This window comes from Ralstonia flatus (genome assembly GCF_958439105.1).
Lineage (GTDB): Bacteria > Pseudomonadota > Gammaproteobacteria > Burkholderiales > Burkholderiaceae > Ralstonia > Ralstonia flatus.
The window spans coordinates 223,236-338,578 of sequence record NZ_CAUDLI010000006.1 but is presented as its reverse complement, the minus strand read 5'-3'; the positions used below and the strand labels follow the sequence as shown (position 1 = coordinate 338,578).

99 protein-coding genes and 2 pseudogenes (2 of these 101 cut by a window edge) are annotated in these 115,343 nt (G+C 64.5%); 39 read left to right on the top strand and 62 right to left on the bottom strand.

The genetic code is table 11. From position 1 onward, the window contains the following. The 12 genes from R2676_RS16255 to dnaA all read right to left on the bottom strand — a co-directional run. Positions 1-595, bottom strand: partial view of an EH signature domain-containing protein gene (locus R2676_RS16255; RefSeq protein WP_206272428.1) — the beginning only. The gene continues 1,082 nt to the left of window position 1, outside the view; the window shows 595 of its 1,677 coding nt (coding positions 1-595); its start codon is at positions 593-595; its stop codon lies off the left edge, out of view. After that, a complete protein-coding gene (locus R2676_RS16250) occupies positions 592-1,302 on the bottom strand; it encodes an OmpA/MotB family protein (protein WP_206272429.1) in 711 nt (236 codons plus the stop codon). The genes R2676_RS16255 and R2676_RS16250 overlap by 4 nt, the downstream gene beginning before the upstream one ends. A gap of 3 nt (positions 1,303-1,305) precedes the next feature. After that, positions 1,306-3,363, bottom strand: coding sequence for an anti-phage ZorAB system protein ZorA (gene zorA, locus R2676_RS16245; protein WP_206272430.1), 2,058 nt, complete (start codon positions 3,361-3,363; stop codon positions 1,306-1,308). Further along, entirely contained in the window at positions 3,360-3,569 is a 210-nt protein-coding gene (locus tag R2676_RS16240; RefSeq protein ID WP_316857349.1) for a hypothetical protein, read from the bottom strand. Before R2676_RS16240 ends, zorA begins: the two co-directional genes overlap by 4 nt. 955 nt (positions 3,570-4,524) lie before the next feature. Continuing rightward, the gene (locus R2676_RS16235) at positions 4,525-6,072 is read right to left on the bottom strand and encodes an argonaute/piwi family protein (RefSeq protein ID WP_206272432.1); all 1,548 of its coding nucleotides are present in this window, start codon (positions 6,070-6,072) and stop codon (positions 4,525-4,527) included. Next, positions 6,069-7,442, bottom strand: coding sequence for a toll/interleukin-1 receptor domain-containing protein (locus R2676_RS16230; protein ID WP_206272433.1), 1,374 nt, complete (start codon positions 7,440-7,442; stop codon positions 6,069-6,071). Before R2676_RS16230 ends, R2676_RS16235 begins: the two co-directional genes overlap by 4 nt. 90 nt (positions 7,443-7,532) lie before the next feature. Beyond that, entirely contained in the window at positions 7,533-10,667 is a 3,135-nt protein-coding gene (locus R2676_RS16225; protein ID WP_316857347.1) for a type I restriction endonuclease subunit R, read from the bottom strand. 7 nt (positions 10,668-10,674) lie between these two features. Then, the gene (locus R2676_RS16220) at positions 10,675-12,033 is read right to left on the bottom strand and encodes a restriction endonuclease subunit S (protein ID WP_206272435.1); all 1,359 of its coding nucleotides are present in this window, start codon (positions 12,031-12,033) and stop codon (positions 10,675-10,677) included. Next, the gene (locus R2676_RS16215; RefSeq protein ID WP_206272436.1) at positions 12,023-13,582 is read right to left on the bottom strand and encodes a class I SAM-dependent DNA methyltransferase; all 1,560 of its coding nucleotides are present in this window, start codon (positions 13,580-13,582) and stop codon (positions 12,023-12,025) included. The genes R2676_RS16220 and R2676_RS16215 overlap by 11 nt, the downstream gene beginning before the upstream one ends. A gap of 313 nt (positions 13,583-13,895) precedes the next feature. Beyond that, positions 13,896-16,424 (bottom strand): DNA topoisomerase (ATP-hydrolyzing) subunit B, encoded by a 2,529-nt coding sequence (gene gyrB, locus R2676_RS16210; RefSeq protein ID WP_206272437.1) that lies wholly within the window; start codon positions 16,422-16,424, stop codon positions 13,896-13,898. A 115-nt stretch (positions 16,425-16,539) separates the two neighbouring features. Beyond that, a complete protein-coding gene (gene dnaN, locus R2676_RS16205; protein ID WP_012760842.1) occupies positions 16,540-17,655 on the bottom strand; it encodes a DNA polymerase III subunit beta in 1,116 nt (371 codons plus the stop codon). A 276-nt stretch (positions 17,656-17,931) separates the two neighbouring features. Beyond that, entirely contained in the window at positions 17,932-19,521 is a 1,590-nt protein-coding gene (dnaA, locus tag R2676_RS16200; RefSeq protein ID WP_206272438.1) for a chromosomal replication initiator protein DnaA, read from the bottom strand. A gap of 629 nt (positions 19,522-20,150) precedes the next feature. Here dnaA and rpmH point away from each other — a divergent pair. The 4 genes and pseudogenes from rpmH to yidC all read left to right on the top strand — a co-directional run bounded on the left by rpmH (position 20,151) and on the right by yidC (position 22,875). Continuing rightward, positions 20,151-20,285: a 50S ribosomal protein L34 gene (gene rpmH, locus R2676_RS16195; RefSeq protein ID WP_003262958.1), complete on the top strand. Its 135-nt coding sequence runs from the start codon at positions 20,151-20,153 to the stop codon at positions 20,283-20,285. 62 nt (positions 20,286-20,347) lie between these two features. Then, entirely contained in the window at positions 20,348-20,770 is a 423-nt protein-coding gene (gene rnpA / locus R2676_RS16190; RefSeq protein ID WP_147213434.1) for a ribonuclease P protein component, read from the top strand. Continuing rightward, a pseudogene (gene yidD / locus R2676_RS16185) lies at positions 20,767-21,063 on the top strand (membrane protein insertion efficiency factor YidD); the annotation flags it as partial. The gene rnpA and the pseudogene yidD, both read left to right, overlap by 4 nt. A 147-nt stretch (positions 21,064-21,210) precedes the next feature. After that, positions 21,211-22,875 (top strand): membrane protein insertase YidC, encoded by a 1,665-nt coding sequence (yidC, locus tag R2676_RS16180; RefSeq protein ID WP_027678621.1) that lies wholly within the window; start codon positions 21,211-21,213, stop codon positions 22,873-22,875. A 72-nt stretch (positions 22,876-22,947) separates the two neighbouring features. On the opposite strand, the gene R2676_RS16175 is transcribed toward yidC, so the two are convergent. Next, positions 22,948-23,346: a VOC family protein gene (locus tag R2676_RS16175; RefSeq protein WP_102064201.1), complete on the bottom strand. Its 399-nt coding sequence runs from the start codon at positions 23,344-23,346 to the stop codon at positions 22,948-22,950. A gap of 59 nt (positions 23,347-23,405) precedes the next feature. Here R2676_RS16175 and mnmE point away from each other — a divergent pair, with 59 nt between their 5' ends. The 5 genes and pseudogenes from mnmE to R2676_RS16150 all read left to right on the top strand — a co-directional run bounded on the left by mnmE (position 23,406) and on the right by R2676_RS16150 (position 27,727). After that, positions 23,406-24,851 (top strand): tRNA uridine-5-carboxymethylaminomethyl(34) synthesis GTPase MnmE, encoded by a 1,446-nt coding sequence (gene mnmE, locus R2676_RS16170; RefSeq protein WP_206272440.1) that lies wholly within the window; start codon positions 23,406-23,408, stop codon positions 24,849-24,851. Between the two features lie 7 nt (positions 24,852-24,858). Beyond that, positions 24,859-25,257 (top strand): NUDIX hydrolase, encoded by a 399-nt coding sequence (locus tag R2676_RS16165; protein WP_206272441.1) that lies wholly within the window; start codon positions 24,859-24,861, stop codon positions 25,255-25,257. Further along, positions 25,230-26,117, top strand: coding sequence for a metallophosphoesterase (locus R2676_RS16160; RefSeq protein WP_316857345.1), 888 nt, complete (start codon positions 25,230-25,232; stop codon positions 26,115-26,117). Before R2676_RS16165 ends, R2676_RS16160 begins: the two co-directional genes overlap by 28 nt. A 558-nt stretch (positions 26,118-26,675) precedes the next feature. After that, positions 26,676-27,335: a hypothetical protein gene (locus R2676_RS16155; RefSeq protein WP_206272442.1), complete on the top strand. Its 660-nt coding sequence runs from the start codon at positions 26,676-26,678 to the stop codon at positions 27,333-27,335. A 102-nt stretch (positions 27,336-27,437) separates the two neighbouring features. Continuing rightward, a pseudogene (locus tag R2676_RS16150) lies at positions 27,438-27,727 on the top strand (phosphotyrosine protein phosphatase). Positions 27,728-27,742: 15 nt separating this feature from the next. Here the strand turns inward: R2676_RS16150 and R2676_RS16145 are convergent. Together R2676_RS16145 and rpsU are read right to left on the bottom strand one after the other, a co-directional pair. Then, a complete protein-coding gene (locus tag R2676_RS16145) occupies positions 27,743-27,994 on the bottom strand; it encodes a hypothetical protein (RefSeq protein ID WP_206272443.1) in 252 nt (83 codons plus the stop codon). Positions 27,995-28,333: 339 nt separating this feature from the next. Then, complete coding sequence (rpsU, locus tag R2676_RS16140; RefSeq protein WP_003262970.1) at positions 28,334-28,546, bottom strand: 30S ribosomal protein S21; 213 nt, start codon at positions 28,544-28,546, stop codon at positions 28,334-28,336. 250 nt (positions 28,547-28,796) lie between these two features. Between rpsU and R2676_RS16135 the strand changes: the two genes are divergently transcribed. Continuing rightward, entirely contained in the window at positions 28,797-29,888 is a 1,092-nt protein-coding gene (locus R2676_RS16135; protein WP_206272444.1) for a DNA topoisomerase IB, read from the top strand. Positions 29,889-29,921: 33 nt separating this feature from the next. Here R2676_RS16135 and R2676_RS16130 read toward each other — a convergent pair whose 3' ends face one another. From R2676_RS16130 to R2676_RS16120, 3 genes are read right to left on the bottom strand one after another with little or no spacing between them, the layout of a single operon-like run. Then, a complete protein-coding gene (locus R2676_RS16130; RefSeq protein WP_316857343.1) occupies positions 29,922-31,466 on the bottom strand; it encodes an efflux transporter outer membrane subunit in 1,545 nt (514 codons plus the stop codon). A 2-nt stretch (positions 31,467-31,468) separates the two neighbouring features. Then, complete coding sequence (locus tag R2676_RS16125; protein WP_027678629.1) at positions 31,469-34,621, bottom strand: efflux RND transporter permease subunit; 3,153 nt, start codon at positions 34,619-34,621, stop codon at positions 31,469-31,471. A 15-nt stretch (positions 34,622-34,636) separates the two neighbouring features. Next, entirely contained in the window at positions 34,637-35,908 is a 1,272-nt protein-coding gene (locus tag R2676_RS16120; protein WP_027678630.1) for an efflux RND transporter periplasmic adaptor subunit, read from the bottom strand. A gap of 567 nt (positions 35,909-36,475) precedes the next feature. On the opposite strand from R2676_RS16120, the gene R2676_RS16115 reads away from it, so the two are divergent. The 4 genes from R2676_RS16115 (at position 36,476) to R2676_RS16100 (ending at position 40,568) form a co-directional block, all read left to right on the top strand. Then, positions 36,476-37,147: a TetR family transcriptional regulator gene (locus R2676_RS16115; protein WP_027678631.1), complete on the top strand. Its 672-nt coding sequence runs from the start codon at positions 36,476-36,478 to the stop codon at positions 37,145-37,147. Next, the gene (locus R2676_RS16110) at positions 37,144-38,037 is read left to right on the top strand and encodes a patatin-like phospholipase family protein (protein ID WP_206272446.1); all 894 of its coding nucleotides are present in this window, start codon (positions 37,144-37,146) and stop codon (positions 38,035-38,037) included. The genes R2676_RS16115 and R2676_RS16110 overlap by 4 nt, the downstream gene beginning before the upstream one ends. A 105-nt stretch (positions 38,038-38,142) precedes the next feature. Further along, on the top strand, positions 38,143-39,576 hold the full coding sequence (locus R2676_RS16105; RefSeq protein ID WP_206272447.1) for a dihydrolipoyl dehydrogenase family protein: 1,434 nt from the start codon (positions 38,143-38,145) through the stop codon (positions 39,574-39,576). 101 nt (positions 39,577-39,677) lie between these two features. Beyond that, on the top strand, positions 39,678-40,568 hold the full coding sequence (locus tag R2676_RS16100; protein WP_206272448.1) for a DODA-type extradiol aromatic ring-opening family dioxygenase: 891 nt from the start codon (positions 39,678-39,680) through the stop codon (positions 40,566-40,568). A 31-nt stretch (positions 40,569-40,599) separates the two neighbouring features. Here the strand turns inward: R2676_RS16100 and R2676_RS16095 are convergent, their stop codons facing one another. After that, on the bottom strand, positions 40,600-41,628 hold the full coding sequence (locus tag R2676_RS16095) for a D-2-hydroxyacid dehydrogenase family protein (RefSeq protein ID WP_206272449.1): 1,029 nt from the start codon (positions 41,626-41,628) through the stop codon (positions 40,600-40,602). Between the two features lie 426 nt (positions 41,629-42,054). On the opposite strand from R2676_RS16095, the gene R2676_RS16090 reads away from it, so the two are divergent. The 3 genes from R2676_RS16090 to R2676_RS16080 all read left to right on the top strand — a co-directional run bounded on the left by R2676_RS16090 (position 42,055) and on the right by R2676_RS16080 (position 46,197). Further along, complete coding sequence (locus R2676_RS16090; RefSeq protein WP_206272450.1) at positions 42,055-43,923, top strand: phosphoenolpyruvate carboxykinase (GTP); 1,869 nt, start codon at positions 42,055-42,057, stop codon at positions 43,921-43,923. Positions 43,924-44,782: 859 nt separating this feature from the next. Then, entirely contained in the window at positions 44,783-45,625 is an 843-nt protein-coding gene (locus R2676_RS16085) for a winged helix-turn-helix domain-containing protein (RefSeq protein ID WP_206272451.1), read from the top strand. 110 nt (positions 45,626-45,735) lie between these two features. Next, on the top strand, positions 45,736-46,197 hold the full coding sequence (locus R2676_RS16080) for a DUF3617 domain-containing protein (RefSeq protein ID WP_206272489.1): 462 nt from the start codon (positions 45,736-45,738) through the stop codon (positions 46,195-46,197). A 70-nt stretch (positions 46,198-46,267) separates the two neighbouring features. On the opposite strand, the gene otnI is transcribed toward R2676_RS16080, so the two are convergent. The 6 genes from otnI to R2676_RS16050 are packed head-to-tail and all read right to left on the bottom strand — an operon-like array spanning position 46,268 to position 52,040. Continuing rightward, positions 46,268-47,056 carry a 2-oxo-tetronate isomerase gene (gene otnI, locus R2676_RS16075; RefSeq protein ID WP_206272452.1) on the bottom strand — a complete coding sequence of 263 codons (789 nt, stop codon included), beginning with the start codon at positions 47,054-47,056 and terminating at the stop codon, positions 46,268-46,270. 23 nt (positions 47,057-47,079) lie between these two features. Then, complete coding sequence (locus tag R2676_RS16070; protein ID WP_206272453.1) at positions 47,080-48,405, bottom strand: MFS transporter; 1,326 nt, start codon at positions 48,403-48,405, stop codon at positions 47,080-47,082. 40 nt (positions 48,406-48,445) lie between these two features. Then, on the bottom strand, positions 48,446-49,090 hold the full coding sequence (gene otnC / locus R2676_RS16065) for a 3-oxo-tetronate 4-phosphate decarboxylase (RefSeq protein ID WP_206272454.1): 645 nt from the start codon (positions 49,088-49,090) through the stop codon (positions 48,446-48,448). Continuing rightward, a complete protein-coding gene (gene otnK / locus R2676_RS16060) occupies positions 49,087-50,400 on the bottom strand; it encodes a 3-oxo-tetronate kinase (RefSeq protein ID WP_206272455.1) in 1,314 nt (437 codons plus the stop codon). The genes otnC and otnK overlap by 4 nt, the downstream gene beginning before the upstream one ends. Next, complete coding sequence (gene ltnD, locus R2676_RS16055; RefSeq protein WP_206272456.1) at positions 50,397-51,308, bottom strand: L-threonate dehydrogenase; 912 nt, start codon at positions 51,306-51,308, stop codon at positions 50,397-50,399. Before ltnD ends, otnK begins: the two co-directional genes overlap by 4 nt. Before the next feature lie 15 nt (positions 51,309-51,323). After that, positions 51,324-52,040: a FadR/GntR family transcriptional regulator gene (locus tag R2676_RS16050; RefSeq protein WP_206272457.1), complete on the bottom strand. Its 717-nt coding sequence runs from the start codon at positions 52,038-52,040 to the stop codon at positions 51,324-51,326. 132 nt (positions 52,041-52,172) lie between these two features. On the opposite strand from R2676_RS16050, the gene denD reads away from it, so the two are divergent. Then, a complete protein-coding gene (gene denD, locus R2676_RS16045; protein WP_206272458.1) occupies positions 52,173-53,156 on the top strand; it encodes a D-erythronate dehydrogenase in 984 nt (327 codons plus the stop codon). On the opposite strand, the gene R2676_RS16040 is transcribed toward denD, so the two are convergent. Together R2676_RS16040 and R2676_RS16035 are read right to left on the bottom strand one after the other, a co-directional pair. After that, positions 53,153-53,797: a response regulator gene (locus tag R2676_RS16040; protein WP_027678646.1), complete on the bottom strand. Its 645-nt coding sequence runs from the start codon at positions 53,795-53,797 to the stop codon at positions 53,153-53,155. The two genes, denD and R2676_RS16040, sit on opposite strands and share 4 nt — an antisense overlap. Next, on the bottom strand, positions 53,794-55,233 hold the full coding sequence (locus tag R2676_RS16035) for a cache domain-containing protein (protein ID WP_206272459.1): 1,440 nt from the start codon (positions 55,231-55,233) through the stop codon (positions 53,794-53,796). Before R2676_RS16035 ends, R2676_RS16040 begins: the two co-directional genes overlap by 4 nt. 226 nt (positions 55,234-55,459) lie before the next feature. On the opposite strand from R2676_RS16035, the gene R2676_RS16030 reads away from it, so the two are divergent. Together R2676_RS16030 and R2676_RS16025 are read left to right on the top strand one after the other, a co-directional pair. Further along, positions 55,460-57,514, top strand: a complete 2,055-nt coding sequence (locus R2676_RS16030; protein ID WP_027678648.1) for a carbon starvation CstA family protein — start codon at positions 55,460-55,462, stop codon at positions 57,512-57,514. 8 nt (positions 57,515-57,522) lie between these two features. Continuing rightward, positions 57,523-57,717 carry a YbdD/YjiX family protein gene (locus R2676_RS16025; RefSeq protein ID WP_027678649.1) on the top strand — a complete coding sequence of 65 codons (195 nt, stop codon included), beginning with the start codon at positions 57,523-57,525 and terminating at the stop codon, positions 57,715-57,717. Positions 57,718-57,791: 74 nt separating this feature from the next. Here R2676_RS16025 and R2676_RS16020 read toward each other — a convergent pair whose 3' ends face one another. The 5 genes from R2676_RS16020 to gabT all read right to left on the bottom strand — a co-directional run bounded on the left by R2676_RS16020 (position 57,792) and on the right by gabT (position 63,553). Next, the gene (locus R2676_RS16020) at positions 57,792-58,538 is read right to left on the bottom strand and encodes a tetratricopeptide repeat protein (protein WP_206272460.1); all 747 of its coding nucleotides are present in this window, start codon (positions 58,536-58,538) and stop codon (positions 57,792-57,794) included. Positions 58,539-58,639: 101 nt separating this feature from the next. Then, entirely contained in the window at positions 58,640-59,275 is a 636-nt protein-coding gene (gene metW / locus R2676_RS16015) for a methionine biosynthesis protein MetW (RefSeq protein ID WP_027678651.1), read from the bottom strand. Further along, on the bottom strand, positions 59,272-60,486 hold the full coding sequence (metX, locus tag R2676_RS16010; RefSeq protein WP_316857338.1) for a homoserine O-succinyltransferase MetX: 1,215 nt from the start codon (positions 60,484-60,486) through the stop codon (positions 59,272-59,274). Before metX ends, metW begins: the two co-directional genes overlap by 4 nt. 279 nt (positions 60,487-60,765) lie before the next feature. Beyond that, positions 60,766-62,268: an NAD-dependent succinate-semialdehyde dehydrogenase gene (locus R2676_RS16005; RefSeq protein ID WP_206272461.1), complete on the bottom strand. Its 1,503-nt coding sequence runs from the start codon at positions 62,266-62,268 to the stop codon at positions 60,766-60,768. Positions 62,269-62,272: 4 nt separating this feature from the next. Beyond that, positions 62,273-63,553, bottom strand: a complete 1,281-nt coding sequence (gene gabT / locus R2676_RS16000) for a 4-aminobutyrate--2-oxoglutarate transaminase (RefSeq protein ID WP_206272462.1) — start codon at positions 63,551-63,553, stop codon at positions 62,273-62,275. 153 nt (positions 63,554-63,706) lie between these two features. On the opposite strand from gabT, the gene pdxR reads away from it, so the two are divergent. After that, a complete protein-coding gene (pdxR, locus tag R2676_RS15995) occupies positions 63,707-65,221 on the top strand; it encodes a MocR-like pyridoxine biosynthesis transcription factor PdxR (protein WP_206272491.1) in 1,515 nt (504 codons plus the stop codon). Between the two features lie 61 nt (positions 65,222-65,282). Here the strand turns inward: pdxR and slmA are convergent, their stop codons facing one another. The 3 genes from slmA to argB are packed head-to-tail and all read right to left on the bottom strand — an operon-like array spanning position 65,283 to position 67,759. Further along, a complete protein-coding gene (gene slmA / locus R2676_RS15990) occupies positions 65,283-65,933 on the bottom strand; it encodes a nucleoid occlusion factor SlmA (protein WP_027678656.1) in 651 nt (216 codons plus the stop codon). A 42-nt stretch (positions 65,934-65,975) separates the two neighbouring features. Then, positions 65,976-66,833: a pyrimidine 5'-nucleotidase gene (locus R2676_RS15985; protein WP_206272463.1), complete on the bottom strand. Its 858-nt coding sequence runs from the start codon at positions 66,831-66,833 to the stop codon at positions 65,976-65,978. Continuing rightward, a complete protein-coding gene (gene argB, locus R2676_RS15980) occupies positions 66,833-67,759 on the bottom strand; it encodes an acetylglutamate kinase (RefSeq protein WP_065860095.1) in 927 nt (308 codons plus the stop codon). The genes R2676_RS15985 and argB overlap by 1 nt, the downstream gene beginning before the upstream one ends. A 173-nt stretch (positions 67,760-67,932) precedes the next feature. Between argB and R2676_RS15975 the strand changes: the two genes are divergently transcribed. The 3 genes from R2676_RS15975 to R2676_RS15965 are packed head-to-tail and all read left to right on the top strand — an operon-like array spanning position 67,933 to position 68,992. After that, positions 67,933-68,526 (top strand): sigma-70 family RNA polymerase sigma factor, encoded by a 594-nt coding sequence (locus tag R2676_RS15975; protein ID WP_027678659.1) that lies wholly within the window; start codon positions 67,933-67,935, stop codon positions 68,524-68,526. Positions 68,527-68,567: 41 nt separating this feature from the next. After that, positions 68,568-68,780, top strand: coding sequence for a zf-HC2 domain-containing protein (locus R2676_RS15970; RefSeq protein WP_027678660.1), 213 nt, complete (start codon positions 68,568-68,570; stop codon positions 68,778-68,780). Further along, positions 68,777-68,992 (top strand): cysteine-rich CWC family protein, encoded by a 216-nt coding sequence (locus tag R2676_RS15965; RefSeq protein WP_206272464.1) that lies wholly within the window; start codon positions 68,777-68,779, stop codon positions 68,990-68,992. Before R2676_RS15970 ends, R2676_RS15965 begins: the two co-directional genes overlap by 4 nt. Here the strand turns inward: R2676_RS15965 and R2676_RS15960 are convergent, their stop codons facing one another. Then, positions 68,993-69,214, bottom strand: coding sequence for a hypothetical protein (locus tag R2676_RS15960; RefSeq protein ID WP_206272465.1), 222 nt, complete (start codon positions 69,212-69,214; stop codon positions 68,993-68,995). It abuts the gene before it with no gap. Positions 69,215-69,260: 46 nt separating this feature from the next. Continuing rightward, complete coding sequence (locus R2676_RS15955) at positions 69,261-69,755, bottom strand: copper chaperone PCu(A)C (protein ID WP_410482499.1); 495 nt, start codon at positions 69,753-69,755, stop codon at positions 69,261-69,263. Positions 69,756-69,900: 145 nt separating this feature from the next. Here R2676_RS15955 and R2676_RS15950 point away from each other — a divergent pair, with 145 nt between their 5' ends. Together R2676_RS15950 and R2676_RS15945 are read left to right on the top strand one after the other, a co-directional pair. After that, a complete protein-coding gene (locus R2676_RS15950) occupies positions 69,901-71,247 on the top strand; it encodes an ATP-binding protein (protein ID WP_206272492.1) in 1,347 nt (448 codons plus the stop codon). A 48-nt stretch (positions 71,248-71,295) separates the two neighbouring features. Continuing rightward, positions 71,296-71,874 (top strand): response regulator transcription factor, encoded by a 579-nt coding sequence (locus tag R2676_RS15945; protein ID WP_004628252.1) that lies wholly within the window; start codon positions 71,296-71,298, stop codon positions 71,872-71,874. A 31-nt stretch (positions 71,875-71,905) separates the two neighbouring features. Here R2676_RS15945 and R2676_RS15940 read toward each other — a convergent pair whose 3' ends face one another. The 20 genes from R2676_RS15940 to gatC form a co-directional block, all read right to left on the bottom strand. Continuing rightward, positions 71,906-72,109: a CsbD family protein gene (locus R2676_RS15940; protein WP_004628255.1), complete on the bottom strand. Its 204-nt coding sequence runs from the start codon at positions 72,107-72,109 to the stop codon at positions 71,906-71,908. Between the two features lie 85 nt (positions 72,110-72,194). Beyond that, positions 72,195-72,809: a hypothetical protein gene (locus R2676_RS15935; RefSeq protein WP_206272467.1), complete on the bottom strand. Its 615-nt coding sequence runs from the start codon at positions 72,807-72,809 to the stop codon at positions 72,195-72,197. Between the two features lie 214 nt (positions 72,810-73,023). Then, complete coding sequence (hslU, locus tag R2676_RS15930) at positions 73,024-74,355, bottom strand: ATP-dependent protease ATPase subunit HslU (RefSeq protein WP_206272468.1); 1,332 nt, start codon at positions 74,353-74,355, stop codon at positions 73,024-73,026. A gap of 26 nt (positions 74,356-74,381) precedes the next feature. After that, entirely contained in the window at positions 74,382-74,918 is a 537-nt protein-coding gene (gene hslV, locus R2676_RS15925; RefSeq protein ID WP_004628261.1) for an ATP-dependent protease subunit HslV, read from the bottom strand. A 157-nt stretch (positions 74,919-75,075) separates the two neighbouring features. Then, positions 75,076-76,677: an ABC transporter substrate-binding protein gene (locus R2676_RS15920; RefSeq protein ID WP_206272469.1), complete on the bottom strand. Its 1,602-nt coding sequence runs from the start codon at positions 76,675-76,677 to the stop codon at positions 75,076-75,078. Between the two features lie 100 nt (positions 76,678-76,777). After that, positions 76,778-78,085 carry a zinc metallochaperone GTPase ZigA gene (gene zigA, locus R2676_RS15915; protein ID WP_206272470.1) on the bottom strand — a complete coding sequence of 436 codons (1,308 nt, stop codon included), beginning with the start codon at positions 78,083-78,085 and terminating at the stop codon, positions 76,778-76,780. A gap of 99 nt (positions 78,086-78,184) precedes the next feature. Beyond that, the gene (dksA, locus tag R2676_RS15910) at positions 78,185-78,604 is read right to left on the bottom strand and encodes an RNA polymerase-binding protein DksA (protein WP_024977044.1); all 420 of its coding nucleotides are present in this window, start codon (positions 78,602-78,604) and stop codon (positions 78,185-78,187) included. Positions 78,605-79,025: 421 nt separating this feature from the next. After that, complete coding sequence (locus R2676_RS15905; protein ID WP_206272471.1) at positions 79,026-80,105, bottom strand: CobW family GTP-binding protein; 1,080 nt, start codon at positions 80,103-80,105, stop codon at positions 79,026-79,028. Beyond that, positions 80,093-80,620: a Fur family transcriptional regulator gene (locus R2676_RS15900; protein WP_206272472.1), complete on the bottom strand. Its 528-nt coding sequence runs from the start codon at positions 80,618-80,620 to the stop codon at positions 80,093-80,095. Before R2676_RS15900 ends, R2676_RS15905 begins: the two co-directional genes overlap by 13 nt. Before the next feature lie 96 nt (positions 80,621-80,716). Beyond that, complete coding sequence (locus R2676_RS15895) at positions 80,717-81,955, bottom strand: lactonase family protein (RefSeq protein ID WP_206272473.1); 1,239 nt, start codon at positions 81,953-81,955, stop codon at positions 80,717-80,719. 12 nt (positions 81,956-81,967) lie between these two features. Further along, a complete protein-coding gene (locus R2676_RS15890; RefSeq protein WP_206272474.1) occupies positions 81,968-83,494 on the bottom strand; it encodes a BBE domain-containing protein in 1,527 nt (508 codons plus the stop codon). Between the two features lie 132 nt (positions 83,495-83,626). Next, complete coding sequence (locus tag R2676_RS15885) at positions 83,627-84,145, bottom strand: metal-dependent hydrolase (protein ID WP_206272493.1); 519 nt, start codon at positions 84,143-84,145, stop codon at positions 83,627-83,629. A gap of 78 nt (positions 84,146-84,223) precedes the next feature. Beyond that, positions 84,224-85,417 carry a class I SAM-dependent rRNA methyltransferase gene (locus R2676_RS15880; protein WP_206272475.1) on the bottom strand — a complete coding sequence of 398 codons (1,194 nt, stop codon included), beginning with the start codon at positions 85,415-85,417 and terminating at the stop codon, positions 84,224-84,226. A 39-nt stretch (positions 85,418-85,456) separates the two neighbouring features. Next, positions 85,457-86,443, bottom strand: coding sequence for a tyrosine recombinase XerC (xerC, locus tag R2676_RS15875; protein ID WP_206272476.1), 987 nt, complete (start codon positions 86,441-86,443; stop codon positions 85,457-85,459). A gap of 14 nt (positions 86,444-86,457) precedes the next feature. Continuing rightward, positions 86,458-87,147 (bottom strand): DUF484 family protein, encoded by a 690-nt coding sequence (locus R2676_RS15870; RefSeq protein ID WP_045787719.1) that lies wholly within the window; start codon positions 87,145-87,147, stop codon positions 86,458-86,460. 14 nt (positions 87,148-87,161) lie between these two features. After that, positions 87,162-88,628, bottom strand: a complete 1,467-nt coding sequence (gatB, locus tag R2676_RS15865) for an Asp-tRNA(Asn)/Glu-tRNA(Gln) amidotransferase subunit GatB (RefSeq protein WP_206272477.1) — start codon at positions 88,626-88,628, stop codon at positions 87,162-87,164. Between the two features lie 85 nt (positions 88,629-88,713). Continuing rightward, entirely contained in the window at positions 88,714-89,676 is a 963-nt protein-coding gene (locus R2676_RS15860; RefSeq protein ID WP_206272478.1) for a dienelactone hydrolase family protein, read from the bottom strand. Then, a complete protein-coding gene (locus R2676_RS15855) occupies positions 89,676-90,158 on the bottom strand; it encodes a hypothetical protein (protein WP_027678679.1) in 483 nt (160 codons plus the stop codon). The genes R2676_RS15860 and R2676_RS15855 overlap by 1 nt, the downstream gene beginning before the upstream one ends. Positions 90,159-90,196: 38 nt before the next feature. Continuing rightward, positions 90,197-91,684, bottom strand: coding sequence for an Asp-tRNA(Asn)/Glu-tRNA(Gln) amidotransferase subunit GatA (gene gatA, locus R2676_RS15850; protein WP_316857337.1), 1,488 nt, complete (start codon positions 91,682-91,684; stop codon positions 90,197-90,199). 97 nt (positions 91,685-91,781) lie between these two features. Next, complete coding sequence (gene gatC, locus R2676_RS15845; RefSeq protein WP_004628291.1) at positions 91,782-92,081, bottom strand: Asp-tRNA(Asn)/Glu-tRNA(Gln) amidotransferase subunit GatC; 300 nt, start codon at positions 92,079-92,081, stop codon at positions 91,782-91,784. Between the two features lie 491 nt (positions 92,082-92,572). Here gatC and R2676_RS15840 point away from each other — a divergent pair, with 491 nt between their 5' ends. The 5 genes from R2676_RS15840 (at position 92,573) to rodA (ending at position 99,054) form a co-directional block, all read left to right on the top strand. Continuing rightward, positions 92,573-93,616, top strand: a complete 1,044-nt coding sequence (locus tag R2676_RS15840; RefSeq protein ID WP_004628293.1) for a rod shape-determining protein — start codon at positions 92,573-92,575, stop codon at positions 93,614-93,616. Positions 93,617-93,855: 239 nt separating this feature from the next. Next, positions 93,856-94,902, top strand: a complete 1,047-nt coding sequence (mreC, locus tag R2676_RS15835) for a rod shape-determining protein MreC (RefSeq protein ID WP_206272480.1) — start codon at positions 93,856-93,858, stop codon at positions 94,900-94,902. A 16-nt stretch (positions 94,903-94,918) separates the two neighbouring features. Further along, positions 94,919-95,431, top strand: a complete 513-nt coding sequence (gene mreD, locus R2676_RS15830) for a rod shape-determining protein MreD (RefSeq protein ID WP_015856079.1) — start codon at positions 94,919-94,921, stop codon at positions 95,429-95,431. A 42-nt stretch (positions 95,432-95,473) separates the two neighbouring features. Then, complete coding sequence (mrdA, locus tag R2676_RS15825) at positions 95,474-97,879, top strand: penicillin-binding protein 2 (RefSeq protein WP_316857335.1); 2,406 nt, start codon at positions 95,474-95,476, stop codon at positions 97,877-97,879. 23 nt (positions 97,880-97,902) lie between these two features. Next, positions 97,903-99,054, top strand: coding sequence for a rod shape-determining protein RodA (gene rodA, locus R2676_RS15820; RefSeq protein ID WP_037026347.1), 1,152 nt, complete (start codon positions 97,903-97,905; stop codon positions 99,052-99,054). 37 nt (positions 99,055-99,091) lie between these two features. Here rodA and R2676_RS15815 read toward each other — a convergent pair whose 3' ends face one another. Continuing rightward, positions 99,092-100,780, bottom strand: coding sequence for an AMP-binding protein (locus R2676_RS15815; RefSeq protein ID WP_206273481.1), 1,689 nt, complete (start codon positions 100,778-100,780; stop codon positions 99,092-99,094). A gap of 451 nt (positions 100,781-101,231) precedes the next feature. Between R2676_RS15815 and R2676_RS15810 the strand changes: the two genes are divergently transcribed. Beyond that, a complete protein-coding gene (locus R2676_RS15810) occupies positions 101,232-102,170 on the top strand; it encodes a LysR family transcriptional regulator (RefSeq protein ID WP_009239399.1) in 939 nt (312 codons plus the stop codon). Positions 102,171-102,243: 73 nt separating this feature from the next. Here the strand turns inward: R2676_RS15810 and R2676_RS15805 are convergent, their stop codons facing one another. The 4 genes from R2676_RS15805 to R2676_RS15790 all read right to left on the bottom strand — a co-directional run bounded on the left by R2676_RS15805 (position 102,244) and on the right by R2676_RS15790 (position 107,989). Continuing rightward, the gene (locus tag R2676_RS15805) at positions 102,244-104,874 is read right to left on the bottom strand and encodes a DNA topoisomerase III (protein ID WP_206273480.1); all 2,631 of its coding nucleotides are present in this window, start codon (positions 104,872-104,874) and stop codon (positions 102,244-102,246) included. A 253-nt stretch (positions 104,875-105,127) separates the two neighbouring features. After that, positions 105,128-105,508, bottom strand: a complete 381-nt coding sequence (locus R2676_RS15800; protein ID WP_206273479.1) for a thioredoxin family protein — start codon at positions 105,506-105,508, stop codon at positions 105,128-105,130. Positions 105,509-105,570: 62 nt separating this feature from the next. Beyond that, on the bottom strand, positions 105,571-106,776 hold the full coding sequence (gene dprA, locus R2676_RS15795; protein ID WP_206273478.1) for a DNA-processing protein DprA: 1,206 nt from the start codon (positions 106,774-106,776) through the stop codon (positions 105,571-105,573). A gap of 25 nt (positions 106,777-106,801) precedes the next feature. Beyond that, positions 106,802-107,989 (bottom strand): LysM peptidoglycan-binding domain-containing protein, encoded by a 1,188-nt coding sequence (locus R2676_RS15790; protein ID WP_206273492.1) that lies wholly within the window; start codon positions 107,987-107,989, stop codon positions 106,802-106,804. 252 nt (positions 107,990-108,241) lie between these two features. Here R2676_RS15790 and def point away from each other — a divergent pair, with 252 nt between their 5' ends. From def to R2676_RS15755, 7 genes are all read left to right on the top strand, one after another. Beyond that, entirely contained in the window at positions 108,242-108,757 is a 516-nt protein-coding gene (gene def, locus R2676_RS15785; protein WP_027678689.1) for a peptide deformylase, read from the top strand. A gap of 10 nt (positions 108,758-108,767) precedes the next feature. Further along, positions 108,768-110,792 (top strand): ArnT family glycosyltransferase, encoded by a 2,025-nt coding sequence (locus R2676_RS15780; RefSeq protein ID WP_206273477.1) that lies wholly within the window; start codon positions 108,768-108,770, stop codon positions 110,790-110,792. 57 nt (positions 110,793-110,849) lie between these two features. Further along, positions 110,850-111,833 (top strand): methionyl-tRNA formyltransferase, encoded by a 984-nt coding sequence (gene fmt / locus R2676_RS15775; RefSeq protein WP_206273476.1) that lies wholly within the window; start codon positions 110,850-110,852, stop codon positions 111,831-111,833. Between the two features lie 31 nt (positions 111,834-111,864). Then, entirely contained in the window at positions 111,865-112,521 is a 657-nt protein-coding gene (locus tag R2676_RS15770; protein WP_027678692.1) for a LysE family translocator, read from the top strand. 120 nt (positions 112,522-112,641) lie between these two features. Beyond that, on the top strand, positions 112,642-113,502 hold the full coding sequence (gene htpX / locus R2676_RS15765) for a zinc metalloprotease HtpX (RefSeq protein WP_027678693.1): 861 nt from the start codon (positions 112,642-112,644) through the stop codon (positions 113,500-113,502). Positions 113,503-113,605: 103 nt separating this feature from the next. Continuing rightward, complete coding sequence (rsmB, locus tag R2676_RS15760; protein ID WP_206273491.1) at positions 113,606-114,937, top strand: 16S rRNA (cytosine(967)-C(5))-methyltransferase RsmB; 1,332 nt, start codon at positions 113,606-113,608, stop codon at positions 114,935-114,937. A gap of 13 nt (positions 114,938-114,950) precedes the next feature. Next, positions 114,951-115,343, top strand: partial view of a DUF4390 domain-containing protein gene (locus R2676_RS15755; protein ID WP_027678695.1) — the 5' portion only. Its footprint extends 378 nt past the window's final position; only the first 393 of its 771 coding nucleotides appear in the window; the start codon lies at positions 114,951-114,953; the stop codon falls past the right edge of the window.

Below are 115,343 nucleotides of genomic sequence, written 5' to 3'. Positions count from 1 at the left end.
GGTGCTCAATGTACCCAGTATCATCCCGGAGCAATGCATCCACGTAGGGCTCACACGGTTGCTCCCCGAAGAGGCGCTTGTTTTCGACAGCGGTATCGACCCACTCCGGATTGAGGTTTCTGTCCTTGATGAGTCGATTTCGTTCATGCAGGTACTCCCGTAGCAAAACCCAATTCTTTCGGCCGGTTAGGGCCGTCCCATCAGCAATGGCGTCATAGGTGAAGTAGCTCTTGACCAAGCCCTGATAACACCGCCGGTACGCGCTTGGCCTACTCACCCACGCGTCGACGCCCTCGAGGACTCGCTCCAAGCGCGGCCGGTCCTCCATGACGCACGCCCCTTGCGGGCGATACGGCAAACACAGACTCCACGACAACAGATAGGCATCGCGAAACGATTTCACTTCTTGGCTCTGCCAAAAATGACGTAGCGTCTCTAGCTGATAGTCCTCAGAAAGCGCGCTGCCTTTGCGTGACTTCGTGCGCGCTTCCATCGCAGCAATTGCCTCATCAATGCCGCGGCTTGGCGTCATCGTCTTCGCGCCTTCTTGGACAGCTGGTCGCAGCAGCGACGCCAGATGGTCTAGTGCGCTCATTTCAGTGCGCACTCGCCAAAATTGCCGGACTGCTCCGGTGCTTCGGGCCGCTGCTCGCCAACGCCCAGAAACTCGAGGCGCATTTCGACGCGACGGCTCTCTTCGTCAGTATCCTTCGCCGCGTTAAAAGAGTATCCGCCAACCAGGAACAGGCTACGGACGCTTTCCTTCTGCTCCCCAGAGAGAAGACTTAGGCCAGATGCTGCAAACATACTGCAGAGCACCCGTTGGCTGCGCTGCAGACTCAGGTTCAGGTTACTGAGGTACGAGCCGGTCTTGTCGGTGTATCCCTCGACCACTACCCTCTTCAATACCCGCTTACCGAGCTCATCGTTTGCCACCGTCAGGATTTCGGGTACAAACTGACGAAGCACTACCTCCTGTTCAGTCGTCAGATTCGATTTCCCAAAAGCAAAACGCGCGCGGTCACCGAAGTCGATGACATGCCTATCACGGTCAACCTTGATGCCGTCATACCGCTTCGCAGCCTTTACGAAGCGGTCCAGGATAAGCTCAATGTCTTTACGGTGCTGCTCCTCCCTCTTCTCCTTCTCCGTGACGTTTTTGGTAACCGCGAGCAGCGCTACGCCCATGACGACCAGGAACAGCACCATCAAAGCAGTCATCAGGTCAGCGAACGAAATCCAGAACGGCTTCTCCGCCTCGTCCCGGCCGCCGCGCTTGAGAACGACCCTTGCGCCCACCATTCCTTACCTCCTCACCGGCGTGAGGCTCCCCATCGAGGCCAACGTCACTTCCAGCTCCGCAACGGCTGAATGCAACAGCCCAACTGCCGTGGAGAGCTTTGTGTGGAACTCGGTATTCGCTTTGTCGAGCGTCCTCTTTACCTCAGTCGCGAAGGATGTATGTGCTTCTCCGAGGACCCGGCTGACGCCATCAAGGTATTCATCAGCCTGCTTTTGCGCCGCACCCAAACGGTTTGCGGAACCTTCAATCCGCCCCAGAATGTCGCTGGTAAGAGTGGCTTCTTTGCGCGCCGCCTCCACCGTGGCACGCAGTTCGGTAACGAGCTGACTGATTGCATCTCTTTGGTTGCGATAGTCCTTCAGCAGTTCCTGAATGGCGGTTGCGCCAGCCGTAAGACTTCCTGAGGTTTCGGAGAGCTTGGTTGAAACACTGGTTACCTGGCCCATGATGCTCGTGACGCGCTCACCAGCCGTGGCGAAATTTCGGGAAGCCGTACCCAACTGCTCCGCCCCGGCATTCATCTTGTCGACTGACGACGACGTGACCTGGGTCAGTGCCGTGACGCTCTGCGCCATTTGGCTGGTTGCTGCGCCGAGCTCCTTGATTGCAGCTTCGACTGACTCAGACATTCCAGTGACAATACTCGAGGCGCGGTCGGCCATCGATTGCTCTCGAGCACGATTGCTCTCGAAAACCTCTTGCTGCGAGCCACTAAGTGTTGCAAGCATGGTGGTGACCTGCGTACCGATTGCCTCCAGCGTACCTTGCAGCTTCTGGTTGGTCTCCGACTGAGAGGTGGCGACCAATTGCCGAATCTGTTCAATGAAAGCGGCAGACTGGGCGTTCATCGCCTCTTGGCGCGACTCAATCTTCTCGATAGCTTCGGCCATCCGCTGTGCCATCGCATCAGTTGAGCGCAGACTCGACGCCTCGATGTTGGCTACTAACGCCTGAAGCGTGCCAACAGCGTCCTGCATGCTCCGTGCTGTCTGCTGATTGAGTTCGTTGAGGCCAGAGATTTGCCCACCAAAGAGGTCATTGAGACGCTGGCTGAAGCTAGCCATGATGTCCTGAAGCATACGGGCGGCGGTTGCGCTTTGGTCGCCGCTCGCTGTCCTTACGGTCGAGGCGATGTCTTCTAGCGGGCCTTTGAGACTCTGCTGAATGCTTTCGGCAATAGTGCTGCCCAGGACCTGGTTGTCTTGACGAGCAGCCTCCAATTGCTCGCGGGATGCTTGAACCAATCGCTCCACGACCTGAGCCTGCTGCTCCTTGCCTGCAGCAATCTGGGCGCTGGTCAGTTCGCGCAGCAACTCGCCTAACTCCTCGACGAGAGCGTCCTTGAGAAGCTTGGATTGGCTTGCAGACTCTTCTGAAGCCTTAACCAGCCGTGACAGGTATTCTTCGCCGGCACCTGCCTCGAAGCATGCGTCAATCGCGTGCGCAATCTCCTCTGTCTTCCGGTAGAGCGATGCCAGCAGCAGCTTTTCGATGAAGGTAACAACCATCGCGGCAGCAATGGCGGCAGCCGAGACAAGAAATGCCTCCCCAACCGAGTGCATGAGGGACTCGAGGCTCGTTCGCACAGTGGCTGCGTTCTCGCTCACTTGGAAAGCGCGAAGACCCTCAATGAGACCGCTGAACGTGCCAATGATGCCGATGCCAGTGAAGATACCTGGAAGGTGCTTGAAGAACTCCGTGCGCAACCTGCTGTCGACGATGGCTTGGCTATTGAAGTACAACTCCGCTGGCGCTGTGGCACGGACCGCCCGTACGACCATCTGACCGCCCCGTTCCTCGCGCTGGACATGCAGTGATTCCTGATACTCCTTCCAGTGGTGCGCCAACTGCTTATCGCCAGCAAACACCTTTCTGAACTCTGCTGGGTAGTCCTTCGCGTCGAAATTAGCGATGCCGTGCTGAATGCGACGCAAGCGCAACCAATGTGCAAAACCTGGCCCAAGGAACACTGCAAAGAAGGCTACAACGAGAACAGCGAGTGCAGCGCCGGTAACAAGGACTGGTGTTGGCGCCGTGACCAGAGACGTCTCGAGATTCACTGCTTGCCCCCTTCCAATGCAAACTCCGCTTTTTTTGCATTGAGCTGATGGGGCAGCTCAATGCCATGTTTCTCGCAGTATGCGTAGAGGAGAGTTTCGAGCATGTTGGTCAGCGAGCGGTGCTCACTTGCAGCCGCAGCCTCAAGTAGCCCTTTAAAACGACTGGAAACCCGGAAGCTCATTGAAATATTTTTCCCCTCGACCATGGCCGAACCTTTTTTTAAATGTATAGAGCCCTACGATACATGCATCGCAAAGCTAGAGATAGCGCGAAATAGCACCTCAGAAAAAACGTTGGAAAACAGCACGACTCGCTGTTGAGGAAGAGAATGAATCAGGCGGCCGTGCTCGCCGATTTGTGTAGGCACGCCACGTAGCCAGCTGCGAGAGCTCTCACCACTGACGGCGGCGTAATTATTCTGACGTTTGACGTCCTGAGCCATCCCGCGTCGCCAGTCACATAGCCTTGCGGCGTCCATTTGAGAAGCGCGTTGCCAGTCCAAAGGTGAGGGACACCAACCCAGTCTAAGAGCACCCCAGAAGGCAGCGTCCCAAGTTCATGCAAGCGGGCGGCGGCGTCACCATTACTTGTCCGCTCGTCATGTATTGCCTTGTCGATGTCTGCTATGGTCGTGTCGTCCGGGCGCCTATTGCCAAGCACCCAGGCGCGCTTGAAATGGTTATAGTCGTCCCGGCGGCATTCACCGCATGGTCGATGCCCTGCCGCCAACGCCGTTGCCTCGTCCAAGAAGAAGAGTTCAGTGTAACGACCAGGCTGCATCAGGGGCTTACGATTGCGCCCCTTGTAAGACAGTAGGCAGGTTACCCAAGCCTTTCTCTGCCATTGGCGGACGATAATGCCATTTGCGTCGTGAAGCATCCCTCGATTGCCCAACCATCCTGCGGATGGGCAAATCGAGTGAATTTCACCTGTCGGCAAAACACCGTTTGGTAGTGGCATCTAACCCCCCCACAAGATTTTCATGCACTCTTACCACGTTTAAGTGTGGCGAGAATCTGCGAGCCCGAAAATCACCTCTTTGGAGTACTGTGGGAGGCTCGCGTTCGGTTTGCCACATCAGCGCGGCCGGCGAAACGCCACATGCTGAAGCAACAAGCCAGCGCCCCCTAGCGCTGGCCACGCTCCCTCCGAGCAGCCGCCTAGATATAGAACTTGAACGGCAGCATGGGCTCCCCTTCAAGCGGAGCTGCCACCAGTATGTCCCCAATCGCATCGGCGAACCGGATAGTCACCGGTTCTCTGTCATTGAAGAGACAGCTATTGAAGTTAATTTTTGTGAGCGCGAGTACGTCGCTCATAACCGTTCGAATGGAGGCGTCTCCGCGTCTAACGCTTATCTGCAATGGGTTCGGAGTGTCGGGCCCCATGTAGGTTCCCAGCCTCGGCACGAAGCCAGATGTCCACAGGTATCCCGACCTCGGACCAGTCAACATCGCTGTTCCGCGAATAACCGGGTACGCACCGGGCCGGAATAACTTTAATTGGTCCCACGCATCAGCAATTTGCACGCCGACAACATTGGTCAGCGTTCCCCTACAAGCCTCTTGAAATCCTGCCCACTCATCATTGCTGAATGACGACTTGGCGTGAATAAAGAGCTCCTTCGGATTGTCGCCGTGACGAGTCTTGTACTCATGTAGCACGGTGCTGACTAAGCGGGTCGCCGCTTCTTGGTCAAGGTGAAACTGCTTCGTGTCCGGATGAAACCACGGGCCAAGCGCTCCACGGAAGACGACGCCTTCACCATCGGACAAGAACATTTGTGCGGCACATACGGAATGTCGTGATGTCCCTCCTTGGTCTTGTCGCTTATAAACAAGACCGACGTAACACACCCCAGGGCGCATGTTGGCTATCTGCCACGGGCGGCCCCCGCTCTTGTAATAGGAGCCCGAGCACAGTTTCCAGGCTACGGTCGCTGGGTCTTCTATTCTCCGCTTTGGTTCGCCTTTGGCGTTCAGGAAATCACTTGGCGCTAGCGTGCTCTCGCGGACAATTTGGGTGACGACTTGATGGTCAAGCAACCGCGCTTTCAGCTGCCGGCGAAAATTTTTCTCGTATTTGTAGACCTCTGCTTCTTCCTCGGCGTCGCCAAACAGAGTCGGCTGCACGGCCAATTTGAGTGCGTCCCTTTCTCGCAACGTCACCTTACCGTCAACTCGCTCCGCCTTAGGCACCGTCGACATCGAGCGTCCGAGTTCGTAAATGTACTCAGGAACAACGACGTACCAGAAGCTAGGCGGATTCTCATTGCGCTTCTGCTCAGCGATGAGACGCTCAACGAAGACGTCGACTGCGGACTTTATTGCTTCATGGCGATTGGCGATATGGATGCGCCTACGTAGGTCCTCCTCATCGATGTCAGCGATTACCTTGGATGGTTTGTTTGACCAGATGGCATTGAAGGCCTCGGAGAATCCGGGAAAGGGAACATGGTGGGGCTCAATCTCCTTGGCGCCCCGCCGTTGAGGTGGTGTGGCGATGAACGAGGATATCTGCGCGGCCCATCTCTCAAACCGCTCCAGACCAGCCTTCGTACCGATGAATCCGTACCGGATTTGTCTGGGGACCTCTTCCGCATCCACTGGCCCATACAGGTAGAGTCCGTCGCGGGTATATTCCAGCTGCTGCCCGTACCGAAAAGCCAGTGTTGGCTCGGCGATGTGGCAAACCGTCGGGCGAGTCATTCCTCTTCCTCCGTCAGCTGGTCGTCATCCCACTGGCTGCTGGGAATATCCGGGTCATCCTCTTCTGCGGGGGCATCGCTAGTTTCATCCACACGCACGGGGCAGCCAAATTGCATCGGCGGAATGCGCACAGCGATATGTCCACCGTCGGCAACCGACAGCGTCAGCTGGCTCTTGTCATCGGACAACCACCATAAGAAAGCGCAAAGCATGTCCCGCCATCGAGAGTTTCTCCAGCCCTTCGCGAGAGAACGACGCAGCGTATGGGCGCGACGCTTGTCTTCGATGGCGTCCATGCCGTTTTCGCTGAAGACCAAGCGAGCCGCTATTCGAGCATGCGGCAATGGCGTGCTTCGCAAGTGGACATTGATGGCGTAGTGCCAATGGACACTGCGCTTGTCGGAGTGTCCGATGATTTGCCTAGCGCCGTCCCTGTAACCCCAGTCAAATCTGACTTTGTCGAGGGGAGCGGTCTTGATATCGGCCCACCAACTAAGTCTATTTCCGGAGCCTTGATAGCCCTTCAAGCCTCGCTTCTTACAGTAGCGGTCAAATGCTTGCGAACCAATGTCCGAGTACATGGCTTGGGCACGAAAGGGCTCGATTCCATATTCAGACCACCCACCACTAAGAAAAGTGTCTGTAGCGATACTCCCGATTACCTTGCCAGGAAGCCCAGCACTCAAGTGACCTGATGCGTCTGGGCTCGCGAATGTAATCACGCCTCCACGATGAGGTACACATGGCCAGGAGTGGGATTGGCGATGCTGGAAACGGTCCGAATCGAAACCAACAGGTGGTTCACAGTAGTGAATCATGCTTGGTTGGCCCTCAACTGCTAGCCAGTTAGAGACCAATGGTTCAGACTTTTGAACTAGTTTCGCCGAACCTTCAGCATGAGTCTCCAACCAAGCCTGCATAAGTCCGGGCTGGCCTCTGAGAACCCCTTGGTCATGAAGCAGCTCGGTAAGCTCCGCCAACCCTCGAGCCCAACTACTCTTGAAGTCAACATATTGCGCTTGAGCAATACGGAAAGGAGCTTCGTAGGATTCGAGTCGGAGCGGGATGATGAACGCGGCGTCACCAAGCTGCCGCGCGAGATTCGTCGCCATCTCAATCTCGTTTCGCACGCCCTGCTTTTCGAGACCGCTCGGAGTGCACACCAACAGCATCTTAACTGCGCGCCTCCGAAGGGCCTGCTCTAGTTCGCGTGCCCAGTCAACGCCGCCATACAAACGCATGACGTCGGCCCAAACCTCGTAGCCCATCGCTGTGAGCTTCGCGCCTAGCCAGCGAACAAAATGATTGTCTTCTGGCGTTGCGTGCGAAATGAACAGCGCAGTTCTTTGGTCGGGAGCTTGGTCGGTCATGTCTTGTCGAAGAAGAAGACGGACGTGAATAAAGGCTTTGCGAGGAGAGCCACCTGGTTCTTGAGGGAAGCTGGAGTGGCGCGTTCCAATCTAAGCCCACGCCTCCCCCAAAGCCTCAGCTTGTTGCAATACGAGCTCGACAGCCCCTTCTTGCTGGTCAGGCGGATATTTGTACTTACGCAAAATCCGTTTGACCATCAGCCGCAACTTGGCCCGGACGCTTTCTCGAGCCGACCAGTCCACTGTGATGTTCTGCCGTAGGTTTTCGGTAAGCTCGTGCGCAATCTTCTTCAGCGTCTCGTCACTCAGCTCGCGAACAGCGGACTCGTTGTTTGCGAGAGCGTCGTAGAAGCGCACTTCGTCTTCGGTCAGCCCAAGTTCCTCGCCCCGGCCAGCGGCAGCGCGGAACTTCTTAGCCATGTCGATGAGCTCTTCGATGACCTGGGCAGTTTCAATGGCTCGGCTCTGATAACGCTTCACCACATTGGCGAGCATCTCGGAAAATTTCTTCTCCTGAACCACACTCCCCGCGAAGCGGCTCTTGATTTCACCTTCCAGCAGCCGCTCCAGCAGTTCCACTGCCAAATTCCGTTCCGGTAGGTTGCGCACTTCCGCGAGGAAAGCGTCATCGAGAATACCGATATTCGGCTTGTCGAGCCCGACCGCCTCGAACACGTCCACCACCTCTTCGGAAACCACCGCCGAGCCGATGATTTGCCGAATGGCCAGCTCCCGCTCCTCGTCGGTGCGCTTCTTCTCGCTGAGCTCCCGTTTGGTCAGGATGACCTTGACCGCCTGCATGAAGGCGACCTCTTCGCGGACGGCCTTGGCCTCGTCCAGCGTGCAGCACAGCGTGAATGCTTTGCTCATGGCAAGCGCCGTGTCGGCGAAGCGCTTCTTGCCATCCTTGAGGCCTAGCACGTGGTTGGCGGCACCTGCCAAGCGCTTGTGGCCAGCCGTCAGGAAATCGTTGTAGTCGAAGCCGTTAAGCATGCCGCGCAAGATGTCCAGCTTCTCTTCCAGAATGGCGTACGCCTCTGCGGCATCTACAGTGGGGCGACCACGCCCGTTGCTGGCCGTATATTCCTTGAGCGCGCTCTTGAGCTCATTGGCAATCCCGATGTAATCGACCACCAGGCCGCCCTGCTTGTCCTTGAAGACGCGGTTGACGCGGGCGATGGCCTGCATCAGGTTGTGGCCCTTCATGGGCTTGTCCACGTACAGCGTATGGACGCAGGGCGCGTCGAAGCCCGTTAGCCACATGTCTCGCACGATGACAATGCGCAATGGGTCGGCAGCGTCCTTGAAGCGCTTTTCCAAGCGCTTCTTGACTTGGCCGCTGTAGATGTGAGGCCGCAGCAGCGCTTTATCGCTGGCCGAGCCTGTCATCACAATCTTGATAGCGCCTTTCTCCGGGTCGGGGTCGTGCCAGTCGGGGCGCAGCTCAATGATTTCGTTATAGAGGTGGACGCAAATGTCGCGGCTCATGGCAACCACCATGGCCTTGCCGCTCTGCGCCTTGTTGCGCTCCTCGAAGTGCGCCACAAGGTCGGCAGCGACGGCAGCCACACGGGGTTCCGCGCCGACGACCTTTTCCAGCGCGGCCCAGCGGGTCTTCAGCTTGGCCTGCTGGCCTTCCTCTTCGTCCTCGGCGAGTTCATCAACTTCCGTGTCAATCTGAGGCAACTCCTCGGCCTTGAGCGACAGCTTGGCCAAGCGGGACTCGAAGTAGATGGCCACCGTGGCACCATCCTCCTTGGCCTGCTGCATGTCGTAGACGTGGATGTAGTCGCCGAAGACGGCACGCGTATCCCGGTCCTCGCTCGACACTGGGGTGCCAGTGAAGGCAACGAACGTTGCGTTGGGCAGCGCATCGCGCAGGTGCTGGGCATAGCCCACCTGATAGACCGCTCGGGGTTCGGCCACCAGCAAGCCTGAGTCGTCATTGGCAGCGGCTTTTGGCGCGTTCAACGTTTTCAGCTTGGCTTCGAAGCCATACTGGGTTCGGTGCGCTTCGTCGGCGATGACGACGATGTTGTGCCGGTCCGACAACACGGGGAAGGTATCTTCGTCCTCCCCCGGCATGAACTTCTGGATGGTGGCGAAGACGATGCCGCCGGAAGGCCGATTGGCCAGCTTGTCGCGCAAATCTTGTCGAGTGCCAGCTTGCACCGGCTGCTCACGCAACAAATCCTGCGCCAGCGAAAACACACCGAACAGTTGCCCGTCGAGGTCATTGCGGTCGGTAATGACGACGATGGTTGGGTTCGCCATCGCCGCTTCCTGCATCACCCGCGCGGCAAAGCACGTCATCGTGATGCTCTTGCCGCTGCCCTGCGTGTGCCAGACCACGCCCCCTTTGTGGCTACCGCCGGGCCGGGAGGCTGAGACGACTTGCTGGATGGCGGCGCGAACGGCATGGAACTGGTGATAGCCGGCAATCTTCTTGACCAGGGTGCCGTCGTCCTCGAACAGCACGAAGAAGCGCAGGTAGTCCAGCAGGTAGGCGGGCGCAAGCACGCCACGCACGAGCGTTTCCAGCTCATTGAACTGGCCGAGCGGGTCTAGGGCGACGCCATCGATGGTGCGCCACTGCATGTAGCGCTCAGCATTGGCTGAGAGCGAGCCGATGCGTGCTTGCGAGCCATCGCTGATGACCAAGATTTCGTTGTATTGGAAGACGTCGGGAATCTGGTCCTTGTAGGTCTGAATCTGGTCGTAGGCCTTCCAGATGTCGGCGTGTTCGTCGGCGGGGTTCTTCAACTCCAGCAACGCCAACGGCAAGCCGTTGACGAACAGAATGATGTCTGGCCGCCGGGTGTGGTGCGGGCCCTTGATGGAGAACTGGTTGATTGCCAACCACTCGTTGGCTGCTGGATTGGCCCAATCGATGAGGCGGACGAAATCACCTCGGGTTTCACCATCCTTCTGGTATTCGACCAGCACGCCACCGACCAGCATTTGGTGGAAACGCCGGTTGGCGGAAAGCTGTACGGGGATGCCCAGGTCTTGCACCTGACGCACAGCGACTTCGCGGGCAGCCACCGGAATGCTCGGGTTCAAGCGGGCAATTGCACGGCGAAGACGTTCGCCCAACAAGACCTGACGGTAGTCAGCACGTTCAGAATTCACGCCATCGGGAGCGAGGTCGGGGCCGAAGAGGCAGTCATAGCCGACTTCTGAGAGCCAGCCGAGTGTTTCCTGTTCCAGTTGGTCTTCTGTCATGGCCGCGTCAGGCTGCGAGGGCCTCGGCTTCTACGTCAGTGAGTCGGAGTTGGCCGGAAATCAGGCGAGGGAGAAGCGTGTCACGAAGCTCCCTGAGGATTCGCATTTGAGCTACATGACCCCGCTCAATCATTGGACGAACAGTACGCGCAAATTTGTCAAGAACCTCGTCTGTTGGAACCGCAACAAGTTCCGTTTCCAAGAAGTGGGTTGTTTGAAAATTGGCGATACCCGTACTCTGATTCTGATATTCCCAGGTTTTACCTTGCGCGTAGATTTGGCTCAGGTGCAAGCCCAACATCAAGCCAATTTGCTCCGACTTTGGGCGCAACAGCCTACAGAAACTTGCGGGTTCAACCGGGCAGTCGAACTGCCGAAGCAGACCATCTGTTATGTAAAGGGAGCGACCAGTCGGCTGGTCCTTGCTACCACCCGAAACTTCCAAAACAATATCGCCGTGCTGCAGCTTTCGACTAACCAACTTCTTTGCCGCTGTGTACCGAATCGGAACCCGATTATTTTCTCCATGCCGTAGGTCCGGTATGTCCGTACCACGAATAATCGCTACGCGTGTGTCATTTTTATCACTGCGCGCTTCATCTCCCCAGTCACCACCAATAGTGTGAACAAGGAGCTGCCCAAACGGCACTAATCGCCACCCTCGTGGGACCAACCCCAACCCCGACTCCTCAAACGCATCCGGAAACAGCGCAGCGGTGGCTTCATCGATACCTTCCGGCGCACGGCCTTCGAGCTTGGTGCGGACGGGGTCGAAATCGACGAACCATGACTTGAACAGGGCCTGGGCGATGGCTTCCAAGGTGGCGTTGGTTTCGCGCAAGAGAGTGATGCGGTCGTCCAGAGCTCCCAGGAGAGTTGCAATCCCTTGTTGCACGTCAAGGGGTGGGATGGGCAACTTGAACTTGAAACAATCACCGACACGAATGTGACTCACAACGGAGCCAGAACCTTCATGGCTTCCGAATTGGTGCTGCAGTGCGGGGGCCAGAAATGAATAAAGCAAGAACCGAGGCTCAAGCACTTTCCTGTTTGCCCTGTATTGCATCAATCTTTGCCCGAGGAAAACTCCGTCGGCCTCGGTGACCAAACCAACTTCACCTATTGGGGCTTCGCGGGTAAGCACAACGTCGCCACGCTGCAGCTTCGCACGGCGTGTCCATTTTTCGAACGTTTCCTTCTCGACGTATTTGCAGTCGGCAAGGTCAATTCGCCCGTTCCGCACGTTAGTTGTGCGAATCATCCGATACGGCGTTTGATGCGTGACCGCTGGGGCTGTTTTATTGACGCAGTCGACAATAAGGTCGCACACTTGGTCAACGGGTACGACAGGCCACTCAGAGCTCATACCCTAGCCCCCCGAGCTTCTGCCGAATCAACTGGTCCAGCTCCGCCCCCTTGGCCATCTGTTCGCCCAGCTTCTCCGTAAGCTTCAGTATCTTCTCCGCAAACGCCTCATCGTCGTCTTCGACCTCTTCGGCGCCGACATAACGCCCGGGGGTCAACACGTGACCATGCTCAGCAATCTCTGCGAGCTTTACGCTACGGCAGTAGCCGGGAATGTCCTGGTATTCACCAACACCTTTGCTGGTGTCGCCTCGCCATGAGGCGACGGTGTTGGCAATCCGGTCGACGGTGTCGTCAGTTAGCTCCGCTTGAACCCGGCTAATCATCGTGCCTAGCTTGCGGGCATCGATGAAGAGGACCTCGCCCCTGCGCGCCACCTTTTGCTTGGTCAGAAACCACAGGCAGGCCGGAATCTGGGTGTTGAAGAAGAGCTGCCCCGGCAGTGCCACCATGACTTCTACCGCATCGGCATCCACCATCGCCCGGCGAATGTCACCCTCGCTGTTCTGGCTAGAGCTCATCGAGCCATTGGCCAGCACGATGCCCGCTCGGCCGTTGGACTTCAGGTGATACAGCATGTGCTGCAGCCAGGCATAGTTCGCGTTGCCCTGGGGCGGTGTGCCGTAAACCCACCGGGGGTCTCCCTCCAGGCTGCCGTGCCACCAATCGCTGACGTTGAACGGCGGATTGGCCAGGATGAAATCGGCGCGCAAGTCCGGGTGCTGGTTGCGCACGAACGTGTCCGCTGGCTCCCTGCCCAGGTTGTAGTCGATGCCCCGGATGGCCAGATTCATGGCCGCCAACCGCCACGTGGTCGGATTGGATTCCTGACCGTAGATGGAAACGTCCCCCAGCTTGCCGCCATGGGCCTCGATGAACCTCTCCGACTGGACAAACATGCCACCAGAGCCACAGCAAGGGTCATAAACCTTGCCATGGTGAGGCGCGAGCACCGCCACTAGCGTCTTGACAATGGAGGCTGGCGTGTAGAACTGGCCGCCCTTCTTGCCCTCGGCGCTGGCGAACTGGCCAAGGAAATATTCGTAAACCTGGCCCAACACGTCGCGAGCTTGGCTAGCGTCCGAGCCAAAGCCGATGGTGGAAATCAGGTCAACCAGTTCCCCCAGCTTGCCATCGGGCAACTGCGCCCGGGCATAGCGCTTATCTAGGATGCCCTTGAGCTTGGGGTTCTCCCCCTCGATGTCTGCTAGCGCTTCGTCGATGCGCTTGCCGATGTCGGTCTGCTTGGCGGTGTTTCGCAGGTTCTCCCAGCGAGCGCTCTCGGGCACCCAGAAGACGTTGACTTCCTTGTAGTAGTCCCGGTCTTCCAGTTCCTCCGCGAGCAGTTCATCGTCGCAGTCATGCAGGAAGTACTCGTCGTTCTCGTCAGCGAAGCGGCGAGTCAGTTCGACCCGGCGGGCGGCGAAAGTGTCGGAGATGTATTTGAGAAAGATGAGACCCAGGACGAGGTGCTTGTATTCGGCCGCGTCCATATTGGCGCGAAGCTTGTCAGCGGCGGCCCAGAGGGTTTTTCTGATGTCGTCAAGCATTTATGCAGGGGAAAATTCCAACCAAACTTGGATTATGAAGCCTGATTTAGACCTGCGGGACGGAACTTGTCAGCCTGCTCCTCGTATGTGGGACCACCGTGGCGGAAGGATAGCGTGCCACTCCATGGCCTTCATCGCCACGCCCAAGCGGAAGCCCGCAACCAGCATTCGAGACCACCAGTGGCCATGCAGGGGACACCGGTGCACCTCGAACAAATCGCCCATAACCTAGAGCTATCTAATAAAAAGACCCATAAGCTTCTCAACTTATGGGTCCGTTTTTCTCAGGTTATGAGGCTATCTACAGAACAAACTAAACATCAATATTCCGCGCCACCAACGCATTGCTCTCAATGAAGTTCCGGCGCGGTTCCACGTCGTCGCCCATCAGCGTGGTGAAAATCTGGTCCGCGGCAATGGCGTCTTCAATCTGCACGCGCAGCAGGCGGCGCTGGGTGACGTCCATGGTGGTTTCCCACAGCTGCTCGGGGTTCATTTCGCCCAGGCCCTTGTAGCGCTGGCGGCTCACGCCGCGCTCGGCTTCGCTCAGCAGCCAGGTCATGGCGGCGTGGAAGTCGGCAACGTTCTGCTCGCGCACCTTGTCGCCGGTGCCGCGGCGCACCTTGGCGCCGTCGCCAATCAGGCCCTGGAAGGTGGCGGCGGTGCTTGAGAGCGCGGTGTAGTCGGCGCCGGCCACAAAGTCGGCGTCGATGTGGCTGAGGCGCTGGTTGCCGTGCTGGCGGCGGACGATCATGACGCGGTACTTCTCGGTCTTCTCGTCGTACTGCATGAAGGCGTCTGCGGTGGCGCCGCCGTTGGCGCTGCTGGCGTTGCCTTGCATTTCGAGCAGGCGGGCCTTGAGCGTGCGGGCGCTGGCTTCGGCTGCGGCTTCGTTGGACAAATCCAGCGACACGCCTTCGGCAATGGCGCGCAGGGCGTCGGCGTCAATCACGCGAGACAGGCGCTCGATCACGCTTTGGCTGAACTGGTACTGGCGTGCGAGTTCGGCCAGGGCGTCGCCGGCAATCTCGGTGCCGTCGGGGCGCACGAGCACGGCGGTGTCCAGCGCCTGGCGCACGAGGTAGGCGGCCATCTCGACGTCGTCTTTGATGTAGCGCTCTTCCTTGCCGTGCTTGATCTTGTAGAGCGGCGGCTGGGCGATGTACACGTGGCCGCGCTCGATGATCTCGGGCATCTGGCGGTAGAAGAACGTGAGCAGCAGCGTGCGGATGTGCGAGCCGTCTACGTCAGCATCGGTCATGATGATGATGCGGTGGTAGCGCAGCTTGTCGAGGTTGTAGTCGTCTTTGCCAATGCCGGTGCCCATGGCGGTGATGAGCGTGAGCACTTCTTGGCTGGAGAGCATCTTGTCAAAGCGCGCGCGCTCGACGTTCAGGATCTTGCCCTTGAGCGGCAGGATTGCCTGGAACTTGCGGTCGCGGCCCTGCTTGGCCGAGCCACCTGCGGAGTCACCCTCGACGATGAAGAGTTCTGACAGCGCGGGGTCTTTCTCCTGGCAGTCGGCCAGCTTGCCGGGCAGGCCCATGCCGTCGAGCACGCCCTTGCGGCGCGTCATTTCACGGGCCTTGCGGGCGGCTTCACGCGCGCGGGCGGCTTCAACGATCTTGCCGCAGATGATCTTGGCGTCGACGGGCGTTTCCAGCAGGAAGTCGCTCAACGCCTTGGCGACGACTTCTTCCACCGGCAGGCGCACTTCCGACGAGACGAGCTTGTCCTTGGTCTGCGAGCTGAACTTGGGCTCGGGCACCTTGACGGACAGCACGCAGGTCAGGCCTTCGCGCATGTCGTCGCCCGAGGTTTCAACCTTGGCCTTCTTGGCGATCTCGTTGTCGGTGATGTACTTGTTGATGACGCGCGTCATGGCGGCGCGCAGGCCGGTGAGGTGGGTGCCGCCGTCGCGCTGCGGGATGTTGTTGGTGAAGCAGAGCACCTGCTCGTTGAAGCCGTCGTTCCATTGCATCGACACTTCGACGCCCACGCCGTCTTTCTCGCCGTTGGCGAAGAAGATGGTGGGGTGCAGCACGGTCTTGTTCTTGTTGATGTACTCAACAAAGCCCTTCACGCCGCCCGAGAAGGCGAAGTCTTCTTCCTTGCCGGTGCGCTGATCCGTCAGCTTGATGTGCACGCCGTTGTTCAGGAACGAAAGCTCGCGAATGCGCTTGGAGAGGATCTCGTAGTGGTATTCGACGTTGGTGAAGATCTCTTCGTCGGCCAGGAAGTGCACTTCGGTGCCGCGCTTGTCGGTGTTGCCCGACACACGCAGCGGCGAGACTTCGACCATCTTGCCGTCCGGCGCTTCCATCGTTTCGATCAGACGGTTCTGCGGGATGCCGCGCGCGAAGTCGATGTGGTGGACCTTGCCGTCGCGGCGGATGGTCACCTTGAGCCATTTCGACAGGCCGTTCACGCAAGACACGCCCACGCCGTGCAGGCCGCCCGAGACCTTGTAGCTGTTCTGGTCGAACTTGCCACCGGCGTGCAGCTCGGTCATGACGATTTCGGCTGCGCTGCGCTTGGGCTCGTGCTTGTCGTCAAACTTGATGCCGGTCGGGATGCCGCGGCCGTTGTCCACCACCGAGATGGAGTTGTCGGTGTGGATGGTCACCTGGATCTCGGTGCAATGGCCGGCCAGTGCTTCGTCGATGGAGTTGTCCAGCACCTCGAACACGAGGTGGTGCAGGCCGGTGCCGTCGGACGTATCGCCGATGTACATGCCCGGCCGCTTGCGTACCGCCTCCAGGCCTTCCAGGATCTGGATCGAGGCGGCGCCGTAGCTGCTGCCATCGGCGGGGGTGGATTGCGGTTTCTGCTCTTCGGTCATGTCGTTCTGCTCGCAGCCATGGGCGTTTTGCGCACACAGCGGGGTTGCTTAAAAACGGCGAAGGGGCGGATCGTCACGATCCAGCCCCTCGTCTTGCTCTGGGTGCAGCGGTGCGTCAAATGCGCATCGGCATGACGACGTACTTGAAGGTGTCGTCGTCCGGCAGGGTGATGAGTGCGCTCGAATTGGAGTCGCCCAGGCTCACCTGCACTTTTTCGGCCTTGAGGTTGGCCAGCACGTCCAGCAGGTAGGTGACGTTGAAACCGATATCCAGTGCGTCGCCCTGGTAGTCGATTTCGAGTTCTTCCTGCGCTTCTTCCTGGTCAGCGTTGGTGGAGCTGATCTTCAGGACGTTGGTGTCGAGCATGCAGCGCACGCCCTTGAACTTGTCGGTGGTCAGGATGGCCGTGCGTTGCAGCGCCTGCTGCAGGAAGGCACGGTCGATCGTGAAGCTGTTGCGGTAACCCTTCGGGATCACGCGCTGGAAATCCGGGAACTTGCCTTCGACCAGCTTGGAGATCAGCTCGATATTGCCGAAGGTGAACTTGACCTGGTTGGAGGCCAGTTGCACCGAGACGGGATCGTCCACGTCTTCCAGCAGGCGTTGCAGTTCGAGGATGGTCTTGCGCGGGATGATGACTTCCTGGCGGCCGCCGGCACCTGCCGGTTGCTCGCCGGTTTCAACGCCGCAGTAGGCCAGGCGGTGACCGTCGGTGGCGACAGCCATGACTTGCTTGCCGTCCACCACCAGCAGCATGCCGTTGAGGTAGTAGCGGATGTCTTGCTGGGCCATCGCGAAATGCACCATCGCCAGCAGGTGCTTGAGCGTCTTCTGCGGCAGCGTGATGCGGGCACCGAAATCGGTTGCCTCTGCGACGGTCGGGAATTCTTCGGCGGCCAGCGTCTGCAGCGCAAAGCGGCTCTTGCCGGATTGCACCGTCATGCGCTTGTCGTTGAGCGTGAGTGCGACTTCGCCGTCGGGCATGGCACGCAGGATGTCGACCAGCTTGCGGGCGGCCACGGTGGTGGCGATGTCGCCGGCACCGGCGCCGCAATCGGCGTGCGTGGTGATCTGGATTTCGATGTCGGTGGACAGGAAGGAAACCCGTTCACCTTGCTTGGTGATCAGCAGATTGGCCAGGATGGGCAGCGTGTGTCGGCGTTCCACGATGCCGCTCACGATTTGCAGCGGACGCAGCAGGTTGTCTCGCGAGGTTTTGACCAATTGCATGAAGGCGATCCTTGGCTTGAGAGGTGACACCGCGCGCGCCCCAGCCTGGGCCACATGGGCCGGTGCCTGCAGGAGCATTCGCGATTAACCCAAAGTTGTTGTAAATCAAGGGGTTAATCACAAATTATACCGCAAATAAGGGGGCGCTGGATAGCGTCACGCGCGCGGCAAATATGTCTATTGTGCATGAAAAGACGCCCGCATTCGAGCGGGCGTCTGTCGAGGCTTGATTCAGGGCGAATGGCGTTGCCATGCGCTCTGCTGACCATCGCGCGGTCAGCCCTTGAGCGTTTGCTCGAGCACGTGCAACTCGTGGTTGAGCTGGGCGTCCTTGGTGCGCTCGTCGGCGATCTTGCGCACGGCGTGCAGCACCGTGGTGTGGTCGCGGCCGCCGAACAATTCGCCAATTTCGGGCAGGCTTTTCTGCGTGAGTTCCTTGGCCAGATACATGGCGATCTGGCGCGGGCGCGCGATGTTGGCCGGCCGCTTCTTGGAGTACATGTCCGCGACCTTGATGTTGTAGAAATCGGCGCAGGTCTTCTGGATGTTCTCCACCGAGATCTGGCGGTTCTGCACGGTCAGCAGGTCTTTGAGCGCCTCGCGCGTGACCTCGATCGTGATCTCTTTGCCGTGGAAGTTCGAGTACGCCAGGATCTTGCGCAGCGCGCCTTCCAGCTCACGCACGTTCGAGCGCAGGTGCTTGGCCACGAAGAAGGCCACTTCTTCCGGCACGGTCACGTTTTCGGCCTGCGCCTTCTTCATCAGAATCGCGACGCGCATTTCCAGCTCGGGCGGCTCGATGGCCACGGTCAGGCCGGAGTCAAAGCGCGAGATCAGGCGGTCGTCGATGCCGGTGATCTCTTTCGGATACGTATCGCTGGTGATGATGACCTGCGCGCGATTGGCGATCAGCGCCTCGAACGCGTAGAAGAACTCTTCCTGCGTGCGGTTCTTGCCCGAGAAGAACTGGATGTCATCGATCAGCAGCAAATCGAGCGAGTGGTAGTAGCGCTTGAAATCGTCAAACGCCTTGCGCTGGTACGCCTTCACCACATCGGACACGTACTGCTCTGCGTGGATGTAGCGGATGCGCGCACGCGGGTTCTCCATCAGCATGAAATTGCCGATGGCATGGATCAAGTGCGTCTTGCCCAGGCCCACGCCGCCGTACAGGTACAGCGGGTTGTACGACTTGCCCGGGTTGTTGGCCACCTGGATGGCCGCGGCGCGCGCCAACTGGTTCGCCTTACCGGTGACGAAGTTGTCGAACGTCAGGATCTGATTGAGCCGCGAGCGCTCGTGCACGGAATCGTCCACCGGCGCCTGCGGCGGCGCGGCCAGACTCGTGACCACGGCGGGCGCCTGCGGCGGCATGCGATACGACTGCGCGCTGACCTCGGCGGCGTCCATCACGGGCACGTCGATATCGGCGGCGGCATGGCTGGCCGTTGCCAGCGCGGTTTCGCGATACACGGACGGCGCGGGGCGCAGCGTGGCAGCGTCATGCGTGACACCGTTGCCGCCCGGCATGGCCTGCCGCGGTTGACCTGCTTGCGCACCGAGGGGTTGCATCGGCACCGGCGCGAGCGCCGGCTGGAGGGCCGCCTGGCGCTGGCCGGCGGTCGGGTCGAGCACGAACTGCACGTCAACCGCCGCCTCCCAGTAGTCGCACGCGAGCGACTGGATGCGGCCCGAGAACTGGCTCTTGACCCAGTCGAGCTTGAAGCGGTTGGGCGCGGCAATCCGCAGCGTGCACGCCTGCTCGTCAAACGACAGCGGCGTCAGCGGCTTGATCCACGTCTTGAATTGTTGCGGCGTCAGCTCACTCTCGAGCTGAGCGGACGCCGCATGCCAGAAATCCTGCATCGTTATCGTTAGGTGTTTGACCGGCGCCACACGCGTCAGATGACGTCCCCGGGAGGGCCGGCCGCCGGGCCCCTGGCGCTGGCCAGAAACCGGGTGGCTTTCGTTATTGGAACGGGATTGTACCCCCTGCCGAAAGTTATCCACAAAGGATAAGTCTGTGGATAACCTGTGGACCCGCTGTGAGTAGCGGTGGACAACCGATTTTGTTGACTTGCCGCAAACCCAGTCCTGACAAGGCTTTCCGCAGAGCACACCAAGCCGCACAAGGCGATGGGGACAACTCGCCAGCGGGTGGATTTCGGGCGCGGAGCGCACGTTATCCCCAATCAGCAAGGCTTGACAGATGTGGGAAATGCCGCTTAAATGTCGGGTTCTGCGATGCGCAGCAGGGGAGCGCACGCTTGTTCGTGTCAGATGCGGGGCGAAAAACACTTCGTCGCGACTGATCCGGCTTAGGCCCGATGCTCTCGGTGCCCGATGTTCCGGTGACACCTTAGACCTGAACAACATAGCGCACGGCAGTCTGCGTGGGCGATTTCTCTGACTGAATCGACACCAGGCCGCGGCGGTAGCCCTAGGCCCGGCGCGTGCGGCAATGTCCGCACCACCCATTAACAAGAGAGTGCATCATGAAGCGTACCTATCAACCTTCCGTTACCCGTCGCAAGCGCACCCACGGTTTCCGTGTTCGCATGAAGACCCGTGGTGGCCGTGCCGTGCTGAACGCACGCCGCGCCAAGGGCCGTAAGCGCCTGGCCATCTAAAGACGGCCGCGCCGGGGGCGGCGGCTTACAGCCGTTGCCCATGGCTTTGCGGCACGCTGGCGATGGGCTTGCACGCCTACCCCAAGGCCGCGAGGCTGACAAAAACGGATGAGTTTTCATCCGTTTTTGCTTTGCGGCCGGTCCGGCGTAGTCGTCACTTCGTTCTGTATGTGCGTGCCAATGGCGCCGCCCAAGCGCGCCTGGGCGTGGTGATCGGCAAGAAATTCGCCAAACGCGCTGTCGAGCGCAACCTCATCAAGCGTCAGTGCCGCGAGTTGTTCCGCCTGCGGCAGCCTTTGCTGGGCGGGCGCGACGTGCTGATCCGCCTGCACGCTAAGTTTCCGCGCCAGGACGTACCGACCGTGACCGCCTTCAAGCGCATCTGCCGCGAAGAGCTGGTGCACCTCTTTGAGGTTGCCGCGCGTCCATTGCCGGCACCGCCTTCGGCCACACCGTCCCAGCCCGGCGCTGGGAGCACGCCATGACGCGCGTGCTGCTGTTTCTGCTGCGCATCTACAAAGTGGCGTTCAGCCCGTTTGTGGGCGCGCAATGCCGTTTCCTCCCGACGTGTTCCGACTACGCGCGCGATGCCGTGCTCGCTCATGGGCCCGGTTACGGCAGTTATCTTGCGGCAAAACGTCTATGCCGCTGCCATCCGTTCGCACAAGGCGGGTATGATCCTGTGCCGCCCGCCGCTGGCGACGCTGTGCCCCGCTCCACCGATCCCGCATCGACCGACGCGACCGCAGCTGACTCCCAGCCTGCGCGGCCGTCGATCCAGGCAGTGCCGGAAAACGTAGCGAGCAACCCGAGGTTGGACCCAGAAGCGCAACCGTACAAGGGTACGGTCAGCATCGCAGGTTCAAGACCGGGCTGCGCAGCCGTTTTTCGGCGCTGGCTTCACCTTCCCAGACCGTAATCCGACATGGATATCAAACGCACCATTCTCTGGGTGATCTTCTCGCTGGCGGTTGTCCTGCTGTTCGACAACTGGCAACGCGCGAATGGCCACCAGTCGATGTTCTTCCCGACGCCGCAAACGGCCACGACCACGGCCGCCGCGCCGGGCAGCACGCCCGCAGGCGATGTGCCGAAGAGCGCCTCCACGACGGCAGCCGCCGGGTCGCAAGCCGCGCCGGCCACGGGCGCCGCTTCGCAGGCACCGGCTTCGGAAAAGATCGTCATCTCGACCGACCTGCTGCGCGCCACCATCGACACCGACGGCGCCATCGTCACCAAGCTCGAACTGCTCGATCAGAAAGACCACGACGGCAACCCGATGGTGCTGTTCGACCGCAGCGTCGAGCGTACCTATCTGGCTCGCTCGGGCCTGATCGGCGGCGATTTCCCGAACCACACGACGGTGTTTGCAGCATCGGCCGGCCCGCGTGACCTGGGCACCGGCAACGATGTCTCGATCACGCTGACGGCCGACAAGGGCGGCGCCAAGCTGGCCAAGACGTATGTCTTCAAGCGCGGCAGCTACGTGATCGACACGCGCTTCGACGTGACGAACGACGGCACCGCGCCGATCAACCCGACGCTGTACCTGGAACTGGCCCGCGACGGCGGTGCGATCGAGCAGTCGCGCTTCTACAGCACGTTCACCGGCCCGGCCGTGTATACCGACGGCGACAAGTTCCACAAGATCACCTTTGCCGACATCGACAAGGGCAAGGCACAGGTGCCGGCTCCGACCGACAGCGGCTGGGTGGCGATGGTGCAGCACTACTTTGCATCGGCCTGGATTCCGGCAGACAACGTCAAGCGCGAGTACTACGTCAACCGCGTCGACAACAACTTCTACCGCATCGGCATCCAGGAGCCGCTGGGCACCGTGGCGCCGGGCGCCAGCGTGTCGGCCACGGCACGCCTGTTCGCCGGCCCGCAGCAAGCACGCATGCTTGAGGCCATCACCCCGGGCCTGGACCTGGTGAAGGACTATGGCTGGCTGACCATCGTCGCCAAGCCGCTGTTCTGGCTGCTGGAAAAGATCCACGCGCTGCTGGGCAACTGGGGCTGGTCGATCGTCGCACTGACGGTGCTGATCAAGCTGGTGTTCTTCCCGCTGTCGGCCACGAGCTACCGTTCGATGGCCAAGATGAAGGACCTGCAGCCGCGCATGACGGCCATCCGCGAGCGCCACAAGGGCGATCCGCAGAAGATGAACCAGGAAATGATGACGCTGTACCGCACCGAGAAGGTCAATCCGCTCGGCGGCTGCCTGCCGATCGTGATCCAGATTCCGGTGTTCATGGCGTTGTACTGGGCGCTGCTGTCGTCGGTGGAAATGCGCGGTGCGCCGTGGATCGGCTGGGTGCATGATCTGTCCACGCCTGACCCGTTCTACATCCTGCCGGTGCTGATGGCCGTGTCGATGTTTGTGCAGACCAAGCTGAACCCGACGCCGCCGGACCCGGTGCAGGCCAAGGTGATGATGTTCATGCCGATCGCGTTCTCGGTGATGTTCTTCTTCTTCCCGGCCGGCCTGGTGCTGTACTGGGTGGTGAACAACTGCCTGTCGATCGCGCAGCAATGGTCGATCAACCGCATGCTGGGCACCAACAACAAGGCGGCACCCGCCAAGTAAGGCGAATGCGCTTCAGCAAAAAGGGCACCTCCGGGTGCCCTTTTTCATGCCTGCCAGAAACGCTTCAAGACCTCAAACCGGTGCGTGACAAACGGCCTCGATGTTGTGACCGTCGGGGTCGCGCACGAACGCGGCGTAGTAGTTCGGGTGATAGTGCGCGCGCACGCCAGGCGCGCCGTTATCAGTGCCGCCGGCAGCCATCGCAGCGGCGTAGAACGCCTCCACCTCGCCACGCGTATCGACGCGAAAGGCCACGTGCAGCGGCGGCTTGTTCGGCGCCTGCCCCGCCATCGCCGCCGAAATCCAGAACTCCGCCTTGCCCGGTGGGCCAAAGCCGGCCACGTCGGTGTGGCCGGTAACGGCCGCGGGAAACTCCAGCACCTTGGCCAGCCCAATGGCGCCGAGCGCCTGCTCGTAGAACCGCTTGCTGGCGTCGAAATCGCTGACGACGACGCCGGTGTGATCGATCATCCGAATCTCCTTGGTTGGAAACTGGCGCGCAACGGCGCGGCTGCCGCACAATACCGCCCATGACTGCTGCTGACCACCCCACCGCCTTGCCGAACGCTTCCACCGCGGCACGCCCGCCCATCCTCACCGTCCCCATCGCGGCGGTTGCCACCGCGCCGGGGCGCGGCGGCATCGGCGTGGTGCGCGTGTCGGGGCCTGATGTGCGCGTCGTCATGCAAGCCGTGTGCGGGCGCGTGCTGACGCCACGCCAGGCAACGTACCTGCCGTTCCTCGATGCCGACGGCAACGCCATCGATCGCGGCATCGCGCTGTGGTTTCCCGCGCCGCATTCGTACACGGGCGAAGACGTGCTCGAGCTGCAGGGCCACGGCGGCCCCGTCGTGATGCAGCTGCTGCTGCAGCGCTGCCTGGACGCCGGCCGCGAGATCGGCCTGCGCGTGGCCGAGCCCGGCGAGTTCACGCGCCGCGCCTTCCTCAACGACAAGATGGATCTGGCGCAGGCCGAGGCCGTCGCCGATCTGATCGAAGCCAGCACGGAAGCCGCCGCACGTTCGGCGGCGCGTTCGCTCGATGGCGCGTTCTCGCAGGCGGTGCATGCGCTGGTCGAGCGCGTGATCCATCTGCGCATGCTGGTGGAAGCGACGCTGGATTTTCCCGAGGAAGAAATCGACTTCCTGGAGGCGTCCGACGCGCGCGGCCAGCTTGCCGACATTCGTGCGGCCGTTGACGGCGTGCTCGCGCAGGCGCGCCAAGGCGCACTGCTGCGCGAAGGCCTGCACGTGGTGCTGGCGGGGCAGCCGAACGTCGGCAAGTCGTCGCTGCTCAATGCGCTGGCCGGCGCGGAGCTTGCCATCGTCACGCCCATCGCCGGTACCACGCGCGACAAGGTGCAGCAGACGATCCAGATTGAAGGCATCCCGCTGAACATCGTCGACACGGCGGGCCTGCGCGATACGGAAGACGAAGTCGAGCGCATCGGCATCGAGCGCACGTGGGCCGCCATCGCCCGCGCCGATGTCGTGCTGCATCTGCTGGATGCGGCGGACTATCGGGCCAATGGCCTCTCGCCCGAAGACGCCGCGATCGACGCACGCATCGCCGAGCACGTGCCCGCCGGCGTGCCGACGCTGCGCGTCATCAACAAGATCGACCTTTCAGGTGTGGCGGTACCGGGCCGCGTGAATGCAGAGCCGCCGGAGGTCTGGCTATCGGCGCGCGACGGCCTTGGCGTCGAACTGCTGCGCGCGGCGTTGCTGGAGATTGCCGGCTGGCAGGGCGGCGGTGAGGGGCTTTACCTCGCCCGCGAGCGTCATCTCGCTGCGCTGCGCACGGCCCGCGAACATCTGGCCACGGCGGCAGATCATGCGGCACAGCAAGCGCAATCGCTGGACCTGTTTGCCGAGGAGCTGCGGCTTGCGCAGGAGGCGTTGAACAGCATTACGGGGGCGTTTTCCAGCGATGATTTGCTGGGGGTGATTTTTAGTCGGTTTTGTATTGGAAAGTGACCGCCCCATGTCTGCCTACCCCGTTTCCATCAAAGGCGTCCTCCGCGCACCCACCGGCGATGTCGTCCTGCTACTCAATGAACGGGAAGAATGGGAGCTGCCCGGCGGGCGCATCGAACTTGGCGAAACGTCCATCGAATGCCTGGTCCGCGAGATCGCCGAAGAGCTGAACCTGCGCGTGGAAGTGAGCGGGTTGATCGACACGTACCTGTTCGAAGTCGTGCCGGGCAAGCACGTGTTTATTGCCACGTATGCGTGCGCGCTGGTCGGCCCGTTCGAGCCGACCGTCAGTCATGAGCACAAGCGCCTCGGGCTGTTTGCGCCCGAGGCGTTGCCGACGAATTTGCCGGAGGGCTATCGGGCGTCGATAGCGGCGGCATGCAATACGACGATGCGAGCGGGTTAGCGCGCATGGGCCGGGGGCGTTATTACAACTGGTGGCGGCGCGCCGGCGAAACTGCCCAAGGACTCTTCTACGCCAATGGCTGGGCAGCACACATCGCGCACGCGCTTCGCCTTCAAGGACAGCTGCACGTTGATCGCCGTGATGTGACATTACCCTTGCGTGCGCCGCTGGCGGAGCCTCTCAAAGTGGCCTTCGCTTCAGACTTCCATGCAGGGCCGTTGACCGATCCGCGACTGCTGGATGCCGTGCAGCGGGCGATCGCAGACTTCACACCCCACGTTATCCTGCTAGGGGGCGATTTTGTTTCACTGCATCACCGACATATCAGTGGCTTGGCTGCATGCTTGCGGGAACTGCCGGCGCCCGTGGGCAAATTCGGCGTGGTCGGCAATCACGATCTCTGGGTAGATGACACGGTCATCCGGGCGCGGCTGGAAGCGGCGGGCGTGCAGATGCTTGTCAATGAATCCGTACGCCTTGCAGCGCCATACGATGAGCTGCATGTTTGCGGGCTAGATGAGCCCGGTGTAGGGCAACCGGATGCTGGGCGCACCTTCAAAGACGCCGGACCGCGCAGACTGCTGTTGATGCACTCACCGCTCGGCTTGCGACACGTGCGGGCGCATCCGTTTGATCTGGCATTCTGCGGGCACACGCACGGCGGACAGATCGCTCGGCCAAATGGTCGCGCGATCGTGCTGCCTTCGGGCTCGGGCGAACGGCGCTTTGCCAGCGGCTATTTTGAATTGGCGGAGGGGAGGCGGTTGGTGACCAGTCGAGGCATCGGCATGAGCGATTTGCCGATCAGGTTGTTTTCACCATCGGAGGTGCATCTCTACACCTTTCAGATGGCCAGCTAGGCGCTACCTCTCTGAGAACCAATCCCCTCTGCCGCAACTTCGCGGCGGCCCCAAACCAGCAGCGCAGCTCCTTCCGGCCCCGACTCGATACAAGAGTATTCCCGTATACGAGGCGATCCACACGTACTCATCCCATTCGCCGACCAGTTACCCCGAGCGGCAATTGACCGCGGAATCCACGCATCAATTCTGATACATCCAGCCCGTCTGGCGCGCTCGCGATCCGTGATCGCCATGCAAGCCTCCCGCCACTACTGGGTTTGCGCCCGATGGTGCGCTCCTTGCAGTTATCCCAACGCGACCGGTGCGAGCGTCGACGGAGCAATGTCGACCATCGCACGAAGGCGGTAGAGAACGGCGCAATCGGGGATCGGATCGAGCAAGGGCGCGACAGACCGCGGTGTTTATACCGCACGCCTAAGCGTTACCTGCGATCCGATAAATAGCGAAAACAAAAAGGGGACGTTGCGCGAGTGAAACGCCGAGTGCGTTGCGGGGACAGACCTGACCGCTTAAGTCGATACGCCCTCGGCCTGGCACACGTCAGGGGAGAGGCCCGTGAAAAAGACCATCTATTTGTGGGTAGCAATAGGGGAGATGTTCGTTGGCAGCGCGCAAGCACAGGAGATATTTTTGCAAGGCGGTACACAGGGTGCCGGCATTGGGGCGGCGGTCAGCTTCAATTCGATGCTTGGCGCGCATATCGATTTCAATGCGATCAACTTGTCCCACGACTTCAGCTTCGGCGGCAATCGCTACCAGGACGACATTCGACTTCGCCAAGGGGGCATTTACGCCGATATCTTCCCCTTGCGCGGCAGCGGCTTTCGAACCACCGCAGGTGCACGATTTACGGACGACGAGCTCAGCGGCACCTCGGTGCCGACCAATGGCACATATACGTTCGCTGGTAGAGAGCTTCGGGCATTGCCGGGTATGTATGCCGTCGCAAAAGCCCGATATCCAACCGTGATGCCATATTTCGGCATCGGCTACGGCCATCGGCCAGGCTCAAAGGGGTTCGGCTTCATTGCGGACATCGGTGTCGCTTACGGCATACCGAAGTCTTCTTATACCTTGTCGCCGCAATTGGCCGCAAAGGTCGGCCCCGTAAATAGCCAGCTCATTACCACGAACGGCCTGCAGGAGTTGCGCCGCGAAATGTCGCGTTATCGCTGGTATCCGGTAATACAAATCGGGGTGTCATATCGGTTCTGAGTAAGGCCCCTGTTACACCGGCACGCCGGAGCGACTTAAGACCCACGACAGCGATGTAGCCGGCGCGATCAACATGCTGGCGCAAGTCAAAATACGGTAAGGGTGCAGCACTATTGCCGACGCAATGTTGGCGCAGTGACAGGGCATCTAACCGATGCCGCCGACTTGGCAGCGGATGTAGGCCGGCGCCCATCAACATCGAACAGCTCGACTGGGCTGAGGTGATTTTCGTCATGGAACGCAGCTACCAGCGACGCCTGTCGCAAGGGTTTGGTGCGCGGCTACGCGGCAAGCGCGTCGTGTGTCTGGATATTCCCGACAACTACGTGTTCATGCAGCCCGAACTGGTCGCCTTGCTGGAGAAACGCGTTGGTCCGCATCTGCGCGGTTGACTGCAAGGCAGCCGTTCAATCCCGGCCCCAGCGCCAGCGCGGCGGCTCGCCCTTCCACCAGCAAACCAGCACCAGCAGCACTGACACGCCCAGGACGTACAACGAAAAACCCAACTGCGTGCGCCCCGGGTGCAGCCCGACGATGCCGGCCACGAGCAATACGGCATAGATGGCGAGCACCACCCAGCCCTGCCAACGCGAAGGCAAACCCCATCCCCAGCCGTAGCGCTTGGCGGGGAACCAATAGTCGTCGGAATCGGTAGACATCGTTGTTTGGGAAAGCGCGTGCAACGGATGCCCGCTACTGTACTCCCGCACAGAATCGGCGCAACAAACGCCAACAGCCAGCCGGCCATTTACCGCTGGCGGATGTCGTTTGCAACAGAGAAGGGCGCGCAGGGCGCACCGAAGCGGCGGACAATGGCGCACAGGCCATCAACCGCATCTTGCTAGCTTCTGTATCGGGGAGTGGAGCGTTGGTTGAATCCGGAAAGGCTTCCGGTGCGCACAAGGCGTTACGAACCAAGCTCGGCGGAACGGAGGTCGAATGACTTCACACCGCCAGCGGCAGCACCCGATTGGTGCTACCGAAACAATCGCGCGATCTTAGTAGAGCTTCTTCGGCAGCATTTGCGAACGCAGGCGTTTACGCGTACGCGACACAGCGGCAGCCTTCTTGCGCTTGCGCTCGGTCGTCGGCTTTTCGTAAGCGGTGCGGGCGCGCAGTTCCTTGATCAGGCCAGTGCGCTCGATTTCACGGCGGAAGCGGCGCAGTGCAACTTCGACCGGCTCGTTTTCTTTCAGACGGATGGTGGTCATCGGGTCCCTTGCTCAGTATTCGGGTGGACGGCGAAACAGCGGATTATATACCGCCCAGAGGGCGTGCAGTGTAGTTGAATCTGTTTACCGATGCAAGGCACTTCCGATTGTGGCGCAAAGGCCATTTCTTGCCGCAATTTTGCGCAGATGCGTGGCCTTGATACTACGCCGCGAGCAACCACCCGCCAGAGGCAGACGCGGGAGAGGAACGCCGCTTGCTCAACGGGAGCATCTCTCCAGGCCCTTTACCGTGGAACGCGTTCCCAAGTCTGCACCCGCGCCGGTTGCTGCAACGGCCACCCTCCTCGCCGAAGCGCTGCCCGAACAGCTGCGCTATGTGGACGACACACGCCCGGGCTACACCCGGCGCCGGCTGCGCGGCCAATTTGTCTATTTCGACACGCGCGGCCAGCGCATCCGCGACCCGGCGGTCATTGCCCGTATCAACAAGCTGGCGATCCCGCCGGCCTATACCGACGTCTGGATCTGCCCACACGCGGGCGGCCATCTGCAGGCGACGGGGCGGGACGCGCGTGGGCGCAAGCAATATCGCTATCACGCAGAATGGCGCGCCTTTCGCGATGCCGATAAATACGGGCGGCTGCTGGCCTTCGGGGCGGTGCTGCCGCGGGTGCGTGAGGCGATCACCGCTCACTTGGAGGCGCCGGGCCTGTCGCGCGAAAAGATGCTGGCGACGGTGGTCTACCTGCTGGACGTGACGCTGGTGCGCGTGGGCAACGCGGCGTATGCGCGCGACAACCGCTCCTATGGGCTCACGACGCTGCGCAATCGGCATGTGGAGGTGCACGGCAACACGGTGCGCTTTCAGTTTCGCGGCAAGAGCGGCGTGGAGCACGACGTGTCGGTATCGGATCCGCGCCTGGCGCGCATCATCCGGCGCTGCGTTGATCTTCCGGGGCAGGAGTTATTCCAGTACATCGACGAAGCTGGGGACCGCCGCGTAGTCGATTCCACGGATGTGAATGCATACTTAGAAGAGATTTCCGGCGCGGATTTCACAGCAAAAGACTACCGCACGTGGGCGGGCAGCGTGCTTGCGCTGGACCTGCTGCGCGGGCGACCGGCGACCAATGCCACGGAGGCGCGCAGGCAAGTGGTGGAGGCCGTCGCAACGGTTGCCCAGCGCTTGGGCAACACGCCGGCTGTCTGCCGCAAATGCTATGTGCATCCCGCCGTGGTGGACGCCTTCCTGGCGGGCGAGCTGGAAGCATTGCCCCCGGTTCGGGCACGCAAGGGCCTGCGACGCGAAGAGGTGGCGCTGCTTCGATTTCTCGAACACACCGCCGAGGCAAACGGCGCGGGCAAAAAAAAGCCCGCCTGAACAAGGCGGGCTTTCGAGCGAACAGACGCCAACTTACTTCGATTGCTGCGGCGTCATGTCCGGCGTGGCGGGCGCGACGCCCGGAGCAGCCGTCGGCTGCGCCTGCCGTGCGGCCACGGTGGTGCTCTGCTCCTGCAGGCCACCGCCGAGCGCCGTGTACAGATCGATGGCGTTGGTCAGGCGCGCCAGACGCGTCTGCACCAGCGTCTGATCGGCGCTGAACAGATCGCGCTGCGCATCGAGCACGTCGAGGAAGCTCGACACGCCGTTGCGATAGCGCTGGTCAGACAGCGTCAGGCGATCGGCCGTGGCATCGCGGAAGCGCTTCTGCGCGGCCACCTGCTCTTCCAGCGTGCCGCGCGCCACGAGGGCGTCGGACACCTCGCGGAAGGCCGTCTGGATCGTCTTCTCGTAGTTGGCAACCGCAATCTTCTGGTTGGTCTTGGTCAAGTCCAGGTTGAAGATGTTGGTGCCCCAGTTGAAGATCGGCAGCGTCAGGTTCGGCACGAACGACCAAAACCCCGTTCCGCTCTTGAACAGATCATGCAGCGCGCCGCTTGCCGTGCCCACGTTGGACGTCAGCCCGATGCTCGGGAAGAACGCCGCACGCGCCACGCCAATGTTGGCGTTGGCGGCAATCAGCTTCTGCTCGGCCTGGCGGATGTCGGGGCGCTGCTCCAGCAGCTCCGACGGCACACCCGGGGGAATGTCGGCCACGATCTTCTCAGACGACACCGTGGTCGGCGCAGGCAGGTCGGCCGGCAACGGCGCCCCGACCAGCAGCATCAGCGCGTTGGTCGCCTGGGCGTACTGGCGCGTGAGCTGAGCCACCGACACGCGCGCCGATTCCACCAGCGTCTCGGTCTGGCGTAGGTCCAGTGCGGACGAAGCACCCACGTCAAAACGCTGCTTGGCCAGCTTGTAGTAGTCCTCGCGGCCCTTCAGGGTCTGCTGGGCCAGGTCCAGCTGCTCGGCATAGGCGCGCTCGTTCAGGTAAGCCTTGGCCACCTGCGAGATCAGGCTGATCTGCGCAGCACGCCGGCCCTCGTCCGTCGCCAGATAACTCGCACGCGCAGACGACGTGACGTCGCCCACGCTGAACAGGTTCACCTGGTAGTTGCTGATGCCCACGCCAAGCTGGTACTGCTTGGTGTAGATGTCGCCGCCGGTGGTGGAGATCGACGGCGGCGTATGGCTGCGCGTGTACGTGGCAGACGCGTTGACCGGCGGCAGCAGGTCGGCGATCTGCAGACGGTACTGCGCACGTGCGGCCTCGACGTTGAGCATGGCCACGCGCAGGTCGCGGTTGTTCTCGAGCGCCAGGCCGATCAGCTTCTGCAGCCGCGCATCGGGGAAGAACTCGCGCCAGCCCAGTTCGGTCGCGCGGGGCGCGTTCTCGCCGGGCTTGGCGGAGTCCGCCGGCACGGCATAGCCGGCCGGTGCCTGCGGATACGCGCTTGTGATCGGAGCATCCGGGCGCTCATAGGTCGGCGCCAGCGAGCAGCCGGACAACACGCCGGCAGCCAGCAAGAGCGCCGGCAGCAGCGCGGGGGTTCGAAAGGTCATCGTTTTCTGCATGTTCAGATTTCCTCGTCCAGCGGACGGTGCGCGGCATCCAGACGGCGTTGACGCTCGCTGCCCTTGAAGATGCGGCGGACCACCACGAAGAACACAGGCACCAGCACCACGGCCAGCACCGTCGCGGTGAACATCCCGCCCATCACGCCGGTACCGATGGCGCGTTGGCTGGCGGAGCTGGCGCCCGTGGCAATCGCCAGCGGCAGCACACCCAGGATGAAGGCGAACGACGTCATGATGATCGGGCGGAACCGCAGGTGCACGGCTTCCAGCGTCGCCTCGATCAGGCCCTTGCCTTGCGCCTGCAAGTCCTTCGCAAACTCGATGATCAGAATTGCGTTCTTGGCGGACAGGCCCACCACCGCAATCAGGCCGACCTTGAAGTACACGTCATCCGGCATCGCGCGCAGCGTCACGCCCAGCAGTGCGCCAAGCACACCCAGCGGCACCACCAGAATCACCGCCGCCGGGATCGACCAGCTTTCGTACAGCGCCGCCAGCACCAGGAACACCGCCAGCAGCGACAGCGCGTACAGCGCCGGCGCCTGCGAGCCCGAGGCCTTTTCCTGCAGCGACTGGCCCGTCCACTCGTAGCCGATACCGGCCGGCAGCTTGGCCGCCAGGCGTTCCATCTCGGCCATGGCGTCACCCGAGCTGGCACCCGGTGCAGCCGCACCCGAAAGGCGGACTGCCGGATAGCCGTTGTAGCGCACGAGCTGCACCGGGCCGACGATCCAGTGGCCCTTGGCGAACGTCGACATCGGAACCATGTTGCCCTGACTGTTGCGCACGTACAGGTTCATGATGTCTTCGGGCTGCATGCGGTTGATCTTGTCCGCTTGCACGATCACACGCTGCTGACGACCGTAGTTCGGGAAGTCGTTGGCGTACGCCGAACCCAGCGCCGTCGACAGCACGGCGTTGATGTCGGTGAACGAGACACCCAGCGCATTGGCCTTCTCGCGGTCGATATCCACCTGGTACTGCGGCGAATCTTCCAGACCTTCCGGCCGCATGCCGGTGATGATCTTGCTTTGCGCCGCCATCCCCATCAGCTGATTGCGGGCTGCCATCAGCGCGTCGTGGCCCAGGCCCGCGCGGTCCTGCAGACGGAACGTGAAGCCCGTTGCGTTACCCAGTTCCGGAATCGGCGGCGGGTTCAGCGGGAAGACGATCGCATCGCGGATGCCGCCGAACAGCGCACCAAAGGCACGGCCGGCCACGGCATCAGCGGTTTGGTCCTTGCCCTTGCGCTCGCTCCAGTCCTTGAACGGGGTGAACACGATACCGGCGTTCGGGCCGTTACCCGAGAAGCTGAAACCCTGCACGGCAACGATGTTCTCGACCGCCTTTTCCTGCTTGTAGTAGTTCTCGACCTGCTTGATCACTTCCAGCGTGCGGTTGGCCGAGGCACCCGGCGGCAACTGGATGTTGGTCACGATGTAGCCCTGGTCTTCGGTCGGCAGGAACGAAGACGGCAGGCGCAGGAACAGGAACACCACCGCAGCGATCAGCACCGCGTAGATGACCATGTAGCGGAAGGTCTTCTTCAGGATGCGTTCCACGAAGCTCTGGTAGCGGTTCGTGGTGGTGCTGAACATGCGGTTGAACCAGCCGAAGAAGCCTTTCTTCTCGTGGTGCGAACCCTTCTCGATCGGCTTGAGCAGCGTCGAGCACAGTGCCGGCGTGAGCGTCAGCGCCATGAGAGCCGAGAAGAAGATCGACGACACCATCGACAGCGAGAACTGGCGATAGATCGCGCCCACCGAGCCCGAGAAGAACGCCATCGGGATGAACACGGCCATCAGCACCAGCGTAATACCGATGATGGCGCCCGTGATCTGGCCCATGGCCTTGCGGGTCGCTTCGCGCGGGGGCAGGCCTTCTTCGGCCATGATCCGCTCGACGTTTTCCACCACCACGATGGCATCGTCAACGAGAATACCGATCGCCAGCACGAGGCCGAACATCGTCAGCACGTTGATCGAGAAGCCCATCGCGTTCATGACGGCAAACGCGCCCAGCAGCGAGATCGGCACCACGATCGACGGCACCAGCGTGTAGCGGATGTTCTGCAGGAACAGCAGCATCACCAGGAACACCAGCACCATGGCCTCGAACAGCGTCTTGACCACTTCCTCGATCGAGATCTGGACAAACTTCGAGGTGTCGTACGGCACCTTGTATTCCACGCCGGCCGGGAAGTACTTCGAGAGTTCTTCCAGCTTGGCCTTCACGGCCTTGGCGGTGCCCAGCGCGTTACCCGTGGGCGAGAGCTGCACACCAATGGCCGAGATCGGCTGACCGTTGATCCGCGCAGACGTCGAGTAGGTCTGGCCGCCGAGTTCCAGGCGCGCCACGTCCTTCACGCGCACCAGCGAACCGTCCGGCTTGGCCACCAGCACGATGTTGCCGAACTGCTCGGTGGTCGTGAGCTGACCTTCCACCACGACGGTCGCCGCGAGCGGCTGGTCGGAGACGGACGGCAGATCGCCGATCGTACCGGCCGAGACCAGCGCGTTCTGCGCACGGATGGCGTTGTAGACGTCCGTCGGGGTCAGCTTGTAGCCGACCAGCTTGGCCGGATCGATCCAGACGCGCATTGCGCGCTCCGTACCGAACAGCACCGCCTGACCCACGCCCGGCACGCGCTTGATTTCGTTCAGCACGTTGCGCGAGATGTAGTCGCCCAGTGCCACCGGGTCCATCTTGCCGTCGGTGGATGCCAGTGTGGCGAACAGCAGGAAGTTCGAGCGGGCCTTGTCGACCTGCACACCCTGCTGGGTCACCTGCGAAGGCAGACGCGCTTCCACGCGCTTCAGGCGGTTCTGCACGTCCACCTGCGCCAGTGCCGGATCGGTACCGGCCTTGAACGTCACGGTGATCTGCGCCTGGCCGTTACCGCCCTGGCTGACCGACTCCATATAGAGCAGGCCGTCCGCACCGTTCATTTCCTGCTCGATGATGCTGGTGACGGATTCGTCCAGCGTCTTCGCATTGGCGCCCGGATACGTTGCCGTGATGATGACGGACGGCGGTGCAATGGTCGGGTACTGCGAGATTGGCAGCTGGGTGATCGAAATCGCCCCGGCAAGAATGATGAACAGCGCGAGCACCCAGGCAAAGACCGGGCGATCGATAAAAAACTTTGCCATGCGATGGCTCCTTGTTTACTGCTTGGCTGCCGGTGCGCTGGCAGCGGGAGTGCTTGCAGCAGGGGCGCTGGCTGCCGGTGCGGGTGCCGCGCCGCTACCCTGGCCGCCCTGACCTTGCGGGGCCTTGCCCTGGCCGGCGGGCATCGGCTGCCACGGCACGGCCTTGACCGGGGCGCCCGGACGAACCTTCTGCAGGCCGTCGACGATTACCTTGTCGCCCGCCTTCAGGCCGCTGGAGACGATCCATTCCGTGCCGGTCGAGCGGTCGGCCTGGACCTGGCGCACAGCGGCCATGCCCTTTTCGTCGACGACCATGACGGAGGCGCCGTCCGGGCTGCGCGTCACGGCTTGTTGCGGCACCGTGATGGCCTGCTCGTCCACGGCCTGCTCCAGGCGGGCACGCACGTACATGCCCGGCAGCAGCGTGCGGTCGGCGTTCGGAACAATCGCGCGCAGCGTGATCGTGCCCGTGGCCGGGTCCACCGTCAGGTCCGAGAAGTAGAGCTTGCCCGATTGGGCATAGGCGCGGCCGTCTTCCGTCACGAGCGTGACCTTGGCCGCATCGCCACCGGCCTTGGCCAGCTTGCCGTCCTTGAGCGCCTGCTGCAGACGCATCACTTCGGTGCTCGACTGCGTGAAGGTCAGGTAGATCGGGTCGATCTGCTGCACGGTCGTCAGCAGCGTCGCCTCGCCCTGGCCCACGAGCGCCCCTTCGGTGACCTGTGCCAGACCGGCACGGCCGGAGATGGGCGAAGTCACGCTGGCGTAGCCGACGTTCAGCTTGGCGGTTTCCACGGCAGCGCGGGCGGCGGCCACGTCGGCGGTGGCTTGCTTGGCGGCGGCGGTGGCGTCGTCGTAGTCCTGCTTGCTGATGGCGTTGGTGGCGACCAGCGGCTTGTAGCGCTCAGCCTTCAACTGCGCCTGCGTTTGCGTGGCTTCCGAGCGCGCAAGCTGCGCCTTGGCGCTGTCCAGCGACGCCTGATACTGCGCCGGATCGATCTGGAACAACTGCTGGCCGGCCTTCACGTCACTGCCTTCAGCGTAGGTGCGCTTGAGCACAATGCCCGCGACCCGTGCGCGCACCTGCGCCACACGCGTGGCCTCCAGGCGGCCCGGCAACTCGCTGGTCAGGCCAACGGAGTGCGGCTGCACGGTCACAACGCCGACTTCGGTCGGAGGCATGCCGGCGCCGCCCGGCCCTTGTGCCTGCTTGTTGCCGCAGGCTGCAAGTGCCACCACCATGAATGCGGCGGCAGCGAGTTGGTGATAACGGCGGGTGTTCGTCATAGATGACCCCATGTGGCGATAAGCGGAATGCCGGGTGCCGCAACGCCGCGCAAACGAGTGCGACGCCGGCAAGCCGTCAGCGAAACCAAAAAACACAAAACGAAAACGTCCGATGCTAGCTGCATCTCGCGGCATGCGATATGGCCTTTGCGACGAACTCGCAACAACTCGGACCAGAATGCTAAGACGCGGGAGCGATCGGCAGTCGATCTCCGGCCCGCCGACCGACAGACATGAAGTCGGCCCCGGGCCGCTTGCCCGCATGGATGTGGCGCATACGGCCATGGGCAAGCGACGGAGTGCGCGCTATTATAGATACGTTCGCGTATGTATGTAAGTCTCGCCCTCGACGAATAGGGACTCCGTTGACACTTTTCCGGAGTTCGTAGCAATGACGGCGATCGAGCGAACAGGCAGCGAATACCGCGTTGCGACAAGCATTGTCAGCCAACGGACCTGCTGCCGCGTTGTGCGGGGCGCAATGGTGCGTTGCCTGGAATTGTGCATTGCACAAAAGCCAATCGAAAGAACGCCGGACGAGATGCCCCGGCGTTCCTCTGGAAGATCATGGTCAGACGAACGAAGGAAGAAGCCCTGGAAACACGTAACCGCATTCTGGATGCGGCGGAAGACGTGTTCTATGCGCGCGGCGTGGCACGCACATCGCTGTCGGATATCGCGCAGGCCGCGGGCGTGACGCGCGGCGCCATCTATTGGCACTTCCGTAACAAGACCGACGTCTTCGCCGCCATGTGCGAGCGCGTGAAGCTGCCGATGGAAACGATGTGCACCCCACTTGGTGTGGAGGCCGATGACCCGCTGGGCGAACTGCGCACGGTGGGCAACTTCCTGCTGCGGCAACTCGTGGAAGACGCACACTGGCGCAAGGTCTTCGAGATCATGTTCAACAAGTGCGAGTTCGTCGAAGACACAAGCCCCATCCTCAAGCGTCAGCAGGAGTCGTTTGAGGAAGGCATGGCCCATCTGACGAGCATCATCGAACAGGCGACGCGGCGCGGACAACTGCCGGCCGACCTCGACATCCCGCTGGCCGTGGCCCATTTTCATGCCACGTTCAACGGCATCATGGGCGATTACCTGTTCTACCCGGATGCTTCCAGCCTCGCCACCAAGCGCGAGCGCTTGCTGGATGCCTGTATCGACACCCTCAAATATGCGCCGTCGCTGCGGCTGGAGCCGGCAGCGGCAGCGGCCGCCCGCGCCGGGGCCTCGGCATGAACGCGCCGGTGTTCGATCAGATGGTCTTTGCCGGCGGCGGCAACCGCTGCTGGTGGCAGGCCGGCTGGTGGGACGTCGTGCAGCCTGAGCTGGGCCTGGCGCCGCGCGTGATTGCCGGCATCTCGGCCGGCGCGTCGACGGCGTGCATGCTGCATGCATGGAATTCCGCCGAGCTGATGGATTACTACGCCGAAGCCCTGCGTCAAAACACCCGCAATGCCCATTGGGGCAACCTGCTGCGCGGCGAGCGCGTGTTTCCGCACTACGGCATGTACCGCACGGCGCTGCTGACGGTGTTCGGCGAGGGCCGCTTCGCGCGGCTGGCGCAGGCGCCCGAGATCCGCATCGGCGTGGCACATATCCCGCGCTGGCTGGGCGCACGCTCGGCGGTGGCAGCGGGGCTGATTGCGTACAACATCGAAAAGCACGTTCGCAAGACGCTGCACCCGACGCTGGGCAAGCGCCTCGGCTTCACGCCGGAAATCGTGCGCGCACAGGATTGCGCCACCCCGGAAGACTTGGCGGACCTGCTGCTGCAATCCGCCTCCACGCCGCCGTTCACCCCGGTGCTGCGGCGTGCGGGGCGGCCGGTGCTCGACGGCGGCATGGTCGACAACGTGCCCGTGCACGCGCTGGACGCCACGCCGGGCGACGCGCTGGTGCTGGTCACGCGTCTGTACCCGCGGCCGACGTATTTCCGCATGGACGTGCCGGTGGCGGACGGCGTGCAGCGCCGCTTTTATGTACAGCCCTCGCGCAAGGTCCCCATTTCGAGCTGGGATTACACCCGCCCCGGCGCCATGCGCGACGCCTATGCGCTCGGCCGTCATGACGGCGAAACCTTCCTGCGAGAACTTCCACGCGGGTTCGCCACGGCGGTGGCTGCGTAACCACCTCCTCCAAGACAGGCGGCGGGCGCGCCGCTTGCTCCACATGGCGCGCCCGCCGGCGTGCCGCCCAGGTCGTCCGGCCGATGCTTCTTCGACGGATGCTTCATGCCCGCAAACCCTGCACATGCGTTTGACCTGATCGTGATCGGCGCCGGTTCGGCCGGGCTCGCAGCTGCGCGCCGATCTGCGCAACTTGGCGCGCGCACGCTGCTGATCGACCGTGCGCAAGTCGGTGGCACCTGCGTCAACCGCGGATGCGTACCGAAGAAGCTGCTCGGCTACGGCGCCGCCTGGTCGCAGACGATGGCTCGGTGCTTGCGCGCAGCAGACACCTCCCGCACCTCGGTCGCCTGGGCCGATGCCATCGCCCGCACGCGCGCCGAAGTCGCGCGGCTGCACGAAGCGCATTTCGCCCAGCTGGCGGATACCGGCGTGCAATGGCTGAGCGGCATGGCGTCGCTGCGCGGCCGCGGCATCGTCCGCTTGCAAACCGAATCCGGCAAGACCACGCTGCGCGCGCGCCAGATCGTGCTGGCCGCCGGCGCGCGACCCACGCCGCTCCCCGTACCCGGCGCGGAGCTGGCCTGCACTTCCGACGACGTGTTCGGCTGGGACGCGCTGCCCGCCTCCCTCGTCATCGCGGGCGGCGGTGTTGTCGCGGTGGAAATGGCGTCGACGCTGGCGCGCTTCGGCGTGCGCGTGACCGTGCTGACGCGCGACGCGCGCGTGCTACCGGAATTCGATGCCACGGTGGCCGAGGCCGCCGCACAGTCGCTGGCTGGCTGCGGCGTCGACCTGATCCTGAACGCCGACGTCGTCCGCATCGAACACGATGCCGTAAACGGTGGCGGGGTGTCCGTCTACGCGAGCACCGAGGGCAGCGGCGCTCCGCGCGTGCTGCGCGCCCAGCGTGTCATGAGCGCCATCGGCCGCGCGCCGAACATCGCCGGCCTTGGCCTGGACGCTGCCGGCGTCACGCTCGATGCGCACGGGCGCATTGCCGTCGACCGCCACTTCCGTACGCGCGCCCGTGGCGTCCACGCAGTCGGCGACGTCTGCGGCGGCAGCCCGCTGCAATTGACGCCGGTGGCCGCCGCGCAGGGCCGCTACGTGGCCGAACGCCTGTTCGGCAAAGGCATCAAGCTGCCCGACATGAACACCGTGCCGATGGCCGTGTTCTGCGATCCGGCCATTGCCAGCGTGGGCCTGACCGAGGCCGACGCCCGCGCGCGCTGGCCTGAATTGGGCAAACGCGGCTCAGACATCGACAAACGGGCCCCGGCCGACCGCATCGACGTGGTCGTCCGCCGCTTTGTCTCGCTGGAACAGCGCTTTGCGGGCTCCGGAAGGGAGTCGCTCATTAAGCTGGTATGCAACGCGCGCAGCGGCCGCATTCTCGGCGCGCACATCGTCGACAGCGCGGCGCCGGAGATCATCCAGGCGCTCGCGGTGGCGGTGCGCATGGGCGTGCGGCTCAAGCATCTGCAGTCCACCGTGGGGCTGCACCCGACCGTGGCGGAGGAATTGCTGAGCATGTAAGCGCACTCATTCAATTTTCCTGATCCCGCCCTGCAAATCCATGCACGTTACTGGCGCGGCGTCGGCGCAGAATGGCAGACATATTCTTCAGGAAATTTGACATGCTCCCCGTGCTTTATTTGTCCCATGGCTCGCCCATGCTGGCGGCCGATCCCGGCCCCGTCGGCAAGATGCTCGCGGCGCTCGGGCAAGAGATGGCTGCGCTCAAGCCGCGCGCCATCGTCGTGGTGTCGCCGCACTGGATGACTCGCCGGCCGGCTGTCACCGCCCGCGCGCAGCAGGAAGCCTGGCACGACTTCGGCGGCTTCCCGCCGCAGCTCTACGCCCTGAAATACGCCCCGCCGGGCGCGCCGGACCTGGCCGAACGCATCCGCACGCTGATCGACGGCAACATCGTCCCCGGGCTGGAAGAGCAGGCCTCTACCGTGCTGGACCCGCGTCAACCGCTGGACCATGGCGCCTGGGTGCCGCTGATGCTGATGTTTCCCGAGGCGACAATCCCCGTGGTGCAGGTGTCGTTGATGCCGGGCTTGTCACCGGCGTGCCAGATGGCGATGGGACGCACGCTCGCGCCGCTGCGCGACGAGGGCGTGCTGATTGTCGGCTCCGGCAGCTTCACGCACAACCTGCGCGCGCTGATGCGCGGCCCGGGCATGGCGCAGCACGGCGTGCCGGTCGAACCTTGGGTGACGGCCTTCCGCGAATGGATGATCGAGACGATGACTGACGGCATCCGCAGCGGCGATTTCACCCGCTTCTGCGATTACCGTGCGCAAGCCCCGAACGCCGCCCACGCCCACCCGACCGACGAACACCTGATGCCGCTGTACGTGGCGCTGGGCGCCGCGATGGGGCAGCCGAGCCAGGCCACGCCGGGCGGCGTGCAGGCTCAGCACGTGGTCGATACGGTGACGTACGGATCGCTGGCGATGGACAGCTTCCGCTTTGACGGCGCGGGCGCCAATCAGCCGCAGCTGCGCGCCGCGGCTTGATTGACGGAAACGACGGGCAGGACGACTGGCGTTATGCGCGGATCAGCGCAGGCGCCAGTGCCGTAGGATTGACCACGCTGTCGACGTTGCCCTGCAGAACATCGAGGATGTTCTGGAACGCGATGCTGAAGTACAGCTCGTAGCCTTCGCGCTCGACGTAGCCGATGTGCGGCGTGCAGATGCAGTTCTCCATGCGCAGCAAGGTGTGGCCCTGCAGGATGGGCTCCGTTTCAAACACGTCGATGGCGGCCATGCCCGGGCGACCGCGGTTGAGCGACGTCACCAGGCCGTTTTCTTCCACCAGCTCGGCACGACTCGTGTTGACGAACAGGGCGGTCGGCTTCATGCGCGTGAGGTCGGCCACCGTGACGATGCCGCGCGTTTCGTCGTTCAGGCGCAGGTGGACGGACAGCACATCGGACTGCTCGAACAGCGCTTCCTTCGAATCCGCAACGGCAAAGCCGTCGGCGCGGGCCCGCTCTTGCGAGCCTTCGCGGCCCCACACCAGCACATTCATGCCGAAAGCGCGGCCGTAGCCGGCCACGAGCTGGCCAATCTTGCCGTAGCCGAAGATGCCCAGCGTCTGGCCCTTCAGGACGCGGCCAATGCCAAAGTTGGGCGGCATCGTCGTGGATTTCAGCCCCGACTGCTGCCACGCCCCATGCTTGAGGCTCGCCACGTATTGCGGAATACGGCGCTGTGCGGCCATCACCAGCGCCCAGGTCAGCTCGGCCGGCGCCACGGGCGAGCCCTTGCCCTCCAGCACCACCACACCCTTGTCGGTGCAGGCATCCAGATCGATATGGCCGCCCGAGTCGCGCGATACGCGGCCCGTCTGGCTGATGATCTTGAGTTTGGGCAGCCGATCAAGCAACTGACGCGTCACGCGCGTGCGCTCCCGGATCAGCACAATGGCTTCAACGTCCGCCACGCGTGCGGCCAATTGCCCCACACCTTTGACGGTGTTGTTGAACACTTTGACTTCGTGGTCTTGCAGCAGGCTGAAGCAGTCCAGCTTGCGAACAGCGTCTTGGTAGTCGTCCAGTACGGCAATCTTCATCGACATCTCACTTCGAACAATGGTGCGCAGCAAAAAACAGCGATCCCTCGCGGTGGTATTCTTCCCATCCCTCGTCGCACGACAATCCGTGTCGACGTTCGGAATTGCCCGCCGCGGGCACGCAATTTGCGCAGCCCCGCTGGTGACGAGTCCTTGTTCTAGGGTCTGTTGACCTTGGTCCCGCCACTTTAGCGCACGCGGCCCCCGCTGCCCGGAAAAACCCACCTTCCGCCAGCGCACCGCTTTGTAACTGAATGTGAAATCAGCACGGCTACCGTCCCTCCGCCTGCCTCACCTCTCCCTCTGGAAACCGCTGATCCGGCCCGCTTCCGATGCGCCGTCGATCGCTTTCCACACCGCCGCTGGGCGCGGCCACCGTGCTGATCCGACACCGATTTCTTTCTCACTTCCATTGGAGTTTTGGTCATGAATCAACCCGTGATGCAGGGCGTGCCCGCATTGAACGTGCCCGATTACGTGAAACACCCGCGCCTGATCGCGTGGGTGGGCGAGGTGGCAGCGCTCACCAAGCCGGAGCGCATCGTCTGGTGCGATGGTTCGCAAGAGGAATACGACCGCCTGTGCGCCGAAATGGTGGCCGCCGGCACGATGAAGCAGCTCAACCCGGCCAAGCGAAAGAACTCGTACCTGGCGCTGTCGGACCCGTCGGACGTGGCGCGCGTGGAAGACCGCACCTTCATCTGCTCGCAGAAGAAGGAAGACGCCGGCCCCACCAACAACTGGACGGCCCCGGCCGAGATGCGCCAGACGCTGAACGGCCTGTTTGACGGCAGCATGCGCGGCCGTACGCTGTACGTGGTGCCGTTCTCGATGGGCCCGCTGGGCTCGCCGATCGCACACATCGGCGTGGAGCTGTCGGACAGCCCGTACGTGGCCGTCAACATGCGCATCATGACCCGCATGGGCCGCGCGGTGTACGACGTGCTGGGCACCGACGGCGATTTCGTGCCGTGCGTGCACACCGTCGGCAAGCCGCTCGCCGCGGGCGAGAAAGACGTGCCGTGGCCCTGCAACCCGACCAAGTACATCGTGCATTTCCCGGAAACGCGCGAAATCTGGTCGTTCGGCTCCGGCTACGGCGGCAACGCGCTGCTGGGCAAGAAATGCTTCGCGCTGCGGATCGCCTCCACCATGGGCCGCGACCAGGGCTGGCTGGCCGAGCACATGCTGATCTTGGGCGTGACGTCGCCGGAAGGCAAGACGTATCACGTAGCGGCGGCCTTCCCGTCGGCCTGCGGCAAGACCAACTTTGCGATGCTGATTCCGCCTGCGGGCCTGAACGGCTGGAAGGTGACGACCATCGGCGACGACATCGCCTGGATCAAGCCCCGCCAGGACGCCAACGGCAAAACCCGCCTGTACGCCATCAACCCGGAAGCCGGCTACTTTGGCGTGGCCCCGGGCACGAGCGAGAAGACCAACTTCAACGCGATGGCCACGCTCAAAGAGAATGTCATCTTCACCAACGTGGCCCTGACCGACGACGGCGACGTGTGGTGGGAAGGCATGACCGACACGCCGCCGGCGCACCTGATCGACTGGCAAGGCCAGGATTGGACGCCCGAGACCGCCAAGGAAACCGGCCGCAAGGCTGCCCATCCGAACGCGCGTTTCACGGCGCCGGCCGCGCAATGCCCGTCGATCGATCCGGAATGGGACAACCCGGCCGGCGTACCCATTGATGCGTTCATCTTCGGCGGCCGCCGTTCGACCACCGTGCCGCTCGTGACCGAAGCGCGCGACTGGACCGAAGGCGTGTACATGGCCGCCACGATGGGCTCGGAAACCACCGCCGCCGCTGCCGGCCAGCAAGGCGTGGTGCGCCGCGACCCGTTCGCCATGCTGCCGTTCTGCGGCTACAACATGGCCGACTATTTCGCGCACTGGCTCAAGGTCGGCGAAAAGCTGGCCGAGAGCGGCGCAACGCTGCCGAAGATCTTCTGCGTGAACTGGTTCCGCAAGGATGAAAACGGCAAGTTCGTGTGGCCGGGCTTTGGCGAGAACATGCGCGTGCTCAAGTGGATGGTCGATCGCATCGAAGGCCAGGCACAGGGCGAGGAGCACGTCTTCGGCGTGTCGCCGCGCTACGAAGAACTGAGCTGGGATGGCCTGGACTTCACGGCCGAGCAGTTCGCCAAGGTGATCTCGCTGGACGCGGCAGCCTGGAAGGAGGAACTGGCGCTGCACGACGAGCTGTTCACGAAACTGGCGCACGGGCTGCCGCAGGCGCTGCCCGACGCCAAGACGCGCCTCGCAGAACGACTCGGCGGCTGACCAGCTCTTGCCATCGAACTCAAAAAGCCCGCCGTGTGCGGGCTTTTTTTGCGCCCACCGCAGAACACTGCCTAAACAACGAGCAGTAATCCTAAAGTTTTAAATCACGCGAATTACCCCTGCCCACAAAACAGATCAATTGATTTTTGACGAATTGATTTGCGTTGTAAAAAATACCGGCTCGCACATGAGAATAACCATTATGCCAAGCCGAGCATAATTGCCGTGCATTTATGCCGCGCCCGAATCATTCAACACCCACATCGGCGAAGAACGTTGCCTGGCATAGCTTTATGAAGAGTGCATGTCAATCTCAGCGCTTCAGATCGCGCAGAATTCAGTGAATTTCCAAATTTTAAAATTCGTGCGTGACGAATCCCTACGGGATTCTTATAATCCGGCAAAACGGAATCCTTTCTCTCTGAGCCAGAGGGGGGGTTCATGACTAGAGGAAACGGGAAAGGGCGAACAAGCCTTATGCCAACGGAGGTGGGGATTCCCTACTTCACCGGCGCTCGGGGGGGCGCCGGCTCGGATTGTGCGCAAGCTGCGCCGCAAACCGTGCAAACGATTGCACGGTTCGGCACGCTGCGACTGGCACCGAGGGGTTTGCAGACCTTTCTCAGGACCACCCTGGACACCACCCAGGAGGCTCCGCTGGCGATCGTCGACGGGAACAGCAGCATGACGATCCGCGCAAGGCCGACGGCCAGGCAACAGCGCCCGCAAGAAAAGACATGCGAGCACAGGCGCAATTGCCCGCATGGCACTCATAACAACGCGCACCGCAGACAGCAGAGCGCAGCCGCAAGGCTGCTCGCCGGAGTGTGTCGGCTGGTTAGACGGGAGGTATCACAAAGTGGGTATTCAGATCTTGCTGGTCGAACAAGACCAGGCAGAGGGGGAGCGTCTGTCGTTTTCCCTGCGTGATGGTGGACACGATGTTCAACGGGTCAGCCATCCGGGCCAGGCGCAGGCTGCCATCCTGGCCGCCATGCCGGAGCTGCTCCTGATGGAGTGGACGTGGCCCGAGCGCGAGTCGATCGACATGCTGCTGGCCTTGCGCGCCAACATGCAGACGCGCGGCTTGCCGGTCATCGTGCTGTCCCGCCACGGCGATGCGCGTGCCAAGATTGCCGCGCTCGACGCCGGCGCCGACGACTACGTCGTCAAGCCGTGCGACACGGGCGAGCTGCATGCGCGCATCCGCGCTGTGCTGCGCCGCCGCGCGCCGCATCAACATGGCGACGACATCCTGCAGGTCAACGGCCTGCGCCTTGACCCGCTGACGCTGGGTGTGACCGCCCAGACCGACACCGGCCCGCGCGCCATTCCGCTCAGCCCGCTGGAATTCCGCCTGCTGCACTTTCTCGTCGCGCATCCGCAACGCGTGCATTCGCGCACGCAGCTGCTGGACCGCGTGTGGGGCAACCATGTCTTCGTGGGTGAGCGCACGGTCGATGTGCACGTGCGCAAGCTGCGCGTCGCGCTGGCCGGCACGCCGTGCGATGGCCTGATCCAGACCGTGCGCGGCGGCGGCTATCGCCTCGTCGTCGGCACCAGCGGCGCAACGGCCATGCATGCGGCCGAAGCGATCGGCCTGCAGCTCGAAGCCGCAACCCGCAAGGCCGAACTGCCGTCGTACGGTCACATACCGGCGTCGCGTTCGCTGACCAAGGAACCGGTGCGCCTGGGCGTCTGAGCCCGGGTCGATCCAACGCGCATCGCGCATCTCCGACGGCCACCCCATCGCCGCTCATGCCGGGCGGCGATGGGGGCGTGGCGTCATCTCATCCGTTCAAGGTATCGAATATGAAGCTGTGGCACTGCGGTGTACTGCTGGCTGGACTGGCGCTGGGCGCGCACGCCCAGGAAGTCACGCCAGGTTTGTGGGAAAGCACGACGAGCGTGACGCTGAACGGCAAGCCGTTGCCGCACTTTGACGAGCAAGGCCGCCAAGTACCGAGCCGCCCCGAACGCGGCTGCCTGAGCGCCAACGATGCCGGCGACGTGCGCGCCATGTTCGAGCGTTCCATCCGCCGCGATCAACAAGGCTGCAAGCTCACGCGCTGGAACTACACGCTGGGCACGCTCAAGGTCACGCTGTCATGCGAAGACCCGCAGGGCGGCAAGGGCGTGCTGGAAGCGAGCGGCCCGCTGACGCCGACGTCGTACAACATCAGCGGCAATGGGCAGTATCAGCATCCGCAGTTCGGACCGATGAAGAGCGGCTTCCACTACCAGGGCCGCTACCTCGGCGCGTGCAAATCGTAAGCGACGCGCCAAAAGACAACGGCCGGACTGCACACGCAGCGCCGGCCGTTTTTGTTTGGGGCAAGCCCGATCAGCGTTGGCTTTCGCGCCAGCGCTTGAGCCAGCCGAGCCCTTCGCTGGTGCCGGCACGGGGCCGATACTCGCAGCCGACCCAGCCGTTGTAGCCAAGCGCATCCAGCAACGCAAAGAGGTGCGGATAGTGCAGCTCGCCTTCGTCCGGCTCGTGGCGATCGGGCACGCCGGCGATCTGCACGTGGCCCACTCCATCGACGTACTGCTTGAGTTTGACCGACAGATCGCCCTCCATGATCTGCGCGTGGTACAGGTCGAACTGCACCTTGACGTTGGCCGCGCCCACTTCCTTGCACACCGCATGCGCCTGCGCCTGGTGCGTGAGGAAGAAGCCCGGCATGTCGCGGGTGTTGATTGGTTCCAGCACGATGGTGACGCCCGCGCCGGCAGCCTCGCGCGCAGCGTAGGCGACGTTGCTCACGTAGGTGGCGTGATGGCGTGCGCGGTCAGCACCGGCGGGCAGCAAGCCGGCCATGACGTGCAGACGCGTGTTGCCGAGCACCTGCGCATACTCCAGCGCTGTCGCAATGCCGCGCTTGAATTCCGCTTCGCGACCGGGCAATGAGGCGATGCCGCGCTCGCCGCCTGTCCAATCGCCGGGCGGGGCATTGAACAGCGCTTGCGTGAGCCCAGCGTCGTCAAGACGGGCGCGGATATCGGCCTTGTCGAAGTCGTAAGGGAAGAGAAACTCCACGCCCTCGAAGCCGTCTTTTGCCGCGGCGGCAAAGCGGTCGAGGAACGCGTGCTCCTGATACATCATGGACAGGTTGGCGGCAAAGCGCGGCATGACAGACCTCTGAATACGGTTGCTTATTTATTGACCAGCTTGGGCGGCGTGCGCAACACGGCAATGCAGCCAAGCACCAGCACGCCCGCCAGCGCGTACATGCCGGCGGATGTGCTGCCCGTCATGTCCTTGAGTGCTTCGATCATATAGGGGCTCACGAACCCGGCCAAGTTGCCGACCGAGTTGATGGCGGCAATGCCGGCCGCAGCAGCGGTGCCTTGCAGGAACGCCGTCGGCAGCGACCAGAACAGCGGCGCACACGTCAGCACGCCCGCGGCAGCCAACGACAGGAACACGATCGACAGCGCCACGTTGTTACCCGCGGTTGCCACCACCGCAAACCCGACTGCGCCCATCAACGCGGGCACGACCAGGTGCCAGCGGCGCTCGCGGCGTGCATCGGCGCTGCGGCCGATCAGCACCATGGTGATCGCGGCACAGACATACGGAATGGCGGAGAGCACGCCCACCATCAGGGTATCTTTCACACCGGCGTTCTTCACCAGCGTCGGCATCCAGAACGTCAAGCCGTACTGGCCCATGACGAAGGCGAAGTAGATCAGGCTCATCATCCACACGCGCGGATCGGAGAACACCTTGCCGATGCCGGGGTGCTCGGTCTTGCCTTTGTTATCGGCCGCAATGTTGGCTTCGAGGATCTGCTTTTCGTCTTCCGACAGCCACTTGGCCTTGCGGATGCTGTCATCGAACTTCCAGAGCACCAGCAGGCCAACCAGCACGGCGGGGATGGCTTCGATCACGAACATCCACTGCCAGCCCTGCCAGCCTTCGCCGGCGCCCGCTCCGTGGAACGCGCTCATGATCCAGCCCGACAGCGGGTTGCCGAAGATGCCCGAGATGGGAATGGCTGCCATGAACATCGCCACGATGCGTGCGCGGCGGTGCGACGGATACCAGTACGTCAGGTACAGGATGATGCCGGGGTAGAAGCCGGCCTCTGCCAGGCCCAGGAGAAAGCGCATCACATAGAACTGCGTGGGCGTCTGCACGAATGCGAACGCGCCGGAGATCAAACCCCACGTGATCATGATCCGCGCGATCCAGATGCGCGCGCCGATCTTGTTCATCAGCAGATTGCTCGGCACCTCGAAGAGAAAATAGCCGATGAAGAAGATGCCGGCACCGAGCCCGTACACCGTCTCGGAGAAGTTCAGCGCCTGCGACATCTGCAGCTTCGCAAACCCGACGTTCACGCGGTCGAGATACGCGACCACGTAGCAGAGCATGATGAGGGGAACGATGCGGCGCGACACCCGCGCATAGACGCTGTCCTCTTTTGAAACGGCGTGCGAAGGCAACGCCGCCGTGGTGGCGGTCGAGGTGTTCATGTGGTCTCCGGTGTAGGTTTTATGTGGGCCGGGCAGCGGGCTACCAGCGGGCCCCGAACGTCTGGCGCAGTTCGTCGATCTGCGCGTCGGACAGCGGTGCCGGCTTAGGTTCGGTCATCAACCAAAGCCGTGCGGTTTCTTCCAGTTCTTCCAGCGCGTACGCCGCGTTGGACACCGAGCCGTGCCACACCACAGGCCCCAGCCGGTCGAGCAGCACGGCGCGCACATCGCACGCCAACTCGGCAATCTGCGCGGCGACATCCGGATGCCCCGGCCGCTGATAACGGACAAGCGGCACGTGGCCGACCTTCATCACGTAGTACGGCGTGATGGGCGGCAGCACGTCGGCTTCATGCCAGACGCCCGCCAGCGTGAGCGCCACGAGATGCGTCGAATGCGCGTGCACCACCGCATGCGCCTCCGCATTGCGGTCGTAGATGCCGCGATGCAGGGCGAGCGTTTTCGACGGCTTGTCGCCGCCGACCCATTCGCCTGCGGTACTGACTTTGGCGATGCGCGCCGGGTCCAGCGTGCCGAGGCAGGCATCGGTGGGCGTGATGAGCCAGCCGTCGGGCAGGCGTGCGCTGATGTTGCCCGCCGTGCCGACGGTGTAACCACGTGCATACAGGCTCCGACCGACATGTGCGATCTCTTCGCGCAGCGCGTTTTCGTTCGTTGCGGTCATGCGACCGGCTCCGTCGTTGCGTGCGCCAGTTGCGCAAGCGCCTTCTCGAAGAAATCCACCGTCCCGAAGTTGCCGGATTTCAATGCCAGCGCAATTGGGTCGTTGTCGATGGTGGCTGTCCACGGCACGCCCGGGTCGATCTGCGGGCCGATGCGCAGCGCGCGCACGTCGAGCGCCTGCACAACCGCGCCCGATGTCTCGCCGCCGGCCACCACGAAGCGGCGTACGCCATCGGCGTGGAGCGTGCGCGCGATGCGGCCCAGCGCGTCTTCCACGAGTTTGCCGGCGCGCTCGACGCCCAGCGTCTGCTGGACGCGCGCCACGTGTTCGGGCGCGCTCGTCGCGTACACCAGCACCGTCTGCCCCGCATGGCGGTGCACGAAATCGAGCGCCTCGACCACGACCGGTTTGCCTTCGGCCAGCGCCAGTGGATCAATCTGGAACGCCGGGCGCGAGGCACGCCAGTGCGCCACCTGGGCATTCGTCGCGCGCGAGCAGCTGCCCGACAGCACGATCGCCGAATCGGCCACCGCGGGCAGTTGCGCCGCGTTGCCCTGCGCAGTGATCAGCCCTGCGCGGCGATATTGCGCCGGCAAGCCCAGCGCCAGGCCCGAGCCGCCCGTCAGCAGCGGCAGGTCGGCAAACGCCTCGCCCAGCACGATGAGGTCGTCGTTCGAAATGGCATCGGCAATTGCCAGCTTTACGCCGTCGGCGCGCAGTTGCTGGGCCTGGTCGCGCGCAGCCTGCGCACCGCGCATGACGGTGTCGTACCGCAGCAGCCCGACCTTGCCCGCACTCTGGCGCGCAAGCACCGACACGAGGTTCGGATCGCGCATCGGCGTGAGCGGATGGTGCTCCATGCCCGACGCGTTGAGCAGCACGTCACCTACGAACAGATGACCACGGAAGATCGTGCGGCCGTTTTCCGGAAACGCCGGGCAGGCCAATGTGAAATCGGTACCCAGCTCGGCCATCAACGCTTCGGCCACGGGGCCGATGTTGCCGGCATCGGTGGAATCGAACGTCGAGCAGTATTTGAAGAAGAAGCGCGAGCAGCCTTGCGCGCGCAGCCAGTGCAGCGCATTCAACGACTGCGCCACGGCGTCCGCCGCCGGAATCGTGCGCGACTTGAGCGCAACGACGATGGCATCGGCATCCGCAGCGATGGCCTCGGCGCTTGCCTGCGGCACACCGATGGTCTGTACCGTGCGCATGCCGGCGCGCACGAGCATGTTGGCAAGGTCGGTCGCACCGGTGAAGTCGTCGGCGATGCAACCGAGGACCGGGCGGGACGTGGGCGCTGCGCTCATTTCGGTTGGCCCTCCGGCAACGTGATGCCCGGGAAGATCTTGATGACGGCGGAATCGTCTTCCTTCGCATAACCAGCCGTGGATGCCTGCATGAACATCTGATGCGCGGTAGCCGCCAGCGGCAGCGGAAACTTGGTCGCGCGCGCGGTATCGAGCACCAAGCCCAGATCCTTGACGAAGATGTCGACGGCGGACAGCGGCGTGTAGTCGCCCGCCAGCACGTGGGCCATGCGGTTTTCGAACATCCAGCTGTTGCCCGCGCTATGGGTGATGACTTCGTACAGCGCATCCGCTGCCACGCCTTCGCGCAGACCCAGGGCCATGGCTTCGGCGGCGGCGGCGATGTGCACGCCGGCCAGCAGCTGGTTGATGATCTTGACCTTGCTGCCCGCGCCCGCCTTGTCGCCCAGGCGATAGACCTTGCCGGCCATGGCGTCGAGCACATGGCCCGCCGCCGCATATGCCTCGGGCGTGGCCGAGGTCATCATCGTCATCTGGCCCGAGGCAGCCTTGGCCGCCCCGCCGGAGATGGGGCCATCCACATACAGAATGCCCTGCTGCGCGAGACGCGCCTCCAGCGCAATCGACCAGTTCGGGTCGACCGTGGAACACATGACGAACGTGCTGCCCGGTCGCATGGCGGCCGCTGCACCGGCCTCTCCGAACAGCACAGCTTCGGTCTGCGCGGCGTTGACCACCACCGAGACCACCACGTCCACGCCCGCCGCCACCTCGGCTGGCGTTGCACAGGCCACGCCGCCTTCCTTGGCGAAATCCGCCGCGGCACCGTGGCGCGCGTCGCAGGCATGCACGGTATAGCCGTGATTGCGCAGGGTCTTGGCAATGCCCAGGCCCATGGCGCCGAGCCCGATCACGCCGACCTTCCGGTCAGCCATCGATTGCGTCATGAATGACTCCAGAAATCAGTCTTGCGCCACGTCGCGCCCTTCGGCCAAACGACGTGCGGCATTGAACATGTGGGTCTGCGCGGCATTGCGTGCAGCCAGTGCGTCGCGGTGGCGGATCGCCTCGACCATCGCGCGATGCTCGTCGCGGACCTGGCGGGCGAAGTCTTCGCGGCGCGCCTCGTTGCTGCGCGTCACGCCAATCGCTTCCTCCAGGTATTGGCTGAAGAAGCCAAGCGCCTGCACGAGGAACGGATTGCCGCTGGCCGCCGCGATGGCCTGGTGAAAGCGCAGGTCTTCGGTCACGCCGTCACCGCCGGCCGCCACGGCAGCGTCAATGCCGTCGAGTGCGGCGTCGATCTCGATCATCTCGGCATCGGTGCGACGCTGGGCAGCCAGCGCGGCGCCTTCGGCCTCCAGCGCGCGGCGCAGTTCGATGATGTGCAGCACGGCGTCGATGGAGCCGGCCTGCGCCGCGTCGATCCGCAGCGGCTTGAGGCCGGCCTGCTGCGTGACGTACACGCCGCTGCCCTGGCGCGCTTCGACCACGCCTTCGTGGCGCAGCCGCGAGATGGCCTCGCGGATCACGGTACGGCTGACGCCGAATTCCTGCCCGAGCACGGTTTCGGAAGGCATGCGTTCGCCGCGGCGCAGTTCGCCCGCGTCGATCTTGGCCATCAGGGTCTGGGCCACGCGGTCGGACAGGGAGGGCGCGGCGTCGAGTCGTTCAAACATGGGGCAGGGATGTCTTGGCAAGCGTAAATTCGTCGTGTCATCATACAAGTTGAGTCGCAGAGCTTCATCCCTGTTTACCCTAGGCATCGATCAAAACGCCCGGCGGGTTACGTCGGGCAACAAGGAGACACCATGAATATCGTCATCACCGGCGGCGCCGGTTTCCTGGGCCAGCGCGTGCTGGCGGCACTGCTCGAACAAGCCGGCCTGCCGGATGCGGACGGCTCGGTGCAGCCCGTTGAGACCTTCATCGTGCTGGACCAGGTGGCCGGGCAGATTGCCGATGCGCGCGTGCGCTACGTGACCGGCGATGCCTCCGACCCCGCCCTGATCACCCAGGTGATCGACGAAAACGTGGGCGGCGTGTTCCACCTGGCCGCCGTGGTGAGCGGCACCGCCGAGGCCGATTTCGACCTCGGCATGCGCGTGAACCTGGACGGCACGCGCGCATTGCTCGATGCGCTGCGCGCGCAGCACGCCAAGACCGGCCGTGCGCCGCGCGTGCTGTTCGCAAGCTCCGTGGCGGTGTTTGGCGGCAAGTTGCCCGCCGTTGTCACGGACGACACGGCGGCCACGCCGCAGGCCTCGTACGGCGTGCAGAAGCTGATGGGTGAATTCCTGGTCGGCGAGTATTCGCGCAAGGGCTACATCGACGGGCGCGCGGTGCGCATCCCCACGGTGTCGGTGCGCCCGGGCAAACCGAACGGCGCGGCCTCAAGCTTTGCCAGCGGCATCATCCGCGAGCCGTTGTCAGGCGAGGAAGCCATCTGCCCGGTGGAAGCCGAGACTGAGCTGTGGCTCGCCTCGCCGCGTCAGGTGGTGGCGTCGCTGCTGCACGCGTACACGCTGCCGGCGTCGGCCTGGGGCCATCGCCGATCACTGAACCTGCCGGGCATTACGGTGCGGGTGGGCGAGATGGTGGAGGCGTTGCGCAAGGTGGCGGGCGATGCGCCGGTCTCGCGTATCCGTTGGGAGCCGGACGCCCGCATCAAGGCGATCGTGCAAAGCTGGCCGGCGCGCTTCGATACCGCCCGCGCCGATGCCATGGGCTTTGGCCGCGACACCTCGTTCGAAGCGATGGTGCGCGATTACGTGGACAGCGCGAAGGGCGTCTAGCGGCCCTTTCCCAGCTCGACCGCAAACTTCACCAGTTCCGCCTGTCCCTCGATGCCGAGTTTGCGCTTCAGGTTCAGGCGGTGCGATTCCACCGTGCGCACGGACAAGCCCAGCTCGTCGGCGATGCGCTTGTTGGCGTAGCCCTTGGCGATGCCGTCGAGAATGTCGCGCTCGCGCGGGGTGAGCGCCTCCACAGGCGTGGGCATGACGGCCTGCTCGGCCATGCGCATCGCCAGCTGCGCGCTGTAGAAGGGCCGGCCGGCGAGCACGGCGTCGATGGCTTCGACCAGTTCGCTGGCGGGCGCGTCCTTGAGCACGTAGCCGCGCGCGCCGGCGCGCATCACCTGCCGTACGTATTCGAGGTTGTCGTGCATCGACAGCACGAGCACGGCAATCTCGGGAAATTCCTCGGCAAACTTTTCGGTGAGCGCGATGCCGTTCATGCCGCGCATGCCGATGTCCATCAGCGCCAGGTCGGGCGACAGCGTGCGCGCGGCCTGGAGGGCGGCTTCAGCGTCGCCGGCTTCACCCACCACTTCGAAATGCGGCACGGCTTCCAGCCGCACGCGCACGCCATCGCGCACGAGCGGGTGATCGTCGACGAGGAGCAGTTTGACGGGCGCGGGTGATCGCATGTTCATACGAGCGGAGAAGAGGGAGCAGAAGCCAATCGAGCGATGACGCCATGCGGCAGCACGGCGGTCACTTCCGTGCCGTGCGGGCCGGAGGCGATGGTACAGGTGCCGCCGAGCGCGGCCATGCGCTCGCGCATGTTGCGCAGGCCGATCCCGTGTTGCGGGTCGACCTGTACAGATTCCACGTCGAAACCGGGGCCATTGTCGCGAACGGACAGGCGCACCGCATCGATATCGTTTTCGAGCAGCACGCCGATGCGCGTCGCTTGGGTGGCATGGCGCTCGATGTTGGAGACGGCCTCCTGCGCGATGCGGAACAGCGCGGTGTTGCACGCATCCGGCAATTGCACCGGCGGGCCGACAAGTTCGAGTGCAATCGCAAACCCCGGCTGGCTGTCTTCGTGGGCCTCGCGTGTTTCGCGCACGAGGAGTTCCAACGCTGCCGCCAAGCCAAGATCATCCAGGAGCGCAGGGCGCAGGTTGTGCGACACGCGCCGGACCTCACCCAGGGCACCATTCAGCCTGTCAAGCGCGCGGCGCAGCATGCTGTCTGCCCGCTCGATCGACGACGGCGATGCCGCTGACGCTTCAAGATGGCCATGCGCCGTTTCCAGCAGCAGCTTGGTCGACACCAGCACCTGGCTGATGCCGTCGTGCAGCTCGCGCGAGACCCGCGCGCGTTCGTCTTCCTGGGACTTCACCACCTGCTGCGCGAGCTGGCGCAGCTTGGCATCGGCCTGGCGATGATCGCTCACGTTCAGCGCCAAGCCGCTGCCGGCCACCAGCAGGATGCTGACGGCGGCAATGGCCACCACCCAGGCCAGCGTCTGGTCGATGTTGGTCTGCGCGCGCCGGTCAATCTCTCGCAGGGTTTGCTCGATGTCGTCCAAGTACAGGCCGGTGCCGACCATCCAGCCCCACTGCGGAATCGGCTCGACGTAACCGAGCTTGGGCACGCTCTGGTGCGTGGACGGCTTGTCCCACATGTAGCGCACGAAACCGCCGCCGGCCTGCGCGGCGGCAACGAGTTTCTGGATGGTCGGCTGTCCGCCTGAATCCGTCAGGTCCCACAAGTCGCGGCCGACAAGTTCGGGCTGGCGCGGGTGCATCAGGTTGCGGCCGCGGAGGTCATAGAGAAAGAAATAGCCATCGGTGCCGAAGTCGAGACGGGCGAGGGTGCGCATGGCTTCGTCGCGCGTGGCTTCGTCCCGGGCCGGGTCGGCGCCGTGGCCGGCCGCCAGCAACGGTGCGATGGCGCTCTGCGCCAGCTTGACGTAAGACCGCAGCTCGGTCTCCTTGGCCTGCAGATACGCCGACTCCACCAGCTGCCGTTCGTGCCGCGCCAGCGCGATCGACTGATGGCGCACGGTCAGCATGATCGCCAGCATGGCGATGGTCAGCGGTGCGACGGCGAGCAGCAGGATCTTCTGGCGGAGCTTCATAAAAAAAACGCGGCGCTTTGCTGCATTGCAAGGTGGCGGCGCGGTCTCGATCAGGTGTGGGGCCCTGCGTAGAACTACGGACATGCGTTGCGTAGTCCTCCGCTTGTGGCGCGGGGTGGGGCTGGCAAATACTACACGCCCCTGTCACGGGGCAGGACTTACCGCAGGGATGAACCCACATCCCGCGTTCAGCACAACACTTCGACCAAGGTTCGAGGAGACCGACATGAGCTTCGTCAGGCAACACCTGATCTGGCTGGTCATCGCCATTCTTGGCGCGTCTGCGTTTGCCACCGTTGCGCTTGCGCGCGGCGAGGCCGTCAGCGCGCTGTGGGTGGTCGTGGCCGCCGTATGCATCTACCTGATCGCGTATCGCTACTACAGCCGCTTCATCGCCGACAAGGTGCTCGGTCTCGACGGCACCCGCAAAACGCCCGCCTGGCGTTACAACGACGGGCTCGACTACGTTCCCACCAACAAGCACGTGCTGTTCGGCCACCACTTCGCGGCCATTGCTGGCGCTGGCCCGCTGGTCGGCCCCGTGCTGGCCGCGCAGATGGGCTACCTGCCCGGCATGCTGTGGATCCTGGCCGGCGTCGTGTTTGCCGGTGCAGTGCAGGATTTCATCGTGCTGTTCATCTCCAGCCGCCGCGACGGCCGCTCGTTGGGCGACCTCGTCAAGAGCGAGATGGGCACGGTGCCCGGCGTGATCGCGCTGTTTGGCGCGTTCCTCATCATGATCATCATCCTGGCCGTGCTGGCGCTGATCGTGGTGAAGGCGCTGGTCGGCTCGCCGTGGGGCACCTTCACGGTGGCCGCCACGATTCCCATCGCGCTGTTCATGGGCGTGTACGTGCGCTACATCCGCCCGGGCCGCATCGGCGAGATCTCCATCATCGGCTTCGTGCTGCTGATGCTGGCCATCATCGGCGGTCAGGCGGTGCATGAAAATGCCGCCCTCGCGCCGCTGTTCACGTTCGACGGCAAGGCCCTCACGTGGATGCTGATCGGCTACGGTTTTGTCGCCTCGGTGCTGCCGGTGTGGCTGCTGCTGGCCCCGCGTGATTACCTGTCGACGTTCCTGAAGATCGGCACGATCCTCGCCCTGGCCATCGGCATCCTGATCGTCGCACCCAAGATGCAGATGCCTTCGCTGACGCAGTTTGCGGGCGGCGGCGGCCCGGTGTGGTCGGGCAACCTGTTCCCGTTCCTGTTCATCACCATTGCGTGCGGCGCGGTGTCGGGCTTCCACTCACTCATCTCGTCGGGCACCACGCCCAAGTTGCTGGAGAACGAAACGCAGGCCCGCTTCATCGGCTACGGCGCGATGCTGATGGAATCGTTCGTCGCCATCATGGCGCTGGTGGCCGCTTCGGTCATCGATCCGGGCGTGTACTTCGCGATGAACAGCCCGGCAGCACTCGTGGGCGCGACGCCGGATACGGTGGCACACACGCTGTCCACCTGGGGCTTCGTCATCACCCCTGACGTGCTGATCCAGACCGCCAAGGATGTCGGCGAAAACACCATCCTCGCCCGTGCAGGCGGCGCCCCGACGCTGGCCGTCGGCATGGCGCACATCCTGCACCAGGTGGTGGGCGGCCCGGCCATGATGGCCTTCTGGTACCACTTTGCGATCCTGTTCGAGGCGCTGTTCATCCTCACGGCCGTGGATGCAGGCACGCGCGCCGGGCGCTTCATGCTGCAGGATCTGCTGGGCACCTTCGTACCGGCACTCAAGCGCACGGATTCGCTCGTCGCCAACCTGATCGCCACGGCCGCGACCGTCGCCCTGTGGGGCTACTTCCTGTACCAGGGCGTGGTCGATCCGCTGGGCGGCATCAACACGCTGTGGCCGCTCTTTGGCATCTCCAACCAGATGCTCGCCGCGATTGCGCTGACGCTGGGCACCTGCGTGCTCGTCAAGATGAAGCGCGACCGCTACGTGTGGGTGACGCTGCTGCCGACCGCCTGGCTGCTGATCTGCACGCTCACCGCTGGCTGGCAGAAGCTGTTCGATCCGGACCCGAAGATCGGCTTCCTGGCACATGCCAACAAGTACGCCGGGGCGATTGCCGAAGGCAAGCTGCTGGCGCCGGCCAAGTCGATGGCGCAGATGCAGCAGGTGGTGCTGAACGACCGCATCGACGCATTCCTGTGCGGCCTGTTCATTCTCGTGGTGGTCAGCATCGCCTGGTATGGCGTGCGCACGGTGCTCAAGGCGCGCGCCGCAAGCCGCCCGACCGCCAACGAAACGCCGTACGAAGCGCTGGGCGCATGAGCACGGGCATGCGCGAAGAACTCGAAAACTTCGGCCGCTACCTGGGCCAGACGCTGCGTCTGATGGTCGGCGTGCCGGACTACGACACCTACGTGCGGCACATGCAGGAGACGCACCCCGACCAGGCCGTCATGACGTACGAAGACTTCTTCCGCGAACGCCAGGACGCGCGCTATGCCGGACGCGTCGGCCGCTGCTGTTGATGAACGGTTGAACGCGCTCCAAAACAAGAACCGCCGGTGCATGCAGCATGCCCGGCGGTTTTTTCTTGCGTGCCCTACATGGACTGACGTGCCGCTGTGGGCGGATCGCCATGCTTGGCGCGATACGTTTGCTCCACCAGTGCGCGCAGCTTGCCGAGTGCGCCGACATCGCCTTGGGCAGCCGCCCTGCCGTACCACTTCTTGGCCTGCTCGATATCCTGCGCCACCACGCCGGGCTCGCCGCGCTCGTAATAGCTGCCGACGATGTACTGCGATGGCGCATCGCCGCCCTCGGCCGCCCTCTTGTACCAAGTGAACGCGCGCCCGTAGTCGCGCGGCACACCGCGCCCGGTGAAGTAGTCGGTGGCCAGGGCACGCTGCGCCTCGACATGCCCGCCGGCGGCGGCACGCTCGTACCACTTGTTGGCTTCTTCCAGGGAGCGCGGTACCAGCTCGCCGCGTTCGAACAATTCGCCGTAGGCAAACTGCGCGTGGGTCATCTGGTTGTCGGCGGCACGGCGCAGCCATTTGACCGCTTCGTCGGGCCGCGCGACGGTGCCTTCGCCGCGCATCAGCATCATCGCGTAGTTGAATTGCGCGAGCCGGTTGCCGCGCTGCGCAGCCTCGGCAAATTCGTCGAAGGCGTGGCCGAAGTCGTTCTTCTCGTAGTGCGCGATGGCGATCTGGGTGAGGGCGTCGGCGTCGCCCCGCACATCTTGCGGCGAGGTGGCGGCCAGTGCAAAAGGCGCCGCCATCCCCATCGCAACCACCAACACCGCCTGCAGCATGCGCGGACTTCTGCGCCTGGTCTGTCTGCTCATCGCACGCTCCTCACCGGAAGATGAACCAGTGTAGCGCGCCACTGTGCAGCGCGTGGGCGGGCACAAACCAGCACAGGGCAAGCCCATCGATGCCGAGGCAATCAGCCGGCGCGCACCCGGTACACCGCCACGCTGCCGCGCCAGTTGGCACCCCAACGCACCACGTTGCCTTCGTGCAGCACCACGCGGTCAAGAATCACCAGCCCCACCTTGGGCGCCAGCGCTTCAAAGTCGCGGATGGTCAGCACGCGCACGTTGGGCGTGTCGTACCACTCGTACGGCAGCGATTCCGACACGGGCATGCGCCCGCGAAAGATCGACAGCCGGTGCGGCCAGTAACCGAAGTTCGGGAACGACACAATGCATTCGCGGCCCACGCGCAGCATCTCGCGCAGCACCTGCGCCGTGTTGTGGATGGTCTGCAGCGTCTGCGACAGGATCACGGTGTCGAAGCTCTTGTCTTCGAACAGCGCCAGCCCGCCTTCAAGATTCTGCTGGATCACGTGCACGCCTTTTTGCGTGGAGGCCAGCACGCCCGCATCGTCGATCTCGATGCCGTAAGCCAGCACATCCAGCTCATCCTGCAGCACGCTCAGCAGGCTGCCGTCCGCACAACCGAGGTCGAGCACGGTGGAGCGCGGCTCGATCCAGCGGGCGATGGCACGGAAGTCTGCGCGGTCGGCCAGGATGTTCGGTACCGCGGACGGCGCAGCGGTGTTCAGCGTTTGCGTTGTCATGCGCCGATCTCCTGGGCGATGCGTTCGTAATAGGCGCGGACCAGCGCGTGGTAGCGCGCGTCTTCCAGAAGGAAAGCGTCGTGGCCGTGGGGCGCGTCGATCTCGCCGTACGTGACACGGTGCTTGTTGTCGAGCAGCGCCTTGACCAGCTCGCGGCTGCGCGAAGGGGCGAATCGCCAGTCGGTCATGAAGCTGACGACGAGGTAGCTCGCCTTGGTGTGCGCGACGGCCTTGGTCAGATTGCCGCCGTAAGCCAGCGCGGGGTCGAAGTAATCGAGCGCGCGCGTGATGAGCAGATACGTGTTCGCATCGAAGTACTCGGCAAACTTGTCGCCCTGGTAGCGCAGGTAGCTCTCGACCTGGAACTCGACGTCGAACGAGAAACGGATGTCTTCCGCCTTCAGCTCGCGGCCGAATTTCGCGGCCATGTCTTCGTCCGACAGATACGTGATGTGGCCGATCATCCGGGCCACGCGCAGGCCGCGCTTGGGCTTCACGTTGTGCGCGTAGTAATCGCCGCCGTGGAAATCGGGGTCGGACAGAATCGCGCTGCGCGCCACCTCGTTGAAGGCGATGTTCTGCGCCGACAGCTTGGGCGTAGAGGCCACCACCACGCAGTGCCGCAGCCGGTCCGGATACATCAGGCTCCAGGCCAGCGCCTGCATGCCGCCGAGGCTGCCGCCCATCACCGCCGCAAATTGCTGGATGCCGAAACGATCGGTCACGCGCGCCTGGGCGTTTACCCAGTCTTCCACCGTCACCACGGGGAAGCGCGCGCCATAAGGCAGGCCGGTTTCCGGATGCGGGCTCATGGGGCCGGTCGAGCCGAAGCACGAACCCAGGTTGTTCACCCCGATGACGAAGAAGCGGTTGGTGTCGACCGGCTTGCCGGGGCCGACCATGTTGTCCCACCAGCCGACTTCGCCCTCGGCGTGCACACCCGCCACGTGGTGCGAAGCGTTGAGTGCATGGCAGATCAGCACGGCGTTGGAGCGGTCGGCATTGAGCGTGCCGTAGGTTTCGACCATCAGGTCGTAGCCGCTGATCTGGGAGCCGTTGCGCAGCTGCAGCGGCTCGGCAAAGTGCATGCGCTCGGGCACGACCAGGCCGATGGCGTTGGCCGGCTTGCCCTGATGTGCCTTCGGAGAGGAAGTATCGGCCTGCGCCGCATCGGCTGCGGTGACCGCGGGGTCAGCCTGGATGTCTGTCATGGCACCAAAGAAAAAACCCGACCGGCAACGCTGTTCACGCAACCAATCGGGTTCTCATGTGGCGCACGTGGGGCGCTTGCTTTCACCACCCCCGCTCTGACCGAACCTCTTTAGCCGCATTTGTAATGAGAGCCCAGAGCCACATGCGTGTAGGTCTGAACTCCCGCGCGCCCGCAAGCCAGTCGTCAAATCGGCGCGCCAGAGAAAGGTGATTATAGAGCAAGCGGCGGCGGACGCATCACCGCAGCGTGATGCGTCCGATCCTCCGTCATGCGTTGGTCAAAGGCCGGCCATGTTGATGTACTTGATCTCCAGGTACTCGTCGATGCCGTATTTCGAGCCTTCGCGGCCCAGCCCCGATTGCTTGACGCCGCCAAACGGCGCCTCCGCCGTCGAGATCAGCCCGGTGTTGACGCCAACCATGCCGGACTCCAGCGCATCCGAAACACGCCAGGCGCGGCCCAGATCGCGCGTGTAGAAATACGCGGCGAGACCGAACTCGGTGTCGTTCGCGGCCGCCACGGCTTCGTCTTCCGTATCGAAAGGAATGAGCGCCGCCAGCGGGCCGAACGTTTCTTCATGCGCGACCAGCATGTCGGCCTTTGCGTCGACGACGACGGTCGGCTCAAAAAACGCGCCGCCCTGTGCCGACAACGCATGCGGCTTGCCACCGACCAGCACGCGGGCGCCTTGGTGTACGGCGTCGTCCAGATGCTGTTGCACCTTCTCCATCGCGCGCATGTGGATCAGCGGGCCCTGCTGCACGCCGGGCTCCGTGCCGTTGCCCACGCGCAGCGCACGCACCGCGTCGGCCAGCTTGGCAGCGAACGTGTCGTAGATGCCGCGCTGCACGTAGAAGCGGTTCGCGCACACGCAGGTCTGGCCCGCGTTGCGGTACTTGGCGATCATCGCGCCTTCCACGGCCGCATCGACGTCGGCATCGTCAAACACGATGAACGGCGCGTTGCCGCCCAGCTCGAGCGAGAGCTTCTTGATGTCGTCCGCGCACTGGCGCATCAGCAAACGGCCGACGGCCGTCGAGCCCGTGAAGCTGAGCTTGCGCACGACAGGGTTGGACGTCAGTTCACCGCCAATCGCCTGCGAATCGCCCGTGACGATCGACAGCAAGCCTGCCGGCACGCCGGCGCGCGCCGCCAGCTCGGCAAATGCGAGCGCAGAGTAGGGCGTTTCCAGCGCCGGCTTGACCACCATCGAGCAGCCCGCCGCCAGCGCCGGACCGACCTTGCGCGTCATCATCGCGATGGGGAAGTTCCACGGCGTAATGGCCGCGCTCACGCCAATCGGCTCCTTCTGCACGACGATGCGGCGATCGCCCTGCGGCGACGGAATCGTGTCGCCGTAAATGCGGCGCGCCTCTTCCGCAAACCATTCGATGAACGACGCGGCGTAGGCGATTTCGCCGGCGGCTTCGGGCAGCGGCTTGCCTTGTTCGGCCGTGAGGATGGCAGCAAGGTCTTGCTGGTGCTCCATCATCAGATCGGCCAGCTTGCGCAGGATCCTGGCGCGATCGCGTGCGCTCACCTTGCGCCAGGCGCGTTGTGCAACCTGGGCGGCATCGATGGCGCGGCGCGTTTCGGCGGCGCCCATGCCGGGCACGGTGCCGATCTTGCGGCCGGTGGCCGGATCGGTCACGTCGCGCGTGGCGCCGTCATCGGCATCGGCCCAGGTGCCGGCGAGGAACGCCTGCGTGCGCCACAGGCCGGGGTCTTTCAGCGCGATCGGCGGCGTAACCGGCGCGCTCGGCAAATCGGTGCGGGTCATGGTGTCAGCCCTCCAGTGCGCGTTGCAGGATGGCAAGGCCCTCTTCGAATACCGCGTCTTCAATCGTGAGCGGGAACAGGAAGCGGATCACGTTGCCGTACACGCCGCACGACAGCAGGAGCAGGCCGGCTTCGAGCGCCCGTTGCTGCACGAGCTTGGTGAAATCGGCGTCGGGCTTGCCGTCCGGCGTGTTGAATTCGACAGCAACCATCGCGCCCACGCCGCGCACTTCTGCAATGCGTGGCTGCGTGGCCTTGGCAGCGTTCAGTGCATCGACCAGACGCGCGCCCAGCGCGGCGGAGCGCTCGCAGAGTTTCTCGTCGGCAATGATGTCGAGCACGGCATGTGCGGATGCCACCGCCAGCGGATTGCCGGCGTAGGTGCCGCCGAGCCCGCCCGGAGCCGGTGCGTCCATGATCTCTGCGCGGCCCGTGACAGCAGACAGCGGCAGGCCGCCGGCCAAGCCCTTGGCCATCGTCGTGATGTCCGGCAGCACGCCGGTGTGCTCCATGGCAAACAGCTTGCCGGTGCGGGCAAAGCCGGTTTGCACTTCGTCGGCGATCATCACGATGCCGTGCTCGTCGCACAGTGCGCGGATGGCGCGCACAAAGTCGGCGGGCATCTGGTAGAAGCCGCCCTCGCCCTGCACCGGCTCGAAAATGATGGCCGCCACCTGGCGCGGATCGATATCGGCCTTGAACAGACGCTGGATGGCATCCAGCGCATCCTGCGTGCTCACGCCATGCAGCGCGACCGGCGCGGGCACGTGGTAGATGCTGCCCGGGAACGGCCCGAAGCCCGTCTTGTACGGCACGACTTTGCCCGTCAGCGACATGCCCATGAACGTGCGGCCGTGGAAGGCACCCGTGAGGGCGATCACACCCGGGCGGCCCGTGTGCGCCCGTGCGATCTTGATGGCGTTTTCGACAGCCTCGGCGCCGGTGGTGAAGAACGCGGTCTTCTTGGCGTGCGTGCCGGGCGTGATCGTGTTCAGGCGCTCGGCCAATTCGACGTACGAGCCGTACGGCACGATCTGGAAAGCGGTATGCGTGAAGTGATCCAGCTGTTCGCGCACAGCCTGCACCAGACGCGGGTGGCGATGGCCCGTGTTGACCACGGCAATGCCGGCCGCGAAGTCGATGTAGCGCCGGCCTTCGACGTCCCAGAACAGGGCGTTCTCGGCGCGCTCGGCGTAGCGGTCGGTCATCACACCGACACCGCGCGGCGTAGCGGCGAGGCGGCGGGCATTCCATTGGGCGTTCTGTTGCGGGTCTCGGGCGTTCATGGCGGTCGTGTGCGTTGGGTCAAGAAAGATCGGATGCGAGCCAGTGTGGCGCCATTGGCTCTGTACAATAAGACCCAATCAGGTTTTTCTTTTGGAGCCACTTTGGCTCCATCACGCGCCATGGCCGACCACTCACCTACGCACCGCGCCAGCATGCTGGTCGACTACCTGCAGCGCCGCTTCGACCGTGCCGGGCCGGGTGGCGAACCCGACCACCGCCGTCTGTACCGCGTGCTGCAAGAGGGCATCCTGCGCGACGAACTGCAGCCGGGCACCCGCCTGCCGTCATCGCGGCAGTTGGCGACCGAGCTTGGCATCGCGCGCAACACGGTCATCCACGTCTATGAACAACTCGGCGTGGAAGGCTATGTCTCGGCGGGCGTGGGCAGCGGCACCTTCGTCGCCGATACCGCGCCGGACCGGTTGGACGCGGCGCCTGCACCGGCTGCAGCCGTCGCCACAGCGGCGGCCGCGCCGATCGCCGAGGCGACCACGCCGTCTGCGCCGATGCTTTCCACACGCGGCCGTGCGCTGGTGCGCGATGCAGGCGCCAGCTCGCGCCAATGGGGCGCCTTCATGCCGGGCGTGCCGGAAGTGCGGATGTTTCCGGCGCGCATCTGGTCGCGCCTGCACAACCGGCTGCTGCGCAAGCCGTCGCCCGCGTTGCTGACGTATCCCGTAGGCGCGGGCTACTTGCCGCTGCGCACCGCGCTGGCCGACTACCTGCGCACCGCGCGCGGCGTGCGCTGCGAGCCCGAGCAGATCATCATCACCGCAGGCATCCATCCGTCGCTCCAGCTCATCGCACAACTGCTGTGCGACGCCGGCGACAGCGCGTGGATCGAAGACCCCGGCTACTGGGGCGTGCGCAGCGTACTCACCGCTGCGGGCGTGCGCACGGTGCCGCTGCCGGTGGACGACGAAGGCATGCGCTTCGACATCCCCACGCGCGGTCGCCAGCGCAGCAAGCCGCCCAAACTCATGGTGGTTTCGCCGTCGCACCAATATCCGCTTGGCTCGGTGATGAGCCTGGCGCGACGCCGCGCGCTGCTCGCCACCGCACACGCCACCGATGCGTGGATCGTCGAAGACGATTACGACAGCGAATTCCGCTACGGCAGCCGCCCGCTGCCGTCATTGCAAGGGCTGGACGAAGGCGGGCGCGTGCTTTACATGGGCACGTTCTCGAAAGTGCTGTTCCCCAGCTTGCGGATCGGCTATCTGGTCGTGCCGCCGGCGCTGGCCGATGCCTTTGCGACGGGCTTGTCGGAGATGTTCCGAGGTGGCCAGATTCTCACGCAGGCGGTGCTGGCGGACTTCATTGCAGAGGGCCATTTCGTCTCGCACATCCGGCGCATGCGCGGCGTGTATGCGGAACGGCGTGAAACGCTGCTGGCTTCCATCAGCCGCGAATTTGGCGACGCGCTGCCCGTGCATGATGGCGCGTCCGGTCTGCATCTCGTGCTAGGCCTGCCGGCCGGCACCAACGATGTGGCCGTTGCCGATCTGGCGCTTGCCAACGACGTCGTCACCCGGCCGCTCTCACGGTATTACCAGGACGATGCGCGCCGCCTGCCTGGGCTGCTGCTGGGCTATGGCCATGTGGAAACCGAGCAGATTGCGGCGCGGTTTCATACGCTGGCGGAGGCGATACGCACCATCGGCTGACCCACGACGCGCGCAATAAAAAAGCCCCGCATTGCGGGGCTTTTGTTTGGGGGATGCACGCTCAGGCCAACAGCACGCGCAACTGCGCATCTGCACCTTCGACCGGAGACTTCCGGAAACCGCTCTTCGCATACCGATGCCAGCGCCCGAGCACTGCACACACGAGCAGGTTGGCGCGCGAAGCGATGTCGGTGTCCGCCGGCCAAGCGCCCTGCGTGACCGCCATGCGCAGGCTCTGCTTGAGCGAGGCCTCGATGCGATCCAGGCACTGCGCCATGCGCTCGGGCAGGCGCTCGTCTTCGCCGACCAGCGCATCGCCCACCAGCACGCGCGTCATGCCCGGATTCTTGTCAGCAAACGACAGCAGCATGTGCGCGATGGCGTGTGCCTGGCGCAGGCCGTGTTCTTCACGCAGCGTGATCTGATTGATGAGGCCAAAGACGGTCTGCTCGATGAATTCGATCAGCCCTTCGAACATCTGCGCCTTGCTGGCGAAGTGCCGGTAGAGGGCCGCTTCGGAGACATCCAGCCGCGCCGCCAAACCCGCGGTTGTGATTTTCTCACCACGCGGATGCTCGAGCATGCCGGCGAGCGTCTGCAGAATCTGCACGCGGCGCTCGCCCGGGCGGGGTCGTTTGCGTACCGGCGGTGCTTCTATGGCGACGTCCGCGACCGGCTCGGCGGTCGGAAACTCCGTTTGCGCGTTGCTCATGACTTCCTGGCCCCTCTCCCGTTCTGAGCGCGGAGTGACTGCCTAGCCGCGTCGAACAAGCCTTCGTTTTAGTTGAAGCACCGATTTTACTTTCACGCTCACATAGCCGGGCCGGTTGGCGAACAAAATCGGTGTGGCGGCCGGCTGATGTGGTGAATTTGCACGTGCGCCCATGGCGGAGGCTTGCATTGGATGCAATGCGTCGGCAGCGGAAGTGGGCTGCACGCCGGGCGGCACGCGCCGCAGATAACCCGTCACCCAGACCGTATCGATGCCCAGTCGCCGATAGCGTTTGAGGTGAGAAAGCGTGTCTTCGACGAGGATGGCGCGCGATGGCGCAATACGCTCGCGGGCGAGCAAGCGGCGCAGCATCAGCGGATCGGGTTTCGGGCGCAGGCGCCGGTGCACCCACATGTGTTCGACCGCAATTTCGCGCAGGAACGCGCGTTTCAGGCCAATGAGGCGCAGCACCTCGCGCGCGTAGGCAACCGGGGCATTGGTCAGCAGGATCTTGCGCCCGGGCAGGGCGCGCAGCAGTTGGGCGAGGCCGCGTTCGGCGCGCACCATGGCGCGCAGGTCTTCAAAGCGGTGCGCCTCTGCGAGGAAATCATCGGGGTCGACGCCGTGATGGCGGACCATGCCGAGAATCGTGGCGCCATAGCGGCGCCAATAGTCCACGCGTACCTGGCTGGCCGTGGCGTCATCCGTGCCGAGCACGCGCGCCACGTATGCCGTCATCAGCCGGTTGATCTGCGGAAAGATCGCGTGGGAGGCGTGGTGGAGGGTGTTGTCGAGGTCGAACAGCCAGACGGGCTGCCGGGCGGGCGCGGAGCCCGCCGGCACCTCGCGCGGGAAGGTGCGCGCAGCATGGCGCACCCGCACCGCCCGGGTGGTTCGCATCAGTGCGAGCGGATCATCGTGCCGAACGCCTGTTCGGTCAGGATTTCCAGCAGCAGCGAATGCTCGATGCGGCCATCGACGATGTGCACCGAATTCACGCCGCTCTTGGCAGCGTCCAGCGCCGACGAAATCTTCGGCAGCATGCCGCCCGAGATCGTGCCGTCGGCGAACAGCTCGTCGATCTCGCGCGCCGACAGGTCGGTCAGCAGGTTGCCCTGCTTGTCCATCACGCCCGGAATGTTGGTCATCATGACCAGCTTCTCGGCCTTCAGGATCTCGGCCATCTTGCCGGCCACGACGTCGGCGTTGATGTTGTAGGCCTGGCCTTCGTCAGAGAAGCCGATCGGCGAAATGACCGGAATGAACGCGTCGTCCTGCAGCGCCTTGACCACGGCCGGGTTGATCGTCTCGATGTCGCCCACGAAACCGATGTCGAGAAACTCGCCCGGCTTCTCGCGGTCCGGCATCTTCAGCTTCTTGGCGCGGATCAGGCCGCCGTCCTTGCCGGTCAGGCCGACTGCCTGGCCGCCGTACTGGTTGATCAGCATGACGATGTCCTGCTGGACTTCGCCGCCGAGCACCCACTCGACCACTTCCATGGTCTCTTCGTCGGTCACGCGCATGCCCTGGATGAAGGTGCCTTGCTTGCCGACCTTCTTCAGGGCTTCGTCAATCTGCGGGCCGCCGCCGTGCACCACCACCGGGTTCATGCCGACCAGCTTGAGCAGGATCACGTCGCGCGCGAAGCCGTGCTTGAGCTTTTCCTCCGTCATGGCGTTGCCACCGTACTTGATGACGATGGTCTTGCCGTGAAACTTGCGAATGTAAGGCAGGGCCTGCGCAAGAATCTCGGCCTTCACCGGCGGCGCGATATGCGCGAGTTCGGGGTCGAGGCCAGCAGGGTCGGGGGCAGCAGAAGCGGTCATGACGGTGACATCCGGTTGGGCAGGTATGATGGAACGCCGAATGTCGCCTGCAACACAAAAAACGAAGCAGCCCATTTTCGGCAGCGGGATTTTACAAGAAAAGGCGCTACGGTCTGCCGGCGCACCTTATGTGCCCGCCATACCGTTGCCACGAAAGAACACCCTGGGGAATCATGGCCATCGCACCCGACCAACTCGACGCGCTGCGCCCTCACCTGCTGCGCTTTGCGCAACTGCAATTGCGCGACACGGCGCTGGCCGAAGACACGGTGGCCGACACCATCCTGGCGGTGCTCGAACACCCAGAGCGCTTTGCCGGCAACGCCTCGCTCAAGACTTACGTCATCGGCATCCTCAAGCACAAGATCATCGATGCGATCCGCTCGGGGCGGCGCGAAGTGCGCGTCTCGCTGCTTGCGGGCGGTGAATCCGACGAGGCCGGCATGCGGTCCGACGAAGCCGTCTTCGACAGCCTGTTTGCCGCCGACGGCCACTACACGAGCCCGCCGTCCGACTGGGGCGACCCGGATGCCGCGCTGTCACGGCGCGAATTTTTCGATGTCCTGCAAATGTGCGTTGATCGGCTGCCGCCGCGGGTGGGCCGCGTCTTCATGATGCGCGAGTGGCTGGAGCTGGAAACCGACGAAATCTGTCAGGAATTGCAGATCACCGCGACCAATGCCTGGGCACTGCTTTATCGCGCCCGCATGCGCCTGCGCGAGTGCCTTGACCTGCACTGGTTCGGCAATCAGCCGAGCGCCGCCTGAATCGCCCGTCAGCGCACCAAGCCGTATCACAGAGAACAACCATGCCGAACCGTTGGGGATTGCCCACCTGCAAAGAAGCCCACCGCATGCTGGTGTCGAAGATGGACCGCGACCTGTCCACAGGTGAGCGGCTGCGCCTGCGCGTGCATCTGTTTGCCTGCGATGCCTGCACGCGGTTCTCGCATCAGATGGGGTTTTTGCGCCAGGCGATGCACAAGCTCGGGCAAGACGACGACGGGAGCAACCCCGCGTGACCGCGCCGGCTGCCAACACCGTATGTGCGATGTGCGGCGCGGACTTGCGCTGCGGCGCCATCGGCGACGGCACGCAGCCCGACGCGACGTGCTGGTGCATGACCGAAGAAACGCTGCCGGCCAGCGCACGGCGCCCCGGGCAGGGCTGCCGCTGCCAGCGTTGTCTGCGCGAAGCGATTGCCCAGGCGCGGGCAGCGTCTGAGGCGAACTGATCAGTCTTTGTCTTGGCTGTCGTCGTCGAGCGTGCGCAGTGCGCGTCGGACGTCGGCCCGGCCGCGCTGGCGCTCCGCGTGGCCGCCTTCGGTGTGGGCCCCAGCTTTGCGGCCACGGGCCAGCGGCACGAGAACGTTGCGCGGGCGCGCGGTGCCGGCCTTCGTTGAAGGTTCGATGCGGAACGTCAGTTTCTGGCGAGTGCCCAGTGTCTTGTTAGCCATGGGAATGCTTCCTCACGCGGCTTGATGCGACACTCGCCGCAAGCCATCAATGCTTGTGTTCGCCGCCGTGGTTCATGGCGGGCATGTTGCCGGCGGTCAGGTCGCGCACCCGGGCCTCGACCTTCTGCTCGACGACGCGCTTGTCGGCCAGCTCCACCTTCAGCGTGAGCGGCACGGTGGCGTCCTTGGCGAGCGGCTGTTTGAGGTCCATGAGCATCACGTGATAGCCGCCCGGCTTGAGCTGCACCGTCTGGCCCTTCGGCACCTCCAGCGACTGGACGGCGCGCATGCGCATGACGTTGCCTTCCATCTTCATCTCGTGGATCTCGGCCGTGCCCGCCACCGGCGTCGACACGCCCACCACCTTGGCACCGTCCGTCGATTGCAGCGTCATGAACGCGCCACTGGACGTCTGGCCCGGCACCGTGCCGCGCACCCAGGCGTCTTGCACCGTGACTTGTGCGAACGCGGCGGCGCTGGCGAGCAGGCCAGCCGTGAGCACAGCCACGCAAGCGGAAGAACGGATCGATCGGGACGTCATCATCAAGGGCTCCTGTCAGGGACAAACGTGCTGCGCATTAAAGCACAGCGCCTGCGGGAAGATAGGTTGGGTGCACAATTGTGCGGCTGATTGACGCATCGCCGCACGGAGAACCGCGCGGTGCGCACGTTTACACTTGTCCACCATGCTTTCGACCCTGTCTCTTGCCGCCCCGCTGCTGGACGCATCCAGTCTACGCCGCCTCTTCTGGCTGCGATGGAGCCTGCTGGCCACCCAGCTGGTCCTGATGCTGCTCGCGCCGCTGGTGTTTGGCGTGCAATTGCCGGTGGTGCCGCTGCTGAGCGTGATGGGCCTGCATGCGCTGTTCAACCTGCTCACCGGATGGCGCGTTCGGCGCAACCGGCCCGTGCAGCATATCGAGATCACCGTCCAACTGCTGGTGGACCTGACCGCGTTGTCCGCCCTGCTGTATTTCACGGGTGGCGCGACCAACCCGTTCGTCTCGTTCTATCTGCCGGCGCTGGCGATTGCTGCGGCCATGCTGCCGATCGCGCATGTCGTCGGCCTGACGCTGTACGCGCTGGCCGCCTACAGCATGATGCTCGGCAACTACATCCCGCTGAAGCTGGCGAACCAGGCCGATGCCGTGGCGTATCACCTCGCCGGCATGTGGATCGATTTCGTGGCCAGCAGCGCGATGATCGCCGGGTTTACGGCGCGTCTGTCCGCTGCGCTGCGCGAGAGCGATGCGCAACTGACCGAAGCGCGCGAACGGCTGCTGCGCGAACAACGCATCGAAGCGCTGATGTCGCAAGGCGCGAGCGTGGCGCACGAAATGGGCACGCCGCTGTCTACCGTGGCCGTCATCACCGGCGAGCTGCAGCACGACGCGAAGCAGCCCGACTCGCCCCTCGCCCCGTATCGCGAAGACCTGCGCGCCATCGAACAGCAGCTCGAACTGTGCCGCGCCGCCCTGGCGCGCCTGCAGCGCAAACCCAACGACGGCGCGCCGGAGCCGCTCGGCCAATGGCTACCCGGTTTTACGCAGACGTGGCAGTTGCGACATCCGGACATCCGCCTCCACACGGAGACCTCGCCAGCGGCACAGGCGGTGGAATTGGATGCTGTGAACGTCGGCCAGATCCTCACCATCCTGTTGGACAACGCCGCCCGCAGCCAGCACCACGCCGGGCGTGATCTGGTACCGCTGCTGCTGACCGCCAGGATCGATGCCAACCCGGATACGCTGCGCGATATGCCGCCGCAGATCGTGCTGTCCATCGTCGATACGGGATTGGGCTTGCCGGAAGACCTGCGGACCTCGCTGGGCCGCACGCCTGTGCCGAGCCGGCACGGCGGTCACGGCATCGGACTGTACCTGGCCTCCACCACGGCCCGCCGCCTGGGTGGTACCGTGGTGCTGCGTCCGAACCCGCCGCAAGGTGCCATTGCCGAACTCCGACTGCCGATCGGTGGTCCGACGGAACACCCGGCCGCTCCCATCATGGGCGCGCCCACCCTCTTCACATAACGAGACGGCCTGACGCAGCCCCATGCGCGTACGGCCCCGGAGAACACCATGCAGCAGCCCGCCCCCTTTCTGATCCTTGATGACGACGACGTCTTTGCGCAGACACTGGCGCGCGCGCTCACGCGTCGCGGCTTTGCTCCGCAGATCGCCCACACCGGCGGCGAGGCGTTGGCGCTGGCCCGCCAGACGCGGTTCTCGTATGTCACGGTCGATCTGCACTTGGCCGCCAGCGACAAGGGCCTGATGCCCCATGGCGGCACGGACTCCGGCCTGCACTGGATTGCCCCGCTGCGCCAGGCGCTGCCCGAGGCGCGCATGTTGATCCTGACGGGCTATGCGAGCATCGCCACCGCCGTGCAGGCGGTCAAGCTCGGGGCTGACGAATATTTGGCCAAGCCGGCCAATGTCGATTCGATTCTGCTGGCGCTGCAAGTCGGCGTGTCTGAAGCCGTGGCGGAGCAGACGATGGAAAACCCGGCGCCGCTGTCCGTCGCGCGGCTGGAGTGGGAACACATCCAGCGCGTGCTCGCCGAGCACGGCGGCAATATCTCCGCCACAGCGCGGGCGCTCAACATGCACCGGCGCACGCTGCAGCGCAAGCTGGGCAAGCGGCCGGTCGCCAAATAAACGCCGGCCGCGAGGCTACATCAGCGCGGCATCACCAGCGGGTGTCGCGCTCCCACGCCTTGAGTTCGTCTTCGGCGCGTTCCTTCGTGTAGCCATAACGTTCTTGGATCTTGCCGGCAAGCTGATCGCGCTTGCCGCGGATCACCGTCAGATCATCGTCCGTGAGCTGGCCCCACTTCTCCTTGATCTTGCCCTTGGCCTGATCCCATTTGCCTTCGATCTGGTCCCAGTTCATACGTCCTCCGTTGCGATTGAGATTGAGCGATTGAGACAAAGCAGGGGCGACCCGCAGGCCGCCCGTGCAGAGACTTCCTTGCGGCTTACTTCTTGAACTTGGCGGCGACGTCGTTCTGGCACTTCGTCTTCGCATCGCCGGACATGGCGTCGCAACGTTCCTTCGCAGCCTTGTAATTGGCGTCGTTGGTGTCCTTGACGGCATCGCGGCGCGCTTCGCTCACGTCCTTGGCGTCACCGGTGGCCTTGGCGTGGCTCACTTCTTCGCCGGCTTTGGCGCGCGTGTAGGCGGCCTTGGCGTCCTTCACGCAAGTGTCTTTGTCGTTGCCCTTCAAGGCATCGCACTTCGTCTTGGCCACGTCGTAGTCGGCCTCAGCCTTTTCCTTGGCGGCGCGGTTGCGGGCGGCTTCGGTGCCATCACGCTCCACCATCGCATTGGCTTTGGCGACGTTGTAATCGCCCTTGGCCTGCGCGCGGCAGACGTCGCGGTCATTGCCCTTCATCGCATCGCACTTGTCCTTGGCGGCTTTGTAGTTGGCATCGGCTTGCTTGACGGCACTGTCGTAAGCGCTGCGCTTGGCATCATTCGGGGCCGAGGTTGCGGCGGCCCCGGTGGGCGCCGGTGTGGTCTGGGCGTGGGCCAGTCCTAAGGGGGCGCAGGCGAGCACGCAACACAAGGCCAGGCGTTGGATCGGTTTCATATGCTTCTCTCCTTGTCGTGGTTGGAATCGCGCACGCCAGGTGCGCGGCGCGCATTGTCTGTGCGGCACAACCTTCTTCAGCACATAACGGACCCGCCCCCGGGTGATCCTGAGCAAACCCTTGCTGTGCCTGGGTTTGCGGCCCTCCAAACAAAACGGGCCGCATCGTTTCCGATGCGGCCCGAAATGCATATGGAATGCGTTGCTTACACGTTTAGAGCACGTAGCGCGACAGATCCTCGTTGCCCGACAGCTCGTTCAAGCGCTCGTCGACGTACGCGGCGTCGATGGTCACCGTCTCGCCCGACGATTTGTGCGCGTGGAACGACAGGTCTTCAAGCAAGCGCTCCATCACCGTATACAGGCGGCGCGCGCCGATGTTCTCGACCTTCTCGTTGACCGAGCATGCGATCTCGGCGAGGCGATGGATGCCGTCTTCCGCAAACACGAGGTCGACGCCTTCCGTCTTCAACAACGCCTGATATTGCTTGGTGAGGCTCGCATCGGTCTGCGTGAGAATCGCGCGAAAGTCTTCCACCGACAGCGAATCCAGCTCCACGCGAATCGGGAAGCGGCCCTGCAATTCCGGAATCAGGTCGCTCGGCTTGGACAGATGGAACGCGCCCGACGCGATGAACAGGATGTGATCGGTCTTGATCATCCCGTACTTCGTGTTGACGGTCGTGCCCTCCACCAGCGGCAGCAAGTCACGCTGCACGCCCTGACGCGACACCTCGCCGCCGCCGTATTCGCTGCGGCTGGCAATCTTGTCGATCTCGTCCAGGAACACGATGCCGTTCTGCTCGACGTTGGCCACCGCTTTCTGCTTCAACTCGTCTTCGTTCACGAGCTTAGCGGCCTCTTCGTCGATCAGCAGCTTGAAGGCTTCCTTCACCTTCATCTTGCGACGGTTCTTCTTGCCCTGGCCCAGGCCCGCGAACATCGAGCGAATCTGGTCGGTCATGTCTTCCATGCCCGGCGGCCCCATGATGTCCATGCTCGGCACACCCGCCGACACTTCCAGTTCAATTTCCTTGTCATCGAGCTGGCCTTCGCGCAGCTTCTTGCGGAAGGTCTGGCGCGCGGTCGAGTCCTTTTCTTCCGGCTGCGCAAAGCCGATGTCGCGCGGCGGCGGGATCAGCACGTCAAGAATGCGGTCTTCGGCTGCATCTTCGGCCTTGGCGCGCACCTTCTTCATCTCGGATTCGCGCGTCTGCTTGACCGCCATCTCGGCGAGATCGCGCACGATGGTGTCGACGTCACGGCCGACGTAGCCGACTTCAGTGAACTTCGTCGCCTCGATCTTGATGAACGGTGCGTCCGCCAGCTTGGCGAGGCGCCGCGCGATCTCGGTCTTGCCCACGCCGGTCGGCCCGATCATGAGGATGTTCTTGGGCGTGATTTCCTGGCGCAGCGGGTCTCCCACCTGCTGGCGGCGCCAACGGTTACGCAGCGCCACGGCCACAGCCTTCTTGGCCTTGTGCTGGCCGATGATGTGCTTGTCGAGTTCGGAGACGATTTCCGACGGCGTCATGGTTTCAGACATGGGAATCCTGTCGATGGGGGCGCTCGTTATTCGAGCGTCTCGATCACGAAATTGGTGTTGGTATAGATGCAGAGTTCGCCGGCGATCCGCAGCGATTTCTCCACCACATCGCGCGGGGCGAGGTCGGTGTTCTCCATCAGCGCCTTGGCGGCCGATTGGGCATACGAGCCGCCCGAACCAATGGCAGCAATGCCGCCTTCCGGGTCCAGCACGTCGCCGTTGCCGGTGATGACGAGGGTGGCTTCACGGTCGGCGACGATCAGCATCGCCTCAAGGTGGCGCAGGGCGCGGTCGGTGCGCCAGTCCTTGGCGAGGTCGACGGCGGAGCGCAGCAGGTTGCCTTGATGCTTCTGCAGCTTGGCTTCAAACCGGTCGAGCAGGGAGAAGGCGTCGGCGGTGGCGCCGGCAAAGCCGACCAGCACCTTGCCGTCGTAGATGGCGCGCACCTTGCGGGCCGAGCCCTTCATGACGATGTTGCCCAGCGTGACCTGGCCGTCGCCGCCGAGCGCAACTTGGTTGCCGCGCCGCACGCTGACGATGGTGGTGCCGTGATACTGTTCCATGCGCTTGTTCCTGGGGGTCGGGCTTGGCGCGGCCCCCAGCGGGCCGGCCAAAGAACTTCATACTTGACGCCAGCCCCGTGGATTTCAAGCCTGATTTCCGTCACAACGCACACTTTTTGTGCGCCGGAAATCGCTTCTTACGGCGTTTCTTACCCGTTCAGCGCGTCACATCGAAGGCATAAGTGCGCTCGTCCAGACGCGGCACCATCGTGTAGCCCTTGCGCGCTGCCCATACGTTGATGTTGAAGTAGAGCGGAATCACCCCGTCATCGCGCATCCCGATTTCCGTGGCGTCCTGCAGGAGCTTCTCGCGCTTGCTGTCGTCAAGCGTCTGCAGCGCCTCAGCCAGCTTGGCGTCCAAGGCGGGGTTCGAATAGCGCCCGCGATTGGATGCACCCCAGCCACGCGCCGGGTCGTACGTCGCCAGCAGCGCTTTCAGGCTGGAGCTGGCCTCGCCCGTATCGGCACCCCAGCCGGCCTGCAGGAACGAGAAGTCCAGCTTGTTCGCCCGCGTGAAGAACGACGCCGACGGCAGCGTCTCGACCTTGGTGGCAATGCCAACCCGCGAAAGCATCGATGCGACCACCTGTGCGACGCGGTCATCGTTCGGGTAGCGGTTGTTGGTGGCGTGCAGCGTGATGGCAAAACCATCGGGGTAGCCCGCCTGGGCGAGCAGCTTCTTCGCCGCGGCCGGGTCTGCCGCGGGTGCCTTCAGGCCGGGCACGTGGCCAAACAGCGAGCTGTTCACGAGTTGGCCCGTCGGTTCGGCCGCGCCTTCCATCACGCGGTCGACGATGGCCTGGCGCGAGATCGCCAGCGAGATCGCCTCGCGCACGCGTGCGTCCTTGAGCGGATTCTTCGGCAACGGCTTGCCCGCCTTGTCGGTCACGAACGGCGACACATCGCGGTTCGAATCCATATGCAGATACATCATGCGGAACACCGGCATCTTGAACACCGTCACCGCCGGATCGGCCGACAGCTTCTTGATGTCCGAGCTGGGCACGTTTTCGATGACCTGCACATCGCCCGCCAACAGTGCCGCCACGCGCGGTGCATCCGCCGTCAGAATGCGCAGCGTCACGTGCTGCCATTGCGGCTTCTTGCCCCAGTAACCGTCAAAGCGTGTCAGCTCCAGCCGATCGCCACGATTGAAGGAGACGAACTTGTACGGCCCCGTGCCGATCATGGCGCGGCCATTATTGAAGTCATCCGCGCCGGCTTTTTCGACCGCTTTTTTCGACACCATGTAGATGGTCGACAGGTCGTTCGGCACCAGCGGATAGGGGCCGTTGGTGGTGATGCGCACGGTCAGCTTGTCGACGGCCGTCACCTCCTTGAAGCCACGCGTATAGATCGTGAACGGCGATGGGCTGTTCTTGATGGTGGCCGGGCGCGCCAACGAATAAACGACGTCGGCAGAAGTGAACTCCGTGCCGTCATGGAAATGCACGCCGGGACGCAGCTTGACTTCCCACACCGTATCGCTCAACGCCTTCCACGACGTGGCGAGGCCGGGCTTGAGGCGCATCTTCTCGTCCTTGGCGATCAGCGCCTCGAACATATGCTCGGCAACGTTGGAATTGGGCGTGACGTTATGGAAGTGCGGATCGAGCGACGTAACATCGCTCGACAGGCCGACCACCAGCGTGGAGGCGGGCTGGGCATGCGCAGCACCCGGTGTAAGCGCCGCAAGCGCCGTGGCAAAAGACAGCGCGGCGACAAGGTTCGCAGCGCGCAGCAGACGCAGGACCGGCATGACGACTCCCCGATGGTTCGTGACGAAAGCAAAACGTTCGGGGATTGTCAGGACCGGACGACGCCGGTGTCAACGCCGATGAAGCAGGGGGTCTGCGTGCTCAGTGATGGTGCCCGCAGTCGCAGTCGTCACCGTGTTGGTGATCGTGGTCGTCGTCGCCGTCTTCATCGTCATGGTCGTCGTAGGCCCACGCGGGGAACGGATCAGGCAGCGCGGCCCACGCCTGGGGGCCGGCAGCCATCTCCGCCTCGGTCAGCAGACAGGCGTCGAGTTGCGCGATGAGCGCGGCTTCGTCCAGGTCCGTGCCAATGAAGACCAGTTCCTGACGGCGGTCGCCCCACTGCGCGGGCGCACCGTTGTCGTGCATCTTGTCCATGATGTCGGCGCGGGCTTCTTCCTCGTCGGGCCACTCGGCTTCATCGACCGCAGCCCACCAGGCGCCCGCGCCGCCGTGACGCATCACGCCGCCGGCCTGGCCCCAGCTGCCCGCCATGTCCATGCGTGAAGCCAGCCAGAAATAGCCCTTCGAACGCAACACGCGGCCATGCTCGCGCAGCCATTCGGTGTGCATGAGATCCCACAGACGCTGCGGGTGGAACGGCACGCGGCGGCGATAGACGAAACTGCCGATGCCGAGCGCTTCAGTTTCGGGCACATGTTCGCCGCGCAACTCGGCCAGCCACGCAGGTGCCGCCGATGCGGCGTCGAAATCGAAACGATGCGTATTGAGGATTTCGTCCAACGGCACCTTGCCGAACGATGCCGGCACGATGCGCGCCCGCGGGTTCAATGAATGCAGGATGCCGGCGAGGCGTTCGCGCTCGGCGTCGCTCACGAGATCGATCTTGTTGAGCACGATCACATCACAAAACTCGACCTGTTCGATCAGCAAGTCGACGACGGTGCGATCGTCCTCTTCATCACGCGCCTGGCCGCGATCGGACAGAAAATCAGCAGCGTCGTAGTCGGCCAGGAAGTGCTGCGCGTCGACCACGGTGACCATGGTGTCCAGGCGCGCGAGGTCGGACAGCACGTCGCCTTCAGCGTCTTCAAACGTAAACGTCTCGGCAATCGGCAGCGGCTCGGCCACGCCGGTCGACTCGATCAGCAGATAGTCGAAACGGTCTTCGCGGGCCAGGCGCGCGATCTCGTCGAGCAGGTCTTCGCGCAGCGTGCAGCAGATGCAGCCGTTGGACAGCTCCACCATGCGCTCGTCGGTGCGCGAAAGCTGCGCACTGGTGGCCGTGCCATCGCCGACGAGCTGCGCGTCGATGTTGACGTCCGACAGGTCATTGACGATCACGGCCACGCGCTTGCCCTCGCGGTTGGCGAGCACATGGTTGAGCAGCGTGGTCTTGCCGGCGCCCAGAAAGCCGGACAGCACGGTAACGGGAAGCGGAGGGGACATGATCAGCGGCCTCGGTTCGTGGCCAAACAAAGCAAACAGCCCGGTGAGTTACCGGGCTGCCAAATCAAATGAATGCGTCAGACAACTGCGACGCGTGCGTCAGTCACCCATCAACTTCTGGCGCTTTTCGCGGCGCTCTTGCGCCTCCAGCGTCAGCGTTGCCGTCGGGCGAGCGAGCAAGCGCGGAATGCCGATCGGCTCGCCGGTCTCGTCGCAGTAGCCGTAGTCGTTGGCATCGATGCGGGCGATCGACTGTTCGACCTTCTTGAGCAGCTTGCGCTCGCGATCGCGCGTGCGCAGTTCCAGCGCGTGCTCCTCTTCGATGGTGGCACGGTCTGCCGGGTCCGGCACGATCACCGTCTCGCGCAGGTGCTCGGTGGTCTGGTTGGCGTTCGCGAGAATTTCATCGCGCATTTTTACAAGCCGGTCCTTGAAGAAGGCGAGCTGCGCCTCGTTCATGTAATCCTTGTCGCTCATCTTCAGGATTTCGGCTTCGGTGAGTAGTTTCTTGCTGCTCATGGTTGCTGCAGATGATCCTGGTAAATCGCGCGCCGTCTCGGCTATCGCGTCGTCCTTGCGCGGGGATGCGTCGGACTCATTCTGGCTGGCGGCGGACTTGCCGCCCCGCGCGCCTCCTTTTGCCTCTCCCGCAGCGGCGCCCCCTGCCGCTTTTTTTCGGGTGGCTGGCGCAGCCTGGGCTGCTGCCGACTCCGTTCCGGACTGCCCGGCTCCAACGTTGGCGCCGCGCCCTTCCTTGGTCTTAGTCACCATCGCCTGCTCTCCTATCGGACGTGCTTCGGACGACGTGCTTCTAAATCGACCTATTGTAGCTGAACGATCTTACCCGAACTATCGGAGAAACACGGACACAAAATCCGGCCCGGATTCTGCCTGAAAGCGCGCGGCGGGGCCACCCAAAAGGAGGGTAAAAGCGGCCGGATCAGGCCAGGCAGTTCTCCAATCCTTTCAGAATCGTTTCCCGCGGCAGGTCGACACCGATGAACACCATCCGGTTGGAAGGGGTCTCGCCGTCCCATTTGCCGCCCACATCGCTGCCCATGAGCTGGTGCACGCCCTGGAATACGACCTTGCGGTCGACGCCTTCCATGTACAGCACGCCCTTGTAGCGCAGCAGCTTCTCGCCGTAGATGTTCAGCACGCCGGAGAGAAACTCCTCCAGCTTGGTGTAGTTGAACGGCCGTTCGCTGCGGAAGACGAACGAGGCGATGCGGTCGGTATGGTGCGCATGCCCGTGATGGTGGTGATGGCCGTGACCGTGGTGCTCATGATCGTGGTCGTGATCGCAATCGGCCGAGCAGGCGTGGTCATGATCGTGATCGTGGTTGTGATCATGACCATCTTCGCGCAGGAAGTCGGGGTCGATCTCCAGCTTGGCATTCAGATTGAAGCCGCGCAGATCGAAGATGGTGTCGATCGGCGCGTCGCCAAAATTGGCGGTGCGGATCGGGGCGCGGGGGTTCATGTGCAGCAGGCGGTGGCGCAATGCGTCCACGTCGTCGGCGGACACCAGATCGCTCTTGGTGATGAAGATGGCGTCGGCAAAGCCAACCTGGCGCTGCGCCTCTTCCTGCTTGTCGAGCTGCATGTTGCCGTGCTTGGCGTCGACCAGCGTGATGACGGCATCCAGCAGGTAGCGGCTGGCGATCTCGTCGTCCATGAAGAACGTCTGGGCGACGGGGCCGGGGTTCGCAACGCCGGTAGTTTCGATGACCACGCGATCGAACTGGATCTGGCCGTTGTCGCGGCGCGTGAGCAGGTCGGACAACCCCTTCACCAGATCGCCGCGGATGGTGCAGCAGATGCAGCCGTTGCTCATCTGCACGATCTGCTCGTTGCCGTCCTGCACGAGGATGTCGTTGTCGATGTTCTCTTCACCGAACTCGTTTTCGATCACGGCGATCTTCATGCCGTGCTGTTCGGTCAGGATGCGCTTGAGCAGCGTGGTCTTACCGCTGCCGAGAAAGCCCGTCAGGATGGTGACCGGGATCATTTTGGACATGATGCGTTTCCTGTCTTGTGATGAGACGCCAGATGCGCGCAATCCGCGCAAGCGCCCTTGATGGTGAGTTCGGCATGGTCGGCTGCGAAGCCGGCGGGCAGGGCGGCCTTCGGCATGGCCGGCGGCTCAGCCCCCTCCAAGCAGAAGTCGCGCCCGCATTGCGTGCAGTGGAAGTGACTGTGCGAGCGGTGCGCCGCTTCGCGCGCCGCATCGTGCTCGGCCAGGCTGAAGCGGAAGACACGATCAGCCCCGGCCGTCTTGTGGACGATGCCGCCTGCCACGAGCCAGTCGAGCACGCGGTAGACGGTCACGCGGTCGATGCCGGAGTCATCCGGCAGCGCGTCGCATACCGCCTGGTGCGAGAGCGCATCGGCGCCCTGCATCAGCGCAGCCAGCACGCGCACGCGGGGCTCGGTCACACGGCTGCCCAGGCCGCGCAGGCGTGCGCGGGCAGCCTCTTCAGGCGAACTGGATTGCGAAGTGGCGAGATCGTCGCGCGGGGCCGGGGTTTTCATGCGCGGGATTGTCCCACGGGGCGCCGGTTGCTGCAATTGAGTTGCAATTGGGCGGCCTTGCACCGCCCAGGGTTTCTTTTCGTGCGGCGGTAGCGCTTACGCCGCAAACGCCAGACACACCGGCGTCGGCACCTTCGCCACCACCGCCGGCTGGTCGAGCTTGCCGGTCTGCCCGTCGATGCGCAGTCGCAGGATGGTGTCGCCCTTCTGGTTGAGCACGTAGAGGTGGCTGCCGTCGGGCGCCATCGTCATCGCCCGCGGAAAGTGCACGCCCTCGCTCCAGTACTGAAGCGGCGCGAGCTTGCCCGAGGCATCGATGCTGAATGCGGCCACGCTGTCGGCCAGCGGGTGGTCGGACTTCAGCTTCCGGTTGCTGGCGTAAAGGAACCGCCCGGACGGATGCATCAGCAATTCAGCGCCGCTCTTCTGGCCGGTGTAGTCGGCAGGGGTGGTGGAAATGCGCTGACGCTCTTCCTGCACGTGGCCGGTGGCGGGGTCGTAACCGTGGCAGGCGACCGAGCCTTCCAGTTCGTTGATGACGTAGAGCAGCTTGCCTTGCGGATGCAGCGCCAGGTGGCGCGGGCCGCTGCCGGGCTTGATCTGCGCTCGGTCACGCGGGGCAAGCTTGCCGCCCTCAATGGCAAACACGTTGATGCGATCGGTGCCCAGGTCGGTGCCGATCACGTGCTGGCCGGTGGTGTCGAACAGCATCATGTGCGCGTGCGGCGCCTCCTGTTCGGGGCGGGGGCCGGAGCCGGTGTCCTTGAAGATGCCGGAGACGGTGCCGAGCTTGCCGTCCTCGCCGATCGGCAGGAGGTTGTACGCGCCGCCGCTGTAGATCGACACGCACAGGTGCTTGCCGTCCGGCGACACGACCACGTGTGCGGGGTTCGTGCCCGACAGCGACAGCGGCTGGCGGTTCAGCAGCGTCAGCTTGCCGTCGCGCGCGTCGATCGCATAGGCCTCGGCGCTGCCGTTCGGCCGACCTTCATACACCTCAAGTTCGTTGATGGCGTACAGGAACCGCTGATTCGGGTGCACGGCCAGGAACGACGGATTGGCGCTTTCGACGACCTGCACCTGCGTCCATGCATCGCCGCGGGGCGCCAGCACATAGATGCCGCGCGCGGCCGGGCCACCGGCGGTGCCGCCCGGCGCATTGAGCGTGTACGTGCCGACATAGGCGAAGCGGGGAGCGCGCGCATTGCCTGCGGGCTGCGCGCCCGACGCGGCAGGTTGTTCGGCCGCCTGGGCCATGACGGTTTTGGGAAGAGCGCCCAGCAAAGGCAAGCTACCGGTCCACTGCATGAAAGTTCGACGAAGACGATTGGTCATTGGATGGCTCCATCAAACACGCACGGACATGGCGTGGTGGAAGATGTTGTTCGGATCATACCGGCGCTTCACATCCTGCAGAAACGCGTACAGGTCGCCGCTGCCGTAGTAGAGCTGCGGCCAGAACGGGTAGGCGAGCATATCGACGTCGGGGTAGTTGATGTAGCAGCCCTCGTACCGGTCGCCCGGGTAAGGTGTGCCGCTGTGCGGCGCGGGCACATCGGGCGCGCCGTAGACGTCGCGATAGAAATCGCTGATCCAGCGCAGGTGGCCGGCGTCATCGGCCGCGGACGTCCAATACGTCTGGTACTGCAGCTTCATGATCGAGGCCCGCTGCGGCACGGCGGTGTCGCCAATGCGCTCGGCCTTGTTGACAGCGCCGCCGTACGAATCGACTTGCAGCAACGACTGGCTCAGATCGACGCCCGGCATCGTCCGCGTGAGGTGGGCGTAGATGCGCTGCGCCTCGCGCGCCGTGAAGCCGCGCTTCATGTAGGCCGATTTGTACTTGCCGCGCTGATTGGCCCCCGAGCCGTTCAGATACTGCGTGGCGGTCAGCCAGTCGTATTGCACGATGGTGTGCGGCTTGGAGCAGAGCAGTTGCCCCACGCCCTGCTTGTGCGCGGGGCCGTAGCCGGGCGGGCGCCCCTTGACCGGCGTCGGCGCGCAAGCCTGGAAGCGGTTCAGAAAATCGTTGAGGACAGAGAGATCGCGGCACGTGCCATCCGGGTTGCAGAACTGCGTGAGCAGCACGATCTGCCCCGACGATTTGTGCGTGAGTTTGAGCAGCGAGAACATGCCCCACGTGTCCGGATCCTTGCCGCGCGTCTCCCAGTATTCGCCGTAGATGCGCAGCAGTTCGGCAAAGCGCTGCGGCGTCATGGTCGCCCAATCGAAAGCCACGGTGGCGAGCGCCACTTCCTGCGGTGCCTCGGGCAGCTTGGCGAAGGTGTAACCCGTGATGACGCCGAAGTTGCCGCCACCTGCGCCGCGGCATGCGCGGAAGAGATCCGGATCGTGCGCCGCATCCACGGTGCGCGCAGCGGCCTTGCCTGTCTTGTCGACCGTGACGATGTCCACGGCCGAGAGCCAATCCACCGTCAGGCCCTGCAGCCGCGAGAGCAACCCGTACCCGCCGCCGCAGATATGCCCGCCCGCGCCCACCGAATAGCAGGAGCCGCCGGGCAGCGTTACGTTGCGGCGCTTGTACAGCTCCAGGTAGCCGTTCCAGTTCTGCGTGCCGGCCGGAATGCGCACCGAGCCGTCGGCGCGCACGTCGGGCGTGGCGAGCAGGCTCTGGTCGACGATCGTGCCGTCGGGGTTGTTGGAGACGAAATCCTCGTAGCAATGTCCGCCGCTGCGCACGGTCGGCCGCTGGCCCGCGTTGATGATGCGCTGCACGGCGGGCGCCACATCGTCGGGCTTTTCAATGAGGGCGATGCGGCTCGCGGCCTGCGCGTCCGTCGAGGGCCAGCGCAGGTTGAAGCCATGTTTGAGCGTGTTGTAGCGAGGGTCTTGGCGCGTCACATCCAGTGTCATCGACGACTCCCGGTGAGGGCGTTTGCGCAACGCTTGCGCAAACGGAGTTGGATTCGGACGCGTGGCGTCCGGCCGTTCCAACTTAGTCGTTCGCGGGCCCGGCTTCCATCAGACAATGCCGATACGGCTGGCTCATCGCGCCACGTGCGCGAACCATCCGACCACGCGCGTTGCCGTTGCCGCCCACAGCGGCCGCATCAGCCAGCACGCCGCAGCCCACGCCAGGATCACCACGACCAGATCGCAGCGACCGCTCTTCCACAAGTTCAGGGAATGGCGCCCCCAGATCCAGGGCACGCCCAGCGGATTGGGCCAGTCCGCCAACAGGTGCATCAGCCCACCGCACGCGAAGCCGAACAGCAGCGGCGCCCACACGTGCGCATGGCCCAGCGCCTGGTATGACAGAACAAGCACCGCCACCCAGCCGATGCCCCAATGGGTGGCGGTGCGGTGCGTGATCCACAGGCGGCGCGCGGGGGTCCACCAGGCCACCTCCATCCAGTCGGGCGCGGTGCTGCCGGCCACCGCCGCGCAAAACGCCAGGAGGCTGCCGAGATGTTCGAGAGACGTGTGCGAAGCTTGTGCGACGAGGGTGGCGGCAATCAGGCCTGCCGCCCAACCCGTCGCGTGATGGGCAGCGTTGGAAGCCATCGACGTGATGCGGAAAACGAAGGACCGCATCTTCGCAATGGCGGCTTGCCGGGACAAGCCAAAAATTGCGACAAATTGCTAGCCGACTTGCAGCAGCAGGCCCTTGAGGTATTCGCCTTCCGGGAAGCTCGTCAGCAGCGGGTGGTCGACGCCGCCCGCCAGCCGGCGCTGGATGCGCGCCGTCACCTTGGCATCGGCCGCCGCGCCCGCGACGATCTTCTGGAACAGGTCTGCGTCGATCGCTCCCGAGCACGAATAAGTGAACAGCAGGCCGCCCGGGCGCAGCAACTGCATGCCAACCAAGTTGATCTCTTTGTATGCGCGCGCCGCGCGATCGACCTGCTGCGCCGAGGCCGCAAACTTGGGCGGATCCAGCACGATCAGGTCGAACTGGCGGCCTTCCGCGCGGAAGTTGCGCAGCGACTTGAAGACGTCCGCATCCAGCCATTCGGCGCGCGCCGGATCGAAGCCGTTGAGCGTGACGTTGCGCTCTGCCACCGCCAGCGCCTCGCCCGACGAGTCGATCGACACCACCGAGCGCGCCCCGCCCTTGAGCGCCGCCAGCGAAAACCCGCCGGTATAGCAGAAGCAGTTCAGCACATCGCGGTCGCGCGCCAAGGCGCCGACGAGCGCGCGGTTGTCGCGCTGATCCACGTAGAAGCCGGTCTTGTGGCCTTCGCGCACGTCCACGTAATAACGCACGCCGTGCTCGGTGGCGGACAGATCGGCGGGCGGCTCGGCGCCGGCCAGCACACCGGTCATCTGCTCCAGGCCTTCACGCTCGCGCACGCTCACGTCCGACCGTTCATAGACGTTCGGGCAACCCGTCTCTTTGATGAGCGCGGCGACGATCGCCTGCTTCCAGTGCTCCACGCCCGCGGCGCTGAACTGGCAGACGAGCTGGCCCGCATCCCCTGAGCCGTACTGGTCGACGATCAGGCCGGGCAGGCCGTCGGCTTCGCCCATGACAAGGCGCACGGCGTCGGTGTCGTGCACCCACGCGCGGCGGTACGCCACGGCCGCGGCAATGCGGCGCTTGAAGAACGCGTGGTCGACGGGCTCCGATTCATCAAAGCTCCACACGCGCGCGCGAATCTGCGAGACAGGGCTGAACGCGGCGCGCGCCAGAAACTGGCCGTTGTGCGCGCGCACGATGACGGTCGCGCCGGAGGCCGGCTTGCCCTCCACGCGATCGATGGCGTTGGCGAAAATCCACGGGTGCCGGCGCAGCAGCGAGCGCTCCTTGCCGGGCTTCAGAATCAGGGTTTGCATACGACTGGGGATGGGGCGCCCGATGGCTCGGGCAATGCGCTACTTCTTTTTTGCGCGGGGATGCGCCTGATCGTAGATCTTGGCCAGGTGCTGAAAATCGAGCGAAGTATAAACCTGCGTGCTGGCAATGCTGGCGTGGCCGAGCAGTTCCTGCACCGCGCGCAGATCACCGGACGACTGCAGCATGTGCGTGGCAAACGAATGCCGCAGCACGTGCGGATGCACATCCGCCGGAACACCCGCCGCGATGGCGTTGCGCTTCATGCGCAATTGAATCTGCCGCTGCGCCAGCCGCTTGCCGCGCGGCGAGAGAAACAGCGCGTGTGCGTCTTCGGGTGCCGCGTCGGGTTTGGCAAGCTGCTCACGCACCGCCAGCCATGCAGCCAGCGCTTGCGCCGCCTTGGTGCCCACCGGCACGGTGCGCCGCTTGCTGCCCTTGCCGAGCACCTGCACCTCGCGCGCCTCCAGATCGAGCCAGCTCGCCGATTCATACGCGCCGGCCTTCACGTGGCGCATGTCGAGGCTGACCAGCTCAGAGAGCCGCAGCCCGCACGAATAGAACAGCTCGTTGACGGCACGGTCGCGCACCGTTTCGGCATCGTCGCCGGGCAGTTGCTCCATCAGCGCGACAGCTTGCTCCACGGACAGCGCTTTCGGCAGCCGCTTCGGGCTCTTCGGGGCGCGTACGCCATCGACGGGATTGGCGGTGACGGCGGCATCGCGCAGCGCCATCCATTTGAACCAGCCGCGCCACGCCGACAGCGCCCGCGCAATGCTGCGGCCGGACAAACCGTCGCCGTGCAGCTGCGCCATCATGCGGCGGATATGGTGAGACTGCAGTTGCGTGAGATCGACATTGGCGGCGTGCTGCGCACCGAGGCGCTGCAGCACGGCCAGCTCGCGGGTGTAGCTCTCCAGCGTGTGCGGCGAGAGCTGCCGCTCGAACTTGAGCGCGTCAAGGTACGCCGCAATCTGCGGATGCGGCGCGTGCGCGCCAGACGCATCGGCTGAAGCAGATTGCGGCATGCGGTGGGCTGCGCTCAGTCGCGCAGGCGGTTGAGCGCGGCAGCGGCCAGTTCGCCGATCTGCGCGAGGTAGGTCGTGCCCATGCCGTCATGGAAGCGGCGGGCGTCCGGCGAGCCGAGCACCAGCAGGCCGAATGCCGGCGCAGCGCTGGCATCGGCATCGCCACGCACCGGCACGCGCAACGTGACAATGGCGAGCGATTCGATGGGCGCGCCGCCGGTATCCGACGTATCGAGCCAGCCGGCCGCTTCAAAGCCGGCATTGGCGCCGCAATACGGCGCACGCAGGCCGGCCGCAAACAGGCGCACTTCCTCGCTCACGCCCTGCGCGACTTCGAGGTGTGCAAATTCCTCGCCGACCTGCCACACGCGCAGCGCCACAGCGGGCACGTCAAAGATTTCGCGCAGACCATCCTGCACGGCGTACGGCAGCGCATGCGTGTCGGCCTCGCCCAGCAGGCGCGTCGTCCACGCGTGCACGCGCTGCTGCGTGCGGTCGTTCTCGTTGCCGTGGCGCATCAGGTCCGACAGCTTGAGTTCGAGGTGCTTGTTCTTGTCGCGCAGGATTTCCATCTGGCGCTCCTGCAGCGACACCGCGCGATGGCTGTGCGGGCTCGTCAATTGAATGGCGGCCAGCAGCTCGGCGTGCTCTTCAAAGAAGGCCGGATGCGCCTGCAGGTAGTTGGCGACGTCTTGTGCGTTCATCGTGGAGGTGCTCATCAGGCTGCGCCGAGTTTCTTCTTCAGCAGTTCGTTGACTTGTGCGGGGTTGGCCTTGCCGCGCGTGGCCTTCATGGCCTGGCCGACCAGCGCGTTGAAGGCCTTCTCCTTGCCGGCGCGGAATTCCTCGACCGACTTGGCATTGGCGGCCAGCACGTCGTCGATGATCTTCTCCAGCTCGCCCGAATCCGACATCTGCTTCAGGCCCTTCTCGGCGATGATCGCGTCGGCATCGCCGCCGTGCTCGCCGGCCCACATGGCGGGGAAGACGTCCTTCTTGGCCGTGTTGTTGCTGATCGTGCCGTCGGCAATGCGCCCGAGCAGCTTGGCCAGTTGCGCGGGCGACACCGGCGCAGCATCGATGTCCAGGTCGGCGCGGTTCAGGTTCGAGGCGACCTCGCCCATGATCCAGTTGGCCGCGGCCTTGGCGTTGGCAGCGCCCGCATCCGCCACGACGGCTTCGAAATACGCCGCCGTCGCCTTGGTGGCGGTGAGGATGCTCGCGTCGTACTTCGGCAGGCCGTAGGCCGATTCAAAGCGTGCGGCCATGGCGGCCGGCAGTTCGGGCAGCGTGGCGCGCACGCGCTCGATCCAATCGTCGCCAATGACGAGCGGCAGCAGGTCGGGATCGGGGAAGTAGCGGTAATCCTGCGCGTCTTCCTTGCTGCGCATCGAGCGCGTTTCCTTGCGGTCCGGATCGTACAGGCGCGTTTCCTGCACCACGGTGCCGCCGTCTTCGATCAGCTCGATCTGGCGGCGCACTTCGTAGTTGATCGCCTCTTCCAGGAAGCGGAAGGAGTTCAGGTTCTTGATTTCGCAGCGCGTGCCGAACGGCGCATCCGGGCCCGGGCGCACCGACACGTTCGCGTCGCAACGGAAGCTGCCTTCCTGCATGTTGCCGTCGCAGATGCCCAGCCACATCACCAGGGCGTGCAGCGCCTTGGCGTAAGCAACGGCCTCGGCTGCGCTGCGCATGTCGGGCTCGGTGACGATTTCGAGCAGCGGCGTGCCGGCGCGGTTCAGGTCGATGCCCGTCATGCCGGCAAAGTCTTCGTGCAGCGATTTGCCCGCATCTTCTTCCAGGTGGGCGCGCGTGAGCTGCACGGTCTTCTCATAACCGGGCTGGCCGTTCTTGCCTTCCACCTGGATGGTCAGCGTGCCGCCCTGCACCACCGGGATCTCGTACTGGCTGATCTGGTAGCCCTTGGGCAGATCGGGGTAGAAGTAATTCTTGCGCGCGAAGATGCTCTTGGGCGCGATCTTGGCGCCGATGGCCAAGCCGAACACGATGGCGCGCTCGACGGCGCCCTTGTTCAGCACCGGCAGCACGCCCGGCAGCGCCAGGTCAACGGGCGCCGCTTGCGTGTTGGGCGCCGCGCCAAAGGCGGTGGACGCGCCGGAGAAAATCTTCGAGACCGTCGAGAGCTGCGTGTGCGTCTCGAGGCCGATCACCACTTCCCATTGCATGTTGCGTGTGTCCTGTCGATTGTTGTGGTGTGAATGTCTAGGTACTCAAGTGTTCAGGTATTCAGGTGTTCTTGCCTTGCTGCGATCAGGGATGCGGCGCATCGAGCCACGCCGCGAGCTTCGCAAACGCGGCCTCACGCGCTGCCGGATCACCGCCGACCGTGACCGTGCCGTAGCGACGTCCCTTGGGGATGCCGTTGCGCTCGGTGACCGACGCCGTGCCGTCGAAGCCGTGATACGCGCCGCCGAACATGTCCAGCTCGAAACGGGCCTGCGGCTGCCGCGCCAGGACGGCCGTCTGCAGCGCCTGGCAGTGATCGGCCGGGGTCCAGTCGTCGTTGCCGCCGGCCAGCAGCAGCAATGGCGCGTTGAGCCGATAGTCCGGCCGCTTCTGTGCCGACGCACAGCCCGGATAGAACGCCACCGCGCGATTGACGGCAGGCGTATCGGCCGGCCAGGCGCGGCTGGCATCCACCGCCTCCAGCACGGCCTGCGCGCCGTTGGACCAGCCGAGCAGCACGATGCGGCGCGCGTCCACGCCCGGCTGCCCCGCTACCCAGCGGATCGTGGCCAGCACGTCGGCGCGGCGCACGGCACCGTTGATATCGCGCGTGGCGGTGCGTTCGGTGCAGATGCCGTGCGGTTTGCCGCGCGGGCCGAAACTGTCCGGAAACACCACCGCGTAACCACGCGCGCCGAGCCACTGCGCATAACCGCGATACCGCGAGCCCAGCGCCTTGGCATCCGCCCCGGCCGGCGTATACAGGCCGCTGCAGCCGTGCAGCGCGATCACCACCGGCGTGCCGGTCGCGGGCGCCTTGACGGGCGACGCGACCCAGTAGGCAGTCAACGTTGGCGGCGCATCGTCGGCGTCTTTCACCGACGCACGCGGAATCTCCACCGTCTGCACGCCCAGCTCCGCCGACGACGGCGCACGCGCCGCCGGCATATCCGGCAGGGCGCCTTCAGCGTCGGGCGTCGGTTGCGCGAACGCGCGCAGCGCCAGGGCGCTGGTCAGCGCCGCCACCACGCGAAGCGATCGGCGCATCACCGGGCATTCCGGGCGCATTGGCCCGTTTGCGGGTCGAACATCACCGGCCAGGCTTCTTCATAGATGCCGGGCGTGCAATGCGCTTCACAGTTGGCGTGTGCCAGCGTGACGCGGCGCGGGTCCTGCCAAACCATCAGCGTGCAATTGCCGTAGCGCTCGCGCAGCTCGATGCTGGGGCGGCGCTTGGTCTGCTGGAACGTCGACAGGTCGAACTGGCACGAGCCGCGCCGGCCAACCCACAACTGCCATTGCATGGCGCTGACGTTGTTGTCAGCCACCGTAAGCGTCGCCTGCTCGCGGAAACCGTCTTCTTCGGTCTGGCTGCAGTAGCCGTTGATGTCGATGCGGCGGTCGGAAATCGGCGGCGGCTTCGACGGCCGGCTGATGCCGGGAATCGACGGCAGCGGAATCGGCACGCACGCCGCCAGCAGGCCGGCGGCAAGCGCCAGCCCGAGTGCAGTGCGGATGCGGTGGTTCATGCGTGCCTCCTGCGTGGAGCGGTACGTCGGAACTGGCCTCAGGCCGCCGGCTGGCGGTTGTGCCAGTCGGTCGCCTGCTGGAACGCATGCGCGATCTGCAGCATTCGCGCCTCTTCAAAATAGTTGCCGATGATCTGCAAGCCAACCGGCAGGCCGTTTGCGCCGAAACCGGCCGGCACGCTCATGCCCGGCAGGCCCGCCAAGCTGGTCGACAGCGTGAAGATGTCTTCGAGGTACATCTGCACCGGATCGTCGCTCTTCTCGCCGATCTTCCAGGCAACGGTCGGGGCGACGGGGCCCATGATCACGTCGCACTGCGCGAATGCGTTCTGGAAATCCTGCGCGATGATCCGGCGGATCTTCTGCGCCTGGAGGTAATAGGCGTCGTAGTAGCCGTGGGACAGCACGTAGGTGCCCACCAGGATGCGGCGCTTGACCTCCCAGCCGAACCCTTCGGCGCGGGACTTGCGGTACATGTCGGCCAGATCGCGGTATTCCGCCGCGCGGTGGCCGTAACGCACGCCGTCAAAGCGCGACAGGTTGGACGAGGCCTCGGCCGGGGCGATCACGTAATACGTCGGGATCGACAGTTCGGTCTTCGGCAGGCTGATGTCGACCAGCGTGGCGCCGAGCTTTTCCAGCTCGGCCAGCGCGGCGCGCACCGCGGCGCGAACGTCGTCGGCCAGGCCTTCGCCGAAATACTCCTTGGGCAGACCGATGCGCAGGCCGGCCAGCGGGCGGGCAGCATCGGCGCCTTGCAGCGGCTGGCCGAGCAGGCGGCCGAAGTCTTCCACATCGCCGCCGCGGCCGGGTTCCAGGCTGGTGGAATCACGCGGGTCAAAGCCGGCCATGGCAGACAGCAGCAGCGCGCAGTCCTCGGCCGTGCGGGCCATCGGGCCGCCCTGATCCAGCGACGAGGCGAAGGCGATCATGCCGTAGCGCGACACGCGGCCGTACGTCGGCTTGATCCCGGTAATGCCCGAGAACGATGCCGGCTGGCGGATCGAGCCGCCGGTGTCCGTTCCGGTGGCGGCGGGCGCCAGATCGGCCGCCACCGCCGCGGCAGAGCCGCCCGACGAGCCGCCCGGCACGTGTTCGAGGTTCCACGGGTTCTTGACCGCGCCGAACGCCGAGTTCTCGTTGGACGAGCCCATCGCGAATTCGTCCATGTTGGTCTTGCCCAGCGTCACCATGCCGGCCGCGCCCAGGCGTTCGACCACGGTGGCGTCAAACGGGCTGACGTAGTTGCCGAGCATCTTGGAGCCCGCCGTGGCGCGCCAGCCGCGGGTGACGAACACGTCCTTGTGCGCGATCGGCACGCCGGTCAGCGGCGCCGCGTTGCCGGCCGCGATGCGTGCGTCGGCGGCCCGCGCCTGGGCAAGCGTCGCCTCGGCGTCGACATGGGTAAAGGCGTTGAGGTGCGCCCCGGCCTCGATGCGCGACAGGTAATGGCGCGCCAGTTCCTCCGCCGAAACCTCCTTGGCGGCAAGTTGGGCAGACAGGGCTTTGATCGTGGATGCGGTCATCGAATACGTTCGGATGGGCTGCCGGCAGCGGCCGGCGACGTCGAATGGAGTGGGCTCAAGACAAGCGCGGACGCGCCGTTTACGCGGATTGCGCGGGTTACTCGATCACCTTGGGCACGAGGTACAGGCCGGCTTCGGTGGCCGGGGCGCATTGCTGGTAGTCCGCACGGCGGTCGGCCTCGGTGACGGCATCGTCGCGCAGACGCTGGGCTTGCGCCTGGACCTGCTCGATCGGGTGGGCCATCGGCTCGATGCCGGTGGTGTCCACGGCCTGCATCTGCTCGACCAGCGAGAAAAACTGGTTGAGCTGGGTGAGGGTCTGGGCCGCCTCGCCTTCAGAGACTTCGATACGGGCGAGATGGGCGATGCGTTTGACGTCGGAGAGTTCGAGTGCCATCGGAGTGGGTCAGTGAGTGCAGCGGCGGGCGGGCAACGTACGGCAAGCGACGGCTACTGCGCGCAAAGACCGCTCAGGTTGGGCGCTGACAGCGCCGATTTGCCGCAAATTTGGCGCCAAACGCCCGCGAAACGCTCGAATTATAAGGTATGATTGCTGACTAAATTTCTAAGTCAGCAGGCGACTTCGTGCAGTCACGGACCCTCTGATTAAGTACCCGGGGAACCTCCCGGCAGTCGCACCGTCAGCATCAGGCGACACTTAATCAAAGGTTCCTTGGGGGCCCCCTCTCCGGGCGGCCCAGCCTCGGCAGGATGGCCAGTGCCACGGCACCCCACCGTCGACCACCACGGAGCCCGCGACATTCCCGGGAGCGCAGTAGCAGGATCGGACCGCATGGCATGCCCTTGCGACGTCCGCGCGTTGGTGCAGCCGTTGCGCCGCAATCCTGCTGCTGGGTCGCCCATGACTCGAAAAACAGGATTCATTCGATGTTCGGCTTTTTGCGCAGCTATTTCTCCAACGATCTCGCGATCGACCTCGGCACCGCCAACACCCTGATCTACGTCCGCGACAAGGGCATCGTCCTTGATGAGCCGTCGGTGGTGGCCATTCGCCAGGAAGGCGGCCCGAACGCCAAGAAGACCATCCAGGCGGTCGGCAAGGAAGCCAAGCAGATGCTGGGCAAGGTGCCGGGCAATATCGAGGCCATCCGCCCGATGAAAGACGGCGTGATCGCCGACTTCACCGTCACCGAGCAGATGCTCAAGCAGTTCATCAAGATGGTGCACGACACCAAGCTGCTGCGCCCGAGCCCGCGCATCATCATCTGCGTGCCGTGCGGTTCGACCCAGGTCGAGCGGCGCGCCATCCGTGAATCGGCGCTGGGCGCCGGGGCATCGCAGGTGTATCTGATTGAAGAGCCGATGGCGGCTGCCATTGGCGCCGGCCTGCCGGTGTCGGAGCCGTCGGGCTCGATGGTGGTGGACATTGGCGGCGGCACCACCGAGGTGGGCATCATCTCGCTGGGCGGCATGGTCTACAAGGGCAGCGTGCGCGTGGGCGGAGACAAGTTCGACGAGGCCATCGTCAACTACATCCGCCGCAACTACGGCATGCTGATCGGCGAACAGACCGCCGAAGCCATCAAGAAGGAAATCGGCTCGGCCTTCCCGGGTTCGGAAGTGCGCGAGATGGAAGTGAAGGGCCGCAACCTGTCGGAAGGCATTCCGCGCGCCTTCACGGTGTCGTCCAACGAAATCCTGGAAGCACTGACCGACCCGCTGAACCAGATCGTCTCGTCGGTGAAGATCGCTCTGGAACAAACCCCGCCGGAACTGGGCGCCGACATTGCCGAGCGCGGCATGATGCTCACCGGCGGCGGCGCACTGCTGCGCGACCTGGACCGCCTGCTGGCCGAAGAAACCGGCCTGCCGGTGCTGGTGGCCGAAGATCCGCTGACCTGCGTGGTGCGCGGCTCGGGCATGGCGCTCGAACGCATGGACAAGCTCGGCAGCATCTTCTCGTACGAATAACGGGACCATGCGCCACGCCGATCCGCGTTCCGCTGTTGCGGCCGATTTCGTGACTGCCGTTCTGGTCACGCCAGCCGCCTTCGCGGACCGCTGAGATGCGTCTCGCGCCGGTGCGCCGTGCTTCGCCCACCCAGGGCTTCGGCACCGCACCAGCGCCACACCCAATCTGTTGCCGGCAGGCCGTTGACCTTGACGTTGACCGTCACGCGTCTGCCGTGCCCATTTGAAGCGTCCGGGTCATGGATTACTCCCCGCCGCCCCTCTTCAAGCAGGGCCCGTCCGCCACCGCGCGGCTGGTCGCCTTGCTCGCGCTTGCGCTTGCATTGCTGGTGATCGATGCCCGCATGTCCGTGCTGGGCGTGGTCCGGCAAGTCGTGTCGGTCATCCTGTACCCGGTCGAGCGCCTGGTGCTGATTCCTCGCGATACGGCGCGCGCCGCGCTCGATTACACGCAGTCGTCCACCAAGCTGGCCGTCGATAACCGCACTCTGCGCGAATCGGCCGTTGCCCAGGCGCAGCAATCGCTGCGCGCCTCGCAGCTCGAAGCCGAGAACCGCAATCTGCGCACGCTGCTGAATCTGAAGCAGCACGCGGCGGTGCCGACGGTGGCGGCGGAAGTCCTCTACGAAGCACGTGACCCTTATACGCAGCGCATCGTGATCGATCGCGGCTCGAAGGACGGCGTGCGCGCGGGCTACCCCGTCATCGACGATCGCGGCGTGGTCGGGCAAGTGACGCGCGTCTCGCTGTTCGAATCGCAAGTCACGCTGCTGACGGACAAGGACCAGGCGATCCCCGTGGAGGTGGTACGCAACGGCCTGCGCAGCGTGGCCTTTGGCGGGGCGCGACCGGGCGCGCTGGACCTGCGCTTCATGGCCGCCTCGGCCGATTTGCAACAGGGCGACCTGCTGGTCACGTCGGGGCTGGACGGCGTCTATCCGGCGGGCCTGCCGGTGGCGCGTATTTCGCAAATCGAGCGCAAGGCTGATACCGCGTTCTCGCGCGTGATTTGCGAGCCGGTGGCCGGCATCCGCAGCAACCGGCACCTGCTGATCGTGAAGTACGAATCGGGCTTCCCGCCGCCGACGGATCTGTCGCCGCCGCCCGCAGCCAAGGGCAAGAACGCTGCCCGCGACGCCCGCGAAGAAAAGGACCGCGCCGCACGCGCCGCCGCCGAAGCCAATGTGCCGGCACCCGCGCCGGCAGCCGAAGAAAACGCCCCGCCGCCGCGCCCGACCGACGCCGACGGCAATCCGCTGGACACCGATTCAGCGCAAAAACGCTGAAGCGAGGCCATCGATCATGAACTCGCCCCAATACCTGCTGCGCCCGGTCAACCCTGGCTTCATCGCCTTCAGCTTCGTGCTGGCGTTCCTGTTCAACCTGATGCCGTGGGGCCACATGCAGTGGATTCCCGATCTGGTGGCGCTGGTGCTGGTGTTCTGGAACATCCATCAGCCGCGCCGCGTGGGCATGGTGGTGGCTTTCCTGCTGGGCCTGCTGATGGACGTGCACGAAGCGCGTCTGCTTGGCGAACACGCGATGGCCTACACGATGCTGTCGTATTTTGCGATCACGATTCACCGGCGCGTGCTGTGGTTCTCGGTGCTGTCGCAGGCGCTGCACGTGCTGCCGCTGCTGGTGCTGGCGCACGCCGTGCCGATCGTCATCCGCCTGCTGATGGGCGCGCACCTGCCGGACTGGCAGGTCATCCTGCCGCCGCTGATCGAAGCTGCCCTCTGGCCGTTCGCCAACGCCTTCCTGCTGGCGCCGCAGCGTCGCCCGGAAAGCGTCGACGAAACTCGGCCGATCTAAGGCGGCCGATCTGATGCACCCCGCTATTCGCCTTCACCTGGCATGACCGAAATCCGCAACGTCGAACAGGAGCTGTCGCGCTTCCGCCTGCGGCTGGCGGCGGCCGCCCTGTTCGTGCTGGTCTGCTTCGGACTGCTGCTGGCGCGTTTCTTCTGGCTGCAGCAGGTCAAGCACGAGCAGTACTCGGCCAAGGCGGAAGACAACCGCATCTCGGTCGCGCCGATCGAGCCCAACCGCGGCATCATCATGGACCGCAACGGCGTGGTGCTGGCACGCAACTATTCGGCGTACACGCTGGAGATCACGCCGTCCAAGCTGCAGGACACGCTCGACAACACGATCGACCAGCTTGCCCAGGTGGTCGATATCCAGCCGCGCGACCGCCGCCGCTTCAAGCGCCTGATGGAAGATGCGCGCAGCTTCGAAAGCCTGCCGATCCGCAGCCAGCTGACGGACCAGGAGGTCGCGCGGTTCTCGGCGCAGCGCTTCCGCTTTCCGGGCGTGGACGTGCATGCGCGGCTGTTCCGCCAATACCCGCTGGGCGACTCGGCGTCGCACGTGATCGGCTACATCGGCCGCATCTCCGAGCGCGATCTGGACCGCATCGACAACATGAGCGATGCCAACAGCCAGCCCGGCGTGGCGTACGACCCGCGCAAGGATTCGAACAACTACAGCGGCACGGAATACATCGGCAAGGTCGGCATCGAGCAGAGCTACGAAACCGAATTGCACGGCCTGACGGGCTACGAAGAGGTGGAAGTCAGCGCGGGCGGGCGCCCGATCCGTACGCTGTCGACCTCGCAGGCAACGCCGGGCAACAACCTGATCCTGTCGCTCGACATCAACCTGCAGCGGCTGGCCGAACAGCTCTTCGGCAACCGGCGCGGCGCCCTCGTGGCGATTGAGCCGGAGACGGGCGACATCCTCGCTTTCGTCTCCAAGCCGACGTTCGATCCGAACCTGTTCATTGAAGGGATCGACAGCGCGACCTGGAACGAGCTGAACAATTCGCCGGACAAGCCGCTGCTGAACCGCCCGCTGCGCGGCACCTATCCGCCGGGCTCGACGTACAAGCCGTTCATGGCGCTGGGCGCGCTGGAGCTGGGCAAGCGCACGCCGCAGTGGGGCATGGCCGATCCCGGCTCGTTCACGCTGGGCAACCACACCTTCCGCGATGACGTGCCGGGCGGGCACGGCTGGGTCGACATGTACCGCTCCATCGTGGCGTCGTGCGACACGTATTACTACCGGCTCGCCAATGACATGGGCGTCAATGCCATCCACGATTTCATGAAGCCGTTCGGCTTCGGGCAGGTCACGGGCATCGACATCGAGGGCGAGCGCACGGGCATCCTGCCGTCCACCGAGTGGAAGCGCAAAGCCTACAAGCGCCCCGAGCAGCAGAAGTGGTACGACGGCGAAACCATCTCGCTGGGCATCGGCCAGGGCTACAACAACTTCACCATCCTGCAGCTCGCGCACGCGATATCGACGCTGGCCAACAACGGCGTGGTGATGAAGCCCCACCTGGTGAAGGCCGTTGAAGATTCGCTATCCAAGTCGCGCTCGCTGACCGTGCCGACCGAGAGCTACCGGATTCCGCTCAAGCAGGCCAACATCGACGTGATCAAGCGCGCCATGGTGGGCGTGAACCAGGCCGGCACGGCGGCCAAGGCATTCATCGGTGCGCAGTATGTGTCGGCGGGCAAGACCGGCACGGCGCAGGTGTATTCGCTGGGCAAGAACGAAAAGTACAACCACCACGCCATCCCCGAAAACAAGCGCGACCACGCGTTGTTCGAGGCGTTTGCGCCGGCAGACCATCCGAAGATCGCGCTCGCGCTGATCGTGGAAAACGCGGGCTTCGGCGCTGCATCGGCCGCGCCAATCGCACGTGCCGTGATGGACTATTACCTGACCGGCAAGTGGCCCGCGGAGCTGGCTGCCACCGCGCCGAAACCTCAGCAGCAACCGCCGGTGGATACGCCGAGCGTGTTCTCGACCGGCAAGACGGCCACCATCGCGAGCGCAACGGCTGCGCCGCCGGTGGCTGCAGAGCCGGCATCCGGGGTGGCTGCCGCTTCGGGCGTGGCGGCTTCCGCAGCCGGTGCTGCTACCGCCGCTTCGGCGCCGGCCGCGTCGTCGGTCGCGGCGGGCGCTGCACGCAGCGTGCCGCCGCTGTCGCCCGACTTGGTGGCACCGGCCCTGCGCGAGGCCGGCACCAGCGCCGAGGCCGTCGCCCCGGCCACGCTGGACGCCCAGGTGCTGCAGGCGCTGTCGCATGCGCAACCCGCACCAGAACTGCCGCCACGCGGACGAGGCAACGCTGCCGCACCGGCTTCGGCGCCGGCCACCGCCCCCAAGGGGGCGAAGGACGCCAAGCCCGGCAACAAGCCGGCACCGAAGCCTGCGCAGAAACCGGCCTCCAAGCCGGTCGCGCCCTGATATTTGCGCTTGAGGATTTCGCCATGGACAAACTGGACAAGCGCCGCATATTCAACGTCATCAAGTCGCTCTTCACGGGCTTCGATGGCCCGCTGGCGCTGATCGTCTTCCTGCTGCTCGGCACCGGATTGATCGCGCTGTACTCGGCCGCCATCGACATGCCGGGCCGGGTGGAGGATCAGGTCCGCAACATCCTGCTGTCGTTCGTGCTGATGTGGATCATCGCCAACCTGCCGCAGCAGACGCTGATGCGCTTTGCGGTGCCGCTCTACACTGTCGGCGTGGCGTTGTTGATTGGCGTGGCGGCGTTCGGCCTGATCCGCAAGGGCGCGCGGCGGTGGCTCAATATCGGCGTGGTGGTCCAGCCCTCCGAGATCATGAAGATCGCCATGCCGCTGATGCTGGCGTGGTACTTCCAGAAGCGCGAGGGCGTGATCCACTGGTACGACTATCTGGCTGCCGCCTTGCTGCTGCTGATTCCCGTCGGGCTCATCGCCAAGCAGCCGGACTTGGGCACGGCGCTTCTGGTGCTGGCGGCAGGCATCTACGTCATCTACTTCGCCGGGCTGTCTTGGCGGCTGATCGTGCCGGTGCTGGTGGTTGCGGTGACGGCGATCACGCTGGTGGTGTCGTTCGAGTCGCGCATCTGCGCGCCGGGCGTGAACTGGCCGATCCTGCACGACTACCAGCAGCACCGCGTCTGTACGCTGCTCGATCCGACCACCGACCCGCTCGGCAAGGGCTTCCACACCATCCAGTCGATCATTGCCATCGGCTCGGGCGGCGTGACGGGCAAGGGATGGCTGAAGGGCACGCAAACCCACCTGGAGTTCATCCCCGAGAAGCACACCGACTTCATTTTCGCGGTGTATTCCGAGGAATTCGGGCTGGTGGGCAATGGCGTGCTGCTGTTCCTGTATCTGCTGCTGATCCTGCGCGGGCTCTTCATTGCCGCCAACGCAGGCACGCTGTTCGGGCGCCTGCTGGCAGGGTCGATCACGCTGATCTTCTTCACCTATGCCTTCGTCAACATGGGCATGGTGAGCGGCATCCTGCCTGTGGTGGGCGTGCCGCTGCCACTCATCAGTTACGGGGGAACGGCGCTTGTCACGCTGGGCATGGGCATCGGCATCCTGATGAGCATCGCCCGACAGAAACGCTTCGTGCAGACCTGACAAAACGGCCGCCAGAATTTGGCGGCCGTTTCGTTTTTCAGGCGGCGATGGCCTCCTCGCGCAGCAACCTTCGCAGCACCTTGCCCGTCGCGGTGGCGGGCAGCGCATCGTGGAACTTCACGCGCCGCGGCACCTTGTACGGCGCCATGTTGTCGCGCGACCAGGCAATCAGCTCGGCTTCCGAAAGCGTCACGCCGTTCATCGGCACCACGTGCGCGCAGACGACTTCGCCCTTATCGGGATCGGGAATGGGCGTCACAGCCACCTGGCGGATGCCCGGGTGGCGCGACAGCAGCGCCTCGACCTCCTCCGGGAACACGCTGTAGCCCGACACCTTGATCATCTCCTTGATGCGGCCCTGCCACTGAAGGTAGCCGTCGGGCGAGACCTGGCCGATGTCGCCGGTGCGCAAAAAGCCGTTGTGCAGGACGGCGCGCGTGGCCTCGTCGCGCTGCCAGTAGCCGCGGAACACGCCGGGGCTGCGGATGGTGATCTCGCCCGCCTGGCCGGGCGGCAATTCTGCGCCGGTGTGCGGGTCGACGATGCGTACCTCGGTCTGCGGGACGATCTTGCCGTGCCACCCCCAGCGCGGGGCATCGGCCGGCGTGATGGCGTCACAGGTATGCGTTTCCGACAGGCCGTATGCAGCTTCGTAGGTTCGGCACTGCGGTCCGGCAAAGGCGCGCCACTGCTCGGCAATCGCCTCCGTCAACGTCACGCCAAAGCTGGTGCATGGGTTGGTCACGAGCGATTCCATGCGGTATTGCGCGGCATCCGGGTGCGCCATCACCGCGAGGTTCATCGGCGTCATGCTGTACCACCACGTGACGCGGTAGCGATCGATGGCCTGCAGCACGGCCAGCGGATCGAAACGATAGAGCAGGATGGTGGGCGCGCCGGAATACAGCATCACGTTCATGCCCATCAGCATGCCGGCAATGTGCGACAGCGGCGCCACGGCGAGCAGCACATCGGCCGCCTGGATACCACCGACCTGCACCGTGACAGCCGTTTTGTACAGCGCGTTGCGGTGCGTCAGCATGGCCCCCTTCGGGCGGCCGGTGGTGCCGGACGTGTAGACCATCAGCGCCACTTCATCCAAGCCAACCTGGATGGCAGCCACGGCATCGCGCTCGGCCACATCCACGGGTTCGGCCATCAGCTGCATCAGATCCAGCTGCGCGGCGCCCGGCTTGTTCTTGGGCGGCGGCGCAGACGAGGCATCGGCGGCAATCAGCTCGGGCGGCACGGCCAGCGCCTTGCGACACGCCGGCTGCGAGGGCTGCAGATCGGCATAGCGCGTGGTGATGACGGTCGTGACCGACGTGCCGGGCCGGGCGGCCTCGACGATCGGCATCAGGTCTGCCGCGGCCACGAGGATTTTGGCGCCGGAATCGGCCAGTTGGTCGCGCAGTTCGTGTTGACGCGACAGCGGCCCGCACGGCACGACGATGCCGCCCAGCTTGGCCGTGGCCAGATGCGCAACGATGGCTTGCGGGCAGTTGTGCAGAAACAGCGCAACGCGATCGCCGCGTGTCACGCCCAGCCGCCGCAACTGCACTGCCAGCCGCGTCGAGGCTTGGTCCAGCTCGCGCCAGCAGATCGTGCGGCCATACCACAACAGGGCGATGCGCTCGGGCGTTTGCTGCGCATGGTGGGCGCAATACCGGTGCAGCGGCATTTCGCCCGCCAGATAATTGACCGGTTCGCGGTTCTGGATGGTCATGTTGTGTCTCCTCGGCCGGCGGCCTCGCAAAGCGAGACATCGGCCGTGATGGCAGCCCTCGTTGCGGGGCGCTCATGCGGGTCAGGGTTCGCGGCATCCATCGTTCGAGTATGGCGAAGCCGTTTGGCCACCGCCGCACCGATTTGCGCAAGACCCTGTTCCACCACGATTTGAGCCGAACATGACGTCGCGCAAGACGAATCCCACAAAAATCTACCGTTCGGTATAGAGTCTCGGCGCAAATCTGCTACGGCGTCAATCGGTGAGAAGTCGGATACGCAGCCACGGCAATGAAACAGCGCAGACACAAACCCCGCCGACATTCTGACCTGAGCGTGCGCTCACATTCCGGGATCGCCCCTAGGCAGTGAATTGCTTGTGACAATATTAAATATTTGCTGTCATGACAGATTTGTTCTATTTTTGACAACAAATTATGTGAGAGGCTGGAATGGATCGTTTGCAGTCGATGCGGGTGTTTTCCAAGGTGGTGGAGCTTGGCAGCTTCGCCCGGGCAGCCCAGCATCTGTCGATGAGCAATGCCGTGGTCACGCGCTACGTGGCCGACCTTGAGGCGCATCTCGGCACGCGCCTGCTCAACCGCACCACGCGCAGCCTGTCGCTGACCGACGTGGGCGAAACCTACCTGCAGCGCTGTGCGCAGATCCTGCTCGACATTGACGAGGCGGAATCGCTCGCCACCTCGCGCAGCCAGGCGCTCGTCGGTGGCCTGCGCATCGTCGCCCCGGTGATGTTCGGCCTGCACGTGCTGCCGATGCTGCTCGCGCGCTTCCAGCAGCTCTATCCCGAGGTGACGTTTGACGTGGCGCTGTCCGATCGCCCGATCGACATCGTCGAGGATGGCCGTGACGTCGGCATCATGGTTTCAGAACTCGGCCTTGGCTCGCACCTCGTCGCACGCCGCATGATTTCCGCCGAGATGGTCATGGCCGCCACGCCGGCCTACCTCCGCCAGCATTCCACGCCGCAGCGCGCCGAAGATATTGCCGAGCACCGCGTCATCGCCATGTGGCACCCGCAACTGCGGCACGAATGGGAGATGAGCACGCCCGACGGCCAGTCGATCTCGGTGCCGGTGCAGCCCTCGCTCGTCACGAGCAATGCCGAACTGATGCACCGCGCGGTGCTCGCCGACATGGGCATCGCGATTCTGTCGTCGTACATGGCCCGGCCGGATCTGGAATCCGGACGACTGGTGCGCGTGCTGCCGCAATACAAGCTGCCGCACCGGTCGCTGTCGCTGGTGTACCCAAGCCGCAAGTTCCTGCCGACGAAGGTCCGGACGTTCATCGACTACATGCTGGCCCAGGCGATGGAGGTCAAGCACAGCGAGGCGCGTGCTGGGCGCGGCCTCAGCGAAGCCGCATAAGCGGAGCCGCATCGCCAAAACGAAACGGGAGGACAGTGTCCTCCCGTTTGCATTGACGCCCGCGAAACCGCGATCAGGTTTCGCTGGTGCTTTCCTCGTCGGCCTCGGCTTCAGCGGCTTTCTTGCGCGCCGGGGCCTTCTTTGCGGCCGTCTTGCTTGCGGTCTTGGCGGGCGCCTTCTTGGCAGCGGGCGTCTTGGCGGCGGCCGTCGACTTCTTCGCCGCAGTCTTGGCGCCGGGCTTGCCCTTGCCTTCGCCACGCGGCTCGAATTCGAAGCCGATCTTGCCGTCCGGCTGCTTGACGAGGAACGCCTTGAAGTTGCGCCCTGTGCGTGCCGACTTGAAGCCGGTCAGCAGGTCGGTCTTGCCTTCGGTCAGCAGCTTGGCCAACTGCTCGCGGCTGATCTCCTGCTGCAGGATGATCTTGCCGGTGGTGAAGTCGCAGGTCTTGGGCTGCGCCACGGCATTCTCGCACACGTACTTCAGGCCGTGCTCGTAGACGTTGCCGTTGCACTTCGGGCAGTGGCCGACGCTTTCCTGGCCGGAGAAATCGACCGGCTCGCCATCGTCTTCGTCGTTCTGGCCGAAGTCGAACTCCATCTTCCAGTGACCGTCTTCCTGCGCCAGCTTGAGGATGGCCGCAAACGGCCGGCCCATCTTGCTGCGGAAGCCCTGCAGCGGGCCGATGGTCTTGTTGGTCAGCAGCTCTTCCACCTCGTCCAGCTCGAACTGGCGGCCACCCGGGATCTTGCTGATCGAGAAATCGCAGTGGCTGCAGGCGAAGCGGCGGTAGTTCTCTTTGACCACGTGGCCGCATTGCGGGCACGGCGTGGAGAGCGTCGCGTAGTCGCCGGGGATGGTGTCGCTGTCGTATTCCTTGGCGCGCTTGACGATCTGCTGCGTCATCTGCGCGATCTCGCGCATGAATTCGTCGCGCTCCAGCTGACCGCGTTCGATCAGCGAAAGCTTGTGCTCCCAGCCGCCCGTCAACTCGGCCTGCGTCAGTTCTTCCACGCCCAGGCCACGCAGCAGCGTCATCAGCTGGAAGGCCTTGGCCGTCGGAATCAGCTCGCGGCCCTCGCGCACGAGGTACTTTTCCGTCAGCAGACCTTCGATGATGGCCGCGCGCGTCGCTGGCGTGCCCAGGCCCTTGCCGGCCATCGCTTCGCGCAGCGCGTCGTCGTCGACGAGCTTGCCGGCACCTTCCATGGCCGACAGCAGCGTCGCTTCGTTGTAGCGTGCGGGCGGCTTGGTGGTCAGGCCGACCGGCTCGACCTTGTCCGTCTTGACCTTCTCGTCCTTGGCGACCGGCACGAGGTTGGCGTCTTCGCCCTGCGCCTCGCGGCCGTACACGACCAGCCAGCCCGGATTCACCAGCACCTTGCCTTCGGTCTTGAAGTGATGCCCCGCCACCTCGGTAATCCGCGTGGTGACCTGGTATTCGGCGGCCGGGAAGAACACTGCCAGGAAGCGGCGCACCACCAGGTCGTACAGTTTCTGCTCGGGCTCCGAGAGGTTCTTCGGCGCCTGCAGCGTCGGGATGATGGCGAAGTGGTCGCTGATCTTGCTGTTGTCGAAGATCCGCTTGTTCGGCTTGACCCACTGGTTGGCCAGGATCTTCTTCGCATGCGTCAGATAGTTGGGCGAGCTTTCGCCCAGCATGTCCAGCGTCTGCTTGACCGTGCCCATGTAGTCTTCGGGCAGCGCACGCGAATCGGTACGCGGGTAGGTCAGCACCTTGTGCTTTTCATACAGCGCCTGCGCCAGGCCCAGCGTGTTCTTGGCCGAAAAGCCGAAGCGGCCGTTGGCCTCCCGTTGCAGGCTGGTCAGGTCGAACAGCGCCGGCGACATCTGCGTCGACGGCTTCGATTCTTCCGTCACCGAACCCGGCTTGTCGCGGCACGCAGCCACGATGCTCTTGGCCTCGGCCTCGCTCCACAGGCGCGAATCGCGCTGCTCGGGATCGAACTCGTTCTTCTTGAACTTCGGGTCAAACCAGCGGCCTTCGTACAGGCCGGCCGCGGCGATGAACTCGGCGCGCACTTCCCAGTAATCGCGCGGCACGAAGCGTTTGATCTTCTCTTCGCGCTCCACCACGATCGACAGCGTGGGCGTTTGCACGCGCCCCACGGTGGTCAGGAAGAAGCCGCCGCCCTTGCTGTTGAACGCGGTCATCGCACGCGTACCATTGATGCCGACGAGCCAGTCGGCCTCGGAACGGCAGCGCGCAGCATCGGCCAGCGGGATCATCTCTTCGTCGCTGCGCAGCTTGGCAAAGCCGTCCCGAATCGACTGCGGCGTCATCGACTGCAGCCACAGACGCTTCACCGGCAACTTGGTGTTTGCGTGTTGCGCGATCAGACGGAAGATCAATTCACCTTCGCGCCCCGCGTCACATGCGTTGATCAGGCTGGTCACGTCCTTGCGCTTTATCAGGCGCGTCAGCACCTTCAGGCGCGACTCCGACTTGGCGATCGGGCGCAAGTCAAAGTGCGGCGGGATCACGGGCAGATGCGCGAAGCTCCATTTGCCGCGTTTGACTTCGTATTCATCCGGCGCGGCAATCTCGACCAGGTGGCCAACCGCCGACGAGAGGACGTAGTCGTCGCTCTCAAAGTACTCGTCGTGCTTGGTGAAGCCACCCAGCGCGCGCGCGATATCAGCGGCGACCGACGGTTTTTCGGCAATGATGAGAGCCTTGGACATGTGAGCGGATCCTGGCGATCGCAAGTAATCGGGTAAAGAAGAAGTCGCTTTTCTATAACGACCGTTCGCGTGTTTTTTTAGAGTCTTATGGCAACCCCCGCCGACTTCAAGTGCCGGCGACGCCTGTCAGCGCGCCCCTTTGGGCGTCCTCAATGTTCGGCCGGCCCAAATTTGGCCGCCAATCATAAGCGCGGTTCCTTTTCAGGCGCAATAGAGTGGCGCATGCGGCGCTTGGCCTTGTCAAGGCCTGCACTCACGCCGATTCCAGCAGCCAGCCTCGCAAGTCAGGGGCCGCAGCCACCGCCGAAGCCGCGCTCAGATCACGCGAAAGCAAGCCTTCAACAACACCCGCGTGGGGCAAGACGGGGCCGAAAAACAACACATCGCTCCCTCGCTGCACCAGCAGGGTCGGAAAGTTTTCCACGTCGAGATCGCCCAGCGCGTCGGCATGGTCTTCCACATCGACCCAGACGAAGCAGCACTCCGGATGCCGCTGCGCCAGTTCAGTGAAGGTCGTGCGATAGCTGCGGCACGTGCCACACCACTCCGCGCACAGGCACGCGACCAGCAGCTGCCCGGAGCGGATGCCCGCGTGCAGCGCAGCGGCGTCGGTGTCGGGCGAGAGCAGTGGCATGAAAAACGGGGCTGAACGATCAGCGGAGTGGCGAGGGGGTCGCGCCTATTGTAGGCACGCTTTCACGGAAGCCGCAGGAAGCGCCCGCCCGGCTGACGCTCGACGCGGCCATCCAGCTCCAGCGCCAGAAGCTGCGCGGACAGCGCGGCGGCTGCCTGGCCGGTGCGCTCGCACAAGGTATCCAGATCGACGGGGTCAAAGCCAAGCGCGTCGAGCAGCGCCGTTTCAGCCGCACTCGGCGCCGCGCGGGCTGGGGCCGGCGCAGCTTCGGGTGCCTGGACGGTGGCCGTGCGCGTCGCACGCTTGGCCGGCGCTGCAGCACGCCCCCAGCCGAGTTCGTCGAGGATATCGGCGGCCGTTTCCACCAGCTTGGCGCCTTGCTTGATCAACAGATGGCAGCCCTTGGCGAGCGGCGAATGGATCGAACCGGGAATCGCAAACACATCGCGTCCCTGCTCGGCCGCCAGCCGCGCCGTGATCAGCGAGCCGGACTGCGCCGCGGCTTCCACCACCAGCAGCCCGCGCGCCAACCCCGAGATCAGGCGATTGCGGCGGGGGAAGTTCTCGGCACGTGCGCCCATGCCGAGCGGGTATTCGGAGATGATCACGCCAGCCTCGGCAATGCGATGCGCCAGCGCCCGGTTGCGGGCCGGGTAAACAATATCGAGCCCCGTCCCTACGACTGCGATGGTGCTTCCCGGGCCGGCCAGCGCGCCCTCATGCGCGGCCGCATCGATGCCGAGCGCCAGGCCCGACACGATCGTCACGCTCGCCGCCGACAGCGCCTGGGAAAACGCCCGGGCGTTCTCGATGCCGGCGGCCGTGGCGCTGCGCGCACCCACCACGCCCACCGCGGCCGCGCGCAGCAGGGAGGCGTCGCCCTTGGTGTACAGGAGGGTCGGCGGGTCCGGCAGTTCGAGCAGGCGCGGCGGGTAGCCGCGATCGGCCAGCGTGAAGATGGCGTTGCCCGGCTCGTTCACCCAGGCGACGGTGCGCTCGATCAGCGCTGACAGCGTCTCGTCGGGCTCGGCCAGCACCGCCCGCGCTTGGCGCTCCGGCAGCACCTTGGCGAGCGCGGCATACGGCTGGGCGAAGATGTCTTGCGGCAACCCGAAGGCCGCCAGCAACTGCCGCGCGGCAACGGGCCCGACGCCGGGGGTTTCAGTCAGACGCAGCCACGCGGCCAGTTCAACCGGGTCGCGCGTGCAGGAGAGGGAAGCCGTGGAATCGGCCGCGGCGGGCGCCGCGACCTGCGATGCATCGGTCAAATCAGGGACTGCGGTAGCGCGTAGGTCAGGGTTGCGGCGACATCGGGTTGCTGACGCTGTCGCCCACTTCCACGGTGTTGGAGGCGTCCGTCACCAGTGCATAGGCGACATGCGGGAACACGCGGAACACGAAGGCCAGGCCGTAGCGTTCTTCCGGCAGTTGCACGGCCTCGTTGCCGGCGGTGGCGTCTTTCACGAGCGCACCGGCGCGCGCCAGCGACAGCACGTGGCCCGGCTCCAGCCCCTGCTGGCTGCCGATGTTGAGCACAACCACCTGGTCGGTGCCGCCAAAACGCACGCCGCCAGTCACCTTGGCAACCGCGCCGTGCACGTCGCCCTCCGGCGCATGCGGCGTATAGCGCACCGGCACGCGCGGCGGCAGTGGCATCAGTTGCGAGCCGACGCCCATTTCTTCCTTGGACGACAGCACTTCCATCTTGGTGACCGCCTGCGGGCCGGTCGCCGCACGCACCACGCGCAGCGTGCCGAGGAAGTCCGCTTCGTAGCCGAGCACGCTGCCGGTCACCGGGTCCTTGAGCGGCCGGACAGGGCGATACGCCTGCCATTCGGTGCCGGCCTGGCCGCCTTCGCCTTCCGGCAGCCCGCGGGCGTAGGCGTTTTCGCCCTTGCCCAGATACACGCGGCCTTCGGGCAGCGAGAAGATGCGCGCCGGCGTGGCCAGCGTTTCTTCATCCACCACGATCGGCTGGGTCAGGAACGGCTCGATGGCGGCGGCCGGAATGCTGGAGATGGCGTCGCCGTCTTGGCCCGACACGCGGGTATGCGGCGACAGGCGCACCGTGCTGCCATCCGCCGACGCCGGCGAACTCGACAGCCACGCGCGGCCATTGGCGTGATGCAGATACAGGATCTGGCCCGGATAGATCAGATGCGGATTGCGGATCTGCTCGCGGTTCATGCCCCAGAGTTCGGGCCAGCGATAGGGCCGCTTGAGGTACTTGCCGGAGATCGCCCAGAGCGTGTCGCCACGGCGCACGGTGTACTGCGCAGGCGCGGTGGGGGACAGTTCGGATTCGGGGATGCCCGCTTGGGCAGCCGTCGCGGCCTGCGCCTGTTGCGCCGGCGTCACAGTGCGCTCGGCAGCGTGGGCGGCGCCCATGCAGAAAAGCGCTGCCGCGGCAGCCGCCGACAGGGCGCAAACGTAAGACTGGCGCGCTTTCGTGGCAGTTTGCATGGCGGGCTGGGAGTGCATCGGTGTGTTACGATGGCGCATTATTCTATGAAGAATCGGCGAGTGGTCCGCGGGCCTGTTCGACGCCTCACCGCCGCAGCTGTACGCAGTTCTGCGCCGCAGCAAGAGGGGTATGGCATCCAACATTCGTCAGGCTTTTTCCTAAGCCATGTGGCGGATAGCGCCCCCGATTCTGCATGACATTCCAAGCGATCGCAATTGAAGGCAACCCCTCGTTAGCGTGGCCTTCTGCAACCGTTGTTGCCAAGCATCATGGCCCTACTGAATATCCTGCAATACCCTGATCCGCGGCTGCACAAGGTCGCCAAACCGGTCGCCGTGGTAGATGACCGCATCCGCAAACTGGTGGCCGACATGGCCGAGACCATGTACGAGGCGCCCGGCGTCGGCCTGGCCGCCACGCAGGTCGACGTGCACGAGCGCGTGATCACCATCGACGTGTCGGAATCGCGCGACGAGCTGCGCGTGTTCATCAACCCCGAAATCATTTGGGCCAGTGACGAGCACAAGGTCTGGGACGAAGGCTGCCTGTCGGTGCCTGATATCTATGACAAGGTCGACCGCCCGGCCCGCGTGCGCGTGCGTGCACTGAACGAGAAGGGCGAAACCTTCGAGCTGGAGGCCGACGATCTGCTGGCCGTGTGCATCCAGCACGAGATGGATCACCTGATGGGCAAGGTCTTCGTCGAATACCTCTCGCCGCTCAAGCAGACGCGCATCCGCTCCAAACTCAAGAAGCATCAACGCGACGCGGCGCCCCAGCGTTGAACGCGTTCCCATGCCTGCCGACGCCGACGCGCGCCCTCGCCCCATCCCGCTGATGCCGATCGCTCCCGATGACGCAGGCTCCAACGTAAGCCCTCGCCGCCTGTCGGCGCTGCTGGTGCGGCACTGGCGTGCCGTCGTCGTGCTGATGCTGTGCGCGTATTTTGTGGCGGGCACGTTCTGGCGCGCGCCCTGGAAGGCCGACGAGCCGTATTCCTTCGGCATCGTCATCAACATCATCGAGCGCGGCGACTGGGTCGTTCCCAACGTCGCCTTCGAGCCGTTCGTCGAAAAACCCCCGCTGATGTACTGGACGGGCGCGCTCGCCGCGCTCGCGCTGCCCGACATGCCGCCGCACGAAGCCGTACGCGTGGCGGTGCTGTTCTGGATGGCGCTGACGTGCTGGGCCGTCTGGCGCACGGCGCGCCTGCTGCGCAGCGAAGCGCGCGACTGGCGCCTGCGTGTGGGCGCAGACCTGGCCCGCGGACGCCCTGGGCTGACGTTGGCCGCACGCCGTGAAGCCGGCCTCGACGCCGGCGGCGCTGCATTGCGCGACTATGCGCTGGGCGCGCTGCTGCTGTTTGCCGGCTGCGTCGGACTGGTCGAGCACGCCCACAAGTTCATTGCCGATGTCCCGCAACTGGCCGGCACCGCGATCGCCCTGTATGGCCTGGTGCGCTTCGTCAAAGAGAGCGAAGCTGGCGGCGCAAAGGGCGTCGACGTCCTGCGCCCCGCGCTGTGGTTCGGCACGGGCATCGGCGTGGCCTTCCTGGGCAAGGGCGTGCTGGTGCCAGGGCTGTTTGCGATCACCCTGCTGGCAGCGATCGCCCTGTTGCCCGATTTCCGCAACCGCCAGGCATGGCGCTTCTATGGCCTCTCGCTGCTGGTGGCGCTGCCATGGCTGGCGATCTGGCCGGCCATCTTCTGGCACGAATCGCCGGACCTGTTCATCGAATGGTTCTGGGTCAACAACCTGGGCCGCTTCTTCGGCTTCTCGCATCTGGGCGGCGAGAAAGGTGCGCTGACGACGACCATCCGTTCCATCTTTCTGACCGGCACGCCGGCTGTGTGGCCGGCGGTGGCCGTGCTCGGCGTGTCGCTGTACAAGCTCGTGCGGCAGCGCGGGCATGGCGCGCGTACGGCGTGGCTGTTGCCGTATCAGGGGCACCTGGTCGTCGCGCTGTTCGTGCTGGCGACGATTGCCGTGGTCCTGCGCTCGGCGGTGCTGCGCGATGTCTACCTGATGCCGCTGCAACCGGCGCTGGCCTTGCTGGGCGCGCCGATGCTGCTGCTGATCGCGCCAGCGTGGCGCGCGCGCGCATGGGGCGCGGCGGTGGCGTTGTTTGGCGTGCTGGGTCTGGTGGTGTGGGCCGTGTGGGGCGCGCTCGTGACCAGCGGTGGGCAATTGCTGCCGGGATGGCTCGCCAAGATGCTGGGCCGCGTGCTGCCGTTGCCGTATGACATGCTGATCCACCCGGTCGCCGTCTTGGCGGCGGGGGCGATTACGGCGCTGTGGGCTGCCTGCGTGTGGCTGCGGCCGGCGCGTTCCGGCGTGGTCGCATGGGCGGCCGGTCTGGGCATGGTGTGGGGCCTGCTCGGCACGCTGCTGATGCCGTGGGTGGACGACGCCCGCAGCTACCGCCCGCTGTTCCAGGCGATCAAGCCGGTGCTCGAATCGGCGCAGATCTGTGTGGCCACGCGCGGCATGGGCGAAAGCGAGCGCGCGCTGATGCACTACGAAACCGGCGTGCGCCCCGTCAAATGGCTGCTCGGCCACAGCGGTGCCGGCGACGATCACCACCCCAACCCGACCGCGCGCACCTGCGATCTGATACTCGTGCTCGAAAAACGCCCGGAGCACGCCCGACGCCGCCCGCACGGCGACAACTGGGAAATGGTCTGGCGCGGCAGCCGTCCCGGCGACACCAACGAAACCTTCTCGCTGTTCCAGCGGCGCAGCAATGGCGCGCCCGAGGCGCTGCCGTCGCCCGAGCCCATCGTGCCGCTGACCGACACGCCGCATCGCGGCCGTCGCTAAGCCCCATGCGCTACGCTGTCGTGTAGCGCGCTTCCCCTCGTTTTCGGTTTTCCATCCATGACGTCCACCCTCCGCGTAGCGTTTGCCGGCACGCCTGAATTTGCGCAGATTGCCCTGGCGGCCATCCACCAGGCCGGCTTTCCCGTCGTTGCCGTGCTGAGTCAGCCGGATCGCCCGGCAGGGCGCGGCATGCAATTGCAGGCGAGCCCCGTCAAGCAGTACGCCGTCACGCATGGGTTCGCGCCGATCCTGCAGCCGCCGTCGCTGCGCCGCACGGGCAAATATCCGCAGGAAGCCGCGGAAGCCATCGACGCCCTGGCCGCCCAACGCCCCGACGTGATGGTCGTCGCGGCCTATGGCCTGATCCTGCCGCAGGAAGTGCTCGATCTGCCGCGCTTTGGCTGCATCAACATCCACGCGTCGCTGCTGCCGCGCTGGCGTGGCGCAGCGCCCATCCACCGTGCAATCGAAGCGGGCGATGCCGAATCGGGCATCACGCTCATGCAGATGGATGCGGGCCTGGATACCGGCGACATGATCGCCATGGAGCGCGTGCCCATCGGCCTGACCGACACGACGGGCACGCTGCACGACACGCTGGCCGCGCTCGGCGGACGCATGGTCGTGGAGGCACTCGCCAAGCTGGCGCAGGACGGCAAGCTCGGCGCCACGCCGCAGCCGGCTGAAGGCATCACGTATGCCGAGAAGATCGCCAAGGACGAAGCCGCGCTCGACTGGTCGCGCCACGCCGCCGCGTTGCTGCGGCAGGTGCATGCGTTCAACCCGTTTCCCGGCGCATCGGCCGCGCTGGATGGCGCGGCGATCAAGTTCTGGCAGGCAGAAGCGCTGGCCGATCGCCCGGCTGACGCAGAACCCGGCACGGTACTCGCCGCCAACGCCGAGGGCGTCACCATCGCTTGCGGCGCCGGCGCGCTGCGTGTGACGCAGTTGCAGAAGCCGGGCGGCAAACGCCTGCCCGCGCGGGAATTCCTGCAAGGCCTGGCGATCCAGCCCGGCCAGCGCTTCGCCTCGCGCAGCTAACCGCTCTATCTATATAGAAGAGGATTTCGCCATGACCGCGCTGGGCATCGTCAATCTGCCGCTCTTCATGCTGGCCGTGTTTCTGCTGAATGTGACGCCAGGGCCCGACACCGCCTATATCGTCGGGCGCAGCGTCTCGCAAGGACGCGCGGCGGGGCTGCTGTCGTCGCTGGGCGTGTCGGCGGGCTGTTGCGTGCACGTGCTGGCGGTCGCGTTCGGGCTGACGGCGCTGCTCGCGGCGTCCACCGTGGCCTTCACGGTCATCAAGGTGGTCGGCGCGGCGTACTTGATTTATCTGGGTGGGCGCATGCTGCTGGCGCCGCCCGAACGCGACGACGCCCCGGCCGAAAAAACGGAAACGCCCGCTGCCCGGCGCCCGCGTCCGCTCAAGTCGCTGTTCATGCAGGGTTTTCTCACCAATGTGCTGAACCCGAAGGTCGTGCTGTTCTTCCTGTCGTTCTTCCCGCAGTTCGTCGATCCGCACGCCGCCCACAAGGCGCTGGCCTTCCTGGCATTGGGGGCGGTGTTCATCGTCATGTCGACGATCTGGAACAGCTTGGTGGCGTGGGTGGCCGCCAGCGTTACGCGCCGGGTGGCGGGCAAGCCCGGCATTAAGCGGTGGCTCGATCGCGTCGTGGGCACGGCGTTCATCGGGCTGGGCGCGCGGCTGGCGTTCACCACCCGTTGATGCGTCAAGCGTCATCTGCGGCGAAATATCGCGCAAGTGCGGCGCAAACCCTTGAATTTTCAGCGATTATCGCGATCTAACGACTTCACAAACCCCAACACCCACAGGAGCCACGCCCCTATGTTCAACTGGATCAAGACCTTCATGTTGATGGCAGCGATCACCGCGCTGTTCATCGTCATCGGCGGCATGATCGGCGGACGCAGCGGGATGATGCTGGCGCTGCTGTTCGCGCTGGGCATGAATTTCTTCTCGTACTGGTTCTCCGACAAGATGGTCCTGCGCATGTACAACGCGCAGGAAGTCAACGAGACCAGCGCGCCGCAGTTTTATCGGATGGTGCAGGAGCTTGCCGGCCGCGCCGGCCTGCCGATGCCGCGCGTCTATCTCATCGACGAAGCGCAGCCGAACGCCTTCGCTACCGGCCGCGACCCCGAGCACGCCGCCGTGGCCGCCACGACGGGCATCCTCAATATCCTGTCGGAGCGCGAACTGCGCGGCGTGATGGCGCACGAACTGGCCCATGTACAGCACCGCGACATCCTCATTTCGACCATTTCCGCGACCATGGCCGGTGCGATCTCGGCGCTGGCGAACTTTGCCGTGTTCTTCGGCGGCCGCGACAGCGAAGGCCGCCCCGCCAACCCGATCGCCGGGATTGCGGTAGCGATCCTCGCGCCGCTGGCGGCGTCGCTCATCCAGATGGCGATTTCCCGCGCACGCGAGTTCGAAGCCGACCGCGGCGGCGCGACCATCAGCGGCGACCCGCAGGCGCTCGCCTCAGCGCTGGACAAGATCCATCGCTATGCGGCCGGCATTCCGTTTGCCGCCGCCGAAGCCCACCCGGCCACCGCGCAAATGATGATCATGAACCCGCTACATGGCGGCGGCCTGGCCAACCTGTTCAGTACGCACCCGGCCACGGAAGAGCGCATCGCGCGCCTGATGCAGATGGCGCAGACGGGGCAATATCCCGCGTAAAAGCGGCAGCCCGACGGGGCGCTTCCTTTATACTTCCGCAGTCCGCACGAGCCCGCCCATCGCGGGCTCGTTGCATTTTGTCCGCCTGATTTCCTGCCGCCCGATGCGCCTGCCGCCCGATTCCCTCGCCCACGCCTTGTCGCTTGCCGCCACCGCCCTCGGCAAGCTGCGGCAGGGCACGGCATTGCCGCAGGCCATCGATGCCGTCTGCCAGGGCCAACCCGCACCGGTGCGCGGCGCCGTGCAGGATCTCGCCTACCGCGCCACGCGCTGGCTGGGCAGCACCGACTGGCTGATCCGCACGCTGATCCCGCGCCCGCCCGCCGAAGGCGCCGCCAATCTGCTGCGCGTGGCGCTCGCGCAATTGCTGGACGACCCGCTGCCGTACGCGCCGTTCACCGTCGTCGACCAGACCGTCACGGCGGCCTCGGCTGATCCGAAGCTGTCGCACGGCAAAGGCATGATCAACGGCGTGCTACGCCGCTTCCTGCGCGAGCAACAGGCGCTGGTCGCAGACATGCAGGCGGATCCGTCGGCGGCCACCAACTACCCGACGTGGTGGATCGACGCCGTACGCAGCGCGTATCCCGACACATGGCAAACCATCCTGGCCGCGGGCAACCGTCGCCCGCCGATGGTGCTGCGCGTGAACCCGCGCCGCATTACCGTCGACGCGTACCTCGCCCGCCTGGCCGAAGCCGGCATCGACGCCGAGCGCATCGGCGCGCAGGCCGTCCGCCTTGCGCGCGCCGTGCCCGTTTCCGAACTGCCGGGTTTTGCCGACGGCGATGTCTCCGTGCAGGACGCCGGGGCGCAACTGGCTGCAACGTTGCTCGACGTCGCGCCCGGGCAGCGCGTACTTGATGCGTGCGCCGCGCCGGGCGGCAAGACCGGCCATCTGCTGGAGCTGGCTGACGGCCTGGACGTCACGGCGCTTGAGTCGGATGCCGCGCGCGCCGTGCGTATCACCGAAAACCTCGCACGCCTGAGCCAGACCGCCACGCTCTGCGTCGGCGACGCGGCCCAACCCGACACCTGGTGGGACGGCCGACCGTTCGACCGCATCCTGGCCGATGTGCCGTGTTCGGCCGCCGGCATCGTGCGGCGTCATCCGGACATCCGCTGGCTGCGCCGCCCCGCCGACCTCAAGGCGCTGGCCGGGCTGCAGCGCGACATCGTGCGCGCCCTCTGGGCATGCCTGAAGCCGGGTGGCAAGTTGGTTTATGTCACGTGTTCGATTTTCCCGACGGAAGGCGAGGAACAAGCCCGATGGTTTGAACGCCATCTGGAAGATGCGATACGATTGCACGCGCCCGGCCAGTTGCTGCCGGTCTCGCCCGAGGCGGCGCAGATCAGCGGATTCGACGCCGGCGCGTCGCCCTTGCCGCTCGATCACGACGGCTTCTTTTACGCGGTTTTCCAGAAACGGCCTTGATGCACCGACCGTTGTGACTGTCATCCTTCGCCCATCGATCCGGCTGCTGCAAACCCGGTTCCGGCAGATTCTGCAACGGCTGGTCGCGCTGGTCGCATTGGGCATGCTGCTTTGGTGGCCGGTCGCGGCGCCCGCACAGTCCATCGAAATCAACCGGGCGCAGCTCGAATACGCCGATGGCGGCTGGAACCTCTCCGCCGATTTCGATTTCGACCTGCCCAGCAACCTCGAAGACGCAGTAAACAAGGGCATCGCGCTCTACTTCCTCGTCGAATTCGAATTGATCCGCCCGCGCTGGTATTGGTTTGACGACCACGCCATCAGCGCCACGCGCGTGGTGCGGCTGTCGTATCACCCGCTCACACGCCAATACCGGGTATCGACCGGCGGCCTGCAGGTGCCGTTC

Bases quoted from the DNA above. Each gene is read 5' to 3' on its own strand.
- gyrB (WP_206272437.1), bottom strand. From the start codon at position 16,424: ATGACCGAAGAGCAGAAACCGCAATCCACCCCCGCCGATGGCAGCAGC.
- R2676_RS15805 (WP_206273480.1), bottom strand. From the start codon at position 104,874: ATGTCCAAGGCTCTCATCATTGCCGAAAAACCGTCGGTCGCCGCTGAT.
- R2676_RS15960 (WP_206272465.1), bottom strand. From the start codon at position 69,214: ATGGCTAACAAGACACTGGGCACTCGCCAGAAACTGACGTTCCGCATC.
- R2676_RS16090 (WP_206272450.1), top strand. From the start codon at position 42,055: ATGAATCAACCCGTGATGCAGGGCGTGCCCGCATTGAACGTGCCCGAT.
- hslV (WP_004628261.1), bottom strand. From the start codon at position 74,918: ATGGAACAGTATCACGGCACCACCATCGTCAGCGTGCGGCGCGGCAAC.
- R2676_RS16070 (WP_206272453.1), bottom strand. From the start codon at position 48,405: ATGAACACCTCGACCGCCACCACGGCGGCGTTGCCTTCGCACGCCGTT.
- R2676_RS15815 (WP_206273481.1), bottom strand. From the start codon at position 100,780: ATGACCATCCAGAACCGCGAACCGGTCAATTATCTGGCGGGCGAAATG.
- rsmB (WP_206273491.1), top strand. From the start codon at position 113,606: ATGCGCCTGCCGCCCGATTCCCTCGCCCACGCCTTGTCGCTTGCCGCC.
- denD (WP_206272458.1), top strand. From the start codon at position 52,173: ATGAATATCGTCATCACCGGCGGCGCCGGTTTCCTGGGCCAGCGCGTG.
- R2676_RS16240 (WP_316857349.1), bottom strand. From the start codon at position 3,569: ATGGTCGAGGGGAAAAATATTTCAATGAGCTTCCGGGTTTCCAGTCGT.
- hslU (WP_206272468.1), bottom strand. From the start codon at position 74,355: ATGTCTGAAACCATGACGCCGTCGGAAATCGTCTCCGAACTCGACAAG.
- R2676_RS15790 (WP_206273492.1), bottom strand. From the start codon at position 107,989: ATGCACTCCCAGCCCGCCATGCAAACTGCCACGAAAGCGCGCCAGTCT.
- R2676_RS16100 (WP_206272448.1), top strand. From the start codon at position 39,678: ATGCTCCCCGTGCTTTATTTGTCCCATGGCTCGCCCATGCTGGCGGCC.
- rpsU (WP_003262970.1), bottom strand. From the start codon at position 28,546: ATGACCACCATCCGTCTGAAAGAAAACGAGCCGGTCGAAGTTGCACTG.
- R2676_RS15800 (WP_206273479.1), bottom strand. From the start codon at position 105,508: ATGCCACTGCTCTCGCCCGACACCGACGCCGCTGCGCTGCACGCGGGC.
- R2676_RS16025 (WP_027678649.1), top strand. From the start codon at position 57,523: ATGCGCGAAGAACTCGAAAACTTCGGCCGCTACCTGGGCCAGACGCTG.
- fmt (WP_206273476.1), top strand. From the start codon at position 110,850: ATGACGTCCACCCTCCGCGTAGCGTTTGCCGGCACGCCTGAATTTGCG.
- R2676_RS15855 (WP_027678679.1), bottom strand. From the start codon at position 90,158: ATGAACCACCGCATCCGCACTGCACTCGGGCTGGCGCTTGCCGCCGGC.
- R2676_RS15940 (WP_004628255.1), bottom strand. From the start codon at position 72,109: ATGAACTGGGACCAGATCGAAGGCAAATGGGATCAGGCCAAGGGCAAG.
- ltnD (WP_206272456.1), bottom strand. From the start codon at position 51,308: ATGACGCAATCGATGGCTGACCGGAAGGTCGGCGTGATCGGGCTCGGC.
- R2676_RS16145 (WP_206272443.1), bottom strand. From the start codon at position 27,994: ATGTCTACCGATTCCGACGACTATTGGTTCCCCGCCAAGCGCTACGGC.
- R2676_RS16105 (WP_206272447.1), top strand. From the start codon at position 38,143: ATGCCCGCAAACCCTGCACATGCGTTTGACCTGATCGTGATCGGCGCC.
- dnaN (WP_012760842.1), bottom strand. From the start codon at position 17,655: ATGCAATTGGTCAAAACCTCGCGAGACAACCTGCTGCGTCCGCTGCAA.
- R2676_RS15840 (WP_004628293.1), top strand. From the start codon at position 92,573: ATGTTCGGCTTTTTGCGCAGCTATTTCTCCAACGATCTCGCGATCGAC.
- otnI (WP_206272452.1), bottom strand. From the start codon at position 47,056: ATGCCGCGCTTTGCCGCCAACCTGTCCATGATGTATCAGGAGCACGCG.
- R2676_RS16080 (WP_206272489.1), top strand. From the start codon at position 45,736: ATGAAGCTGTGGCACTGCGGTGTACTGCTGGCTGGACTGGCGCTGGGC.
- R2676_RS15895 (WP_206272473.1), bottom strand. From the start codon at position 81,955: ATGACCAATCGTCTTCGTCGAACTTTCATGCAGTGGACCGGTAGCTTG.
- R2676_RS15810 (WP_009239399.1), top strand. From the start codon at position 101,232: ATGGATCGTTTGCAGTCGATGCGGGTGTTTTCCAAGGTGGTGGAGCTT.
- R2676_RS16250 (WP_206272429.1), bottom strand. From the start codon at position 1,302: ATGGTGGGCGCAAGGGTCGTTCTCAAGCGCGGCGGCCGGGACGAGGCG.
- R2676_RS16130 (WP_316857343.1), bottom strand. From the start codon at position 31,466: ATGCAGAAAACGATGACCTTTCGAACCCCCGCGCTGCTGCCGGCGCTC.
- R2676_RS16160 (WP_316857345.1), top strand. From the start codon at position 25,230: ATGCAATACGACGATGCGAGCGGGTTAGCGCGCATGGGCCGGGGGCGT.
- slmA (WP_027678656.1), bottom strand. From the start codon at position 65,933: ATGAGCAACGCGCAAACGGAGTTTCCGACCGCCGAGCCGGTCGCGGAC.
- rpmH (WP_003262958.1), top strand. From the start codon at position 20,151: ATGAAGCGTACCTATCAACCTTCCGTTACCCGTCGCAAGCGCACCCAC.
- R2676_RS15905 (WP_206272471.1), bottom strand. From the start codon at position 80,105: ATGTCCAAAATGATCCCGGTCACCATCCTGACGGGCTTTCTCGGCAGC.
- zigA (WP_206272470.1), bottom strand. From the start codon at position 78,085: ATGTCCCCTCCGCTTCCCGTTACCGTGCTGTCCGGCTTTCTGGGCGCC.
- R2676_RS15900 (WP_206272472.1), bottom strand. From the start codon at position 80,620: ATGAAAACCCCGGCCCCGCGCGACGATCTCGCCACTTCGCAATCCAGT.
- mnmE (WP_206272440.1), top strand. From the start codon at position 23,406: ATGACTGCTGCTGACCACCCCACCGCCTTGCCGAACGCTTCCACCGCG.
- gatB (WP_206272477.1), bottom strand. From the start codon at position 88,628: ATGCAATGGGAAGTGGTGATCGGCCTCGAGACGCACACGCAGCTCTCG.
- R2676_RS15970 (WP_027678660.1), top strand. From the start codon at position 68,568: ATGCCGAACCGTTGGGGATTGCCCACCTGCAAAGAAGCCCACCGCATG.
- R2676_RS16120 (WP_027678630.1), bottom strand. From the start codon at position 35,908: ATGACGAACACCCGCCGTTATCACCAACTCGCTGCCGCCGCATTCATG.
- R2676_RS15920 (WP_206272469.1), bottom strand. From the start codon at position 76,677: ATGCCGGTCCTGCGTCTGCTGCGCGCTGCGAACCTTGTCGCCGCGCTG.
- R2676_RS15770 (WP_027678692.1), top strand. From the start codon at position 111,865: ATGACCGCGCTGGGCATCGTCAATCTGCCGCTCTTCATGCTGGCCGTG.
- gatC (WP_004628291.1), bottom strand. From the start codon at position 92,081: ATGGCACTCGAACTCTCCGACGTCAAACGCATCGCCCATCTCGCCCGT.
- argB (WP_065860095.1), bottom strand. From the start codon at position 67,759: ATGACCGCTTCTGCTGCCCCCGACCCTGCTGGCCTCGACCCCGAACTC.
- R2676_RS15860 (WP_206272478.1), bottom strand. From the start codon at position 89,676: ATGCGCCGATCGCTTCGCGTGGTGGCGGCGCTGACCAGCGCCCTGGCG.
- R2676_RS16230 (WP_206272433.1), bottom strand. From the start codon at position 7,442: ATGACCGACCAAGCTCCCGACCAAAGAACTGCGCTGTTCATTTCGCAC.
- R2676_RS16005 (WP_206272461.1), bottom strand. From the start codon at position 62,268: ATGACCCGCACCGATTTGCCGAGCGCGCCGGTTACGCCGCCGATCGCG.
- R2676_RS15985 (WP_206272463.1), bottom strand. From the start codon at position 66,833: ATGCGAACCACCCGGGCGGTGCGGGTGCGCCATGCTGCGCGCACCTTC.
- R2676_RS16050 (WP_206272457.1), bottom strand. From the start codon at position 52,040: ATGTTTGAACGACTCGACGCCGCGCCCTCCCTGTCCGACCGCGTGGCC.
- R2676_RS16030 (WP_027678648.1), top strand. From the start codon at position 55,460: ATGAGCTTCGTCAGGCAACACCTGATCTGGCTGGTCATCGCCATTCTT.
- R2676_RS15870 (WP_045787719.1), bottom strand. From the start codon at position 87,147: ATGAACGCACAAGACGTCGCCAACTACCTGCAGGCGCATCCGGCCTTC.
- pdxR (WP_206272491.1), top strand. From the start codon at position 63,707: ATGCTGGTCGACTACCTGCAGCGCCGCTTCGACCGTGCCGGGCCGGGT.
- R2676_RS15780 (WP_206273477.1), top strand. From the start codon at position 108,768: ATGCCTGCCGACGCCGACGCGCGCCCTCGCCCCATCCCGCTGATGCCG.
- R2676_RS16175 (WP_102064201.1), bottom strand. From the start codon at position 23,346: ATGATCGATCACACCGGCGTCGTCGTCAGCGATTTCGACGCCAGCAAG.
- R2676_RS15935 (WP_206272467.1), bottom strand. From the start codon at position 72,809: ATGAAACCGATCCAACGCCTGGCCTTGTGTTGCGTGCTCGCCTGCGCC.
- R2676_RS15890 (WP_206272474.1), bottom strand. From the start codon at position 83,494: ATGACACTGGATGTGACGCGCCAAGACCCTCGCTACAACACGCTCAAA.
- def (WP_027678689.1), top strand. From the start codon at position 108,242: ATGGCCCTACTGAATATCCTGCAATACCCTGATCCGCGGCTGCACAAG.
- R2676_RS16040 (WP_027678646.1), bottom strand. From the start codon at position 53,797: ATGAACATGCGATCACCCGCGCCCGTCAAACTGCTCCTCGTCGACGAT.
- R2676_RS16125 (WP_027678629.1), bottom strand. From the start codon at position 34,621: ATGGCAAAGTTTTTTATCGATCGCCCGGTCTTTGCCTGGGTGCTCGCG.
- R2676_RS15950 (WP_206272492.1), top strand. From the start codon at position 69,901: ATGCTTTCGACCCTGTCTCTTGCCGCCCCGCTGCTGGACGCATCCAGT.
- R2676_RS16220 (WP_206272435.1), bottom strand. From the start codon at position 12,033: ATGAGCTCTGAGTGGCCTGTCGTACCCGTTGACCAAGTGTGCGACCTT.
- mreD (WP_015856079.1), top strand. From the start codon at position 94,919: ATGAACTCGCCCCAATACCTGCTGCGCCCGGTCAACCCTGGCTTCATC.
- R2676_RS15880 (WP_206272475.1), bottom strand. From the start codon at position 85,417: ATGCAAACCCTGATTCTGAAGCCCGGCAAGGAGCGCTCGCTGCTGCGC.
- R2676_RS15885 (WP_206272493.1), bottom strand. From the start codon at position 84,145: ATGGCTTCCAACGCTGCCCATCACGCGACGGGTTGGGCGGCAGGCCTG.
- mreC (WP_206272480.1), top strand. From the start codon at position 93,856: ATGGATTACTCCCCGCCGCCCCTCTTCAAGCAGGGCCCGTCCGCCACC.
- R2676_RS16095 (WP_206272449.1), bottom strand. From the start codon at position 41,628: ATGAAGATTGCCGTACTGGACGACTACCAAGACGCTGTTCGCAAGCTG.
- otnK (WP_206272455.1), bottom strand. From the start codon at position 50,400: ATGAGCGCAGCGCCCACGTCCCGCCCGGTCCTCGGTTGCATCGCCGAC.
- R2676_RS16235 (WP_206272432.1), bottom strand. From the start codon at position 6,072: ATGACTCGCCCGACGGTTTGCCACATCGCCGAGCCAACACTGGCTTTT.
- R2676_RS16165 (WP_206272441.1), top strand. From the start codon at position 24,859: ATGTCTGCCTACCCCGTTTCCATCAAAGGCGTCCTCCGCGCACCCACC.
- yidC (WP_027678621.1), top strand. From the start codon at position 21,211: ATGGATATCAAACGCACCATTCTCTGGGTGATCTTCTCGCTGGCGGTT.
- R2676_RS16035 (WP_206272459.1), bottom strand. From the start codon at position 55,233: ATGAAGCTCCGCCAGAAGATCCTGCTGCTCGCCGTCGCACCGCTGACC.
- R2676_RS15975 (WP_027678659.1), top strand. From the start codon at position 67,933: ATGGCCATCGCACCCGACCAACTCGACGCGCTGCGCCCTCACCTGCTG.
- mrdA (WP_316857335.1), top strand. From the start codon at position 95,474: ATGACCGAAATCCGCAACGTCGAACAGGAGCTGTCGCGCTTCCGCCTG.
- R2676_RS16225 (WP_316857347.1), bottom strand. From the start codon at position 10,667: ATGACAGAAGACCAACTGGAACAGGAAACACTCGGCTGGCTCTCAGAA.
- htpX (WP_027678693.1), top strand. From the start codon at position 112,642: ATGTTCAACTGGATCAAGACCTTCATGTTGATGGCAGCGATCACCGCG.
- R2676_RS16110 (WP_206272446.1), top strand. From the start codon at position 37,144: ATGAACGCGCCGGTGTTCGATCAGATGGTCTTTGCCGGCGGCGGCAAC.
- R2676_RS16020 (WP_206272460.1), bottom strand. From the start codon at position 58,538: ATGAGCAGACAGACCAGGCGCAGAAGTCCGCGCATGCTGCAGGCGGTG.
- R2676_RS15955 (WP_410482499.1), bottom strand. From the start codon at position 69,755: ATGACGTCCCGATCGATCCGTTCTTCCGCTTGCGTGGCTGTGCTCACG.
- R2676_RS16115 (WP_027678631.1), top strand. From the start codon at position 36,476: ATGGTCAGACGAACGAAGGAAGAAGCCCTGGAAACACGTAACCGCATT.
- gatA (WP_316857337.1), bottom strand. From the start codon at position 91,684: ATGACCGCATCCACGATCAAAGCCCTGTCTGCCCAACTTGCCGCCAAG.
- dnaA (WP_206272438.1), bottom strand. From the start codon at position 19,521: ATGCAGGATTTCTGGCATGCGGCGTCCGCTCAGCTCGAGAGTGAGCTG.
- R2676_RS16215 (WP_206272436.1), bottom strand. From the start codon at position 13,582: ATGCTTGACGACATCAGAAAAACCCTCTGGGCCGCCGCTGACAAGCTT.
- otnC (WP_206272454.1), bottom strand. From the start codon at position 49,090: ATGACCGCAACGAACGAAAACGCGCTGCGCGAAGAGATCGCACATGTC.
- metW (WP_027678651.1), bottom strand. From the start codon at position 59,275: ATGACAACGCAAACGCTGAACACCGCTGCGCCGTCCGCGGTACCGAAC.
- rnpA (WP_147213434.1), top strand. From the start codon at position 20,348: ATGGGCTTGCACGCCTACCCCAAGGCCGCGAGGCTGACAAAAACGGAT.
- metX (WP_316857338.1), bottom strand. From the start codon at position 60,486: ATGACAGACATCCAGGCTGACCCCGCGGTCACCGCAGCCGATGCGGCG.
- dksA (WP_024977044.1), bottom strand. From the start codon at position 78,604: ATGAGCAGCAAGAAACTACTCACCGAAGCCGAAATCCTGAAGATGAGC.
- gabT (WP_206272462.1), bottom strand. From the start codon at position 63,553: ATGAACGCCCGAGACCCGCAACAGAACGCCCAATGGAATGCCCGCCGC.
- R2676_RS15945 (WP_004628252.1), top strand. From the start codon at position 71,296: ATGCAGCAGCCCGCCCCCTTTCTGATCCTTGATGACGACGACGTCTTT.
- rodA (WP_037026347.1), top strand. From the start codon at position 97,903: ATGGACAAACTGGACAAGCGCCGCATATTCAACGTCATCAAGTCGCTC.
- xerC (WP_206272476.1), bottom strand. From the start codon at position 86,443: ATGCCGCAATCTGCTTCAGCCGATGCGTCTGGCGCGCACGCGCCGCAT.